General features: G+C 54.4%; 96 protein-coding genes (1 of these 96 running past the window's edge). 31 read left to right on the forward strand and 65 right to left on the reverse strand.

The window, feature by feature from the left end:
- Positions 1-344: ABC transporter ATP-binding protein (locus KK078_RS17190; protein ID WP_254091536.1), on the reverse strand; the 344-nt coding region annotated here is incomplete at its 3' end.
- 68 nt (positions 345-412) lie between these two features.
- On the opposite strand from KK078_RS17190, the gene sucC reads away from it, so the two are divergent.
- On the forward strand, positions 413-1,624 hold the full coding sequence (gene sucC / locus KK078_RS17195) for an ADP-forming succinate--CoA ligase subunit beta (protein ID WP_254091537.1): 1,212 nt from the start codon (positions 413-415) through the stop codon (positions 1,622-1,624).
- 71 nt (positions 1,625-1,695) lie between these two features.
- Positions 1,696-2,562, forward strand: coding sequence for a DUF6089 family protein (locus KK078_RS17200; protein ID WP_254091538.1), 867 nt, complete (start codon positions 1,696-1,698; stop codon positions 2,560-2,562).
- Between the two features lie 184 nt (positions 2,563-2,746).
- Here KK078_RS17200 and KK078_RS17205 read toward each other — a convergent pair whose 3' ends face one another.
- The 36 genes from KK078_RS17205 to KK078_RS17380 all read right to left on the reverse strand — a co-directional run bounded on the left by KK078_RS17205 (position 2,747) and on the right by KK078_RS17380 (position 44,740).
- On the reverse strand, positions 2,747-4,648 hold the full coding sequence (locus KK078_RS17205) for a polysaccharide biosynthesis protein (protein WP_254091539.1): 1,902 nt from the start codon (positions 4,646-4,648) through the stop codon (positions 2,747-2,749).
- 21 nt (positions 4,649-4,669) lie between these two features.
- Positions 4,670-4,855: a hypothetical protein gene (locus tag KK078_RS17210; protein WP_254091540.1), complete on the reverse strand. Its 186-nt coding sequence runs from the start codon at positions 4,853-4,855 to the stop codon at positions 4,670-4,672.
- A gap of 12 nt (positions 4,856-4,867) precedes the next feature.
- On the reverse strand, positions 4,868-8,977 hold the full coding sequence (locus tag KK078_RS17215) for a T9SS type A sorting domain-containing protein (RefSeq protein ID WP_254091541.1): 4,110 nt from the start codon (positions 8,975-8,977) through the stop codon (positions 4,868-4,870).
- 66 nt (positions 8,978-9,043) lie between these two features.
- On the reverse strand, positions 9,044-10,192 hold the full coding sequence (locus KK078_RS17220; protein ID WP_254091542.1) for a DegT/DnrJ/EryC1/StrS family aminotransferase: 1,149 nt from the start codon (positions 10,190-10,192) through the stop codon (positions 9,044-9,046).
- 105 nt (positions 10,193-10,297) lie between these two features.
- Positions 10,298-10,705 (reverse strand): exosortase F system-associated membrane protein, encoded by a 408-nt coding sequence (locus tag KK078_RS17225; RefSeq protein WP_254091543.1) that lies wholly within the window; start codon positions 10,703-10,705, stop codon positions 10,298-10,300.
- Complete coding sequence (xrtF, locus tag KK078_RS17230; RefSeq protein WP_254091544.1) at positions 10,698-11,237, reverse strand: exosortase family protein XrtF; 540 nt, start codon at positions 11,235-11,237, stop codon at positions 10,698-10,700. Before xrtF ends, KK078_RS17225 begins: the two co-directional genes overlap by 8 nt.
- Positions 11,234-11,869, reverse strand: a complete 636-nt coding sequence (locus KK078_RS17235) for an acetyltransferase (RefSeq protein WP_254091545.1) — start codon at positions 11,867-11,869, stop codon at positions 11,234-11,236. The genes xrtF and KK078_RS17235 overlap by 4 nt, the downstream gene beginning before the upstream one ends.
- Complete coding sequence (locus KK078_RS17240) at positions 11,866-12,477, reverse strand: acetyltransferase (protein WP_254091546.1); 612 nt, start codon at positions 12,475-12,477, stop codon at positions 11,866-11,868. The genes KK078_RS17235 and KK078_RS17240 overlap by 4 nt, the downstream gene beginning before the upstream one ends.
- Positions 12,470-13,075 (reverse strand): sugar transferase, encoded by a 606-nt coding sequence (locus KK078_RS17245; protein ID WP_254091547.1) that lies wholly within the window; start codon positions 13,073-13,075, stop codon positions 12,470-12,472. Before KK078_RS17245 ends, KK078_RS17240 begins: the two co-directional genes overlap by 8 nt.
- Positions 13,076-13,099: 24 nt before the next feature.
- A complete protein-coding gene (locus tag KK078_RS17250; protein WP_254091548.1) occupies positions 13,100-14,290 on the reverse strand; it encodes a glycosyltransferase family 4 protein in 1,191 nt (396 codons plus the stop codon).
- Positions 14,268-15,278 (reverse strand): polysaccharide deacetylase family protein, encoded by a 1,011-nt coding sequence (locus tag KK078_RS17255; protein ID WP_254091549.1) that lies wholly within the window; start codon positions 15,276-15,278, stop codon positions 14,268-14,270. The genes KK078_RS17250 and KK078_RS17255 overlap by 23 nt, the downstream gene beginning before the upstream one ends.
- Positions 15,275-16,093 carry a hypothetical protein gene (locus KK078_RS17260; protein WP_254091550.1) on the reverse strand — a complete coding sequence of 273 codons (819 nt, stop codon included), beginning with the start codon at positions 16,091-16,093 and terminating at the stop codon, positions 15,275-15,277. The genes KK078_RS17255 and KK078_RS17260 overlap by 4 nt, the downstream gene beginning before the upstream one ends.
- Before the next feature lie 401 nt (positions 16,094-16,494).
- Positions 16,495-17,484, reverse strand: coding sequence for a GNAT family N-acetyltransferase (locus tag KK078_RS17265; RefSeq protein ID WP_254091551.1), 990 nt, complete (start codon positions 17,482-17,484; stop codon positions 16,495-16,497).
- Positions 17,485-17,497: 13 nt separating this feature from the next.
- A complete protein-coding gene (locus KK078_RS17270) occupies positions 17,498-18,622 on the reverse strand; it encodes a glycosyltransferase (RefSeq protein WP_254091552.1) in 1,125 nt (374 codons plus the stop codon).
- A 4-nt stretch (positions 18,623-18,626) separates the two neighbouring features.
- A complete protein-coding gene (locus tag KK078_RS17275) occupies positions 18,627-19,733 on the reverse strand; it encodes a glycosyltransferase family 4 protein (RefSeq protein WP_254091553.1) in 1,107 nt (368 codons plus the stop codon).
- Positions 19,730-20,839 (reverse strand): glycosyltransferase family 4 protein, encoded by a 1,110-nt coding sequence (locus KK078_RS17280; RefSeq protein ID WP_254091554.1) that lies wholly within the window; start codon positions 20,837-20,839, stop codon positions 19,730-19,732. Before KK078_RS17280 ends, KK078_RS17275 begins: the two co-directional genes overlap by 4 nt.
- Positions 20,840-20,845: 6 nt before the next feature.
- Positions 20,846-21,577, reverse strand: a complete 732-nt coding sequence (locus KK078_RS17285; protein WP_254091555.1) for a glycosyltransferase family 29 protein — start codon at positions 21,575-21,577, stop codon at positions 20,846-20,848.
- A gap of 21 nt (positions 21,578-21,598) precedes the next feature.
- Positions 21,599-22,450 carry an SGNH/GDSL hydrolase family protein gene (locus KK078_RS17290; RefSeq protein ID WP_254091556.1) on the reverse strand — a complete coding sequence of 284 codons (852 nt, stop codon included), beginning with the start codon at positions 22,448-22,450 and terminating at the stop codon, positions 21,599-21,601.
- A 3-nt stretch (positions 22,451-22,453) separates the two neighbouring features.
- The gene (locus KK078_RS17295; protein ID WP_254091557.1) at positions 22,454-23,875 is read right to left on the reverse strand and encodes an MBOAT family O-acyltransferase; all 1,422 of its coding nucleotides are present in this window, start codon (positions 23,873-23,875) and stop codon (positions 22,454-22,456) included.
- Between the two features lie 15 nt (positions 23,876-23,890).
- Entirely contained in the window at positions 23,891-24,523 is a 633-nt protein-coding gene (locus KK078_RS17300; RefSeq protein WP_254091558.1) for an HAD family hydrolase, read from the reverse strand.
- Positions 24,501-25,199 (reverse strand): acylneuraminate cytidylyltransferase family protein, encoded by a 699-nt coding sequence (locus KK078_RS17305; protein ID WP_254091559.1) that lies wholly within the window; start codon positions 25,197-25,199, stop codon positions 24,501-24,503. Before KK078_RS17305 ends, KK078_RS17300 begins: the two co-directional genes overlap by 23 nt.
- A gap of 9 nt (positions 25,200-25,208) precedes the next feature.
- Positions 25,209-26,753, reverse strand: coding sequence for an aldolase catalytic domain-containing protein (locus tag KK078_RS17310; RefSeq protein WP_254091560.1), 1,545 nt, complete (start codon positions 26,751-26,753; stop codon positions 25,209-25,211).
- 7 nt (positions 26,754-26,760) lie between these two features.
- Entirely contained in the window at positions 26,761-27,834 is a 1,074-nt protein-coding gene (locus tag KK078_RS17315) for a glycosyltransferase (protein ID WP_254091561.1), read from the reverse strand.
- A 20-nt stretch (positions 27,835-27,854) separates the two neighbouring features.
- Entirely contained in the window at positions 27,855-29,324 is a 1,470-nt protein-coding gene (locus tag KK078_RS17320) for a capsular polysaccharide export protein, LipB/KpsS family (RefSeq protein WP_254091562.1), read from the reverse strand.
- 25 nt (positions 29,325-29,349) lie between these two features.
- A complete protein-coding gene (locus KK078_RS17325; RefSeq protein WP_254091563.1) occupies positions 29,350-30,294 on the reverse strand; it encodes a glycosyltransferase family 2 protein in 945 nt (314 codons plus the stop codon).
- A 14-nt stretch (positions 30,295-30,308) separates the two neighbouring features.
- Positions 30,309-31,691, reverse strand: coding sequence for a surface carbohydrate biosynthesis protein (locus tag KK078_RS17330; protein WP_254091564.1), 1,383 nt, complete (start codon positions 31,689-31,691; stop codon positions 30,309-30,311).
- A 15-nt stretch (positions 31,692-31,706) separates the two neighbouring features.
- On the reverse strand, positions 31,707-32,834 hold the full coding sequence (locus KK078_RS17335; RefSeq protein WP_254091565.1) for a polysaccharide pyruvyl transferase family protein: 1,128 nt from the start codon (positions 32,832-32,834) through the stop codon (positions 31,707-31,709).
- A complete protein-coding gene (locus tag KK078_RS17340; RefSeq protein WP_254091566.1) occupies positions 32,834-33,526 on the reverse strand; it encodes an acylneuraminate cytidylyltransferase family protein in 693 nt (230 codons plus the stop codon). The genes KK078_RS17335 and KK078_RS17340 overlap by 1 nt, the downstream gene beginning before the upstream one ends.
- 11 nt (positions 33,527-33,537) lie before the next feature.
- Complete coding sequence (gene neuC, locus KK078_RS17345; RefSeq protein WP_254091567.1) at positions 33,538-34,665, reverse strand: UDP-N-acetylglucosamine 2-epimerase; 1,128 nt, start codon at positions 34,663-34,665, stop codon at positions 33,538-33,540.
- A gap of 6 nt (positions 34,666-34,671) precedes the next feature.
- On the reverse strand, positions 34,672-35,712 hold the full coding sequence (neuB, locus tag KK078_RS17350; protein WP_254091568.1) for an N-acetylneuraminate synthase: 1,041 nt from the start codon (positions 35,710-35,712) through the stop codon (positions 34,672-34,674).
- A 26-nt stretch (positions 35,713-35,738) separates the two neighbouring features.
- Positions 35,739-37,538 carry an ABC transporter ATP-binding protein gene (locus tag KK078_RS17355; protein ID WP_254091569.1) on the reverse strand — a complete coding sequence of 600 codons (1,800 nt, stop codon included), beginning with the start codon at positions 37,536-37,538 and terminating at the stop codon, positions 35,739-35,741.
- A gap of 1 nt (position 37,539) precedes the next feature.
- Positions 37,540-38,628 carry a hypothetical protein gene (locus KK078_RS17360; RefSeq protein ID WP_254091570.1) on the reverse strand — a complete coding sequence of 363 codons (1,089 nt, stop codon included), beginning with the start codon at positions 38,626-38,628 and terminating at the stop codon, positions 37,540-37,542.
- Complete coding sequence (locus KK078_RS17365; RefSeq protein WP_254091571.1) at positions 38,628-40,049, reverse strand: MBOAT family O-acyltransferase; 1,422 nt, start codon at positions 40,047-40,049, stop codon at positions 38,628-38,630. Before KK078_RS17365 ends, KK078_RS17360 begins: the two co-directional genes overlap by 1 nt.
- 48 nt (positions 40,050-40,097) lie before the next feature.
- Entirely contained in the window at positions 40,098-42,527 is a 2,430-nt protein-coding gene (locus KK078_RS17370; RefSeq protein ID WP_254091572.1) for a polysaccharide biosynthesis tyrosine autokinase, read from the reverse strand.
- A gap of 3 nt (positions 42,528-42,530) precedes the next feature.
- Positions 42,531-43,337: a polysaccharide biosynthesis/export family protein gene (locus KK078_RS17375; RefSeq protein WP_254091573.1), complete on the reverse strand. Its 807-nt coding sequence runs from the start codon at positions 43,335-43,337 to the stop codon at positions 42,531-42,533.
- A 158-nt stretch (positions 43,338-43,495) separates the two neighbouring features.
- Positions 43,496-44,740 (reverse strand): ABC transporter permease, encoded by a 1,245-nt coding sequence (locus KK078_RS17380; RefSeq protein WP_254091574.1) that lies wholly within the window; start codon positions 44,738-44,740, stop codon positions 43,496-43,498.
- 169 nt (positions 44,741-44,909) lie between these two features.
- Between KK078_RS17380 and KK078_RS17385 the strand changes: the two genes are divergently transcribed.
- On the forward strand, positions 44,910-46,172 hold the full coding sequence (locus KK078_RS17385) for an asparagine synthetase B (RefSeq protein ID WP_254091575.1): 1,263 nt from the start codon (positions 44,910-44,912) through the stop codon (positions 46,170-46,172).
- On the opposite strand, the gene miaE is transcribed toward KK078_RS17385, so the two are convergent.
- The 3 genes from miaE to lpxK are packed head-to-tail and all read right to left on the reverse strand — an operon-like array spanning position 46,173 to position 49,811.
- Positions 46,173-46,775: a tRNA-(ms[2]io[6]A)-hydroxylase gene (gene miaE, locus KK078_RS17390; RefSeq protein ID WP_262898712.1), complete on the reverse strand. Its 603-nt coding sequence runs from the start codon at positions 46,773-46,775 to the stop codon at positions 46,173-46,175.
- Between the two features lie 47 nt (positions 46,776-46,822).
- Positions 46,823-48,781 (reverse strand): putative porin, encoded by a 1,959-nt coding sequence (locus KK078_RS17395; protein ID WP_254091576.1) that lies wholly within the window; start codon positions 48,779-48,781, stop codon positions 46,823-46,825.
- Entirely contained in the window at positions 48,771-49,811 is a 1,041-nt protein-coding gene (gene lpxK / locus KK078_RS17400; protein WP_254091577.1) for a tetraacyldisaccharide 4'-kinase, read from the reverse strand. The genes KK078_RS17395 and lpxK overlap by 11 nt, the downstream gene beginning before the upstream one ends.
- Before the next feature lie 26 nt (positions 49,812-49,837).
- Here lpxK and KK078_RS17405 point away from each other — a divergent pair, with 26 nt between their 5' ends.
- The 3 genes from KK078_RS17405 to KK078_RS17415 are packed head-to-tail and all read left to right on the forward strand — an operon-like array spanning position 49,838 to position 53,213.
- A complete protein-coding gene (locus KK078_RS17405; RefSeq protein WP_254091578.1) occupies positions 49,838-50,938 on the forward strand; it encodes a Nif3-like dinuclear metal center hexameric protein in 1,101 nt (366 codons plus the stop codon).
- Entirely contained in the window at positions 50,939-51,742 is an 804-nt protein-coding gene (locus KK078_RS17410) for a zinc ribbon domain-containing protein (protein WP_254091579.1), read from the forward strand. It abuts the gene before it with no gap.
- Positions 51,735-53,213, forward strand: a complete 1,479-nt coding sequence (locus KK078_RS17415) for a tetratricopeptide repeat protein (RefSeq protein WP_254091580.1) — start codon at positions 51,735-51,737, stop codon at positions 53,211-53,213. The genes KK078_RS17410 and KK078_RS17415 overlap by 8 nt, the downstream gene beginning before the upstream one ends.
- On the opposite strand, the gene KK078_RS17420 is transcribed toward KK078_RS17415, so the two are convergent.
- Positions 53,192-53,815 (reverse strand): histidine phosphatase family protein, encoded by a 624-nt coding sequence (locus KK078_RS17420; protein ID WP_254091581.1) that lies wholly within the window; start codon positions 53,813-53,815, stop codon positions 53,192-53,194. The two genes, KK078_RS17415 and KK078_RS17420, sit on opposite strands and share 22 nt — an antisense overlap.
- A gap of 115 nt (positions 53,816-53,930) precedes the next feature.
- Here KK078_RS17420 and KK078_RS17425 point away from each other — a divergent pair, with 115 nt between their 5' ends.
- The 3 genes from KK078_RS17425 (at position 53,931) to KK078_RS17435 (ending at position 58,629) form a co-directional block, all read left to right on the forward strand.
- Entirely contained in the window at positions 53,931-54,359 is a 429-nt protein-coding gene (locus tag KK078_RS17425) for a hotdog fold thioesterase (RefSeq protein ID WP_254091582.1), read from the forward strand.
- A gap of 22 nt (positions 54,360-54,381) precedes the next feature.
- A complete protein-coding gene (locus KK078_RS17430) occupies positions 54,382-55,596 on the forward strand; it encodes a chorismate-binding protein (protein ID WP_254091583.1) in 1,215 nt (404 codons plus the stop codon).
- Positions 55,597-55,746: 150 nt separating this feature from the next.
- Positions 55,747-58,629, forward strand: a complete 2,883-nt coding sequence (locus KK078_RS17435) for a CARDB domain-containing protein (protein ID WP_254091584.1) — start codon at positions 55,747-55,749, stop codon at positions 58,627-58,629.
- 1 nt (position 58,630) lies between these two features.
- Here the strand turns inward: KK078_RS17435 and KK078_RS17440 are convergent, their stop codons facing one another.
- Positions 58,631-61,282 carry a cation-translocating P-type ATPase gene (locus KK078_RS17440; RefSeq protein WP_254091585.1) on the reverse strand — a complete coding sequence of 884 codons (2,652 nt, stop codon included), beginning with the start codon at positions 61,280-61,282 and terminating at the stop codon, positions 58,631-58,633.
- A 113-nt stretch (positions 61,283-61,395) separates the two neighbouring features.
- Here KK078_RS17440 and menD point away from each other — a divergent pair, with 113 nt between their 5' ends.
- From menD to KK078_RS17495, 11 genes are all read left to right on the forward strand, one after another.
- Complete coding sequence (gene menD / locus KK078_RS17445) at positions 61,396-63,126, forward strand: 2-succinyl-5-enolpyruvyl-6-hydroxy-3-cyclohexene-1-carboxylic-acid synthase (protein WP_254091586.1); 1,731 nt, start codon at positions 61,396-61,398, stop codon at positions 63,124-63,126.
- Entirely contained in the window at positions 63,116-63,940 is an 825-nt protein-coding gene (gene menB, locus KK078_RS17450) for a 1,4-dihydroxy-2-naphthoyl-CoA synthase (protein ID WP_254091587.1), read from the forward strand. The genes menD and menB overlap by 11 nt, the downstream gene beginning before the upstream one ends.
- Positions 63,941-63,986: 46 nt before the next feature.
- Entirely contained in the window at positions 63,987-64,361 is a 375-nt protein-coding gene (locus tag KK078_RS17455) for a tellurite resistance TerB family protein (protein ID WP_254091588.1), read from the forward strand.
- Complete coding sequence (locus KK078_RS17460) at positions 64,309-65,463, forward strand: AMP-binding protein (RefSeq protein ID WP_254091589.1); 1,155 nt, start codon at positions 64,309-64,311, stop codon at positions 65,461-65,463. Before KK078_RS17455 ends, KK078_RS17460 begins: the two co-directional genes overlap by 53 nt.
- A gap of 252 nt (positions 65,464-65,715) precedes the next feature.
- On the forward strand, positions 65,716-66,102 hold the full coding sequence (locus KK078_RS17465) for a response regulator (RefSeq protein ID WP_254091590.1): 387 nt from the start codon (positions 65,716-65,718) through the stop codon (positions 66,100-66,102).
- Positions 66,103-66,108: 6 nt separating this feature from the next.
- Positions 66,109-67,215: a sugar transferase gene (locus tag KK078_RS17470; protein ID WP_254091591.1), complete on the forward strand. Its 1,107-nt coding sequence runs from the start codon at positions 66,109-66,111 to the stop codon at positions 67,213-67,215.
- A gap of 22 nt (positions 67,216-67,237) precedes the next feature.
- Positions 67,238-68,422, forward strand: a complete 1,185-nt coding sequence (locus KK078_RS17475; protein WP_254091592.1) for a glycosyltransferase — start codon at positions 67,238-67,240, stop codon at positions 68,420-68,422.
- A 4-nt stretch (positions 68,423-68,426) separates the two neighbouring features.
- Complete coding sequence (locus KK078_RS17480; protein WP_254091593.1) at positions 68,427-69,380, forward strand: glycosyltransferase family 2 protein; 954 nt, start codon at positions 68,427-68,429, stop codon at positions 69,378-69,380.
- 15 nt (positions 69,381-69,395) lie between these two features.
- Complete coding sequence (gene asnB, locus KK078_RS17485; RefSeq protein ID WP_254091594.1) at positions 69,396-71,288, forward strand: asparagine synthase (glutamine-hydrolyzing); 1,893 nt, start codon at positions 69,396-69,398, stop codon at positions 71,286-71,288.
- A gap of 39 nt (positions 71,289-71,327) precedes the next feature.
- Positions 71,328-72,326 carry an NAD-dependent epimerase/dehydratase family protein gene (locus KK078_RS17490; RefSeq protein ID WP_254091595.1) on the forward strand — a complete coding sequence of 333 codons (999 nt, stop codon included), beginning with the start codon at positions 71,328-71,330 and terminating at the stop codon, positions 72,324-72,326.
- A complete protein-coding gene (locus tag KK078_RS17495; protein ID WP_254091596.1) occupies positions 72,308-73,447 on the forward strand; it encodes a glycosyltransferase family 4 protein in 1,140 nt (379 codons plus the stop codon). The genes KK078_RS17490 and KK078_RS17495 overlap by 19 nt, the downstream gene beginning before the upstream one ends.
- Here KK078_RS17495 and KK078_RS17500 read toward each other — a convergent pair.
- Positions 73,444-74,559, reverse strand: coding sequence for a DUF5018 domain-containing protein (locus tag KK078_RS17500; RefSeq protein ID WP_254091597.1), 1,116 nt, complete (start codon positions 74,557-74,559; stop codon positions 73,444-73,446). The genes KK078_RS17495 and KK078_RS17500 overlap by 4 nt on opposite strands.
- A 206-nt stretch (positions 74,560-74,765) precedes the next feature.
- Here KK078_RS17500 and KK078_RS17505 point away from each other — a divergent pair, with 206 nt between their 5' ends.
- The 3 genes from KK078_RS17505 (at position 74,766) to KK078_RS17515 (ending at position 77,102) form a co-directional block, all read left to right on the forward strand.
- Positions 74,766-75,629: an NAD(P)-dependent oxidoreductase gene (locus KK078_RS17505; RefSeq protein ID WP_254091598.1), complete on the forward strand. Its 864-nt coding sequence runs from the start codon at positions 74,766-74,768 to the stop codon at positions 75,627-75,629.
- 208 nt (positions 75,630-75,837) lie between these two features.
- Positions 75,838-76,389, forward strand: coding sequence for an REP-associated tyrosine transposase (locus KK078_RS17510; protein WP_254091599.1), 552 nt, complete (start codon positions 75,838-75,840; stop codon positions 76,387-76,389).
- Between the two features lie 173 nt (positions 76,390-76,562).
- Positions 76,563-77,102: a hypothetical protein gene (locus tag KK078_RS17515; RefSeq protein WP_254091600.1), complete on the forward strand. Its 540-nt coding sequence runs from the start codon at positions 76,563-76,565 to the stop codon at positions 77,100-77,102.
- A gap of 1 nt (position 77,103) precedes the next feature.
- Here KK078_RS17515 and KK078_RS17520 read toward each other — a convergent pair whose 3' ends face one another.
- From KK078_RS17520 to galK, 6 genes are all read right to left on the reverse strand, one after another.
- Positions 77,104-78,081: a helix-turn-helix transcriptional regulator gene (locus tag KK078_RS17520; protein ID WP_254091601.1), complete on the reverse strand. Its 978-nt coding sequence runs from the start codon at positions 78,079-78,081 to the stop codon at positions 77,104-77,106.
- A gap of 125 nt (positions 78,082-78,206) precedes the next feature.
- Positions 78,207-79,919, reverse strand: a complete 1,713-nt coding sequence (locus tag KK078_RS17525; RefSeq protein ID WP_254091602.1) for a sodium/sugar symporter — start codon at positions 79,917-79,919, stop codon at positions 78,207-78,209.
- Positions 79,920-80,193: 274 nt separating this feature from the next.
- Positions 80,194-81,321: an aldose epimerase family protein gene (locus KK078_RS17530; protein ID WP_254091603.1), complete on the reverse strand. Its 1,128-nt coding sequence runs from the start codon at positions 81,319-81,321 to the stop codon at positions 80,194-80,196.
- 42 nt (positions 81,322-81,363) lie between these two features.
- Entirely contained in the window at positions 81,364-82,437 is a 1,074-nt protein-coding gene (locus KK078_RS17535; RefSeq protein ID WP_254091604.1) for a UDP-glucose--hexose-1-phosphate uridylyltransferase, read from the reverse strand.
- A gap of 6 nt (positions 82,438-82,443) precedes the next feature.
- Complete coding sequence (gene galE / locus KK078_RS17540) at positions 82,444-83,472, reverse strand: UDP-glucose 4-epimerase GalE (protein WP_254091605.1); 1,029 nt, start codon at positions 83,470-83,472, stop codon at positions 82,444-82,446.
- A gap of 30 nt (positions 83,473-83,502) precedes the next feature.
- A complete protein-coding gene (gene galK / locus KK078_RS17545; RefSeq protein WP_254091606.1) occupies positions 83,503-84,663 on the reverse strand; it encodes a galactokinase in 1,161 nt (386 codons plus the stop codon).
- Between the two features lie 264 nt (positions 84,664-84,927).
- On the opposite strand from galK, the gene KK078_RS17550 reads away from it, so the two are divergent.
- From KK078_RS17550 to KK078_RS17560, 3 genes are all read left to right on the forward strand, one after another.
- Positions 84,928-85,947, forward strand: a complete 1,020-nt coding sequence (locus tag KK078_RS17550) for a LacI family DNA-binding transcriptional regulator (RefSeq protein WP_254091607.1) — start codon at positions 84,928-84,930, stop codon at positions 85,945-85,947.
- Positions 85,948-86,025: 78 nt separating this feature from the next.
- Positions 86,026-86,805 (forward strand): HAD-IIA family hydrolase, encoded by a 780-nt coding sequence (locus KK078_RS17555; protein ID WP_254091608.1) that lies wholly within the window; start codon positions 86,026-86,028, stop codon positions 86,803-86,805.
- A gap of 358 nt (positions 86,806-87,163) precedes the next feature.
- A complete protein-coding gene (locus tag KK078_RS17560; protein ID WP_254091609.1) occupies positions 87,164-87,571 on the forward strand; it encodes a response regulator in 408 nt (135 codons plus the stop codon).
- Between the two features lie 45 nt (positions 87,572-87,616).
- Here the strand turns inward: KK078_RS17560 and KK078_RS17565 are convergent, their stop codons facing one another.
- From KK078_RS17565 to KK078_RS17590, 6 genes are all read right to left on the reverse strand, one after another.
- Positions 87,617-88,060 carry a DUF6691 family protein gene (locus KK078_RS17565; protein WP_254091610.1) on the reverse strand — a complete coding sequence of 148 codons (444 nt, stop codon included), beginning with the start codon at positions 88,058-88,060 and terminating at the stop codon, positions 87,617-87,619.
- Entirely contained in the window at positions 88,057-88,623 is a 567-nt protein-coding gene (locus KK078_RS17570; RefSeq protein ID WP_254091631.1) for a YeeE/YedE family protein, read from the reverse strand. The genes KK078_RS17565 and KK078_RS17570 overlap by 4 nt, the downstream gene beginning before the upstream one ends.
- A gap of 9 nt (positions 88,624-88,632) precedes the next feature.
- The gene (locus KK078_RS17575) at positions 88,633-90,045 is read right to left on the reverse strand and encodes an MBL fold metallo-hydrolase (protein WP_254091611.1); all 1,413 of its coding nucleotides are present in this window, start codon (positions 90,043-90,045) and stop codon (positions 88,633-88,635) included.
- A 153-nt stretch (positions 90,046-90,198) separates the two neighbouring features.
- A complete protein-coding gene (locus tag KK078_RS17580) occupies positions 90,199-91,479 on the reverse strand; it encodes a cytochrome c (protein ID WP_254091612.1) in 1,281 nt (426 codons plus the stop codon).
- A gap of 133 nt (positions 91,480-91,612) precedes the next feature.
- On the reverse strand, positions 91,613-93,295 hold the full coding sequence (locus tag KK078_RS17585) for a SusD/RagB family nutrient-binding outer membrane lipoprotein (RefSeq protein WP_254091613.1): 1,683 nt from the start codon (positions 93,293-93,295) through the stop codon (positions 91,613-91,615).
- A gap of 24 nt (positions 93,296-93,319) precedes the next feature.
- Complete coding sequence (locus KK078_RS17590; RefSeq protein ID WP_254091614.1) at positions 93,320-96,640, reverse strand: SusC/RagA family TonB-linked outer membrane protein; 3,321 nt, start codon at positions 96,638-96,640, stop codon at positions 93,320-93,322.
- Between the two features lie 278 nt (positions 96,641-96,918).
- Here KK078_RS17590 and KK078_RS17595 point away from each other — a divergent pair, with 278 nt between their 5' ends.
- From KK078_RS17595 to KK078_RS17605, 3 genes are all read left to right on the forward strand, one after another.
- Positions 96,919-97,980, forward strand: coding sequence for a substrate-binding domain-containing protein (locus KK078_RS17595; protein ID WP_254091615.1), 1,062 nt, complete (start codon positions 96,919-96,921; stop codon positions 97,978-97,980).
- Positions 97,981-98,126: 146 nt separating this feature from the next.
- Entirely contained in the window at positions 98,127-99,395 is a 1,269-nt protein-coding gene (locus KK078_RS17600; RefSeq protein WP_254091616.1) for an outer membrane beta-barrel protein, read from the forward strand.
- Between the two features lie 337 nt (positions 99,396-99,732).
- Positions 99,733-100,095: a DUF1987 domain-containing protein gene (locus tag KK078_RS17605; protein ID WP_254091617.1), complete on the forward strand. Its 363-nt coding sequence runs from the start codon at positions 99,733-99,735 to the stop codon at positions 100,093-100,095.
- A gap of 1,222 nt (positions 100,096-101,317) precedes the next feature.
- Here the strand turns inward: KK078_RS17605 and KK078_RS17610 are convergent.
- The 4 genes from KK078_RS17610 to KK078_RS17625 all read right to left on the reverse strand — a co-directional run bounded on the left by KK078_RS17610 (position 101,318) and on the right by KK078_RS17625 (position 103,616).
- Positions 101,318-101,968: a hypothetical protein gene (locus KK078_RS17610; protein WP_254091618.1), complete on the reverse strand. Its 651-nt coding sequence runs from the start codon at positions 101,966-101,968 to the stop codon at positions 101,318-101,320.
- A 32-nt stretch (positions 101,969-102,000) separates the two neighbouring features.
- Complete coding sequence (locus KK078_RS17615; RefSeq protein ID WP_254091619.1) at positions 102,001-102,585, reverse strand: PhnA domain-containing protein; 585 nt, start codon at positions 102,583-102,585, stop codon at positions 102,001-102,003.
- A gap of 73 nt (positions 102,586-102,658) precedes the next feature.
- The gene (locus tag KK078_RS17620) at positions 102,659-103,198 is read right to left on the reverse strand and encodes a hypothetical protein (RefSeq protein ID WP_254091620.1); all 540 of its coding nucleotides are present in this window, start codon (positions 103,196-103,198) and stop codon (positions 102,659-102,661) included.
- Positions 103,199-103,310: 112 nt separating this feature from the next.
- A complete protein-coding gene (locus KK078_RS17625; RefSeq protein ID WP_254091621.1) occupies positions 103,311-103,616 on the reverse strand; it encodes a hypothetical protein in 306 nt (101 codons plus the stop codon).
- A gap of 320 nt (positions 103,617-103,936) precedes the next feature.
- Here KK078_RS17625 and KK078_RS17630 point away from each other — a divergent pair, with 320 nt between their 5' ends.
- Positions 103,937-104,869: a hypothetical protein gene (locus KK078_RS17630; protein ID WP_254091622.1), complete on the forward strand. Its 933-nt coding sequence runs from the start codon at positions 103,937-103,939 to the stop codon at positions 104,867-104,869.
- Here KK078_RS17630 and KK078_RS17635 read toward each other — a convergent pair.
- The 6 genes from KK078_RS17635 to KK078_RS17660 form a co-directional block, all read right to left on the reverse strand.
- Positions 104,769-105,167 (reverse strand): DoxX family protein, encoded by a 399-nt coding sequence (locus KK078_RS17635; protein ID WP_254091623.1) that lies wholly within the window; start codon positions 105,165-105,167, stop codon positions 104,769-104,771. The genes KK078_RS17630 and KK078_RS17635 overlap by 101 nt on opposite strands.
- Before the next feature lie 250 nt (positions 105,168-105,417).
- The gene (locus KK078_RS17640; protein ID WP_254091624.1) at positions 105,418-106,551 is read right to left on the reverse strand and encodes an efflux RND transporter periplasmic adaptor subunit; all 1,134 of its coding nucleotides are present in this window, start codon (positions 106,549-106,551) and stop codon (positions 105,418-105,420) included.
- Entirely contained in the window at positions 106,548-109,760 is a 3,213-nt protein-coding gene (locus tag KK078_RS17645) for an efflux RND transporter permease subunit (RefSeq protein WP_254091625.1), read from the reverse strand. The genes KK078_RS17640 and KK078_RS17645 overlap by 4 nt, the downstream gene beginning before the upstream one ends.
- A 3-nt stretch (positions 109,761-109,763) precedes the next feature.
- Positions 109,764-111,170: a TolC family protein gene (locus tag KK078_RS17650; protein ID WP_254091626.1), complete on the reverse strand. Its 1,407-nt coding sequence runs from the start codon at positions 111,168-111,170 to the stop codon at positions 109,764-109,766.
- A 468-nt stretch (positions 111,171-111,638) separates the two neighbouring features.
- Entirely contained in the window at positions 111,639-112,457 is an 819-nt protein-coding gene (locus tag KK078_RS17655) for an aldo/keto reductase (RefSeq protein WP_317195943.1), read from the reverse strand.
- A gap of 233 nt (positions 112,458-112,690) precedes the next feature.
- The gene (locus tag KK078_RS17660) at positions 112,691-113,590 is read right to left on the reverse strand and encodes a helix-turn-helix domain-containing protein (RefSeq protein WP_254091627.1); all 900 of its coding nucleotides are present in this window, start codon (positions 113,588-113,590) and stop codon (positions 112,691-112,693) included.
- A gap of 155 nt (positions 113,591-113,745) precedes the next feature.
- Here KK078_RS17660 and KK078_RS17665 point away from each other — a divergent pair, with 155 nt between their 5' ends.
- Positions 113,746-115,343 carry the 5' portion of a cation:proton antiporter gene (locus KK078_RS17665; protein WP_254091628.1) on the forward strand. It continues 661 nt past the right edge of the window, so the window shows 1,598 of its 2,259 coding nt (coding positions 1-1,598); its start codon is at positions 113,746-113,748; its stop codon lies off the right edge, out of view.

The raw sequence follows: 115,343 nt of genomic DNA on the forward strand, positions 1-115,343 counted from the left end.
AGGACCGTCTGGTCGGCGGGGTTGCGGAGCAGGGCGGGGATGGACACGTTCTCCAGGGCTGAAAACTCGGGCAACAGGTTATGGAACTGAAACACAAAGCCGATCGACTTGTTGCGGAAGGCGGCCAGCGAGCGTGACGACATGGAAAAGATATTCTGGTCGTGGATCGTCAATTGCCCTTTGTCAGGTGTGTCGAGCGTGCCCAGGATGTGCAGCAGGGTACTTTTGCCGGCGCCGGAGGCCCCGACAATGGCCACCACCTCTCCGCGGCTAACCTCCAGATCGACACCTTTCAATACTTTTAACCGCCCATACGATTTTTCGAGTTGTGTGGCTCTCAGCATGTGTGATTTCCTCTGTTTCCTTGAAATAAAGCGGTAAATAAACTAGTTTCGCCCAAAACAAAAAATTCATGAACATACACGAGTACCAGGGCAAAGAGATTCTCAAGAAATATGGTGTAGCCGTTCAACGAGGCATTGTTGCCGACACGCCGGATGGTGCCACTCAAGCTGCCAAAGAGCTGCAGGCAGAAACGGGCACAAAATGGTTTGTGGTAAAGTCTCAGATCCATGCCGGCGGCCGGGGTAAAGGTACCGTGAAAGAGACTGGCTCGAGAGGCGTTGTACTGGCCAAAGGCCTGGGCGAAGTAGCCGATAAAGTAAAAGCCATTCTGGGCGGTACACTGGTGACGATCCAGACCGGTCCCGAAGGAAAGAAAGTAAACAAAGTGCTCATCGCCGAAGATGTATACTATCCCGGTGAGACCGAGCCGAAAGAATATTATATGAGCATCCTGCTCGACCGCTCGAAGGGATGTCCGGTGATCATGGCGTCCACCGAAGGTGGTATGAACATCGAAGAGGTGGCGGAGACCCATCCCGAAAAGATCATTAAGGAGTGGATCGATCCCCTGCTGGGCCTCCAGCCCTTCCAGGCACGGAAAGTAGCGTTCGCGCTCGGCTGGGAAGGCAATGCCTTCAAAGAGGGTGTAAAATTCATTCACGCACTTTACAATGCATACCTTGGCCTCGATGCTGCCATGTTCGAGATCAACCCGCTGCTGAGAACTTCCGACGGCAAGATCCTGGCGGTTGACGCCAAAGTAAACCTGGACGACAACGCCCTGTATCGCCACAAAGACCTGGCCGAGCTGCGCGACATCACCGAAGAAGATCCACTGGAAGTAGAAGCCGGCAAAGCTGGCCTCAACTATGTGAAGCTCGACGGCAACGTGGGCTGTATGGTAAACGGTGCCGGTCTGGCCATGGCCACGATGGACATCATCAAGCTGTCAGGCGGCGAGCCTGCAAACTTCCTCGACGTAGGGGGTGGAGCAAACGCTGAAACCGTAGAGGCTGGCTTCCGCATTATCCTGAAAGATCCGAACGTTAAAGCTATTCTGATCAATATCTTCGGCGGCATCGTACGTTGCGACCGCGTCGCAAACGGTGTGGTGGAAGCTTACAAAAAGATCGGCGATATCAAAGTACCGATCATCGTCCGTCTGCAGGGAACGAATGCGGAAGAAGGCGCGAAGATCATCGAACAGTCAGGATTAAAGGTATTTTCTGCGATTGTGCTCAAAGATGCCGCACAGCGCGTAAAAGAAGTTCTGGCCTAACCGATTAATTTACTCCGGCAAAAGTATTTGATATTTGTTTATATTGAAGAAAATTTGACTGGCCTCTGTTGATGAAAAGGTTTTTTACCATCTCGTTTATTGCAATCCTTCTGCCGGCTGTTGCAGAGGCTCAGAGTTTTTATGCCATCCGAAAGAACCGGAACCTGCTCGTTGGATTAGGTTCCGGTACTGCCAACTACTATGGCGAATTGGTGAACCCCGGTGAAATGGGCAAATTAAAACCAAACGTGGCCGTTAGTGGTGAATATTACCTGACGCCTCGCATCAGCACACGCGCCACCCTGACCTGGTTCCAAACGTCCGGGTCTGACGCCAAAGCCAATGACGACCGCCAGGAGCGTAACCTGTCATTCACGTCCAGCAACTTTGAGCTGTCGGCCGTGGGTATTATCAACCTGATGCCGATCGGCACCCGGTTCTACCAGCGCCCGAAGCTGAACCCCTACGGATTCATCGGTATCGGCTTGCTTTATTTTAATCCCAAGGCAGAATATCAGGGCAAGAAATATGCCCTGGCGCCACTGGAAACCGAAGGCTCCAGCTATAGCCGGCTGGCTCCGGTCATACCGATGGGCTTCGGCGTACGTGTGAAGCTGGACCCGTTCTTTAACCTCCTCGTGGAAGGCGGCTATCGTGTCACCTTCACCGACCACCTGGACGACATCAGCATCCGCCGTTATCCCGACCCCGCTACCCTGAAGAGCGACATTGCCCGCGCCCTCTCCGACCGCCGCGTCGAAATTGGCACGCAGCCCAGCCGCCCTACAGAAATCGGCGTTCGTGGTAATCCTGAAAAGAATGACAGCTATTTTATTGGCTCCATTACGCTGCAGTACTACTTGCCTCAGGAAGTGTTCAATGGCAGCAACCGCAAGCTTTATAACCGAAAACGGAAAGCTTATTATAAGCGTCGCTAAGAGCTTACGCTCTAAAGTATAGAAATGCATTTTTGACACCGGGTTTATCGCCCGGTGTTTTTGTTTGGCGGGAGTGGGCCGGTTTTATGTTGCGCCCTTTCAGGGCTTGAATGTCGTTTGTATTGGTTACCCAGGCCTTACAGCCTGGGCTGATGTGTTACGCCCTTTCAGGGCTGCTTCTGTCTTAGGACGTCACATCCAGGACCTGGAACCGGGAGTAGTTACTTTTATATTCTGGTACGATCTCCTTCATCAGCGTCACCATCTTGTGTTCATTCCGGTCGTGGATGAAGTCCTCGAGCAGGTCGAGGTTACGGCAGATCTCGTCATACTGATATTCCGATACCTTCGCCTTCATGATCTTCTCATGGTGCGTGGGGATGGTGTTCTCTTTGTCGTTCAGCAGCTCTTCGTAGAGCTTCTCGCCGTCGCGTAAGCCCGTAAAGACAATCTCGACATCTTTGTTGAGCTCTTTGCCGGACAGCATCACCATCTTTTTGGCCAGGTCGTAGATCTTCATGGGTTTGCCCATGTCGAAGATAAAGATCTCTCCCCCCTGCCCCATCACGCCTGCTTCGATCACCAGCTCGCAGGCTTCGGGGATGGTCATGAAATACCGTGTGATCTCGGGGTGCGTTACCGTGATCGGTCCTCCCTTCTGGAGCTGTTCTTTAAAGATCGGGATCACCGAACCATTCGAGCCGAGCACGTTGCCAAAGCGCGTGGTGACAAACGAGGTCTTGCTGCTTTTGCCCATCAGCTCCAGGTAGCGATCGAGTGACTGCACGTAGATCTCGGCAATACGTTTTGTACAGCCCATCACGTTGGTCGGGTTCACCGCCTTGTCGGTCGAGATCATTACAAATTTCTTCAGCTTGAACTCCACGGCCAGGTCGGCCAGCTGGCGGGTGCCAAAGATATTGACTGTCACGGCTTCTGACGGGTTGCTTTCCATCAGGGGCACGTGCTTGTAGGCTGCTGCGTGGAACAGGATCTGCGGGCGATACTCGCTAAAGATGCGGCGCATGCGCTCTTTGTTGCAAACATCGGCAACAAACACCACCAGGGATGTCTGCAGGTTTTTGCCGGACAGCTCGCGCTCGATCTCGTAGAGCGGCGACTCTGCCTGATCGATCAGGATCAGTTTCTGCGGCTTGAAGGTCAGCGCCTGCCGCGCCAGTTCCGAACCGATCGAACCCGCCGCACCGGTAATACAAATGACTTTGCCGGTCAGGTCGGCTTCGATGGCGCTGTTGTTTAACCGGATCACCTCACGGCCCAACAGGTCCTCGATGTTCACATCGCGGATCTCTTTTACATCGAAGTTGTTGCGGATCCACTTCTCGAATGACGTTACATAGCTCACCCGTAGCTGATGACTAAGTGCTTCGTCGACAATTTCATTCTTACGGTCGATCGACAACCGCTTGATGGCAATGATCAATTTTTTGGCCTTGAACTTCTTTGCCAGCTCGCCGAGCTTGTCGACACTGTAAATTTTGATGCCGTTAATGTCCTTGCCGTTCTTCTTCGGGTCGTCGTCGATAAAAGCAATGAGCTTATATTGCGAGGTCATGTCCGACTCGAGCGCCTGCTTGGTCAGAAAGCCGGCCACCCCGGCGCCAAATACGATGACAGGCACCTTCGATCGGTGACCGCCCTTGTAGAACGTAAACACGTTTTTCACCAGCAGCCGGTATTGGTACAGCAGCAGGGATGATATAAAAAACGATATAAAGACGACCGAAAAGGGAATAATGTTCCTGCCAACATTATAATGATAGAGCAGGTTGACCGCGACGATCAGAACCATGCTCAGAAGCTCGGTACGCACAATGCGCAGCCCGTCCTGGATGCCTGTATAACGGACAATGCCAGCGTAGCTCTTGGTGATAAACGTGGAGAACAGCGAAGCCAGCAAAAAAGCGACAACTCCCGGAAAAGGATTATATTCCAATACGATGTCCGTATTGAAATTGAACCGCAACAGAAAGGCTAGCGAGACCGAAAAAAAGATCAGAAACTGATCGATCAGGACAACGATATAGCGCGGTAAAACCGTAAGCCTGTTAATGATTCTAATCAAGAATTCTTGTTATTAAGGTGACTACTCTTTCCTGGACCGCTTTTTTAAAAGTTTATACCCGCCCAGTATTCCGCCCGACACCAGCAAATATTCAAGCCCGGTAATAGGAACTTTGTCCGGGTCTTCGCCAGGGTTTGTTGGCTGGCTGAGTACGGCGGGGCTAAAGCCAACGAGCACAAAAACTATTACTGAGAGGATCTTTTTCACAAAATTCATGAATTATTTTTTAATCAAGCGGTAACTCTTCCTACCTGTCATTTTATTCACCATCATTAAATACACGCCGCTGCGAAGGCTGCTGACATCGACCGTATACGTGCCAAGGCCCGGTGCGACCGGCAGCTCTGAGACTACCTGGCCCACGGCTGTCGTAATCTGAATGTTTTGTACATCCGCATCTACGACTTCCAATGTGAGCTGATCTCCCACCGGATTGGGGTAAGCCTTTACCAGTACGCCACCGTTTTCGTCGATTACCGATCCCGACAAAGTCTTTTCAACGGCAAACGAGGTGGTTAGCGCCAACGGCGAACAGCTACCCAATGCGCTAATCGTCAACTCATTTGTACCATCCTGCAGCGCGCCTGCCTGGACGTCGAAAGCAATTTCGTGGCCGTTGCCCTGTATGGGACCTGCAATAAGTGTACCCGCAGCATTAAACAGAGTATAGGATACATCGGCCGACGTACCGGTTACATTTACTGTGTAGGTCGTTGCCGCGTCGTCAATAATTGCCGGGGCCGTCACATCTATTCCGGCGAGGGCGTCGTCTATCACGGATATGCTAAAACGGTGCATGTCCCTGGATCCCTCCTTGCCATCGACGATGAATTGGTAGGCATTGCCTCGGAGCGCCGTCGTCTTTCCGAGATAGTGGTCGGTCAACAGAAACTGGTAACCGCTGATCACTTTGGTATTCAGGGTTATGGTGTAGCTGCCCTCGGCGACGTCCTTCATCTCCAGGGGGAACGAGTCGTTGCAGTGGAGACCGCTCACCGCATTGATCGCCATTGCGCGGTTACCGGGAGCCAGCGTGGAAAAGCTGAACGTCGGGTTATAAAGCTTAGGCGCATCGAGGCTGTCGAGACCGGGCAGTGCCTCTGCCACCAGCTTGACGTACGCGGCATCATACTGTGTCCCGTCCGACAAGGTCAGCGCGAATGAGGGGATTTCAACCGGCGGACGTTCGCGGAAAAATTCGGCTCCGGTTGTCACCTTTACCGCCTCTTGCAGACGCAGCACGGGATTAGCGCCAGTCGCTCGCACAAAAAAAGCCTGGCCCGGAGCAATCTGCCCATTGGCGATGTCATTGGTCACGCCGGGCTCGTAATAGCGCATCATACCCGTGGCGTTGTCGATGATCGAAATGACGATGGACATACGCGTACGTGTCCAGCCGCTGATATCCCAGTCGATTGTGGCGGGGTAAGGGTTGCCTACCAGGTTCCAGCCATTAGCATCGGCATTGGCGGTAGCGGTGTAGGTTACCGGAAAGGTAATGACGCCCTGATTGATTGGGCCGGTAACATCCACGATTGTGGGATTAGTGCACTCGCGTATGTATGCAGAATATCCGAGGCCCACCTGTATGGGGCTATTGGTCGTGTAAGTACCGGGGAGCGGATAACCCACGTACCCCGAGTTTACATCGCCCGTGGTGGCTTCATTGTAATAGAACAAGGATGTGGAACCTGTGCGGACCACTTCTCCGCAGATTGTCTGCTGAGGGCTGGGGTCCCTGAATCTGCCCGTGATGGGGAAATCGTCCTGCCACTGCGCGACCATGGCATTGCTCACCGGGCTGGAAAGATAGCGGTACATCCGTCCCTCCGGACTGATGTGACGCTCGACGGTCACATCGCCGGAAATTGTGTTGCCGTTCAGGAGCCGATAGATCGTGCCTTGTCCAGGGGCGCCGGCCGCGTCGGAGGTCGAACGCACTACCAAATGGCCATTGGAAGCCACGTTCTGGTTGATGGACGGGCTTACAAATTGCAGCAAGCCGACGAGGTTCAAGGTAGAAGTAAGCTGCACGCCGCCACCTGTTTTGGCAATGTTGATATTGCCGATTGGTACGCCACCTGCAGAGATCGTCTGCTCATCACCGCCACCCAGTATCACCGTGGTCGTGCCCTGCTCAAAGGTAGCGTCGGGCTGAAAAGTGACATTCCCGGTAAACGTTGTGTTGCGGGTGAACGTGAGAGTCTTACCCGCATTCAATTGGACATTGCTAAACGTAGGAAGGCTAGTACCCTCCACCGTGGTGATTCCGTCGAAGATCACCGTGCCTGTGCCTGGCACAAACTGACCGCCATTCAGCTGCCAGCTGGGGCCTCTCATGGTGATCGTAAACGCGCCGGGTTGCAGCGTGCCCCGTGTAACGGAGAACGTACCGTTGATGGTGACCGCCTTGTCCAGTTGAATAGTATTCTGGCTTTGCGCTGGTCTGATCGTCAAATCGCGCAAGGCGGTTTCGTCACCGGGAAGCTCAAGGCCGGTCTCGAACGGCACAAAAGGACCAGATGCGGGCGTCGATGTGTGATATTGTACATTGTACGCTCCGCTCACAGCCGGTGCTACACCGGCCAGCGTCGCCGTATTTTCGCGGACGATGGCTGCGTCGTCGCGCATGGTCAGACCCGATGTGTTTGTAAAGACGCCATTGGTCAGGTTGAATATCGAATCTACCTGGAGTGTGCTGTTTAATGTCACGCCGGCATCGGCCCCGGTACGGTCAAGGGTAAGGATACCCACTTGCGCAGCAGAAGGTGTGAATGGCAAAGTACCTGCCGAGCCACCTGTCGTACCGCCGATCGTCAGTCTTGACGCGGAAGTGCCCGCCAATCCGCCGTCCGTGCTGGCAACGGTACCATTCAGGGTCAGCAGGAAGTCGCTGATGTTCAGGCTTCCGCTGGTCAACGTGAGCGCTCCATTGATCGTAGTGTTTGACGCAAGTGTCACGCCATTTGAGTTGTCGATTACGGTTGTGACGTCACTGCTGGTGGGCTGCCCATTACCCATGTATTGCGGGCCTGCACCGCTATACACTATGCGAGAACCTGGCAGGTATATGCGGTACGCATTGTTGGTACGGATATTCCCGGCCGTGCTAACGTTCTGAACCGCTCCTTTCGGATCCAGAGAGCCGACGATAATCGTACCTGCCAGACGGAAGAGGCCCGGCGACGAACCGATCACGGGTGATGTGCCAACGTTCAGCACCGTGGTGGGGCTGATGTAATAGTTCATGTACCCCGTGATCGTACCGGTATTGGCAAACGTACGGAGACCGCTTCCCACGAACCGGAGATTCGCCTGCGTGGGATTGGAGCCTATCTCATCGATGCGGCCGCTGATCAGATTGAAATTTCCGGAGAAGTTCACTGTAGATACACCCGTCGTGCCAGCGTTGGCCAGGTGAAGAATGCCCTTGCTGGTCGCATTCATCGTGAAATCCCCGTGAACGTTCAGCGTGGTGTTTCCTGTATAAGTCAGATATGAACCAGCCGTATGGGCCGAGTTGAACGCAAAGTCGCCTTGCACCGTCACAATGGCTGCGTTGCCAGTCGTGGCAAGAATGAAGCGACCGACCAGCGCCGTAAAATTGCCCTGGATCGTGATGGCCTGGTTCTGGTTCGTACTCAGCTGAAGTACGCCTGTGCCGGTATGTTGCATGGTGAAATTACCGCGGATGGTCCGCAGGTTGTTGGCATAATTGACGGTGCTCCTGGAGTTGGAGCAGTTATAGGTAAAGTTACCCAGCGATTGATTCCAGCTGGCGTCTGCTGTTAGCGGCGTCGTACTGGTATAGCCCTGAACCATTACCGTCGAGGTGGCCGCCCAGGTCGCATACGGCAATGTACCGAAGGTGGTCGTATAGCCATGCCGGTACTCGGAGTCTGCCAGGAACGAAAAGCGCGTAGCATCGTCCTCGCTGTCGATCGTCGATAAGTTGTTTCGCTGGAAAACACCAGACACTTGCACTTGTGCGCCCGAACCGACGGTTAGGTCTGTACCGACGGTGCCATGGGCTAGTGTCAACTGACCGCCCGCCTCGATGACCAACGTACCACTGACAATCAGTTGATCAGCAGCAACGGTAACCCCGGTGGGAACCGTTACCGTGTGTCCTGCTTGCAGGGTAATCGTGCCAACAGCGTTGGTTGGAGTTGACGCCGGCAACCAGCTGGTGCCATTGTAGCGCTGCCAGGTCCCTGCATTATTCCAGTTTCCGGAACCTGTCGTGCGGTAGTCACCTGCCGACTGTCCCATGGCGGCTTGTTGAAGGATAATGATCAACAAACCTGTACATACAGGCCAAAGTCTCATACGTGTAATGTTTAAAGCCACTAATGCAAAATTATTTAAAATTCCTAATTGTACACTCATTCTGGATCAGCGGAGTGCAGGATTTGTAACCTGCAACCTCAGAATGGTTTCCACAATCTGCAAATATTGGTCCTTTGTGGTATTTGTTCCCGATGGGAGACAAAGTCCGGTGCGGAAAAGTTCTTCCGATACGCCAGCGCTGTACGAAGGAGCGTTCTTAAACACCGGCTGCAGGTGCATGGGCTTCCAAAGAGGCCTACTTTCGATATTTTTGGCTTCGAGGGCCAGGCGAATATCCTCCGTCGAAAACCCGGACCGCTGTTGGTCGACGAGGATGGTCGTCAGCCAGCGGTTGGAAAAATGACCATCCGGTTCTGGTAAAAATCCTATTCCGGGAATATTTTCCAGGGCCTCTCTGTACGTTTCGTAAATCTTTCGCTTTTGCTCAATACGCGTTTGCAGGATCTCCATTTGGCCGCGACCGATACCCGCGCAAACGTTGCTGAGACGGTAGTTGAAGCCAATATGACTGTGCTCATAATGCACGGCGGGATCACGGGCCTGGGTAGACAGGAATTTGGCATGCTGAATCCATGTGGCATTGCGGGCCACGAGCGCACCGCCACCAGAGGTTGTGATGATCTTATTACCGTTAAAGGAATATATACCCATATCGCCAAAAGTCCCCAGTTTCTTACCCCGGTATGTCGAGCCGAGGGCCTCGGCCGCATCTTCGATGACAGGTATCGCGTGCCGGTGGGCAATGTCCATGATGGTCTCAATCTGTGCAGGCATGCCGTACAGGTGGACGACGATGATGGCCCTGGGCTTGCGGCCGGTCTTCTTATGACGATCGACGATCGCCTCTTCCAGCAGGACCGGATCCATGTTCCAGGTCAGCCGTTCAGAGTCTACAAAAACCGGCACCGCGCCCTGGTACGCGATGGGATTACACGACCCGGAGAAGGTAAAGGACGAGCAAATCACTTCGTCTCCAGCCTTTACGCCCAAAATGATCAGCGCCAGATGAATAGCTGCCGTACCGGAGCTCAGAGCAGCACAGTAGGGAATATCATTATAGGTTGCCAGTGCTTCTTCGAAGGCTGCAATGTGCGGACCTACCGGCGAGATCCAATTGGTATCGAATGCTTCCTGTACATATCTGGCTTCTGCTCCGCCCATGTGTGGAGACGACAACCATATTTTTTCGCTCATTTTCGTTAGGTCAATAATAAAATCGGTTTCTGCGCCTTTTCAGGCTGCAGACCTGCAAATATAGGCGATTTAGAAACCAAACGTGGCTATACGGAGATAAAAGCATTACATTGATCGACTGCGCTGGTAATAAAAAGCGGGGATCAGCAACAAAAGCAAGGTAGGATTCAGAATGAGCCGGTGCAGGTAGGAAATCAACGGGCCATTGTAGGACGGGAAATACAGTTTCAGGATAAAATATGGCATTAAAAACAAAGCCGTGCCGACCAGCTGTGTCCAGAGCGCAAAGATTACGTACTTGCGTTCGTAAAATAATGCATACAACAGCCCGATTGCCAGCAGGTCATTTAACAGGAAGCGCACCGTTCTGTTGATCAGGAATTTATAGACGGGTGCTGTCACCAAGTGCAAGGAGCCTGCCAGGTCCAGGCGCTGAAACAAAAACACCAGCACCAGGCCGGTCGCGCAGACGCCACCTACTAACCATCGACGGGTCAGGTCCTGCTCAGGCATGGGCGGTCTGCCGGGTAAATTTCCGGATCCATATCAACCACAGCCCGAAGATCACCGCATACAGAAATGCGGTAAAGAGATACTTGTGTACAAAGTACATGGCGTCGGGCAGAAAGCGCGACACAACAAAAAGCAGGCTGATGCGCAACAGGTTCATCACGTGAACTACCACGATTCCTATGGGTATGAACCATAGCATCGGTTTACGCCAGGGGCCGAACGCCAGGATAAAGGCCAGGTACATCAACATCGCATTGACACCATTGCAGCCCTCGTATACCGCCAGGACCGATCGCTCTTCGAACACCAGATTGGTGACCGGCTGGCTACCATGATCTTTTGCCCTGACCGCCCAGACTGCCCGCAGCACGGCGGCGGTCTGCACGGTGACGGTGTGTGTGATAGGATCCGGCTTCGGATGATACGCGGTAATATAAAAGCCGTATAGCATGTTCGTCAGCACATACAAGCCGACAAAGCGCAGCAGAAAGAAGATGGTAGGACGGAATTCTGTAAACGAGAAGCTTTTCATCGCACCAGGGGTTTAGCAGGTACACCGGCCACTGTTATGCCGGCCGGCACATCGCGCACGACTACAGCGCCCATGCCCACGATACTGCCCGCCCCAACGACAACACCATTGCGCAGGTTGGCGCCGGAGCCGACAAAAGTCGATGCTTCGATCTTTACTCTTCCGGAGATATTCACCCCCGGCATGACAGAGGTATAATTGCCGAGCACGGCATCATGCCCGACCGTAACGTTCAGGTTCAGCAATACATGGTCGCCCAGGATGATGTGGGTAGTCAGGACGCAGCCAGCGGTAATGATACAGCCCGGTCCGCAATGAATCGCTGCCCGGTTCTGTAAAACAGCGGCCGGGTGAATGATGACCGGGAATCGCACGTGCGGATTGACAATACTCCGCACGAGCGTCGCCTTGTCGTGCGGATCGGCAATGCCGATCACGACATCGATCGGTTTCGGATAGGCATTCAGAAATTCCAACCCGCCTTGCACGGCCAGCCCCGGCATCACGACCTGCCCAGCAGGCACACCGTCGTCGACAAATCCTTGCGGCGACCACTCTGGCAACGCCAGCAGCAGCGACAAGACCTCGCGGCCCAGTCCACCTGCCCCGTATATTAGCAGTGGCCTTTTCATGATATATTGGTGTACTTGATGATGCGTGCGGGATTCCCAACAGCCACGGCATAGTCCGGTATATCGCGGGTTACGACAGCACCCGCGCCGACCGTCGCCCACGCGCCTACTTTCCGTCCGGGAATGACGACGGCGCCAGCACCGATAAAGGTTCCTTCGCCAACCGTCACCGTGCCACACAGGACGGTGCCCGGCGCAATGTGTACATAGTCGCTGATGATGCAGTCGTGGTCTACACGCACACCGGTATTCAGGATACAGTGATTCCCCATGTGGGCTTGCGCCTGAATGATGACGCCGTGCAGAATCATGTTACCGGTCCCCCACGATGATCGCGACGAAATGATCGCCGATGGGTGTACGGCGTTGGTATATTCATGCTGCGTGATCGAGACCACCCGTTTTCGCACGGCATTGTTACCGATGGCCACGATGGCCCTGGCCTCCGGCATGAACGCAGGGTCATATGCACCCCGTTGCGGCACACCCCACAGGTCTCCTGTATATTTTGGATCGAACAATGCCACGACCTGCAAACCCTGCGCCTGCAGACAATCCAGCACGACACGCGCATGCTCACCACCGCCCTGTATGATCACTTTATTCATCACCCATAAATTTTTCCATGGTAACCGACGTGTCACTGGTAATGCCATCGGCTTTTAACACCTTCATGATCGTCAAAAACAGGATTTTGATATCCAATGCCGCTGAGAGGTTATCGACATACCATACGTCGTAGGTGAATTTCTGTTTCCAGGATATGGCGTTACGGCCATTCACCTGTGCCCATCCGGTAATTCCGGGTCGCACGTCGTGACGACGCGCCTGCTCGGCGCTATAGCGCGGCAAGTATTCTACCAACAATGGCCGCGGTCCCACCAGCGACATATCACCCTTCACTACGTTGATGAGTTGCGGCAGCTCGTCGAGGGACGTTTTTCGTATAAACCGTCCGGCAGCTGTAAGCCGGTCGGAATCGGGCAACAATACGCCCTGCGCATCACGGGCGTCCGTCATTGTCTTAAACTTGATGACCGTAAAAATCTTACCATCCTTGCCGGGACGAGGCTGCAGAAACCAGATATGACCACGGTTTACAATTGCCAGGGCCAGCATGGCCCCCAGGATGAGCGGTGACGTCAGGAGCAGGGCCACAAACGCAACACAAAAATCAAACAAAGGCTTAAAGACAGATCGATACACGTAACACGAATTTACAAGGCGAAGTTAAGTGGACATGTCCAACCGCGGAACCTTTCGGTCGACAACCTGGCGATAATATTCCTCTCGCAACGATGTCCAGACATACTGTTGGTCGAAATTGGCCACCACATAACGCCGGGCGGCCGTCGAAAAGGCCTGCCGCCTGGGAGTATCCTGCAGCAGGGTGTTCATGGCCTCGTACAGGGCATCGGCATCTTTGGGTCTTACGATCAGCCCTGTTACGTCCTGTTGGATGATCTCGTTACAGCCATTGATATCCGAAACCACACACGGCACCTCCAGGCAACACGCCTGCATTACGACATTGGGAAATCCTTCACGGTAGCTTGGGAACACGAATATGTCGGACGCCATGATCCAGGGCCTTACATCCCGCTGAAATCCGGCCAGGATAACGCGTGGATCTTGCTGAAGAAAGGCATAATCGTCAGGAGGCAGCGGATCGAGATCCTGCTCAAACGCGCCGATCAGCAACAGGAACAGCTTTTGCGAAGACGCTTCCGACAAACGCCGGAAGGCTCGGATCAATTCTCCGATTCCTTTATCCTTTACGATACGCCCTACAAAGGAAAATACCACATCGCCTGGTTGAATTCCGTACCGAGCCCGGATGTCTGCGGCCTGGTGTTCCAACGCCGGCGTGCGTTTGAAGAAGGATGTATCGATACCATTCGTACTACCCCGGCCAATGATTGTGAGTTTCCGTGAAGGCACGTGCAGCGTTTGCTCGATAAATTTTTCCAGCCCTTTGGCGTTCGGATATACCCGATGCGCACATCGGTACGTGATCTTCTCCACAACCTCCAGGAGCCGGCGTTTTGCACCTCGTGTCTCCATCAGGGGCAACCCCGCCACGGTATGCATGCGCACGGGCACACGGCAAATCCAGGCAGCCAGCATCCCCAGCAAACCCGCCTTGGGAGTATGCGTGTGGACTATATGCGGACGCACCTGTCGCATGATCCGTATGATCTGCCAGAGGCAAAACAAATCCTGCAGCGGTGTGATCTTGCGTGTCATGGGTACTATATGATGCTGTGCACCCTCCTCTAAAACGTCCTGCGTCTCTTTGCCCGGGGCGCTCATCGTATGCACCACAAAACCCTGCGCCAGCATATACCGGAACTGTCCCCGTAGCAAAACATGTAATGAAATCGGAACGGTGGTGATCCTAAGCAGTCTGATCTTTTCCATGCATCTGGTAAATAAGGTCTGCCGTCTCCCCCATCGTCGCGCTGCTCATGTGGTACAGTTTACGGCAATAGTCGAAATGTTGCAGAATCTTCTCGAGGGCCTTCATGCTCTGCTCAGGGTAGTTGCCGAAGTTATGCGGATGCCACCAGAGGTGATAGACCTCGCTGTTGCGTGCTGCGCGCTCCATCTCGTGGCAAATGCGGCTGATCTTCATGTCATTGAGAAAATACTCCGCCGGATCGTACGGGCGCAACAGGCGACTGGCCGGCAAACAAAGTGGCAGGCCCGGCTGCACCGCGACGCTGGCCAGATCGTAGGTATTTTTTTTTCCAAGCGGTATATAGGCGTCTGCGCCGCGGTTGAGTCGTTTCCAGCGCGACTCGTTCTGGGTGCTGCGAATGTTCCAGAACCAGTCACGCGGGTTATCACGTACGGCTGTAAAGCCTTCTTCATAACACACCCGCAGGTAGTCTTCATTAAACTGGTTACGCGGAAACACGAGCGAGGTCAGGCGTGTGTTACACAGTGCCGCGGCACGTTGGGCTGCTTGCAGATCGGCACGGAACTGCCCGACGGTCTGCCCCGCTTCGTTGCAGTAATAATGCGAAAAGGTGTGAGATCCCAGCTCTTGGTGCGGAGTGCGCAGGATCTCTTTGACCAGCGACGCGGCAAAGTGAAACGGGTCGGTAGACTCGTCCTCGCCAATGCCCGATTGCCGGATGTAGTGATACGCCGACAACGTTGGCTGTTGATAGGCCGGCTTCGCGGCGGGGTACAGAAGTTCGGCATCCCGGCGGGAGGCCGGCATCAGCATTCCAACCGTTGCCCAGGTGACGTGCACCTCGTAGCGTTGAAACGCCCGCAGCATCGACGGAATCGTCTTGCGGGTATTCATAAAGTATTGACGATATTGCTGCAACGGCCATTTTTCAAAGCCGCCCCAGTGGAGTTCGAAATCCAGTGAAATTGTGAATAATCCGTTTTTCATGTAGAAGAGGGAACACTACCTTTTTTTAAGCGCTCGGCGCGCAACCGCTGCAACTGCTGCGCGCGCCATAGCTGTTGCCGCTGGGTATCCAGAAAGGCAAGTACAACAAACATCAACAATATCATGACCTGGCTTTTTTGCCGCATGGCCAGGCCCAGATTACCCGCAATCTGTGCCAGCGCTAGGGAGATTGTCATCAGGCTTAAGAAGGCCGACTTAACCAGAAAATTTCCCGTCAGCAAAAACCGTAATCCGCGCAGATTGCCGACCACTTTCCAGGACATGATTACATAAAAGACGTTTTCAAAAGAGACAATAAGCCCCAGCACGCCCGGTGCATCGACAAACAATGGCCGGTACATAAAGGTAAACAACTGCATCGGCAGACTATATTGAGTAATATCGACACCTGAAGCCGCCTTTGTCAGTTTGCTTGCACGGCCGCTCATGTCCAACCCTTGCGTCAGAAATTGCTCCTCGTCGATTCCTACCAGGCTCAGTACATCGCGGTAAATAAAGAAGAACGCCACAGCGGCGCCTAACAAAAAGGTCACCCGCACGGCCACACTTACGCCCCTGGAGGAAAAGATAAAACCCATGGCTGCCGATACCAGTATTACCAACATCACGTGCGGTCGCACATGATAGGTTATCACGGCACCGATGATCAGCGACACGTAGCGCCGTCGCACATCGCTGATTCCGAAGAAGACCATGCCGATGCCCATAAAGATGATAGAACCTTTTCCGAGGGACGACGACCAGAAGTGCAGGTTTGGAAGGAAAAACGTAAGGGTAAACAGATTATACCCCATGAAATAATGATTAAACCGAATGTTCTCCCGAAAAAAAAGGTAGAAGTATAAAAATCCGATATATCCGAATATTGAAAACAGCGCCATCGCTGCGTAAAAGGAGAAACCGAGATAGTGTATAAACGGATAAGCCACCCACTCGATAAACGTGGTACTCGTTCCGTAAAAATCCATCCAGGTATCACCACGAAAATGCGAGTTTACCTTTTCGTAGTATGCTTTCGAATCAGAGGGGTTATACGCGATATAGGCGAAATAGACGAGGGATAACAACACATGGTACCCGTACATTTTTTTTAGCAGCCCCGTATCCACGAAGGCATACCGCTTCTTCAACGCGCCAATCCATGCGAAGCAAACGCCGGCACCCAGTGCAAATATCAGAAGTCCTCCCAACATCGTTAAAACAGTTCAAGATCTCCTACCGACGGAGCCCATGCATGGAAGTGACGCAAGGGAGCCGTCCTGTCATCGCCCAGCTCGCGTACCACGACCATGGGGCCAATCTTCATTCCACGCCGCGCCCACAGTCCCCGTACCATATCCTGAGCGTGAACGCCTGAGATCGTTACATAATCGGCACGGTGCTGCGCTACTTTTTCAGCGATCACCCCACGCACCTGCTTCCTGTCCGCCCGATCGCTCAGAAATACGTCTGTGATCCGGAATTCATTCCCCGCCTTCGACGGCTTTATCCGGTAGAACACCAGTGCGTCCAGCACAATGCCCTGCCCCACACCGCACGCGAAGTAACGCGCTACCGGCACATCGCGGTATCTCCAGGCTAGCGAGCGCGTTGTGTGTGCCGTAATAATCTGCGCGGTATGGAGCCTGTCCTGCTGTTTCAGCAGCGACTCCAGTCCCGGATGCTCCAGGTATGTGGTGAGCGAGTCGTCATTCGCCGTGACAGGCGCCGCCTTCCGGAGGCGCAATGCATGGCCCGCCATCGAAACCGGGCGCACGGCATAGAGATCGATGGGCAACTTGCCCGCTTCGGTCCATCCCATTTTCAAATATCCCGGTTTACTGTTGTTATTGGGCGTGTTATAGACAAATTGATAACCCAGTTGCTGGCTTTGCTCGAGTGCTGCCCGGGTAAGCTTGCTGAAGATACCCCGTCGCTGGTATTGGGGATGTGTGGCCGTATCGACGGGGCGCACGGCATCCAGCAACCGACCATCGACTTTCCACTGCCAGCGCATAAAAGCGCGCAGTCCCACCAGCGTATCATCTTCCCAGCAGAGCATCACCAGGGAAGCACCAAAGGGATTATCGCGGTGCTTCCAACGCCAATATCCTTCTGATTTTGGCATGAGGCTTTCGCCCAGGCTCATCTTCGTTAACGCCACCATCGAGGGAATATCACCCTCTGTGGCCTCCCGGATCATCATAGTTTGCTATTCTTTATCGCTTCACAAATTCGTGATAAACACGCTCCAACCCAGCCACCATGGTTTCCAGGCTGAACGATTCTTCAATGCGTTTGCGCCCTTGTTCGGCCAGGCGTTTCCGCTGCTGTCCGTCCTTCAAAAGCGTCTGTGCAAAACTAACCAATTTCATAGGTTCGTCTACACCACAGAGCAGCCCGTCCTTCTCATGCCGGATCACTTCTTTGATCCCGCCGGCATCGGTGGATACAATGGCACATCCCGACGCCATGGCTTCCAGGAGTGCAATCGGCAAGCCTTCAAAAATTGAGCTCATCATGTACAGGTCGAACGCCGCCAGGTAAGGACGGACTTCTGTCTGTACCCCCACAAAGTGTGCATTCTTCTCAAGTCCCAGCTGCCGCCACTTTTCCTCCAGTTGCGGTCGCAGCGGCCCGTCGCCCACCAGTATAAAGTGCGCACGCGGCTCCTCTTTCAATACCCTGGCGGCTACCTCGAGCCACACATCCAGGCGCTTTTGAAACCGGAACACGGCAATTGTACCAATGACCGGTGCATCTGCCGGTATGCCAAACTGCGCACGCACTTCTGTACCACCCGCTGCATGGGGCGTAAAGCGTTCGGTATTGACGCCGTTTAAAATAGTTTCCAGCGGTGCCTTCAGGTTCGGCTTGTGCTTGCGAATCGATTCCTCTACATCCGCTGAAACGGCAATGACCCGTCCCAGCAGATTCATGGTGGCCAGGTTCATGACGCGTGTCGCCAAGTGGTATCGCTCCTGCTTGTTGTGCTCGGTGTACATGACGGGTATCCCAGTCATTTTACCGGCCAGCCGCGCCACGACACCCGCCCACGGAAGGTGTGCGTGTACCAATTCGATCTTATGCTGTCGGATGTAGCGGGCCAGTGCACGGGCCTTCAGCAAGAGCTGTATGTTGTTTTTAGCAGGCAGGCACGTTACCTTACCGCCGTTCTCTTCGATAGCGCCGACCATGGCCGTCTTCCAGGGAAGAAAGAAGATATAGTGAAAATCAAATGCCTCGCGGTCATGCAGGCGCAGCGTCTCCGGCAGGAGCATTTCGGCTCCTCCCCGGCCCAGCGATTTGATCACATGCAGAACCCGTATCTTTTCCTTTTTCATATGCTCAGGATATTCGTTGACATACGGCCGTATATACCTGGACGAACCGTTCGGCAATGTGTTCGTTCATGAAATCACGCGTTACCCGTTGGTACGCTTCCTCCCGGATGGCCGCGGTATGGCGCGCATCGCGCAGGGCCTGTTTTACTGCGGCAATAAAACCAGCTTCGTCGTTTTTCCCGATGAGCCAGCCGGTATGCCCCGTCTGAACAACCTCGCCGATTCCGCCGACATTATAGGCAATGACCGGTACACGGTTATAAAACGCTTCCAGGATCGTACCCGGCAGCCCCTCGATCAGACTGGGCATTACAAACGCGTCTGCATGCGCAAGAATGGCCGGTACATCACTTCTGTATCCAAGCAATAGTACATGTCCCGCCAGGTCCATCTGGCGGATGCATTCCTCCAACCTGGGCCTCAGCTTGCCGTCGCCGAGGACGACCACCCGCACGTTCTCTCCCTGCTTGCGTAACACCTGGGCAATGCGCAGTAAACCTTCGTGGTTTTTTTCCGGGACCAGGCTGGCAATGTTTACCAGCACGCGTGCCTCACCGTTGAATATGTGCATCAGATTCGCGGGCGGGGCCGACGGTATATCCACACGTTCAATACCGATGGGAATCATGGTCGTTTTCCGTTCCGGAATACCGTATAGCTTCATAAAATCCTGACGGCAGATTTCACTGACGGAAATAATGTGCGTCGCCCGGCGCGCCAGGAATCGGTTGAAAACAAGTTTGGGATAGCTATTGATAAAATCGCTCGCTTTGTTTGCATTGCGATAGACCAGTGGCGCCTTCCACCCCGTGAGCAGTTTGCTCAACACCGCAAACTTCAGCGTGTCCGAAGCATTTGCCTGGACCACGTCGGGCTTTACTTCCTTAATATAGGCCGCGAGCTTACGCCAGCCTGCGACGTCGACAAATCGTTTGGTCAGCGATCCGTTCAGGCAATATACCTCGCCTTCGAACGGCAGCGTCGCCGTGCCCGGCACGAGGCTTACCACAAAAACCGTGTGCCCTGCCCGCTGCAAATGGTTTCCCAGTTGACTGGCAAACATTTCGGCTCCGCGCAACTGCGCTTTCTGTATCAATAACAAAATCCTCATACGGCTTTCAGGATTTCCTCCGCGCGTTTATCCCAGGTGAAATGTTCTTCAAAATCGTGTAACGCCCGCGCGGCCAGCGTAGTGCGCAAGACGCTATTGCCGGCAAGTTCACCTACCGCGGTCACCCAGTCCTCCAAGACCTCCGGGGGGCACATGCGTGCGTTGACACCGTCCTGCAAAATTTCCCGAATGACGGGCAGGTCGGACGTAATAATCGGTTTCCCCGCCGACATATATTCGAATATCTTCAGGGGCGACATCCAAAGGGCCAGGTTGTTGGCGCCTTTCTTTCCGCTCACGATCACGGTACGGGTGTAGGGCGCGATTAATATATCAAATGATGCGATATACGCCGGCAGCTCCTGCTGGGACTTGAATCCATGAAAGATCACATTTGACGAACTCCTCGCTGAGAGCTGTTGGATCTGTGCCGTACTACCGCCCACCACGTGAAATTGCACTTCCGGGCAAGCCTTGGCCAGGGGCACGAGCGTCTCCATGCCCTTTCCGGGATACAGGCTTCCCACATAGCCGACCTTTACCGAACTACCGCTCAGCGCGGGTGTGGCCGCAGCAGGAAACGGATCTGCCCCATCATGGGCCACGACAATATCTTCTTCTTTATGACCAAACTCTTTTTTGTAATACTGCCGCAAGGCATCCGATATCACCACCAGCTTCTGCAACTTGGGGTGGAAGATGATATAGCGGAACATACGTTTTAATCGCCCACCCTTTCCCTCGAACGGTTCGTGGACTTCGAAGACCACCCGTTTGTTGTACAGCAGCAACAGGAACGCCGCCGTGATCGAACGGGTGTACAGCAAATCGGCTGACATTGTCATTCCTTTAAACGCCAGCGACAGGTTATAAAACATCCCTGAACCGCGAAACGCCTTGCGCGGATAGATCTTGATATCGAAATTATTCTCCACCGCGTAAAAGGCGTGTATGTCGCGCACGTCATGCCGGCAGGCCGTCGTGTTTTTCGCTAGCAGTGTAACCTGGTGCCCCTGGCGGGCAAAGGCCTGACACATCTTCATCACGTGTACGCTGTTAGGGCTAGACGACGGTATGGCGGAATCGGATATATAAATAATCTTCATAACGGCTTATTGGGTAGACATTATCGCGCGCAACTCGGCATCCATCCTCACATCTTTGCCGGCATGCCGCGCGAGGCGTTTCTTAAATTCCTCATACTCCTTGTCGGGGTTGTGCAACCCCACGCTTATCATAAAATCGCGTGCTTGTTGCGCCTGCTGCATGTCGTCGCGATAGCCGTCGCCATAAGCAGTCTTAAAGAACGTAAAGCCCGTGATGTACAATTCTGAAAAGTCCGACTCCAATAACGCGCACAGCGCCGAGTAACCGGTCGTGGGCCGGTATTGCCCCAGGGAACGGCCGATATCCTTGTAGAGCTTGCGCGACAGCACGTAGGTACGTTGTGGCATTAGGTATTTTTTATAGAAGTTAAAGCTGTTGCGCAGCCCCGTCCATTCATAACGCGGATTGATCACGGCCTGAATACCCTGGCGGCTGTACATATCAAAATCCAGCTTGCCTCCGCCGCTGTGCATGTTTTCCAGAAAACAATGAAAAAGCACATCGGTGCGTTCGCCGATGTCGGCTGCATGTTTGCCGGCATCTACCGTCAGCGCCGACTTGTTTACGCGCACCACGATGTCGAACCCGTCGATGTAGGCGCCGTTGCCAGTCTTAAAAGCCGAGCTGGCCGGTCCGACGATGGCGATGCGCTTTCCGCGAAATCGATCCTGGGGGAATACCTTGATATGGGTAATCGCCAGCATCAGGCCCCTGACCACATTCAGTAGTTTTTTCATGGCAATGGCTTTGCGTGCAGGTTAATATGGGTATTGTTTAGCAAAATGATCCAGAAAAACCGCCGACCCTTTTTTATTCAGATGGTCCTGGTCTACATACCACTGGGGGTTTGCCAACGGCGCTGTGAAGTCCTGCACGTGCAGGTTGTTTGCCGCCGCCAGCGAATCGATCACCTTTGTCAGGTATATGCTGGCCGGACGCAGCTGTATGAGCGAATCGTAGTACGGATGTACCGGGTACCGTACGGGAATGATCGTATATCCGTTGTTCCGCGCCAGATCGATCAGCTCCTGGTATTCGCGCAGCAATGTACGGCTCACGGCGGCGTCGGGGAACTGCGCTGCGGCACGCGAGCGGGCATGGGGTCGGGTAAATTTGTCGCGCTCGGGATCGTCCGCTTTCTTCCCGAACATCAGGAAGAAGCGTTTGGTGTCAAAGGCTGTATTCTGATCGAAGAACAACGGCAGCCAGTACACCAGGTGCTTGTTCAGGTACGGATTGTTAATGATGCGGTTGGCAGCATTGTTCTGCTTTGTTTCGCGGTATGCCGACAACAGGTGAGGCTCGAAAGGAAGGACCACGGCCTTTTCGCCCTTCCATTGATTTCGTGCCGCCGCGTACTCGAACTTCATCCGCATGTCGCTTACATTATCCGATCCGGTGGCAAAATTATATCGCTTGGGATCTGTATTGGCGGCCCATGACCGGTTGGAATGAGAGTCACCCAGGATCAGGAGCCGAAACTCTTCGGGACATTCCAGGTACTTTTCTTCATATGACCGTAAATTACCGCCGATCACAAAAATATATACCAGGTTGACCAGTAGCAGGATACCCAGGCAAAGCAAGAGGTGACGCAGAAATTTGTTCATGTCCTAAAACTGAAAATAAATGAATTCGATATTGTTTTCGCTGCCTTTACCAAAGAGTAGCAGCACGATCGTCATCACCAGCACATACGGTATGGCCGGAACGAGCGCATGTGGTTTCCGTTCGTCGTGCCGCGACAGCCAGTCGAGGACCAGTAACAGGGCAACCAGCAGCAATGAATCGGCATACTTCGGCATGGTCAGCAAATGGTGCCCAATGCCCTGTATATAGTGGAACGCATCGTGTACGGTATCGGCCCGGAAGAAGATCCAGCCTATTGTTACCAGCACGAAGGTGAGCAACATCTGGAATGTCTCGCGCACGGAAGGCAGCCAGCGGCTGGCAGCAACGATCTCGCCCGTGTGCTTGCGGTTGGTGTTGACCATAAACAAGGGCACGTACAACAACGCGTGGTAACCGCCCCAAAGGATATAGGTCCACTTGGCACCGTGCCAGAACCCGCTTAGCAAAAAGATTATAAAGATGTTGCGCAATGCCCGGCCCTTGCCTCCTGCCGAGCCGCCGAGCGGGATGTATACATAGTCACGGAACCACGACGATAGCGAGATGTGCCAACGGCGCCAGAACTCGGCAATATCCCGCGAGAAATACGGAAACTTAAAGTTTGTGAGCAATTCAAAGCCGAGCAGCTTGGCCGTGCCCAGGGCAATGTCGGTATAGCCGCTGAAGTCGCCATAGATCTGGAAGGCAAAAAACACGGCGCCCAGCACCAGCGTAGACCCCGACTCATCGGCGTAGCTGCTGAAGATGGAATTAACCACCACGGCCAAATTATCAGCGATCACCACCTTCTTAAAAAGGCCCCATACGATCAGGCGCAAGCCGTCCATGCCCTGCTCATAACGAAATACCCGGGGCTGTGCCACCTGCGGCAACAAGTGATTGGCCCGCTCGATCGGCCCCGCTACCAGTAACGGGAAAAAGCAAACAAAAACCGCATAGTCAATGAAATTCTTAATTGGCGTAACCTTGCCGTTGTAGATGTCCAGCACGTATGACATGCCGTGGAAGGTATAAAACGAGATGCCTACAGGCAACAGGATGTTGAGCACATAGGGATGCGTTTCCAGACCGAACCCTGCCATGAAATCCTGGAAGGCTTCCGCAAAAAAGTTATAGTATTTAAAAAAGGCCAGAATGCCCAGGTTGTTGACAATGCTCAGCCACAGGTAGATCTTCTTGCGCGCCTGCGTGGCCGATTGGTGAATGATCAGACCGAAGAAATAGTCGATCAGTGTAGACAGCATCAGCAAAAAGACAAATCGCCAATCCCACCAGCCGTAGAACAGATAGCTGGCCAGGAGAATGAGCACGTTTTGCGCACGCATGCTGCGGCCCACGACGAACCAATACAAAAAGAAGAAGATGACAAAGAAAAGCAGGAAGACGACAGAATTGAAAAGCATCAGCGCGGCGGTAGGTTAAGGGATGGTTGAAAATGACCGGATATAGTTATACCCGTTATGATCAAACTCAGCGTTGTTGTAACCGATAAAGTCAATACCATTGGCCGTGGCCGCCTGGTAGTCGTTGATCGAGTCGCCGATCAGCACGGTTCGTTTCGGATCATACCCGTTGGCGGCCAATACCTCTCTCACCAGTTGTGTCTTGGGGGTCGGCGACCCGTGGATCGAGACAAAGTACTGCGCGAGATCCAGGCTGAGGCAGATCATATTCAGCTCCACACCGTCAGATCCCGACACGATGTGCATCGGAACGTCGCGGTAGCGGCGGCGTACAAAATCCAGCGAGTCGTTGATCAGCAGTGTCTTGTTGATCAGCAGACGTTTCATGACCACCGAGAAGTCTGTCGCCATGCCTTGTACCTGTTCTTCTGTTACGGGTTCTTTTCGAATCTCCTCAAAGAAGTACCGGAACTTGACATATCGCGACAATCCGCCGTTGACGCGGTGGTATGCCATCAGTTCCGCTACTTGCTCCTGCGGGTAGGACGCCAGCACATGGCGGAAGCCTTCGTCGCGCACAGGCATAGAATCCATCAGCACGCCGTCGAAGTCCCACAGCAGGCAACTATAGTTTGATAAGTTTATCATAGATTGCTTCGGCTATCAGAAAATCGTCTTCCCAATCAATGTCAAAGGACTTGATCTTGTCCTGCTCGTACAGGAAGGGCCTTCCTCCGACCCGGTTACGGTCGTTGCGGTATGTCTCCCGCGACGCGATGAACATGGCGTGGTTCACTTCGTATAGCACAGGCAGGTCTTGCGTCCGGGGCCAGCGGTTTGCGCCGGCATCGTAATTGAAGACATTGGCCTGTGCGTCGAGTAGAAAGTTTTGCAGGGGCATGACGCTGATCAGCGAATCATAGCCCTGCCCGAGCTTGTCGAAATAGGCGCCGATGCCTTTGTCATACTCCGCGGCCGTCACAAAGGGCGTCGTGGTGTGCCCCCAGATAATATGCGATTCGGAAATGATCTCCGGCACGTAGGCGATCAGGTCGGTTAGTACCGTGGTGTCGAGACACAGATGATCGGGTCTGATAATAACCTGCACCTTTTCACCCGTGGGGTCTATCCGACGGGCCACGTCCATCGATTCTTCATCGTTTGTCGACAGCACGATGCGCTGCAGGGTCCTGCACTCCATTAGCTGCTGCAGCTTCACCGCCAGAATGCCTCCCTCCACACCCGCAAACGGGCGCGTATTTTTCGATTTGACGCGCTGGCTGCCTTTGCGCGTGGGCAGGAAAAAGCAAATATCTTTCTTCATCGGCAATGATTAAACTAAATAAGCGTACACCGAAACCACCGGCAGGTTGGCGTAGTTGGTTGGCGTCAGCGAACGCAGGGTACACTTGCCGTATGCCGTGAACGTGTTAAACAGAAACTCGTTTTCGTCCGAAAGCCCTTTCTCCAATTGCGTAATCGTTTTCTCCTGGTAGCCGTCGTAGCCTACAAGCAGCACTTCCTGAACGCCCAGGGCGAGCGCTGTTTGCAGTGCCAGCGCCGTATGCGAGTCGCGTAGCCTGTCGGTAAAATCCACACTGGCCAGTTCGAAGCTCTTTCCCTGAATAGCCTCCGGAATATAGGTCCCCATCTTTCGCGGGAATGGAGGCAGTACACACTGACCGTTGAAATGGCTCAACTCTCCCCGGAAAATACTTTCCAGGCGGTGGCCTTCGTTACCCACCAGGCAGAAGTATTGATCGGCCCGGATACTCTTGTAGCTGCCCGCATTTTTCGAGCTTGCATGGATCAGACAAATCTCGTCACTGTTCCGTTGCATGTACTCCATCACTGCTGCCTGGTGTTGGAGAGCATTCGGGCCGCCGCCAATGATGACGGCCTTGGCATAGCGCTTCACAGGCTGAAAAATCGGCAGCTTCTGGTTGTCTTCAATTTTCTCCTTTTGGTTGTGCAGGGCCCGGATGATGCTGTTGAATGAGTAGAAGCGCTTGGTCACCCATTCCATAACATCTTTCTGCGGCAACGAGTTAGCACCCGATACCATATAGGGCAAGTTCGTGCCCCAGCCATAGTGCTCTTGCAACTTCTCGAACGCATCAACCACATTGCTGAGCGCATTGAAGTCTACCTTCACGTCTGCACGGGAATTAAGCGCCGTAAGCAACAGCTCGGTCTTCAGGTTACCGGCACCGCGCCCCATCCCCGTCACTGTGGCATCGATCATCGCCGCTCCGTGCTCCACCGCCGTCAGTGAATTGATCAGCGCCAGCTCCAGGTTGTTGTGTCCGTGAAAACCGATTTTGCAGGCGGTGCGTTGCTTCACCAGGTCTATCGTCTCGACAACGTCTTTCGGGTACACACCACCGTATGAATCGACCATATAGAAATAGTCTGCCACGGCGTCTACATATTTCAGCTCGTCCAGGAAAGCGCTGTATTGCTTCCATTTGGACATATACATAACGTTGAAGCCTACTTCAAATCCCATTTTTTTAATGGCCTCGGCCAGCACCAATGCCCGCGACAACTGCTCGGGATCAAGTGCAATACGCACCATTGAGATTATTCCCACGCACGGCGTCAACAGCGCAGGCACATGCTCCGGTCGTACATCCTTTTCATTCAGGATCACCACCAGCTTCTTGTTCGAAAGGGTGTGCGCCTGCTCCAGCACATATTGCGGACAGTAAAAATATTCGCCCAGATATTCACGCATGGGGTTGCTGCGGTAACCGATCTCCAGGTAGTCTACCGGCAGATCATTAAAGGATTTGAAATACTTTTCTACAACTTCCTTGCTGAAATCCCATTCGGTATAATATCCGCCATCCCGGAGTGTGCAATCTAGTATCTTCATAATCTTCTTAATTTATTGCTAAAACTTCCATCCATTGACTCAGTATCAGATCCTGGTCAAACTTTGCGACCGAGCCCTTCGCTTGCCGCCGCAGTGTTTGATAGCGCGCTTCGTCGGTCACCAGCAGGTCGATGTGTTTCCTAAGCGCGGCAACGTCGCCCACAGGAAAAAGATACCCGTTCACGCCGTCCACAATAATTTCGCTCGGACCGGTCAGGCAGTCGGCGGCCAGTACCGGCACATCCAGGAACAAGGATTCCACCAGCACATTCGGAAATCCCTCTTTGCTGGAAGCCGAAAGCAAGGCCCGCGCATGACGCATGATCGGATACGGATCGGCGAGGAAGCCTTTAAAAATCACCTTATCCTGAATGCCCAGGTCTGCTGCGCGCTTGCGCAAACGAGCCTCGTCATAGCCCTCACCCAAAATCATCAGGTCATACGAGTCGCGCGCAACAGAACCGGCAAAAGCCTCGAAGATCACTTCGATACGCTTCTGCGGATGAAGCCTTCCCACGACAACAAAGTAAGGCCGTGGCGTCACGACCGGCGTATCCAGGGCGCTACTGGTAATGTCGGGAACCGGATTGTATAACAGGTGCAGCTTCGACTTTCGCATATAATACTTCCGCACATGACGCCGCAATTCCGACGATGGACAGATCACCTTGCGCACATTCGGTAAGTTAAACATTATCATGGACGTTATCCATTTCCGTTTTTTGAAGAAGAACGGATAGGCATCGTACCGGGTCATAACCCGCGGGTATAATGTGCTGGCCAGAAACTGGCCCCCCAGGCGGGTAAAAGATATCGCATACCGTGGCCGGATACGCCATACGGTTGCCGTCACCCGCCAGTAAATCATGAGCAGCTTTACCAGCTTGTTTTTATACTGTTCAATAGCAAGGTCGACGATCTGAACCCCCGTGTCGAGCGGATACTCTATCTTCTTCTCGAACAGGATCAGGTACACCGAATGTCCCCTGACGGAAAGCGACGAAGCCACCCGTGACAAGTTGCGCTCAGCCCCGCCTTTCTTCAGCGACCCTATCAAAAATACAAAGCGTTGTTTCTCCATAATCCTGATTCACCGGTTAATCAGAAGGTTCTGATCACCACCTTTTTCTTCGTAAGCCGGGTGTATACCTTGATGGCCCGGTTAATCAACTTTTGTTTCAGCGTAAATTTTTTCATGGGCTGCCCTTTGAAATAATTCTGGTTCAGCCCCTTTGAGAAGAAATAACGGGTCTTCGTGCCTCCGTTCAGATAATAATAACCAAACTTGACCGCGTTAGTCTTGTCCTTCGGCATGAGGTCGTCTGTTAGCAAAGCATCCACGCCGGAACGGTCTGCCGGCACATACGCTACATCGGCGTAGAAGTAACGGGCCTTGGCCAGCAGTACTACCGGCTTACCCCAGAAGCTTGCCTCTAGGCCCATTGACGTACCAAACGATATGACCTTCCAGGCTGTATCGAGCAACGCATAAGTATCCACGTCACTTTCAGGCGCGATGACATATATATTGGGATATTTCTGGTGCAGCGACCGGATCACCTCTACGTAGTGATAGGTGAGTCCCTTCAGGTTCGGATGCATGCGGATAATAAGATTGTATTCCGGAAAATTCTTTCCGTAAAAGTCCACCACGTACTGAGTACCATCCTCCTGCCCTTGGAAGAAGGGATTCTTGTACATGGGGCCTACCGCCGCAATTTCATCGTCCGAACTGTTATACAAGACGACATTCTTGCGCGAGAAATCGATACCCGCCGGCAGCCTGTTTTTCTCCTGTGCTACTACAAATGAGCGCGCAATGATCACTTCGCCCTTGCGCTTGCGCTCATAATAATTGGAGCCGATGCGCATCTTCTCTTCCTGTGGTACGGTCGGATCGCTCCAAGCCTCGTCGATGAGTGCCTGGCGCGCCTCAATGGTATGCGGCAACACATTGTGAAAACACTCGATGATCCCGCCTGGTCGCACCCGTTCGTACAGGTAACAGTCTACCGACAGCGCCTGGCAGGCACGCAATACCGAACGTGTGTAGTCAAGGCGCCCATTGAAGAATATAACCTTTTCGATCTGGTGTTCCTGCAGGAATCGCTTTACTCCAAGGTATACGAGCAAAGAATTGTAAGACACCCGCCGCAAGAAAGTGTCTTTATTTTCCCGCACCAGGTTCTTATCGCGCGTGCGTGTGATATATGGCGATATGGCGGCCTCGCCCACGTCAAATGTCTCGAAATAAAGATCGTGACGAATATCGGTAACGTTCCTGAAAAAGTCGTCTGCCGTCACGCGGTCTTCCGGTGTTATGAGCTGCGCCAGGCGCAGCACGTCATATTCGCCTTCCACCAGCTTCAATGTATTGACGATGTTTGCTTCGCAGTAATAGCAATTCGAAGACTCAGACGTTTTGTTGAACGCACAGATGTCGAACGTCTGGAAACAACTGAGAAAATAAAGCTTCTCGGCTCCGCCCGCATGAATTTCTTCTTGCAGTCGGTCAAGCATCACGGCGTTAAACAAAGAAGAAAGATATGGCGAAAATACAAGCGTTCTCATGCGGATCGATATTCACAATATAAGGTCATTTTTTTAAAGCATTTACGAAAAACCGCTGCGCGGCGCGCGGCGCCAGCGATAAGAGGAACATTCCCGCCACACTCATTCGCCACAGCGTGCGGTCATAGAATAACGCCCCGAAATGACGGGGAGAAAGGGCGTGCTGACGGCCCAGCGCACGCAGGCTCGGGAACATAAAAGAGTTGGAGTGACGCTTCAACGCACGCCGCATCACCTTGTCGTGCACGGTCGGCAGGAGTTGTTGAACTAATTGCCGCACGGGGTGGTTTGCCAAATAATGTTTGTTAGCGTTTATCACGCTGTCGACCACCCGATTGTCGTAACGCGCCCCCAGGTAGCAAACCCAGAAGCCGCGCTTACAGGTGTACATCAGACGCAACCAGGTTTCGCTGTCGCCACCACGTTTGAAACGCCCGGCGGGAAACCCACCCGATGACAACAACAGGTCTCGGCGTATCACGACGCTGGAAGTATGAATGGGTTTGTGCAGTAAAAAACGCTGCAGGTCAAATTCATGACTACCCGCGGCCTCGAAACGCCGGTAGTACATATGCGGGCGGCTTTTCTGCTCGTTGCCTACCAGGAAACCCGAACAAAACAAAGAAATATCTCTATGCGTCGCAATGGCATCGTGAACCTGCTGCAGAAACGCGGGCATCCACACATCATCGGCATCGAGAAACGCAATCCATTCAGCTTTCGCCTTTTCAACACCCAGGTTACGAGCAGCATACCCGCCTGGTCCGGGCGTATCGCGGTTGTATACTGTGATGCGCGGGTCGGCCAAGCTCGTTGCCACTTCTTCCGAACCGTCGGTCGACTTGTCTACAATCAGTACCAATTCGAACGAATGGAACGTCTGGGCCAGCACGGACGCTACCGTAGTACGCAGGTACGCAGCCTTGTTATAAACGGGTATGACGACTGAAAAAAAAGGTTGCTGGGCCATAGTTTAAGAACCGATTATTTACGACCGATGCGAATCAGGTATTTATTGTAAAATTGTACATCTATCTTTTTTTGCAAGACCTCCTCCAGCATAGCAATCTTATCCTGGATGTATACCTTGTCGAACCCCTGGAATTTCTGCTCTGCCAGGCGAAAACTCCCCTCCTTGCGGCCAAGCATCTTGTTATAGAACTTACTGCCCTGCAACTTGGCCTCACGCCGGAGAAATACCTTGCGGATGACATTGTTCCCCGGCACTGCAAAATCGTTCTTCGCAGCACGGCCGATACGTTCTTCAATAACCTCGGTCAGTTTGTCAAACGCGTCAGACCGGAAATTCTCCATCAAACGCTGAGCCTTCTCCGGAAGCACAAAGCCGGCAGAGTAGGCAGTCTTATCGCGGAAAGCTTCGTCGAGCAAGGTCGCTACCTCATCGATGGTCTGTGCCCGCCGTCCCATCTGGTTGGGCAGATAGTTGCTATTCGACTCAGCATAGATCGGCTTGTAATTGATTACCGGAATGCCCGACAGCTGCGCCTCGATGGCGGTTGTACATCCATCGTGCAAAATGGCCGATGAGCCGAGTATCCACGGGCCGACAGAGCCTTCGTACACGGTATGAATGTTGGGGACCCCCTTAAAAACCGTGTAATAGTAGCTATGATTTTCCACCGGATGCGGCCGGTAAACAAAATTAATGTGTGGGTAGCGAACCGCCAGATGATGGACCAGTTCGACCATCTTGGAAAGCTGGATGGCCGATCCCACGTAATAATCTATCTTTTGTAGACGTTTGACGGGATCGGATACAATGTAGTTCCCTTTGTCAGAAAAGAAATACGAAAGCCCGCCGCCATGATTGGCCCGACCGTAATTGCCGTTCACCAATACATAGTCGCCAAAGCGTTCTTTGATCTTGCGGACGTCCTCGTCGTAGAGGAATCTATATTTCTTGTAAAGCTCGAAACGCGGGTGCCCCGTGGTGATCACCGGTACTTTTTTGTTCTTGATACGCCCCCGGTCGTAGTCGGCCTGAAAATCTCCCCATACACATACCCGATCGTTTTCATCGAAAACGTCGATGTTATACTGTGACGACAACTTATCCTGCCAGTCTTTCTCGGTGCCGCTGAATACCGCGCCCTCTTCGTGCAGGTATACGATGTCGAAGCCTCTCTTCTTCAATCGGTAATACCCCTGATAAGAATCCACATCCGAGCGCTTGGCAAAAATATTCTTTCCTACATAGATACCGTTCTTGAAGTGCGGAATAAGGCGCTGCAGAAATTGGTACTGCCCGATAAAGATCGACCGGTCCTTTTCCGCCAGCTTGGCGGCCAGCGTGATGCGAAAATCAATTTCCCTGTTCAGGGTCTCTACCGGAAATAGCAAATTCATCGAAGAATGAAGTGGTTAAAATAATTGAGAGAATATCGATTGATAGAAGGCGCGTGTTTCTCGCTTCCTTTGTCCTAAAACATCATGCCCTGATGGCGCCGGTTCGTGCAATTTTCGCTGCACGGTCGTCACCAGGTCCTCTGCAAACGGTTGATCGACCCGCACCACCGCCTTGTAATACCCCAGGCTGTCATACATGTTTTGTACACGGTCCAATGCCGCCAGGCCTATGCTCTTCACGCCCAGTGCGATACTGCAAACATTGGCATGGAACCGCATGCCTGCCACCATCGCGCTGTTTTTATAGCCAGAGTAAATCTGGTTACACCCGAAGTCGCCCTGAGCAAAGGGCGCCACAGCCACCCGTGTTCGAATGTGAAAGTCATTTACATACTTCAGGATCGCATCGATAGCCTTGTAGTCACTGTAAATATGGGGGGCAAAGGCAATGTCAAGCTCGGTATCGGCAATAAGACGATTCACAGCAGTACCCATCTCGCGCACGTAGGCACCTTCGTCGATCTTGCCGAGATTTCGGTTTTCCATGTGCACCTGATCGGCAGTTGTGTTGATCAGGATATACGGTTTCTCGGATGCGCGGTAAAGACTGCCGTCGTTTTCGTAAAAGAAGCCGTGGTCTAATATTTCAGGGATGGCATCGTAATAGTGCGTGCCGATAAATTCCTTCAACGTATCTTTCGAACCATCATTACGGACGGCGACATAGGCGTTAGGCTTAGCCAGGAGCTGATCCAGGAAGCGTCTGAATTTGTCGATGTTTCCTTCGGGCACTACCTTATGCGGCATACAGCCTACGCTCGTGATAATGAGTGGCACCCGGATCAGATCGAGCACTTCCGGCGAAATGTTCAGCGTAGTGCCTGTTACACTATTCTCCACCCAGAAATCCAGAAAACCGCCGCCGCCTATAACAAACGCGTCGTAGGTGTTGACGTGGGCGGCAAAGTCCGCATCAAACCGGCACTTGTCGGGCAGCGAGTAGTTGTTGTAAAACCGGCGTATCTCGAGTCTGTCGATCTGCCAGGCAGCCCCTCCGAGAGAAGCCAGTATATTTCGGAATCCCAAGTGGCTGGCGTTGTCGCCAATATTGCCATAATGGGAGGCTAAATGAAGTATTTTCATCAGTACAAATTATTATCCGCCAGGAAGCGGGCATATAGCAAATCGGCCGGCTCGTCGATATCGATATCGTTGAAGCCGGTTAGTTCAAACCCGAGCACTTCGGGAGTCTTATACGAGCGTACCTCGCGGATATAGTCCACTGTCGATATATAAATGGCACCATTGTATTCGTAAGCAGGTTTGGCATCCTGCCGGCGATGGCTGTTGTCGCCGCTCACCACCGGCACCATCGTATTATCGTCGTTTTTATAAAACAACAACGTGGGACTTTTACGCGTTTTCGAAACCGACACCACCATGCGGGCCTGTTGCTCCAGCGTATACTCGATCATGCGGTCGATATGGGCCGCATGGCGAAAGGGCGACGTCGGTTGCAACAACACCAGGTAGTCATAATGTTCCTCGAGCTGATCCAGGGCGTGCATGATCACATCCATACTCGAACTACCGTCTTGCGCCAGCACGGCGGGCCGGACAAACGGCACATCGCAGCCGCGTTGACGCGCTATCGCCATGATGGCCTCGTCGTCACTCGATAAGATCAGCCGGTCAAGGTACCGGCTGCCAAGTCCCGCTTCAATGGTCCATGCCAGCAAGGGTTTTCCCCCAAGATCGGCAATGTTCTTTCCCGGTATTCCCTTCGATCCCCCGCGCGCGGTAATCAAGCCCAGAAATTTCTTCTCTCTATACACACTTGTTACGGTTATAGGTCGCGGAATTTCTTTTGCTTCGATGTCTGCCAGAAATCTTCTGACTCGATCACCTTCCGGAATTTTTCGGCGCTGTTACCATCACCATAGTGCCCACAGGGCGGGAACCGTTTCTTCTCGAACGCCCGGGCAATCGTATCCAGAATCGCGGCCTTGTCAAAGTCTACGTTAAAAATGGACTCGTATTGCAGACGATTGTTCTGCCGGGTGCCGATATTGACAGTAGGTACTCCGTAAACGGGCGCCTCATGAATACCGGCGCTCGAGTTGCCTATGATGAAGTCAGTATGTCGAAGCAACGTCAGGAAATATTCGAATCGCAGCGACGGAAAGATCTTGATGCGCGGCTGATTCTTGAGACGCTCATACGCACGAAAGATCTCGGCAGATCCCAGGTCGTTATTGGGATAGATCAGAATATAATTCTGCTCGCTCGCCAGCACAGCATCGGCAAAAATGGTGGCATTCTCGTACTGCTTGTCGATCTCTGTTGTGACCGGGTGTAACATCGCGATCGCATAACTGTCGAACGATATATCATACCGTTTTTTTGCTTCCGGCAACGATGGTAACGTGTCTGACAGCATGATATCGACGTCGGGCGAGCCGATGCGAAAGATACTCCCGCCGTTCTCCCCCAGCTGCTGCAGGCGTTTTTCGGCAACCGTGCTGGCCACGAAATGCATGTGCGAGAGCTTGGACGTGGCGTGGCGAAGCAGATCGTCAATCGTGCCCGAAACCTCTCCACCCTCGACGTGTGCTACCAGCGTATTGCGAAGGGCGCCGACAATGGCGCCCGCCAGAGCCTCTATGCGGTCGCCATGGATCACGATCAGGTCCATGTGATATTCGTGCAAAAACCGTGTAAGCCCCGTGATGGTGTTGGCCAGTACGATTTCCATCGACTCGCCTTCCATCTGGTTTACGTACATGAACAGGTTATCGAAACCGGCACGCTTGATCTCCATGATGGTATTGCCATATTTTGACAGCATATGCATGCCCGTTCCGAAGATCATATAATCGTAATCCGGGTGATCCTGCACGGCCTTGATCAACGGCTTGAGTTTCCCGAAGTCGGCACGCGTGCCGGTAATAAACAGGATTCTTTTTTTAATCATCACAATTTAATCCAGGTCACTCCACTTCAGGTGCACGTCGTTGGCGACGTCGTTCTTGACACGTTTCCCTATCAGGGACTCATAGTGCTCTGCCAGGATTTCACCCGTGCCCGGACGTTTCACCCAAATGTTTTCTTTCGTCAGAATGTCGCCCTTCTTGAGTTCGCTGATCGACACGACAGAAGCATAGGCAAAGTCAATCGTCGGCTGCTCTTCCTTCACGAAAGATTTTTCGCCGCCGCGCTCCTGCTTCAGGATCTTCGAACCCTCGATAAGCTCGGCCATAGCCTTCGGGTCCATCGAGCAAACAATGTCCGGGCCTGGACGGTCCATGCGGTCCGTGAAGTGACGCTCCAGAACGGACGCGCCGAGCGCCACGGCGCCGAGACATGCCAGGTTGTTTACCGTGTGGTCGGAAAGCCCTACCACCGCATCGGGAAACTCCTTCGCCAGCTGGTCCATCGCCCCCAGACGTACCAGGTGCGGCGGCGTAGGATAAATGTTCGTGCAATGCAATAACGCAAATGGCACCTTGTGTTTGCGGAAAATTGCAACGGCCTTGCGGATGCTGTCGATGCCGTTCATACCGGTGCTCAGGATGATAGGCTTTCCAAATTGTGCGATATGGTCCAGCAGCGGGTAGTTGTTGCACTCGCCCGAACCGATTTTATAGGCCGGCACGTCAAATTTCCGCAAGCGTTCGGCCGCCGCGCGCGAAAAAGGCGTGCTGATGAAGATCATTCCCTTTGACTGCACGTATTCCATTAGCTTGCGCTCGTCTTCTTCGTTCAGCGCGCAGCGTTTCATGATCTCGTAAATGGAGACGTCGGCGTTGCCCGGGATTACTTTCTTTGCGTCGGCCGACATTTCATCTTCAACGATGTGAGTCTGGTGTTTAATGATCTCGGCGCCCGCGCGATGGGCCGCATCGACCATTTCGAACGCGGTCTGCAGCGACCCTTCGTGATTGATACCTATTTCTGCAATAACCACAGGGTCATAATCATACCCGATTTTCCGGCCCCGGATTTCAAAGAAAGGATGCATATAGTTTGTTTATATATTTTGCGTAATTAAAATTCTTGTAATTCGACCATGCGCTTGAAGCGCGCCGACCGCTCGAGCATTTCCGAGAAGCTCCCCGAGGCTGCAACCTTACCTTTCTCCAACAGGTAGATCGCGTCGGCATTCTTGATCGTCGACAAGCGGTGCGCGATGATCACGATAGTATAACGACCGTGAAGCATTTCGATGTTGCCCTGGATAATCTTTTCGGTTTCCGAGTCCAGTGCAGAGGTCGCCTCGTCAAGAAGAAGCACCTCGGCCGCCTTATACAGTTCGCGTGCAATGGAAATGCGCTGTTTCTGTCCGCCGGATATCAGTATGCCGTTGTCGCCCAGGTTGGTCTTTTCCTTCTCTGGCAGGCTCGACAGAAATGTCGTCAGCGAAGCCAACTCGATAATCTGCCAGAAGCGCGAGAGATTGGCCTCCGTCGACTCAGCCCAGAAGGTGACGTTGTTGTAGATGTTATCATTAAAAATCACCGGCTCTTGCGAGATGTACCCGATCTTGCTGCGGAAGCTGTCCAGGTTGTACTGCTGCAACGACATGTCATCCAGCAGGATCTCTCCCTCGTCGGGTTTGATCAACCCGGCAATCATATTCGCCAGGGTAGTTTTGCCCGAACCGCTCTCGCCAACCAGCGCGATGGTATGGTTCTTCGGAATATGCAGATCGATATGTTGCAACACCGCATTGGCACCGTAGGAAAACGACACGTCGCGGATGGTAATGCCGCGCTGGATCGGCGGCGCAGCCACCGGCATCTGCACTTCCTGCATGCTTTCCATTTCTGTCAGCAGCGTCGCCACCGAATTCATCGAGCCGGTGTTCTGAATGAAATACTGCCAGTGATTCTGAATAACCATCAGGTAGGTGAGCGACCGGTAGAACAATAACAAGCTAAGCAAGATGGTGGACAGGTTTGCCCCCATCAGCTTCAGTTGAGCCTGAATGACAAGCACGACGATCACGATGATGATCGGTTCTTTGATACTGTTAGTGATTGAGCTATAAGTACCCGTCTTCCGCGATAGCAACTCTGACTCCCGAATCACTCCTTTGAGCTTCTGGGCGAATACAGCAAAGTAGTTCGTTGACTTCAGGTACTTGAAATTAAAAACCGCCTGCACCAGAAAGCTGTTGAAGCTGTTCCCTTTGCGCGATATTTCAAGAGAAATGCGCTTGGTCGAGTTGTAAATCTTGCGGTACAGGAAGTTCGACAGGCCGGCTCCAATAGCTACCAGGAACGCGAACTGGTAATTGGCCATGAAGGCCAGGAATACATACGTGCCCAGCATGACCACCGATTGGGCCGCATTGAAATAATTATTCATGCCCTGATACAGGCGTTGCACTTCGCTGGTAAGCGTATTGTGTACGCGACCGGCATCGAGGCTCAGAAAGCCCCGATAGCTGAGGTGCTGCAGATCGTCCACCAGACGATAACGAACCGTACGCATAAACGTATGCCGGATGTGCACCTGGTATTTCAGTTGTGCGAACTTGACCGCACCCTTGACTACAAATACGATCACCAGCACCGCCAGCACCGTGTCGACGGTAATGTCAAAGCCCAGACCCGTGATGGCATCGGTCAGGTAATGCAATCCCCCCATCGTCTCCTCCTGCGACGCGCTCACACGCTCACCGTCACCTACGGCTTGCAGCAGCGGCATGAACATCGCTAGTCCCATACCATCCAGGAAACTGATGAGAATACTTAGCACCAGGTTCAGGATCAACCTGTTACCCAATACGCTGTAGTAAAATGAAAAATACCCTAAGAAATTATTATTAAACTTAAGCTTCATGTCACTTCTTTCTTATCAATTCCACCGGGCTAGCGGGTGCATCCAGCAACCCAAACCGGCTTTTATCTACGTATTTCGCGAGTGTATGTTCGCCACGCCCGCACAATGTGCGTATCAGGCGCAGATAAGCCACCTCCGACCCATGAAAACCATCGACCGCCTCGTGATCCGTGGCGTCTAGTTCCTTGAGAGACGAAAAATTGTGTACCCGCAAACGATGGCGTTGCATGGCGGAATCCAACTTCAGTAAGTAATCATACTTGCCAGATGTCACCATCCGTTGGTATATCTGATCCGGATATGGTGGAAAAAACATCACCAACGCAATACCATTCTTCTCACAATACATTACAAATCTCTGCAATACATTGATCGCTTCCGGGTTCACCTGGTAACACCATTCAAATTTGTTAATTCCGCGTTTAATTCGTTTCTCAACATCGACAAACGAAACCGTATCGCCACGAAATACCTTTTCAACGGTCTTTCCATATCTATAACTTCCGTCATAACGAAACCCGTTGCCGTTCATGATGGCATTCAACCCTATATGCTCGGACGTATGCCACAATTTTGCAAGATCTATTTTACCGTCGTATAGATCAGTATAGACCTTTTTCAACGAGTTGGTGAAAAGCTGCGTCGCATGACGCGTGCGATTGTAACGACACGGATCACGCATATCGTCCCAATTGGCGTTGAAGAAGTTCTGGTCAAGCGATAACAAAATAAACGCCGGACGATAGTTGGCACGCTTGAATTCCTCACTCAGGCAGTTTAGGTCCCCGATATCGGCAATGACCCCTCCGCCGTTGAAAAATTTTACGTCTTGCTGAAAGAAAAAGTGTCGCACCTGCATGATGCGAGATGTACCGAGCGCCAACACCTCGGGCTTCCGGTACAAAATCTGTTGCAGTTTGTAATCGCGCGCCTGGTCACTGTACGCAAGGCCGAGAATTTCGCCAGAAGCTATGTTCCTTTCTGAAAAATCATCCAGTTCACCTGAAATTTCCAGTACGGCATACGGCACCAGCAAAAACAGCGCGATTGGCAGCGCATACAGCAACGTCTTGAAAATGAACGATTTCATTAAAATTGAAAATAGATAAACTCCTCACTACCAAAAGCCCCAAAGAAAATAATCAGCAGCACCAGGCTATAGTACAGTGCAAACCGCGTCACCGCGTTGGTTCGTTGCAGGAATTGGGGCAATCCGTTTCGGAAGAGCCATTCCAGCACCACGAAAATGCCCATTATACCAACCAACCGCATATCGAGCTTCGTTACATGCTGCCCCCAAAACGAGTGCGTGAAAATTCCCTGGATGTACCCTATGGCCTGCGTCATACTTTCCGATCGGAAGAATATCCAGGCAAAGCATGTCAGTGCAAACGTCGTCATTACCTGGAACAACTCACGCGGCGACGGCAGCAACCGTCCGGCGGCAATCGTATCGGTATTGCGGCGATTATTGCCCGTCAGTAACAAGGGCAGAAAATACAAGCCATTGAGCGCTCCCCACACAATAAATGTCCAGTTTGCCCCATGCCAGAAGCCGCTTATCAAAAATACGATCATCGTGTTCCTCACCGCTTTCATTCGACTAACCTTACTGCCGCCCAGCGGAATGTAAATGTAGTCGCGAAACCAGGTCGTAAGTGAAATGTGCCATCTACGCCAGAACTCGGCGATATCGCGGGCGAAGTAGGGAGTCCGGAAATTGACCAGCAATTCGATACCGAACAATTTGGCGGTGCCGATGGCGATATCCGAATACCCCGAAAAGTCACCGTAGATCTGGAACGCAAAAAAGACCGTTCCTATAATGAGTTCCGAGCCTGTGGCCACTTCATAGTGATTAAAGACCTGGTTGACCACCAGCGCACAGTTGTCGGCAATCACTACTTTCTTGAAAAGGCCCCACAGGATGAGGCGCAGGCCCTCTACCGATTGTGTATAATTAAATGACCGGTCGCGTGTGATCTGCGGCAGCAAGTGCGTTGCCCGCTCAATGGGCCCAGCCACGAGCAACGGAAAGAAGCTGACGAACAATGAATAGTCCACAAAACTTTTGATCGGCGTAGCCTGTCCACGATAAATATCGATGACGTACGACATGCCGTGAAAAGTATAGAAGGAGATGCCTACCGGCAACAAGACTTCCAATAGAACGGGGTTCATGTGGAGGCCAAAGGATTCGAGCAGAATGCGTGCAGAGTCGGAAAAGAAATTGAAGTATTTGAAGAAGAACAGAACGGCCAGGTTGTTAAAAATACTGAGCCACAAAAACAGTTTTTTACGGTTCTTCGAATTATAGATCCACAGCCCAAAACTATAGTCGATCAGCGTGGACAGCATCAGCAGGAACAGGAAACGCCAGTCCCACCAAGCGTAAAAAACATAACTGACAATCCAAAGCAAGTTATTCTGCAGCCGTCGCTCGCGTAATACCCAATATAGGGTGTACACCACCATTAGGAAGACCGCAAATTCAAGTGAGTTAAACAGCATATACTCTGTAATATGACACTAATCGGTTATGCAACGCGAAGATCATTGCTATTCGTGGTAATAGCCGTGATCTTTGCCCTTCGTCCTGCTGCGGTAGCCATAGCTCCCATACCCATACCCATAGCCATAGCCATACCCGTAGCCATAACCACCGCCGTAACCGTATCCGAGACCGCTTTTCCGCAGGTCATTAAAGAGCACACTGATATTCATCAGCTTCCCTGTCAGGTAAAACTCATTCAGTGCATACAAGGCCTGCATCGGTGTATAGTTCTGGCGTACAACAAACAGAGTATGGTCAGCATATTTGGACAATACAAAGGCGTCGGTCACATAGCTCAGCGGTGGCGTATCGACAATAATGAAGTCATATTCCTGGCGCAGCCTGCCGATCAGATCTTCCATCGACGCACGCAGCAGCAATTCGCTTGGGTTGGGGGGCATAGGTCCGCCCGCGATCAAGTAGAGATTATCGATGTTGCTCGCCTGAGTAATCTCTTCCAACGTGCTCATACCTGAAAGATATTGACTTAACCCCACGGCATTTAGCAGACCAAGCTCATCGAACAACTTCGGCTTACGCAAGTCAGCCCCTACCAACACCGTCCGCTTGCCTGCCAGAGCATACACCGAGGCGAGGTTAAGCGCCGTAAAAGACTTACCTTCCCCCGGAATGGAAGACGTTACCATAAATACCTGGCGCTCTTTGTTACCCGTAAAGTAATTGAGGTTCGATCGAAGCGCCCGAAAAGACTCGGCCATCGCCGAGCGTGGCTTATTGGCCACCACCAGGCGATCTTCCGCAGGATTATGCCCCACTCCACCGATGACCGGCACATCCGTCGCCCTTTCAATGTCCTCTTTGGACTGAATCCGGTTGTTGAGCAACTCCAGCAACACAAACACCAGGACGGGCAGCAACAACCCAGCAGCCAGGCCAAAGATATAATTCTGTGAGGGCTTAGGCGAGATCGCTCCACCGGCCATAGGGGGATTTACGACTACTATGTCAGACGTGGTCGAGGCCATAGACAAGCCCGCCTCCGTACGTTTCTGCAACAAGTACACGTAGAGGTTTTCCCGGAGAGAGTAATTACGCTGAATTTGCACCAGTTCACGCTCTGTACTGGGCAACTTAGCCAGCTGCTTTTCGACCAGCGCAATCTGATCATTGATAAACGCAATGTTTATTTGTTGTGTTTTTCGGCTGTTCTCAATTGTCTCCAGAATGCTCGATTTGATCTGGTCGATCTCACGTACGGTGCTCTGATATCCCGGTACGTCCTGGTACTTTACTGCACCTCTCTTTTCAGAGCCCTGCGACATATGCAGGCGTGTACGAGCCTCGATCAGACGTGTGACCAGGCCGGAGATGACCGGGTCGGTAATACCAACGCTAGTCGGGGTAAAAATGCCGTCAAACTGATCCGATTGCAAAAGACGCGTGATGTAATTATAGTAGTTGTCAATGAGACGATACTGGAATTTCTGATCTTCAAAACCCGTTAGCTTCTCATAGAGGCGGTTAGTCTCGTCCTGTAGCTCGGTAATGATATTGCGCCGCTTGAAACCCTCTACCTGATCTTCGAAATAGTCCAGCGAGTCGCCAATCACTAAAAGTTGATGATCCAGGAACTTGATGGCGCGCGACGCCATATTGTTTTTCTTCTCAATATCATAGTTTTGGTAACGCTCAATAAAGCGTGTGAGGAAGTCGATCTCCTTTCGCGGCACCGGGCCGTTTACCTCCAGGTCGACGACGGAGGCGCCCTGCATTGCCCAATTGATCTTTAAACGGGAAGAATACGATTTGGCCAATACTAGCGGATCATTAAATCGTATCACAAACGTCTGATTTCTGATCTCAGAGATGTCTCCTTTTTTGCGGACAAATAAGCGAAAGCCATTTACCTGCACACTGTCGTCGAAGGATAGCGGAGCGTGGCGCTGTCGGGCATCATCATTAGACATGATCGGCTCCAGACTGTAGGTATTGTCGCTCGTCACCTTAAAGTAGCATGACAGTCCGTTGGCACTTTTACCAGTGGGCAACACCCTCAGATCAACCGGGAAATTGTGGTTGTAATATTCCGTTGTTTTTATGTCGCCCTCCAGGTATAATGAAACATGGAAGCCCAGGCTTTCAACCACCTCCTGCAGCAGTGGATACGACTTCATGATATAGATCTCATTGTAAAAATTCCGGTAGGGTGTCAACAGCTCGTTATTGTATAGGAACTTAGCACCGGCATTCTCCTCGCTTTCGCGAATGATGATAGAAGCCTTCACGGGATAAATGCTGGTGCTATACCGGTTTACGAGATGCGCGATCGTCATCGCGATGGCCAGCGAAATGACAATGAGATACCAAAACCGCAGTGCCCGGTCGAGCACTCGCTTGAGATTTATCTGCACGCCGCCCTGGCTACGGCTTTTCTGTTCATCCGGAAATTCGGGTATTGATGTAGACGCGCTCAAAGTTTATCGGGACAAAGTTATGATAAACAGACCAAAGGATATGACTGTGGTAATGACGCCCAGATTGCCTACAAAATATTTTCGGAACGGACGCTGCTTCAGCGGTGGGACAATGATAACATCGTTTTGCTGAACGTAATAATAAGGAGACTCGACATATTCCTCTTTCAGAAGATCGACATAAAACACGTCGACCTCGCTCCCCTTCTGTCGTAACACTTTCACGTGGCTGCGGTCCGCGAGTTCCGACAAGCCACCGGCAAGACCGATCGCCTCCATCATCGTCAATCGGGTATTGCCCGAGACGACGGTATTCTCGGCATTCACCTCACCCAGAACCGTAAAACGGAAATTCATCATACGCACACGCGCCACGACGTCCGGCACATATTGGGCAATTACTTTTTCGATCGTATCCTTGGCTTCAAATAGTGTCAGGCCGGCTACCTTGATCTTTCCCATAACGGCATAGTCGATCTCGCCCTCGGTGTTTACGACAATACCGTTTAACGCGCCTCCTGACGCGCCGCCGCCACCTGAGCCGCCACTATTGCTGCGCGTCGAAAGCTTCTGCAAGAAGTCGGATTCATCGTCCTGCTTGCTCAGCGTCTCAAAGCTAATACTAAGAATATCAAGAGGTTGAATCCGGTATTCCCGAATGTTAAGCTGGTGGGAGCGTAAAACTGTGTCTTTAGGAATCTCTTTCCGCCGTTTCAGATCGTCCTTTTGAAGATAAACCAGCTTCTTGTTTGGAACACAGGCGCCAAAAGTCAACAGGAGCACGCCTAATAACAGCCATATTCGCATCATTTCGTCGAGATCGCTTTTTTAGAAGCGGTAAATATACGCGAAATGGACAGATTTCTTAGCTTTTGAGGTAAAGTGTGCATACCGTGGCGCTTGTTTTTGCAGGTGCGGGCGCATCGTCTCCATGCTAAAAAATCGCGCCAGGGAGCGCCGAATGGTCCTTATTCAAACCGCAGCGACTCGATGGGATCAAGCTTGGAGGCCTTCCGGGCGGGATAGTATCCCGAGCCGAGCCCCACCAGCACACACACCACAAACCCGACGAACACCCACAGCCAGGGGATAATGAACGCATCGTTGCCTAACAGCTTCGACGCCAGGTTTCCGAGAACGATCCCCAGGATCACGCCGGCTATACCGCCCAGCATACAGACCACGATGGCTTCGATCACGAACTGTTGTTTGATGCGCAACGGCGTCGCACCCAATGCTTTCCGCACACCGATCTCACGCGTGCGTTCGGTGACCGATACCAGCATGATGTTCATCAGGGCGATGGAAGCGCCCAACAGCGTGACGGCCCCTACAATGAAGCCGAATACCTGCGCGATCGCCGTCAGATCGCCGAGCTCGTCCAGCGCTTCACTGCGCTCCAGCTCAAAGGAGTTCTCCTCTCCTACCCGGTCGCCACGGATCTGGCGCATCATGCCCGTAGCCTCGCCCATGGCGTATTCCATCTGGCTTTTGTCACGCACGGCCACCGTCAGGTTGTAGTTCAGGACCCGGTCGCCGGCCAGTTGGTTTGCTTTGACAATGGAAATAAATACCATGTTATCGAAATTCGAAGACGGGTCACTAAAGCCACCTTTCTCCTTCAGCAAGCCGATCACACGAAACTGTGTGCCCTTGAACGTCACATACGTGCCCGTAACTTGTTCGCCCGTGCCGGCATCGTACAACGCTTTATAGATCTTATAGCCCAGAATGGCGACGGGCGCGCCGGTGCGAACTTCCAGGGATGAAAAAGCACGCCCCTGTTCAAATTCCAGGTTCTTGACCGCGTAATACTCGTCATTCGTGCCCATGACGGTAACGTTCGGGTTCGTCTTTTTTGACAAGCGCTTGACTTCGGCAATACGCGTCGCCCACGCCGACAGGCTGATCGCCGAGGACGACCGGAACTCATCCATGAATTTAAAGGCTTCCGTCATGCGGATCTCCGGGTATGCTTTTTCAGCCCGGCCGTCGCTGCTGCCACCGCGGTTTGTCTTCGAGGAAATATCGAACGTATTGGCGCCGAGCGACGACAGGCTCTGCATAATGGAATGCTCGATGCCATCGACGGCGGTCAGTACCCCCACCAGGGCGGTGATGCCGAGCATCACGATCATCGCCGTGATCGTGGAGCGCAAAAGGTTCGCCCGTACCGACCGTAATCCTTCCCGTATATTTTCGATGAGATTCATGCCTGTTTCAACGTTTGCTGGTATTGATATGTTGACGCCGGGGCCAAAATGTTACACCCTTCCGCCACAAAATTCATCCGCTCACCCGGCCCGGCATCAAAATGCCACCAAAGGTAGCACGAAAGTCTCTCGGTATTGGTAACTTTAGATCATGATAATGGCTTCGTGTATGAAGAAATGTGCGACCCTGCTGGCCCTCATCGTGCTGACCATCACCGTGGCAGCGGCGAACTCGATCTTTATTCCCATGGATGGGAAACAGGCTAATCACCTGAAGGCTTATGGCATTGCCTATTGGATCCTGAAAAGCGAACGCGAAGTGGACTGGCTGTTGAACTACCGCGGCGGAAGCTTTATGTGCCAGTATCATCCGGCCATCCAGAACGAGCTGGTCGTACGGGGCGTCTCCTACGAGATCATTTCCGATGCGCAAGCCAACCAGCTCATTACCGAGATTGCCAGTCCCGCACTCAACTACGACATCATGAAGCTCGAAAAATACCCGCGTATCGCGGTGTATTCGCCCAAGTCCAAGCAACCGTGGGACGATGCCGTCACCCTCGTGCTCACCTATGCCGAGATTCCCTACGATGTGATCTTCGACGACGAAGTCATGAACGGCGCACTGCCGAAATACGACTGGATCCACCTGCACCACGAAGACTTTACCGGTCAATACGGCAAGTTCTATGCGCAGTTCAACAACTACCCCTGGTATATCGAGCAGCAAAAGGAAGCCGAGGATCTCGCCCGCAAACACGGCTTTCACAAGGTATCGCAGCTCAAGCTCGCCGTGGTCAAGCGCATCAAAGAGTTTGTCACCGGCGGCGGTTTTTTGTTTGCCATGTGCTCGGCCACCGATACCTATGACATCGCGCTCTCGGCCGACGGCGTCGACATCTGCGAACGCATGTACGACGGCGACCCTGCCGACCCGCAGGCACAAAGCAAACTGAACTTTGAAAACACGCTGGCCTTTACCGATTTCAAGCTCGTGCGGGATCCCTATCAATACGAGTTCTCCGACATCGACAACCAGCCTGCCGAGCGCGGCCTCCGGCAGGACAACGACTACTTTGCATTATTTGAGTTCTCCGCCAAGTGGGACCCCATTCCCACCATGCTCACGCAGAACCATACCCAGGTGATCCAGGGCTTCTTCGGACAAACGACAGGCTTCAAGCGCGACCTGATCAAACCCGACGTTGTCGTGATGGCCGAAAACAAAGAGATCAAAGAAGCCAAGTACATCCACGGCGTATTGGGCAAAGGATTCTGGACGTTTTACGGAGGCCACGACCCCGAAGATTATCAGCACCAGGTCGGCGAAGAACCGACCGATCTGAACCAGCATCCCAATTCACCGGGCTACCGGCTGATCCTCAACAACATTCTCTTCCCGGCGGCAAAAAAGAAAAAGCAAAAGACGTGATCAATGCATGCGGTCGTCGCGAACTTCCATCTGCAGCATGATGGCCGCTTCTTCCTGTAGCAGCGCGCGCCAGCGTTCCATCACCTCTTCCTCGGGTATATATTCCTTGGCCAGCGCCAGGAAGTTCCGGTAGTGACCGGCCTCCGACACCATCAGCTCGTAATAGAATTCTGACAGCGCGGGATCCGATATATTCTTCCACAACAGTTTAAAGCGCTCACAGCTGCGGGCTTCGATCAAGGCATTCATCAACAGTTTTTCCAGCAGCTGTTGCTCGCGATTGCCGCCGCGGCGTAATACCTGGCTGAGCTTCTCTACATAGAGGTCCTTCCGCGGACGGTCGAGACCGTAACCTCGCTTCCGCAGCTCTTGCATAACCCGCTCGAAGTGGCTCCATTCTTCGGCTACCACCGGCGTGAGCACCTCCACCAGTTTATCCTTCTCGGGATAGGCAATGATCAACGAGATACACGACGACGCAGCCTTTTGTTCGCAGTAGGCGTGATCCACCAGAATGGCCCGGATGTTCATCTCCGCAATGTTCACCCAACGGGGATCCGTGGGTAGCTCGAGGCCCAGGGTAAACTTGTCTTTTGCTTCCAAGGGTACTAAAGTTGAATGACCGACAAGGTAAATGTTATACGTAAACGCTAATCGTAAAAGGACCAGTCAAAACCAAAATCGAGGATACTTCCCTGCCCGCGATAATAGGGTGTGGGCATATACCCCTGTTTGGTGATCGTCTGTATGAGGTTGTGATACTTCAGGAAGATCCGTCCCCGCTTGATGCGCGTGGCAAAGAAAACCTCCACCAGGGGAAACGAGGGTACTATGCCGCTGTTGTTATCACCTATCTTCAGCGAGTTCTGCACATAAAATTGTTGTGTCGCCACGTCATATCCCATCGCGCGGTAGGCCGAATGCCAGTGTACATTCACCCCCGCCTGCATGTCGAGGTTGCCGTTAAAGAATATGTTCTCATACGACAGCTCGCCGTTGACAAAGAGCTCCGGAACCTGTATCGCGCCGTAGTTGGCGTCCTCTGTATCATCTTTCAAAATACTGGTATAGATCGCGCGGCCACGCAGGTACACATGGCGCAGCATCGTAAGTTGCAATCGTACCTCCGGTGCCACCCAGGCTTGCCCTGTTGAGCTTTGGTACGGGGTCACAAGCTGCTCCACGGCCGTGGGGTCGGGCGTCTTTCGAAAATAGGCATAGTTGCCCAGCCGGGTAAAGGTCAGGCCCGGCGAGAATGAAAACACCCGGCTGTTGTAATGCACGAATCCCGAAAACTCCGTTACGTTCACATCCGAAAACGACCTGTTGCTCCACTCGTCGTGCGTGCCGCGGTAGCCCTGCAGAATATTGCTGGGCTCATATTGCATCTGTTTCACCGACGCCTCAAACCACCGGCTTTTGAGCTGGCCCTCGATGCGATAGTTACCCGTCTGCAATACCTCCACCCAGCCCGAAAGCTCGCCGATCGAGTCTAACCGCAGCGCCATACGCCCGCCCAGGTAGTGCTCCGCCCCCGACCGGTTATAGCTATTGTCGAAGTTGTACGTCTGGGAATAATCGCGGATCGCATAGTAGCCGTTGTAAAAAAGCTTTGCCAGGTTGCCCTTCAGACCCAGCTCATTTCGAACCGTCTTGAACTTCGAGCGGTCGTCTACCGTGTCGCTCTCACTTAGCTCGTAATCGTAGTACTGCCGTGTAAAAGAATCGGGCACATCCGAAAATACATTGCCCTGACGAAAGCGGTCAAAGACATGATAGACCTGCAGGGCCTTGCCGATCTCGTACTGATGGAACACGTGCAGATTGATCCGCACCTCGGTGCTGGCCGCGTTGGTCAGATAGGTCCGCACGTTGGTCTGGAAGTAGTCCCCATACTCGGTGTTGTCGGCATGTACAATACCGCCGTTTTCGTCCATCTGGTGGCGATTGCGTTGGAAGTTGGCAAAGAGCCGGTAGGTACTGTCCTTCGACTGATAGGCGGTATAAAGATCGTAATACACACCCCGCACCTGGCGGTCGCCCTTCCCCTGTCGCTGGATCTGCTTGTCGATGAACAGACCGCGATAGTCGAAGCCGATGTTCCAGCGTGGATTGATGTTACGGCTGTACGATGCCTTTGTCATCGACCGGCCGCCGCCGCCCAGCATTACCCACATATTCGAATAAGGCGACTTGGTGTCGAAATACCGCACTTTCTCCGTGTCCCAGATCAGATCGAATTGCGTAAAGCCCGAACTCACACCGATATTGGCGGGAGTCTGATAATAGATCGGGTGCATGGACGTGCCGATGTTGCCCAGATCCTGGTACAGGTTGTCGTTCCGCTGAAGATAGGTGTACCGATAAAATCCGCGGATCGCGGTGTCGATAAAATGATACGTCTGTTTGTTGAGGCGAACGTCCTCTTCATAGTAATAGCGGGAAGTCTTCGGCCCGTACACCTGCCGGGTGGTGTCGTCAATGATCCGCGAACCACGCCGCGGACGTTCCTCGTCTTGTCCGGACGCCGCCAGGGCCACGAAAAGAAAACCTAAAAAGAGTGTAAACCGCCAGAATTGCACGCGCAAAAATAGTTTTTTAGTGGTCACGAGCGACAACATTTTGAATCATCGCATCAAAATCCTCACCATTTTTGACAAACTCCACCTCGATCGGCAAAAAAAAGAACGGCAGGCCCGCCCGGGCACCCGCCAGTTGCTGGTCTACCAGCTTGACCATGTCCTTCTCGGTCGTCAGGATGCTGGCCTGCGGGTATTGTTGGGTAAGCTTGCGCAGGTTGTCCAGGTCGGCCGTAGTGTAGGCCTGGTGGTCGCCAAGCTCGAGGTGCGCCACGACGGTGTACGTCGAGGCCACGTATTTCCGGAGCGGCCCGGCCTGGGCAATGCCCGTCAGCAGGATCACCTCCACCGCCGGCGTCGGTTGCTGGTGCTCGCCAAAGGGTGTGGGGGCGCCGTAGCGCACCGTCGTAAAAAAAACAGGCTTTTCGGCATACCGGCGCACGCGTTTTTCAATCTCGATACACTCCTCTTCCTGGATCTCCGGCGGGCACTTGGTAATGACGATCACATCCGCCCGGGCCGCGCCACCACGCGACTCGCGCAGCCGGCCCGCGGGTAACAGCATGTCGGTGTAAAAGGGACGGTTGTAATCCGACAGCAAAATGGTGAACGCCGGTTTTACCCGTCGGTGCTGGTACGCATCGTCCAGCAGCACCACCGCGGTGTCTTCCCGCTCCTGCAGGATATTCGGAATGGCAAACGCGCGGTCTTCGCCTACCGCCACCGTCGCCAGTGTACCAAACTTGCGATAGAACTGCGCCGGCTCATCGCCCAGGGTGCGGGCCGTGTCGCCCGGGGCCGCCAGCCGAAACCCCTTGGTCTCCCGGCCATAACCGCGGCTGAGGGTAGCCACCCGGTGATCGGTCTGCAATAACCGGATGAGGTGCTCGATCATGGGCGTCTTGCCCGTACCGCCTACCGTCAGGTTGCCGACGGTGATCACCGGCACGTCAAAGGACGCCACCGGGCGCAGGCCCCGGTCGTACGCATAGTTCCGCAAGCCGGTAATGGCTCGGTATAAAAGGGCAAAGGGTAATAACAGGATGCGGAGCAGGATCATGCCTTTTTGTATATATTCGCAGGTATATGGCCGTAAAGATAAAAGATGTTACCAATTACCTTGAATCCATTGCACCGCGCCCCTACCAGGAGTCATACGACAACAGCGGCCTGTTGGTGGGCGATCCGCAAGCGGAGGTAACGGGCATCCTCATCACCCTCGACTGCACCGAGGCCGTGGTACACGAGGCCATTGAAAGCGGCTGCAACCTGGTGGTGGCGCATCATCCCATTGTTTTTAAAGGTCTGAAGAAATTTACCGGGGCCAACTACGTAGAACGCACCGTCATGCTGGCCATCCGCCACGACATTGCCCTGTACGCGATCCATACCAACCTCGACAACGTGCACACGGGGGTAAACCGCAAGATCGCCGGCAAGATCGGCCTGACCAATCTCCGCATCCTGGCCCCCCGCCCCGACACCCTGCAGAAGCTGGTGACGTTTATTCCCGAGGCCGACACCGAAAAGGTGCTGATCGCCCTGCACGAAGCCGGTGCCGGCCAGATCGGCGAGTATAAAAATTGCAGCTTCCGCGTAGCCGGTACCGGCACGTTCCAGCCCACCGAAGCCGCCACGCCGCACATAGGCCAGGCTGGCCGCCAGGAATATGTGCCCGAGACACGCGCCGAGGTGATCTTTCCGGCCCACCGGCGCGGCGACCTGCTGACAGCCCTGCGAAAATCACATCCGTACGAAGAAGTAGCCTACTACATTACGCCGTTGCTGAACGAAAACCAGGAGGTTGGCGCCGGCATGATCGGAGAACTTGCAACGCCTGTTGAACCATTGGTGTTTCTGCAGGGTTTAAAGAATAGCATGAACCTGAAAATGCTCCGGCATACGGCAATCCTCCCCAAAAACATTCAGAAAGTCGCTGTTTGCGGCGGGGCCGGCAGTTTTCTGCTGCCCGATGCCATCCGGGCCGGAGCCGACGTTCTGGTTACCGCAGACTTCAAATACCACGAATTTTTCGATGCCGACGGGCGGATCATTGTCGCCGACATCGGGCATTATGAAAGTGAAGTCTTCACGAAAGAACTCTTACAAGAGGTTTTAATGAAAAAATTTCATACTTTTGCGAACATTTTTTCAAAAACTGTCACGAATCCAATAAGCTACCTATAAATGGAAAATCAATCAGTCGCACAAAAGCTCGAAGCGCTTGTAAAACTCCAATCCATTGACAGTAAACTAGATGAACTTAAAAAGCTCCGCGGCGACCTGCCCGATGAAGTTCAGGACCTGGAGGACGAGATCGAGGGCTACAAAACCCGCCTGACCCGTTACGAAACCGAGCTGAAGGATATCGAAGAAGGCAACAAGAAGTACAAAGAAGGCATCAAAGAAGCCGAAAAGCTCATCAAGAAATACACCGAACAGCAGAAAAACGTTAGAAATAACCGCGAATTCGACGCCATCACCAAAGAAATCGAGCTTCAGGAGCTTGAGATTCAGATCTGCGAGAAAAAGATCAAGGAAGGAAAAGAGAACATCACCGACAAAAAGGACGAGGTAGAAAAGACCAACAGCCTGATCGCCGAACGTGGTGAGCACCTGGACAACAAGAAAAAAGAGCTGAACGACATCCTTGCCGAAAGCCAGGAAGAAGAGAAGCGCCTGCTGGCCGAACGTGAAAAGGCCTCTAAAAAGATTGAAGATAAGCTCCTGAAGTACTACGAACGTCTCCGCACCAGCCTGACCAACGGCCTGGCGGTGGTACGGGTCGTGCGTGGTGCGGCCGAAGGCTGTAACATCGTGATCCCGCCCCAGAAGATCGCCGAAATTCGTGAGAAGAAGAAAATTGTGATCGATGAGCACTCCGGTCGTATCTTAGCAGATGTCGACATGGACTCACTCGATGAAGGAGATAAACCTAAAAGCGCAAAAACACCGGTTGTGGTGCCTAACCGCAGAAAGAAAGTTGAATAACCCGGTTTACAAGATCCTTGGGAAGGCAGGCCTGCTGGCTTGCCTTTTTTTATTGCCCGCCGGGGTCGTTGCCCAGGACTTTACCCTGTCGGAACACGAACGCCGCGCCTATGCGCTCGCCCTCAACCTGCAGACTACCGAAGCCCACGCGCTGATCCCCAGCCCCAAGACGGTGTCAGAGCATTACGTCACCGCCCTGGCCGAGGCCCTGGAGCTGCTGGTGACCGAAGACCCTGAAAAGTACGCCGAGTACGAAAGCCGCTTTGAAAAACGTCTGGCCCGCAAGACCAAGACCTCGTCGGTAGACGAGCTGTTCCTGCAGGCTGAGATCGGGTTGCAATGGGCCTTTGTATACCTCAAGTTCGGCCACGAGTTTGACGGCGCCCTGAACCTGCGCCAGGCGTACCAGGCTACCCAGGAGATCAAAAAGCGCTATCCTAAATTTACCGCCATCCACAAAACCGAGGGACTGCTAGACGTCATCATCGGGTCGGTGCCCGAAAAGTATAATTGGGTGCTGGGCCTGCTCAACATGGAAGGCTCCGTCGGCAAAGGCATGGCCACGCTCGAATCGTTTCGCCACAGCAACCATGTGCTGGCTTTTGAAGCCGATGTGCTCTACGCGCTGACCCAGGGCTTTGTGCTGCAGCAGACCGGCCCCGCAATGCAGGAAGCGCGCGTCCTCCTCGAGAAGAATCCCGGCAACCGGCTGGTGCTTTTTCTCGGCGCCTCGCTCGCCCTGAAGAACGCGCAAAGCGAAGACGCACTGGCCATGCTTCTCAAGATCAACGAGCCCAAGCTCGGCGTGCCCCTGTCCTATGCAGAGTATTTAAAGGGCGAAGTATACCTGCAAAAGGCCGAATACCTCAATGCGGTCTCGTCCTACCGTTGGTTCATCAACAACTACAAGGGGCAGAACTACATCAAAGATGCCTGGTATAAGATCGGGTTATGCTACTGGCTGAACGGCAACACCAGCGACGCCCAGGCCACCTTCGCCCAGGCGCGCACGGCCGGTAAGGAAGTAGCCGAAGCCGACCGCTATGCCGCCCGCAGCCTGGCGGAAACCGAGCTGCCGCACGTCAAGCTCACGCGCGTACGGTATTTTACCGACGGCGGCTATTACACCCGCGCGCAGGAAGCGCTCGCCACCATCGCCACCGACGAGCTCGTTACCCAACGCGACCAGGTGGAGTACGCCTATCGCCAGGCCCGCATCACACACAAAACCAACAACCTGACGGCGGCCCGCGAATTCTATCAATACACCATCGACCTGGCCGGCGACGCGCCCTGGTACTTCGCCCCCAACGCCAGCTTACAGCTCGGCTACATCGAGTGGGCGGCGGGTGATCTGGAAAAGGCTAAAGAGTACTTTACACGCGCCCTGACCTACAAACGGCACGAGTATAAAAACAGCATCGATAGTAAGGCGAAGTCGGCGCTGGCTCAGCTCAATGCGCGCAGGTGATCGCGGTCGTTGTACCGGGCCACGGTAAACATCGACCCGGTGTGGTGCAACAGATACAAGCACAGGTTCTCGTGCTCGAACATATCCATGCTTTTCAGCGGATAGCGCAGTAAGTGGCACATCAAAATGCGGATAGCACGTCCGTGCATACAGATCAGGATCGTCTTCTCGTCGGTCTGGCGCATGATATGCTCCAGGGCGGGTGCCATGCGGGCCACCACGTCGTTGGGGCTTTCACCACCTTCGATCTTCAGGGACGTGTCGCCGAGCTGCCACTGCTTGAGCATATAGTGATAATACTCGTCCTCATCGGGCGTTACCTTTTGCCCCTCTTTATTGCCCCAGCTGATCTCGTTCAACCCCGGCAACGCCTCGTACGGAATACCCTTATCCAGGAACGGCTGCACCGACTGATGCGTGCGCCGCAAGCCCGACACATACACTTTGTCGAACGGTACATGCTGATACGCCCGGAAAAACGCCTGGGCCTGGGCCCGACCGCGGTCGTTCAGGTCCGTGTCTACGCCGCTGCCCTGTACGATGTTCTGCAGGTTGTAGTTGGTCTGCCCGTGGCGGATCAGGTAAATGGTCTTTGTACTCAACTTTTTGCGGGTTTTCGGCCGCAAGTATAGCAAAAAACAGAGTGAGTGTGAGAGCCCGCGCGAATAACCTTTTGTTTATTAACTTGGCCCGCGCAAATGCGTTTACAGACAGATTATGGGAATTTTCAGAAATGATATCACCGTCGAGTTCCTCAACAGATATGGCCCGAACACGATGGCGGAAGTACTCGGCATTCAATTTACGGCCGTAGGCGAAGATTACCTCGAAGCAACAATGCCGGTCGATAAACGAACCCATCAGCCCATGGGATTGTTACACGGGGGGGCTTCCGTGGCCCTGGCCGAGACCATGGGCAGCGTGGCCGCGATGAGCTGCATTGATATCAGCCGTCAGTACTGTGTCGGGCTCGACATCAACGCCAACCACATCCGCGGGGTACGCTCGGGATTCGTAAAGGGAGTAACCCGACCCTTACACATCGGGGGTAAAACCCATGTCTGGGAGATACGGATCACCAACGAAGCCGGCGACCTGGTGTGCATCAGCCGCATTACCATGGCCGTCCTGGACAAAAAAGATTAACTTAGCGCCTACGCACGACCGCATGAATACGATCTCTTCCGTCACTTCACACACCCCATCACGCACCGGAATTGAATATATCGCCTATCTTTTGCGGCATGCCATAGAAAATCAATACGCCGTGGCGGTATGGCGTCTCCCCAACGACTCCGTCTGTCACCTCATCCTGTCGCGCAAGCTGCAGCGGCTTTCGCCTGATGCTACCCTCGAAGAGCTGCCCACGGGCTTCCTGTTTGCGCCGTTCCAAAAGAGCCGCGACCGCATTTTCCTGCCAGCCGATTTTAAGTTCACGTTTGCCGGTGGCAACCTGCAGCCGGCCGCGACTCCGGCCGAAACCCAGTCGCACACGTGGCTGCAGGAACAGCTGAAACACACGCCCTATACACCGCACAGACCGGCCTGCTATACCGTACCGCCTACCGGCCAGGAAAACGAAACATCGTATGCCGAGCTCGTGCGTAAGGCTGTGGCGGAGATCGAGCGGGGCTCGTTCGAAAAGGTGGTGCCGTCGCGCCGTAAGATCGTCGACCTGCCCGAAAGCTTTGACGTGGTGCAGGCGTTCCATACGCTCAGCAACGCCTATCCCCATGCGCTGGTGTCGTTTGTCAGCACCCCCGAAACCGGCAGCTGGCTGGGGGCGACACCCGAAACGCTGGTACACGTGCACGACAGGACGCTGTTTAAAACGGTAGCCCTGGCGGGTACGCAGCGGTTTGTGCCCGGCACAGACCTCAAGACGGTGGCGTGGACGCAAAAGGAGATCGAAGAGCAGGCCCTCGTAGAGCGATACGTCATCAGCTGCTTTAAAAAGATCCGCGTGCGCGAATACGACGAGTACGGCCCCAAGACCGTGGTTGCCGGTAACCTGTTACACCTACGCTCCGACTTTACCGTCGACATGAAGGAGATCAACTTTCCGCAGCTCGGGTCGGTCATGCTGCAACTGCTGCACCCCACGTCCGCGGTCTGTGGCATGCCGCTGGAGCCGGCGTCGGCTTTTCTGCAGCGACATGAAGGCTATGACCGCGAGTTTTACGCAGGCTGTCTGGGCCCGGTGAACGTCGGCAACGACATACACATCTTCGTAAACCTGCGCTGCCTCAAGCTGCACGACGGCAAGGCTACCCTGTATGCCGGCGCGGGTGTTACCGTCGATTCAACCCCCGAGAACGAGCTGGCGGAGACTGAGATCAAATTCCAAACGCTGCGCAAACCGCTGTTTGACCAGCCGGTCTGAATGCCCCATAATAGCTTGATCATGAATATTTTGATCATGATCGATTAATCTACAACTCCAATTTCTTACATTGTAGGCTGTTTTCATACACCAAAGGCTGCCAAACGTGGTATTTGCCTATTTTTGATTTGGACCAACTGAAACATGCCTATGAAACGCTCCCTCTGCGTTATTTTTTTGCTGTTGCTACAGGTTTCCACCTACGCACAAGACCTCATCACCGAAGGCGTCACCGCGCCCACCACGGTCGACCGGTACCAGGTGTTCAACGTCTCGACTACCGTAAAAAACAACACCGCTACGCCCACCGGCGCGGCCACAGTGCTGCAGGTGAAATTGTCGTTTGACGCCGTGCTCAGCCCCGACGATCCTACCATCGGCACCAGCAACAGCATCTCCTCCATCGGCGCCAACGGTACACGGTCCGTAACCGTGAGCTGCTATACCGGCAGCGTTGCCGCCGGCAACTACTACCTCATCCTGCAGATCGATCCGAACAATACCATTACCGAAACCAACGAAACCAACAACGCGGCCGTCTTCAGCGGCTATACCGTAAACCAGCAAAATGTCGACTTCGTCATGACCAGTCTCGTGCCGGCCGCAACCACCGTGCCCGTCGCCGACCAGCTTTCGGTGGACTACGAGCTGCGCAACAACGGCACCACCGACCTGGGCCAATCGACCCGCACCAGCTTTTACCTGAGCACGGACAACACGCTCGACGCCGCCGACAGATTTCTGACAATGCATGAAATTCCCCTTGCGGGCCCGGATGTATTCAACAAAACGGTCGTCATCAATATCCCGGCCGTACCGCAGGGCAACTACTTTCTCATCGGCAAAGCCGACGATGACCACGGGGTGGGCAACATCGATGAGCTCGACGAAACCAACAACACAACTGCCGCCGCCATTGCCATCGCCGTCAGTGACATCGACCTGGACGTCACGCTCGGCGCGCAACCCGCCGCCACGCTCATCGACAACGGTGGCACGGCCGAGATCACCGTAGAATACGACCTGGGCAACCTGGGCTCGACCGGCGCCGGCGGCTACGACGTGCATGTCTATATTTCCACCGACCAGACACTGGACGCATCCGACTATGATCTGACCGCCGATGTAAAGCCTTATCAAATAACGCCGGCCTACATCGCTTCCATGACCATCCTCTCCGCGCAGGTCAAACAATTTGTGCCGAACATCAACACCCTGGTCGGCACCCATTATGTGATCTGGAAGATCAATGCCACAAACGCCATCCCGGAAACAGACTATACCAACAATACCCTGGTCAGTACCAATACCATTACGGTAACTCCCGTACAGCCCGCTTTCCAGATCAACAGCATTACCTTCACCTCGGCGCCGTACGACAATACAGACGTGACATTCGACTTCTCGGTGGACATTACCAATACCGGCCCGATCAATTCGTTTACGCAATCCTTTGAGATCCAGATCCGCGATGTGGACGACAACGTCGTTTACACCGCCGCACGTCCGAACGAATCGTTCCTCTTTGCCATGACGGGCGACGACGTCACAAAAAATTGGAGTATCACCTTACCTGCGGCCCTGGCCGCGGGCGACTACACCCTGGTTGTACAATGCGATCCGGACGAGAGCTGTTATAGCACCAATACCCAAACGGCCGCGCTGGAGATCTCGCCGGCGCCCTATATCATCAGTGGCACGATCACCGGCAGCGACGGCACGAACATCACGAATGGCACCCTATACCTGTACCGCAAAGCCATGGACGGCACGATAACCCGCGAGCAAACGGTCTCCACGAGCAGCAACGCCTTTAGCCTGACCGTAACCGATACCGATCCGCGCGCGCTCTATTTCTTCCCCAACGCCGGCACTTTCGGAGCCTTTGCGCCTACCCTTTCGGGAAATTATACCTATCTGCATGACGAGGCGTTCTTCACACCCGTCGCCAATACCGTCGTCAACCTGACACCCCCCCGCAAGACGGCTCCGCCCGCCGGCAGCCGGTATATTTCCGGTACGGTGACACTTCCGGGTGGCAACGCCGTCCCGAACACGCCCCTGTTGCTGTACGACGGCGCCACGCTCGTAGAGATCTTGTATAGCGATGCCGGCGGCAACTATAGTTTTACGAACCTGGCCGCCAAAGCATACAGCCTGGTACCCGCGGTGGCACTGACCCACGACATCGTCGACCAGGCCTATCCGGTAGATGTGAGCACCATGCATGCCGAAGCGAACATCGTGATCGAAACCGACAACATCGAAGTCACCATCAGCTTCCTAAAAGTGGCGCAGACCATTACTTTCCCTGCGCTCAGCGACAAGGTTTATACCGATGCACCGTTCGATCCGCAAGCAACGGCCAGCTCGGGGCTGACGGTGACCTACGAAAGCGCCGACACCGATATTGCCGAAGTTATCGGCAACCAGATCGTCATCCGCGGCGTCGGTACTACGACCATCACTGCGCACCAGGAAGGCGACGCGGCCTACGAGCCGGCGACGCCCGTAAGCCAATCGCTGACGGTGAACAAAGCCCCTCAAACGATTACGTTTGAAGACCTGGCTCCCAGGCGGCCGGATGATGCCGACTTTACACTAACCGCTACGGCAAGCTCGTCATTACCGGTAACGTACACGTCCTCTAACGCAACGGTGGCCGTCGTCACCGGCAACGTGGTCAGCCTGCGCGGCGAAGGCGAGACCGACATCACCGCGCATCAGGCGGGCGACGTACACTTCCTGGCTGCCACCGCTGTCACGCGCACCCTGCGCGTCAGCGTCGTGACCGGCATCGACAACAACCCGCTGGCCGGCGTGCGCATCTACCCCAACCCCACCGCCGGACTGCTGACAGTAGACAGTGCCGTACCCGTACGGCAAGTAACGGTCACCGACCTCACCGGCCGGCCACAGACCATCGGCATAGCCGATGCAGTCCTCGATCTCCGTCACCTCCCCACCGGCGTCTACCTCCTCACCCTGCAAGACAAAAACCACACAAAGATCATAAAGGTCATTAAGAAGTAAATCACTCAACAACTTTCAACAGCCGCTTCAGCACCTGCACGATCACAACCGGCATAATACTGGCCACCGCCACAACCACCAGCCCTTGCGGGTGTATCGACACCAGCGCCAACACCGAGCGCAGCGGCGGCACCAGGTAGGTCACCACCGTGACCGCCACGCAGAATGCCAGCGCATACCATACATACCGGTTGCGCGTCACCGGGTTCTGAAAGAACGACACCTCGCGGGTGGGCATATTGAACACATTCCACAGCTGCGCCAGGATCAGGGTATAAAACGTGATATTGTTGACCACGCCCTCTTCGTGTCCCATGTAGAACACAGCATACAGCTCCGCGCCGATCACGCCTGCCGTCAGGCTTAACGCATAGGTGACAACCGACACCCAGTTGGACTTCGACACCAGCGGGTCGGACGACTTGCGCGGCCGCCGTTTCATAACCCCCTCTTCCCCTTCGCTCATACCGATGGCCAGCGCCGGAAAAACATCCGTGATCATATTGAGGAAAAGGATCTGCAAGGGCTGTAACGGCAACGGCAGGTTGGCAAAAGACGCCGTCGCCACGATCATGATCTCGCTCATGTTACACGACAAGAGATAGATGATGAACGTACGGATGTTTTCAAAGATCACCCGGCCATACTGTACGGCCGTGACGATCGACGGAAAGGCATCGTCGCGCAGGATCAGGTCGGCCGCTTCCTTTGCTGCTTCCGTGCCGCGTATCCCCATCGCAATGCCGATATCGGCCTTCTTCAACGCGGGAGCGTCGTTCACACCGTCGCCGGTCATGCCGACCACGACCTGGCGATCCTGGTATAACGATACCAGCCGCAGCTTTTGCGCAGGGTCTACACGCGAGAAGACCACTGCGTCTACGATCTTCTGCTGCAGGTCCGCGGACAGGTCGCCCTCCGGTATATCTTTTCCCTCTACCGTCACCACGTTGTCACCCTCCGCCAGGCCCACCTGCCGGGCAATGGCGTTGGCCGTACCCGGGTGGTCGCCCGTTACCATCGCCACCTTGATGCCCGCGGTATGACACGCTGCCAGCGCATCTTTTACGTCCGCGCGCGGCGGATCGATAAAGCCCGCCAGACCGAGAAACACCAGCCCCTCGGGCACCTCGTCATCGGCGGGTACCCGGTCCGTGCGGCGGTATGCAAACCCCAGCATACGCAACCCTTGCCCGGCCAGGTCGTCGGCTTTCTTTTTCCATCCCTCCTTGTCGTTCAATCGGGCCTCGTTCCCCTGTCGTAATTCAGCCTCGCATTTTTCCAGCACCGCTTCCGGCGCACCCTTCACATACGTATAATGTTCGTTATCGAATGTATGCGTAGACGCCATCATTTTGATATCGGCATCAAAGGGCAGCTCTGCCACACGCGGTTGCTCCCCGCGCAGCTTGTCCACATTCTCGCCAAGCTCCGTGGCCATGCGCAGCAACGCGACCTCCACGGGGTCGCCTACGGCCTTCTCGTCGTTCCCTTCCGCCGGCAGCGCGCTGTTGTTGCACAGCACGGCCGCATACAGGAACAGCTTATATGCAGGATCATCTTTCAGACCGTCACGGTTCTGCTGCTCTCCCTTTACCGTCTCGGTACGATCGCCCAGCGCCACCACCTGCACATGCATCTCGTTCTCCGTCAATGTGCCGGTCTTATCGGTCAGGATCACTTCTGTTTCTCCCAGGGTCTGGACGGCCTCGAGCGTCTTCACGACCACCTGCTTCTCCGCCAGCCGCAGCATGCCACGGGCCAGCGCCATGGTCGAAATGACCGGTAGCCCCTCCGGGATCGACGCGATGGCCAGCGCAATGGCGGTCTCGATCATCACCAGCCAGTCCTCGCCGCGCAGCACGCCGGCGCCAAAGATCAGTACCGACAGGATGAGCGTAAGCCAGATAAGCCGCTGGCTGAGCGACCGCAGCTTTTTATTCAGCGGCGTGGCCTCCTTGTCGGCCTCTTCGGTCATCCGGGCGATCTTACCGAGCTCGGTAGCATCGCCGGTGGCCACCACTACGGCCTTGCCGTTGCCGCGCCCCACGACGGTGCCTTTGAAGATCGAGTTCAGGCGGTCCGCCGTGCGCGTGTCGGCACCCAGCGGCTCCGTATTTTTTTCGACGTCCACCGACTCGCCCGTGAGCGCGGCCTCCTTCACGGCCAGGCTGTTTTCAGCAATGATGCGCGCGTCGGCCGTCACGACGTCGCCGGCCTCGACAAAGAGAATGTCGCCCGGCACCAGCTCGGAGGAATCGATCTCGATCTTCCTTCCCTGACGCTGCACCTGGGCCTTCGTACGCGCCATGCTGCTGAGCTTTTCCATGGATCGCACCGCCTGGCGTTCCATAAAAAATCCGATCAGCGTATTGATCACCACCACGATCATGACGGCAATGCCCTCCAGCAGGTGGCTGAACGCAAAGGCTATCGCGGCGGCAGCGATCAGGATCCACACGATGGGGTTGGCAAACTGGCTGATCAGCATGCTCCAGATGCTCGTCTTTTTTTTCTCTTCCAGGGTGTTTTTGCCGTACTGCTCCAGCCGGCGACGGACTTCGTCGGTCGAAAGTCCTTGTGACGCATCGCTCTTCAGGGCCTGGAGCACCTCCTCGGCAGATCGTGCAAAATACTCGCGCTGTAATTCCATAACCCACACAAGTTATAAATAACCAGGCCACTACTGTCCGTAAATTACGCCGGCGTTCTGCCAGGCATTTGAAAATTCCCCTCCCCCTCCCCATATTCGCACACGAATTACGCATGACCCGCTTCCAACCGATCTACGACATTGCCGAGCTGTGCGCACGCAAAGGGGTCACCCAGGCTGTGCTCTGCCCAGGCTCCCGTTGCGCCCCCCTCACCCTGGCCTTTGCCCGCCATCCCGGTATCGCCACCCGCACCTTTGGCGACGAACGCAGCGCGGGCTTTGTCGCCCTGGGCATCGCCCAACAGAAAAAGGCCCCCGCGATCCTTGTTTGTACTTCAGGATCAGCGGCTTATAACTTTTCCCCGGCTGTGGCCGAAGCCTGGTTCAGCGAAACTCCCTTAGTGATCTTCACCGCCGACCGACCAGCCGAATGGATCGGGCAGCAAGACGGCCAGACCATCTACCAGCCGGGTATCTTCGGCCGCCACGTCAAGCAATCGTTCCAGCTCCCGGCCGATTACAGCCACCCCGACAGCGTCTGGGCCATCAACCGCATTGTAAACGAGGCCATCAACCTCTCCTTCCAGGAGCCCAAGGGGCCTGTGCACATCAATGCGCCCTTCCGCGAGCCGCTGTATCCCGCCGCCGGCGAAATCATCGGGTTCAGCCCCGAGGTACGCGTCATGGACGAATTCTCCTCCACGTTCGCGCTCACCGAAGAGCAGAAGAAAGCGATCGCAGGCGAGTGGAAGCAATATCATAACATCCTCATCGTCGCCGGCCAGCAAGAGCACGACCGCCTGTTGACCGACACCCTGCGGAATTTCTTCCTGCAGCACAACGTGCCCATCGTGGGCGACATCACCTCCAACCTGCACGGGCTGGAAAAGCTGGTGCGGCACGCCGATACCTTTCTGGGTCATGCCACCGAAGATGTACGAAAGACGCTGCAGCCCGACCTGCTCATCACCCTGGGTAAGTCGGTATTGTCCAAACAGCTGAAGCTATACCTGCGCAAGCACGCCCCCAAGGCACACTGGCACCTGCAGCCGTCGGGCACGGCCGCCGATTCCTTCCAGAGCATCACGCGGGTATTTAACACCAACCCTGTCGACTTCTTTTTATACCTCAGCGCCCTGCCGCAAGGCGAAACCTTCGAGACACAGAAACAAAACAACTATAACAAGTTTTGGGAAGTAGAAGAGCGTCGCGCCCTGCGCACGCTGGAAGACTTCTTTCCGCAGCCCGAGTTTGGCGAGCTGGAGCTGGTGCGCGAAGTATTGCAAACCTTGCCCGAGGGCAGCAACCTGCACCTGGCCAATAGCATGAGCGTGCGGTATGCCAACTTCATCGGCCTGACGGCAAAACAAAAAGGCATTCAGGTATATGCCAACCGCGGCACGAGCGGCATCGATGGTTGCACCAGCACCGCCGTGGGCCACGCGCTTTCCATCGACCGGCCCAACGTGCTGATCACAGGCGACATGGCGTTCTTCTACGACCGCAATGCATTCTGGCATAATTACCCGCTGCCCAACCTGCGCGTGGTCCTGCTCAACAACCACGGCGGTGTGATCTTCAAAATGATCGACGGCCCCGGCGACCTGCCCGAAACCGCCGAGTACTTTGTCACCCGGCAGAAGCTCAATGCCCGCAAGCTGTGCGAAGAGTATGGCATCAGCTACCTCGCCCTCGACAGCAAACGCAAGCTGCGCAACCTGCTGAAAGACTTCCTGGAGTTCGACGGGCAAACCAAGATCCTGGAACTGGAAACCGACACCTCGGTCAATAAGAATCTATACGAACATCTGAAACATCAACTAAAAAAGAGCTATGAGCTTTAAATACGACTGGAAGCCCGTCAAGGAATATAAGGATATTCTCTTCCACAAGTTCGAAGGCATTGCCCGCATCAGCATCAACCGCCCGCAGGTACACAACGCCTTCACCCCCCTTACCGTACAGGAAATGATCGACGCCATGCACATCTGCCGCGAAGACGCCGACGTGCGCGTGGTCGTCCTGACCGGCGAAGGCGGCAAGGCCTTCTGCAGCGGGGGAGATCAAAGCGTGCGCGGCCATGGCGGCTATGTAGGCCCCGACGCAACGCCCCGGCTAAACGTGCTCGACCTGCAAAAGATGATCCGCTCCATTCCTAAGCCGGTCATCGCGGCCGTTGCCGGGTGGGCCATCGGGGGCGGCCACGTACTGCACGTGGTGTGCGACCTGACCATCGCCGCCGAAAACGCGCGGTTCGGTCAGACCGGCCCCAAGGTCGGAAGCTTTGATGGTGGCTTTGGCGCCTCCTACCTGGCGCGTATCGTCGGCCAGAAAAAAGCCCGCGAGATCTGGTACCTCTGCGACCAGTACGATGCCCAGGAAGCCCTCGACATGGGCCTGGTCAACAAGGTCGTGCCGCTCGAAATGCTCGAAGAGACCTACGTGGCCTGGGCCCGCAAGGTCATCGCCAAGAGCCCTCTGGCCATCCGCATGCTTAAAAGCTCGTTCAATGCCGAGCTCGACGGTCAGGCCGGCATCCAGGAGCTCGCCGGAAACGCCACGTTGCTGTATTACCTCAGCGAAGAGGCCAAAGAAGGCAAGAATGCGTTCCTCGAAAAACGTGATCCGGACTGGTCAAAGTACCCGCAATTCCCTTGACAGTGTTGGGTAAGTTGTTCATCTTTAAGGGTGAACAACTTATCCCATGAAACTCGAGAAGCTTGAGATCTTGCGTAGCATTGCCGAGATGGCCTACGTCATCGCCAAAGCCGACAAAGGTCTGAGCTCGGAAGAGCGCAGAGCTTTTCACAAGATCATCCAGGACGAGCTGGAATACGATTCATGGGCCGCGCAAAGCCGGTTCGAATTATTGGACGAAGTCCTACAGCCCACGGCCGAGAAAGCCTACAACGAAGCCATCCACGACTTCCGCAAATACAAAGACCATCCCCTCTCGCAAGAGCTGAAGGAAAAGGCTATCCGCGTCATGACCCGGGTGGCCGAAGCGTGCAGTGGCGTACATGAAAATGAGCTCCAGATCATCGAACGATTCAAAAAAGATATCCACTACGAAGGCTGACGAATACCCCTATCCCTCCCTGTGGCTAAATGGCCGCGACGTACCGGTCGCCGCCGTGCGCACAGGCGACCCCGCATCCCTGGCGACCACACCGTTTGAAGAAAGTACGCTGGACTTTGTCCGCGCCTGGCTGAACGGCGAGACGACATTTACACTCCACACCAGCGGATCCACCGGCACGCCCAAACCGATGACCGTATCCCGGCAGCAAATGCTCACCAGCGCCGCCATGACTGCCGCCGCGCTGGGCCTGACAGCCGGCTACACCGCGCTCGTCTGTCTCGACACCCGCTACATCGCCGGCAAAATGATGCTGGTGCGATGCCTCACCACCGGCATGCATATCGTCGCGGTGACACCGTCCTCCAATCCGCTGGCCGCCGTGCCCGACACGATCTCCGTGGACTTTACGGCCCTGGTGCCCTACCAGGTATATGCCCTGCTCGAGTCGCCGGAGAAAGCACGGCTTGGCGCCATTCGCCATACGTTGATCGGCGGCGCCGCCCTTGATCCGCGCGTGCTCCCTACGTTGGCAACACTCCCCGGCCGGTTCTACGCCACCTATGGCATGACCGAAACCATCTCGCACATCGCACTTCAATACCTCAATGGCCCCGCGGCCGCGCCGATATTCCGGGCCTTGCCGGGCGTTACCCTGACCACCGACGATCGCGGCTGCCTGGTCATCCATGCGCCCCACGTGCCGCAACCCGTTGTCACCAATGACCTGGTGGACATGACAGCTCCCGGCTCCTTCCAGTGGCTCGGCCGTTGGGACAACGTCATCAACAGTGGCGGCGTGAAAATTATACCTGAGAAGGTCGAAGAAGCCATCGGCGCAGTACTGAATGGGTTGAACCTTACACGTTCATTTATAGTCTGCGGATTGCCAGACCCCAACTTGGGGCACAAGCTTACACTTATTGTCGATGGCATAGAATTTACACCTCAGCAGTGGAACGTTATCCAGGCAAAACTTCGTCAATCGCTGCCGGCGTACGAAGTGCCTAAAGACCACCTCTCCGTTCCAGCCTTCCGGTATACCGATACCGGTAAGATACACAGACAAAAAACGATTGAAATTGTTACAAAACCTTACTAAAGGTTACATACATCCAATCTGCTGTATGTAGGGTAGCATTTTTGAAAAAACCGCGTTTTTCCCCTTTGTGCATCTAAAAAGCGGGCTTCGCGTTTAAACTTTTAAATAATTTTAAAATGAAAGGTTACATCCGTGTCATTTTTTTTATTTAGCTTTGGTTTGTCTATTTAGTAAGTTGGCTTTAAAGATCCCTTCTTTAATCTACTCCCGATCTTTAAAGCAGCATCTTAAGGTATTTAAACATGTAATACCATGAAGAAGGTATTGGTTATTGAGGACGACGTTCCTCTATGCTGGCTTTTAGAGAGGATACTGAAAAACAATTATGAGGTCGTTATTATGAACGACGGTATGGAGGCCTGGTCTTGGCTCACCGACGGACATATTCCCGATCTCATCATCTCCGATCTCAAAATGCCTTCTCTGGATGGCTTGGAGCTGTTGGAAAATCTGAGTACTAGCGGGTTGTTTAAAAACATTCCTGTTATCATCCTCTCCGGATACGAAGATGTCAACAAGCGCAAGCAATGCCTGGATCTGGGAGCATTCACGTATTTAGTGAAGCCCTTCGAGCCACAGTCCCTGGTGACTGAAGTGAAACGTGCGTTATCAGCAAGTAAGGAGAAACTGTTTTCGTAAAAAAGTATGGATGTAGCTTTACAACTCAACGTTCAGGAGCCCCTGAACCCTTCCGTGTCAACCACCATGAAAGTGCAGGCTTTCACCCGTCACATTTTGCGGGTCGGCTTTATCTCTGTCACGCCCGACTATGAGTATGGAAAAGACGAGATACTATTTACCAACACAACCGCCAAAGCCGTGCAACAACACCTGGCCTCCGGCGAAAAATTTGACGCCGTCTTCATCAGTCCCGACCAGGGCCAGCAAGACATTGCGCTGGTAAAAGAGTTCGCCAAGGAATACGCCCTGCCCGTCATCCTGTATTCGGCGAAGTTCGACGCCGACTGCAAAGAGATCGCCCTCAAGCGCGGCCTGGACGACTACTTTTACGGCAACATCACCGCGGCATCCCTCAAGCGTCTCGACTTCATCCACAAGCTCAAGACCTATAAAAATAAACGCGGCAACAAGCCCTACGCGGCACCGCAGGTCGCCGACGTGCCCAAGATCAAACTGTGGGCGCTGAAGCGCACGTTCGACATCGTGGTCTCGGGCGGCATGATCCTGGCATTGTTGCCGATCATGATCATCACCGCCATCCTGATCAAACTGGATTCGAAAGGCCCGATCTTCTATATCGCCAAGCGCGCCGGGTCAGGCTACAAGATCTTCGACTTCTATAAATTCAGATCGATGCGCACCGGCGCCGACGCCGAGCTGGCCAAGCTCACGCACATGAACCAGTATACCGAGAGCGCCGACAAAAGCGTATTCTTCAAGATCAAGAACGACCCGCGCGTAACACGCCTCGGCCAGTTCCTGCGCGACACCAGCCTGGACGAGCTGCCGCAGCTCTTCAACGTGCTCAAAGGCGATATGTCACTCGTGGGCAACCGTCCCCTGCCCTTGTACGAGGCCGAAAAACTGACCAAAGATCAGATCGCCTGGCGCTTCCTGGCACCCGCCGGCATCACCGGTCTCTGGCAGGTGACCAAACGTGGCAAAGACAACATGTCTGAAGAAGAGCGCATTCAGCTCGACATGGAGTACGCCATGAAGAACTCTTTCCTGTATGACTTAAAAATTCTTTTCAGCACCATCCCTGCCCTGCTCCAAAAAGTGCAGGCATAGCGATGCAGAATTTTGTACCTCGATGTTAGTACTGGAAATTATTCTCCTGGTTTACTTTGGCTTTGTCGTATTCCATAACTTTTTCTTCTCAGCCATTAGTTTTATATACCGTGAAGACGGCTTCTACAAGGGTCCGGTAAACAAACACAGCCGCATCGCTGTGTTGATACCTTCCTATAAAGAAGACGGCGTCATCATCAGCACCGCCGAGCTGGCGGTACGGCATAACTATCCGCCGGAGGCGTTCACGGTCTTCGTGATCGCCGACTCGCTGCAACCCGCTACCGTGCAGGCCCTGCGGCAAACCGGCGCCACCGTATTCGAAGTGTCGTTTGAAAAAAGTACGAAAGTACGTGCCCTTCAATATGCCCTGGCCAGAATGGAAGGCTATGACATCGCCGTCGTGCTCGATGCCGACAATGTCATGAAGGAAGGCTTCCTGGCCAAGGTCAACCATGCCTTCAACAACGGCTTCCGCAACCTGCAGGGCCGCCGCGTTGCCAAGAACAGCGACACCCCCATGGCCTACCTCGATTCCATCAGCGAGGCCATCAACAACCAGATCTTCCGCAAAGGCTATAACGCCGTCGGCCTGTCGTCATCGCTGATCGGGTCGGCCATGGCGTTTCCCTTCCAGCCCTTCCGCGACAACATCAACGCGATGGACTCCGTCGGTGGCTTTGACCGCGAGCTGCACCTCCGCCTGCTGGCACAAAAGCAACGCATCTATTACCTGGAAAGCGCCGAAGTATACGACGAAAAGACCCGTCAGGCGGAAGCCTTCTCCAACCAACGCCGCCGCTGGTTGTCCAGCCAGTTTGTATACCTGCAGCGTAACTTCGGGAAAGGCGTGCGCCAGCTGCTCAAAGGCGACTTCGTCTTCTTCGAAGCCTCGGTGCTGAGCAACCTGTTGTTGCCGCGCATCCTGACCCTGGGCTGTCTGCCCATCCTGGTCATACTTTTCACCCTGCTGCGCCACTACCTGGTGCTGGGCTATGCCTGGACCTGGGCCTACGCCATTCTCTATGTAGCAGCACTGGTCATTGCCGTGCCCGCGAAGTACTTCGACAGGAAGCTCTTTGCCGCCGTCGCCAGCCTGCCTAAAGCCTTTGCACTCATGTTCCTCAACCTGTTCCGGTTGAAGAATGCCAATAAGAAATTTATACACACACCGCATTCCACTACAACAGTAGAATCAAAAAAGTAAAGCGATGAAACAACAACCCCTTGTCTCGATCATTCTGATCAACTGGAACCAGCTGCCCGTTACGCTCGAATGTCTCGAGTCCCTGAAACGACTGACGTACACCAACTACGAGATCATTCTCGTAGACAACGCCTCGAAAGAAGATCCTTCCAAAATTGTAAAGGAAAAATTCCCGCATGTACGCATGATCAGGACCGACCAGAACCTCGGCTTCACCGGTGGCAACAACATCGGGTTGAAGATCGCCAAAGGCGATTACTTTTTCATCCTCAACAACGACACCGAAGTGGCCAGCACCAACCTGCTGGAAAAACTCATCGAGCCATTTGAGAAAGATCCTTCCATCGGCATGGTGAGCCCGAAGATCCGGTACTTCTCCCATCCCGACATCATTCAATACGCCGGCTATACCAAGATCAACCCTTTTACCGGTAAGAACCGCCAGGTAGGCGAAAAAGAAGAGGACAAAGGTCAGCACAACGTGTCCGGCTATACCGACTACGCCAACGGCGCAGCCATGCTCGTGAAGCGCGAAGTGGCCGACCGCGTCGGTGTATTTCCCGATCACTTCTTCATCTATTACGAAGAGCTCGACTGGTCGTCGCAGACCGTCAGGCACGGGTATAAGATCTATTATCAGTCGGAGGTCTATATCTTACACAAAGAGTCCATTACCATGGGCAAGGCCAGTGCGATCAAAACGTACTATAACAACAAGAACCGCATCCTGTTCATGCGCCGGAACTCCAACAGCTTCCAGCTGATGTGCTTCCTCGCATTCCTGGTTACGTTCACCATTCCGAAGAACACGCTGTCGTTCCTCTTCTCCGGGAAGTTCGAGCACCTGCGTTCGTTCTACCGCGGCGTGTTCTGGAACGTCAAGAACCTGAACCTGTACAAACACGAGCCCTTGAATAAATCACTGGCCACGGTAGAAGCTCCCAAACAAGTACTCTAAAACCTCTGCGGCAACATGTGTGGCATTAGTGGCTATATCGATTTTACAGGCAAGAGCGGCCGCGACGTACTCGTCGGCATGGTCGATTGTCTGACGCACCGCGGCCCCGACGACTCCGGGTACCACGTCGTGCAACACGACAACTATACGCTCGGCCTGGGGCAACGGCGCCTGTCCATCCTGGACCTCTCCCCACTGGGCCACCAGCCCATGTTCTTTGAAAATCTCGGCATCGTTTTCAACGGCGAGATCTATAATTTCCAGGAGATCCGCCAGGAGCTGATCGCTCAGGGGCACTCCTTCATCAGCGGTGGCGACACCGAAGTTATCCTCAAAGCCTTCAAGACCTGGGGCCCCGCCTGTGTGCAGCGCTTCATCGGTATGTTTGCGTTCGTCCTGCACGACACCGACACCAACAAAGTATATATCTACCGCGACCGCGCGGGCGTAAAGCCGCTGTTCTACTACTGGCACAACAACCTGCTGTTGTTCTCGTCCGAGCTCAAGAGCTTTCACCGCCACCCGGCGTTCGAAAAGAGCCTGGACTACAACCACCTGGCGCTGTACCTGCAATACAACTATGTGCCGGGGCCGTACTCCATTTTCAAAAATACCACCAAGCTCAGCCCGGGCCACTACCTGGAGGTCGACCTGCAAAAACGCACTGTCGTCACACACCAGTACTGGAACGTGCTCGACCACTACAACAAAGAGAAGCTGAAGATCAGCAAGCAGGAAGCCATTGAAGAAACCGAGCGTCTGCTCAAATCGGCCTTCGAATACCGCATGGTATCCGACGTACCCGTGGGGGTATTCCTGAGCGGCGGCTACGACAGCACCGCCATTGCCGCCTTGCTGCAGAAAGGACGCACGGAGAAGATCAAAACCTTCACCATCGGCTTTGATGTAGAAGGATTTGACGAAGCGCCGGAGGCCAAAAAGATCGCAAACTTTCTGGGCACCGATCATACCGAACACTACTGCACACCGCAGGAAGCGTTTGCCATCATCCCTACCCTGGCCGACATCTACGACGAGCCCTTTGCCGACAACTCCACCGTGCCGACGGTGCTGGTGTCCAAGCTCGCACGACAGTCCGTAAAAGTAGCGCTGTCCGGCGATGCCGGCGACGAGATCTTTGGCGGCTACTATAAATTCATCCAGTCCGTCGAGCTTACCTCGCAGTTTCCCAAGCCCCTGCAGCGCACGTTGGCCGGGGTGATGAGCATGGTAAACCCCGAGAAGCTGCCCTACTTCAAAGACCGGTATAACTTCTCGACACGCTACGAAAAAGTATCCGAGATCTGGCGTTCGGGCAATCCGTTGACGGCCCTCAAACAGATCAGCCATTATATCACCGGCAGCGAGTTGAAGCAATACCTCAAACACAGCTTCCTGTTGCCGCCGACAGACTTCGACCTCGAAAAGGATATGCTCGATAACAACGATGCCTTCAATAAAATGCTGGCCATCGATTACCGTACCTTCCTGGTCGACAACAACCTGGTAAAGGTAGACCGTGCCACCATGTCGGTAGGCCTGGAAGGCCGCGAGCCGTTCCTCGACCACCGCGTCATCGAGTTCGTGTCACGGCTCCCGTCGTCGTACAAGATCCACGGCAAAGAGAAGAAAGTGCTGCTGCGCGACATCGTACACCGGCATGTGGACAAGCCGCTGATGGACCGGCCCAAGAAGCCGTTCATCGCGCCACTCACGGTGTGGTTCCGCCAGGAGCTGAAAGATTACTTCCTGCATTACCTCAGCGAAGACAACTTAAAGAAGGGCGACTTCTTTAACCCGGCGCCGATCATCGCGTTACGCGACCGGTACCTGAGCGGCGCCCAGGTAAACCACCAGAAGCTCTGGAACATCCTGATCTTCCAGATGTGGAAAGAAAAATGGCTATAACTCAAAAATACTATACTATAACTCTTACATCTCCCTATTATGGCTAAATCACTCATCACCGGCGGAGCCGGCTTCATCGGTTCACACGTTGCCAAGCATTGCCTGGCTGCCGGTCACCAGGTCATCGTTCTCGACGACCTCAGCGGCGGTTTTGAAGACCATATTCCCGCCGGCGCCACGTTTATAAAAGGCTCCATTACCGACGAGCAACTCATCTCGAAGCTGTTCGCCGAGCACAAATTCGACTATGTATACCACCTGGCGGCGTACGCGGCCGAAGGCCTGTCGCACTTCATCCGCCGGTTCAACTATAACAACAACCTGATCGGTAGCATCAACCTGATCAACGAGTCGGTAAAGCATGAAGTGAAATGCTTTGTCTTCACCTCTTCTATCGCGGTATACGGTCCCGGCCAGGTGCCGATGACCGAAGACATGGTACCCACCCCGGAAGATCCGTACGGTGTATCCAAATACGCCGTAGAGCTTGACCTCAAGGCCGCGCACGAAATGTTCGGCCTCAACTACGTGGTATTCCGCCCGCACAACGTATACGGCGAGAACCAGAACATCGGCGACAAGTATCGCAACGTGATCGGTATCTTCATGAACCAGATCATGCAGAACCTGCCGATGACGATCTTCGGCGACGGTACCCAAACGCGTGCCTTCAGCTACATCGACGACGTCGCCATTCCGATCGCGAAATGCGTGGACATTAAAGAAGCCTACAACGAGGTATTCAACATCGGTGCCGACAAGCCCTATACCATCAACGAGCTGGTGACCGTGGTGAGCAAACACCTCAACGCGCAGCCGAACGTAAAACACCTGCAAGCGCGCAAGGAAGTGCTGCACGCATACTCCAGCCACGAGAAGAGCCACCGCGTGTTCAAGACCGGCGCCCCCGTCACGCTCGACGAAGGGATCGGCAAGATGGCGGCCTGGGCCAAGAAAGTAGGCAGCCGTGCCAGCCAGGAGTTTGGTAACATCGAGATCGCTAAAAATCTGCCCGAAGGATGGACCAAAAAGTCCTGAAGCGACCGCTGAAGGTAGTCCTTTCGATCCGGCAGGGTCAGGTTGGAGGCGGTGAATCACACGTACTGGAGCTGGTCAAAGGGTTTGACAAATCCCTCGTCGAACCCGTCGTGCTCAGCTTCACCGACGGCGAAATGATTGACCGCCTTCAGGCCATGAACACCCCCGTACAGGTTATCCCCACCACCACGCCGTTTGACGTGCGTGTGTGGGGTAAAGTAAAACGATTTTTGTCCAACACCGCGCCCGACATTGTCCACGCCCACGGCACCCGCGCGGCATCCAACCTGTTCTGGTCCACCCGAGCGCTCAAGCTCCCGTTGCTGTATACCGTACACGGCTGGTCGTTCCATAAGACACAGCCTAAAACAACGTACTATACCCGTTTATATACCGAGAAGTTTATCACCCGCCGGGCAGCCCTCAACATCTGCGTGTCGAACAGCAACGAAGAAGACGGCAAAAAGCTCTTCGGCCTGAAAAACTCGATGGTGATCCACAACGGCGTCGACCTCGGCAAGTTTGACCCTACCCGCACCTACCCCGACATCCGGCAGGAGTATGGCATCCGCTCCGACGAGATCCTGATCGGCTATATCTCGCGGGTAACCTATCAAAAGAATCCACTCAATTTTATTCGCGCCATCGCGCAGCTCAAGAAAGCCGTTCAGAATTTCAAAGTACTGATGGTAGGCGACGGCGACATGAAAGACGAAGCGCTGGCGCTGGCCGCCGAGCTCAACCTGCAGGATACGATCATCTTTATCAAGTTCCGCAGCGACGTGCCCGCCATCCTCCAGGCGTTGGACATCTTCTGCCTGCCCTCGTGGTGGGAAGGATTCTCCATCGGTTTGCTGGAAGCCATGGCGATGAACAAGTGTGTCGTTTGCAGCAGCGTGGACGGCAACAAAGAAATCGTATCCGACCGTTCTACCGGGTATTTTATGCAGCCCGAGGACCCGCAGCAAATGGCCGATACGCTGGCGTATCTCTGCCTCCATCCTGCTGCCCGTGCACAGGCAGCAGAGAAAGGGCAGCGTTTGGTCCGCGAGCAGTTCTCGGCCACTAAAATGATTCGCCGGGTAGAAAACCTTTACCGCGACACTGTGCTCTACGCTTAATCGCAGGGATATTCGTAGTCTTCCCAGGGCAGTTCCTCCCTGGAGCGCGAAAGCGGAATATCGTTTTCGTCATAGGTGTACTCAAAGATCTCCGTTCCGATCTGCGGGACGTCGATCAGCGTCACATTGTTCCGGCTCATGTTGTTTTCGGGCATGTAGTACTGCCAGTAAGATCCGGTCAACCCTGTCAGCCGATACACGTTCACCGCGGTATCATATTCATAGGATTGCGAAAAGACGGGAGATCCGCCCGGCAATTTGTATTCCTGGTGTGTGATGTTACCGACCGCGTTATAGTGATACAGCATGGTCAAAGTGACTTGATCGGATGCGTTGAGCTTTTCCATTTCGGTGATCTGGTCACCGGTCTTATAGTATCTGTTCCTGCCCACCAGGACTGCCGGCGGGTCGTCGCTCGACTGATAATTATATTGATATATCGACTCGACGATCACGTCGGCCGACGGGTAGGTAAACGTGGTGCGTTGGGTCTTGCGCTCAATACCATCCAGATACCTGTAATATTCAATCCAGTCTAACTGGCTGCCAGTATATCTATAAAAGGCGGTATAATTTTCGGCCGGATCGAATTCTGAGAAAAATTCCGCATAGTCCACGCTGACGGGGTCATCGCTATAATACACGTTCATCCTCCCCAGGAATGCCGGCAACTTTGACGGCAGACACTCCACCACCGATACGGGCGTGACCGTAACCACGTACTGTTGTGTACTCTCATCCTCAGCCGTGACGGTATACGTCACCGGGTTCGTAAAGTCCTGCACTACACCCGACGCCGGTGAAACGGTCGCCCCTTCCGACACCTCGATGGTCGGAGTCATTGCAGTAATGTTGGTAAGTTCTTGGGGCACGGTGACCGCGACGGTCTTCGCAGGTTCATTGATTGTGCCCGGTATCGGCGGGTCAAAATCGGCAAAAGTAAAGGTGACAATCGCCTTTGCGTCACTCTCGGGGTCTTCTGGGTCTGGATCCACAGGGCCCGGATCGGGATCAGGATCCGTCGGCTGCTCGTCATCGCTCGAACAATTTACCAGCAGGATCGAACACATCAGGATGATCAACAGATTAAATACCCATGTCTTGCGCATCATAAATTAAGTGTTAGGTAAAACGGCAGGTAGGCGTGAGGCTTTCTCACGTATGAATAATATACAAAAAAAAACGAATACTTCCAATCACGATCGCACCCTGCGTTTCCATGAGCAGCGAAACGCTCTCCTCCAAACGTTTTGCACGACCAAAATGATCCGTATCTTGGCGGGCGTACCGACGAATGGTACGTCGTATTCCGAATAATATGAACCCCAGCATAGCATTCATCGGGCTTGGCAACATGGGCTACCCCATCGCCAAAAACCTGATCGAGCAAGGCTTTACCGTAAGCCTCTACAACCGCACCCCCGAGAAGCTCCGCGACCTCCTCACCCTTGGCGGCCACGCTGCCGAAACACCCGCCGCAGCCGTTGCCTCCGCCGCCGTCGTCATGACCATGCTCAGCGACGATGCCGCGGTCACGACCATCGCCGATCAGGTATTATCCGCCCTGCAACCCGGCACGGTCTTCCTCTCTCTCAGCACCATCAAAGCCGAAACCGCCCAGGCCCTCGCCGACCAGTGCCGCACCCGTGGTGTGCACTATGTAGCCGCTCCCGTCATGGGCCGCCCCCCGGCCGCCGCCGCCCGTCAACTGTCGATCCTGTTATCCGGCGATGCCGGCGCCCAGGCGCGGGTCGCCCCCATCGTAGCGGCGATCGGCGCGCGCTGCTTCGACTTCGGTCCCGAACCCGGCACCGCCCATACCGTCAAGCTGATGCTGAACTTCATGATCTTTACCATCGTAGAGATGCTGAGCGAAGTCATGCTCATGGCCGAGAAGGCCGGCATCGACAAAGCAGCTCTGCTCGACACCATGCTCAACACCGTCTATGGCGCCCCCGTATTCAAAAACTACGGCACCCTGATCGTACAGGAAAGCGAAGTCCCCAACGGCTTCGCCACAGCCCTGGCCAACAAAGACCTGCGCCTGGCCCAGGAAACTGCCGCCGCCCTCGGCGCCAAGCTGCCGCTGGCCGAACTGGTAAGAGCCCACTTCGAAGAAATGATCGCCGCCGGCAAAGGCGACAAAGATGTGTCAGGGTTGATCACCCACTTGCGGAAGTAGACGTCGGGCGAAGCCCGAGGCCAAACACTGGCGCCGGTCTTTAGCCCCGCCTCGGGGCGGAGACCGGTGCCCCGTATGGTGGCGGTCTCCCGACCGCCTTACCGTAAACCAATTACCCCAAAAAACACAAAGCAAAAAACTCCCGTAAAGTGCCTCTCATACCAACTATTCACTAACTTCATCACCCAGTTCGTGTAACCCCGTTAGCATGAGTCGCAAATATAAATTCCGAGACCAGGAAGCAGTCTATTTTGTAACCTTTACCACGATCTATTGGCTCGATATCTTCATCCGCCAGGAATATAAAGATATATTCCTAAACAGCCTTCGTTATTGCCAGGAGAACAAAGGTCTGGAGCTCTACGCCTATTGCATCATGAGCAGCCACGTACACCTGATCATCGCCCGTCGAGGCAGACCAGAGCTTCAGGATATCGTACGGGATATAAAAAAATATACAGCAACGAGCATTATTCATGCAATCCAAAACAACCCGCAAGAGAGTCGTCGGGATTTGCTGATGTGGCTGTTTGAAAAAGAAGGAAAGTTCAATAATGATAATGAACGGTACCAGTTTTGGCAGCGGCACAGCCATCCAATCGAACTGAACACGGAAGAAAAGCTGTATCAACGAATGGAATACATCCATAATAATCCTGTTGGAGCAGGAATAGTCTCACAACCGGAATATTACCTGTACAGCAGCACTGCATCGTATGGTGGGTTATCGGGAGGGTTGATAGAAGTTATGTTGATTTAGCCGGCATTCTTAAGGCGGTCGGGAGACCGCCACCATACGCGGCACCGGTGCGCGCCTCCGCTAACGCTCGGCGCTAAACACCGGCGCCAGATTCAGGCCAAAGCCCAATCAAACTTTTTCCCACCACCCCACATCCTAAAACCAGTATCTTTACCCCATCAAACCGCACCCCCGTGAGACGATTCTACTGGCTATTCCTGATCTGTCTGCTCACCGGCGCCGCCGCACCGGCATGCCATGCCCAGAAACAATTGGTGCTGCTAAAAAATCAGAAAGTGAGACTTCGCCTCTACCCCGGCGACGAGATCGTATACCGCCTCAAAGGCAGCAAAACAGTTCATACCAGCTACATCAACAACCTGTTTGACACCGCGGTCATGATCCACCAGGAGATCGTGCCATTTCATAAGATCGACCGCATCTACTTCAAACAACGCAACCTGCTCAACCTGGCCGGCGGCTTCCTGGTAACGGGCGCGGTAGCTTATTTTCTGATCGATCAGGTGAACGAGACCCTGGTGCAGGGTAACGACGCTAACCTGGATAAAGGCGTGGCACGTACGTCGCTCATTATGACAGCCGTGGGCGTGCCGTTGTTACTGCTGCACCGTAACTCGCGCCGCATCGGCGGGCGCATTCATCTGCTCACGGTGGACAAAGGCTCGGCTTTCTACCATCCCGACATCCGCAACATCCAGTGGGTACCGAACTGAGCTAATCGGCCTCTACCCGGCGCTCGACACGGTAGTGCGCGTTCAGCTCTTCGAGCAGCTCTTGTACAATGATCCTGGCTTCCTCCGGCGATTCGATCTCGACGGCGTCGCCCATCATCAACACACCGCGGCAGAACTGGCGCATGTTGCTGGCGATGAATGTCATGCGCACGTGGGTGTCGAGGTCCTCCTCCGACACATAGCCATAATAATGCTTGGCGCTGACCAGATAGCCCGATAGTGGCTTGGTCATCAACAAGCGCACCTGCTGTACATCGTGGTTGGCTTCCGACAGGCTTTGTAGATATTCTTGCAGGCTTAACAGGTTTCGGCCGTCAAAGGCATCGTTGGTGACCGTCATATGTTTGATACGGTCTGTGCGGAAGTCGCGGTAGCCGTTGCGCAGGCGGCACCAGGCAATGAGGTGCCACGCCTGGCTGTAGTAAAACAGGCCGATAGGCTCTACGATGCGCTCTGTAATCTCGCCGTGCTGATTGCTGCAGTAGTTGATCTTCAAGGCGCGCTTCCCGACAATGGCGGCCTGGATGTCGGTCAGGTACGAGTCGGGAAACTCCGCCTCGCGCGTGGGCGGGTGGCGAAACACTTTGATATACGACTGGAGGCTCTCCAGGTGGTCCTTCTCGTTGTCGTGCAGCACAGACTTGATCTTCATCAGCGCCGACTCGAACGTGCGTTGCACCGACTTGTCCGTCATCTGCTCCACCAGCTTCGAAGCCATCAGCATGGCGCTGGCCTCCTCCTGGGTGAACATGACGGGCGGCAGGTGGAATCCGTCTACGATAAAGTACCCCTTGCCCGCTTCCGAGCCGATCGGCACACCGGCCTCCATCAGCGCCTTTACGTCGCGGTAGACCGTGCGCAGGCTGATCTCAAACCTGTCGGCAATCTCCTCGGCTTTCACCACGCGTTTGGATTGCAACTGGATCAGGATGGCGGTAAGGCGGTCGATGCGGTTCATAAGGTTGGGTATACCCCAAAGATACGACAGGAATGGGTCAAGGTTTCGGCTCGGCGGTAAAAAGCAAGGCCCTCTTTCGTCTTATGCGCACGAAAGAGGGCCTGCTTGCCGGCAGAAAGGTTCTTCTACCAGAACATCGTGTACAGGGCGACCAGGATGCCGCACACCAGCACCGCGCCTACGGTGAACGAAGTATTCGTCCGGAACATCGAGCTGTCCACTTCCAGGCCTTTCGGCTGAATGCCCTTGCTGTTCTCATACTTGGTGATGATGATCATACCCAGCACAGAGATCAGGAACACAAAACCCATCCGGTCCAGGAACGGTATTTCGTAGATGCCCTCGGCATTGGGAATGGCAAAGCCCATACCCGACAGGAAAGACAGGTCCATGAATTGCGGCAGGAACTTAAAGAACACCGACAGCGCAAAGCCGCCGATCGTAGCAAACAGCGCCGCGTTCGACGTCGTCTTTTTCCAGAAGAAGCCCAGCAGGAACATGGCAAAGATACCCGGCGATACAAAGCCCGTATATTCCTGGATGTACTGGAAGCCCTGCTTGCCCTCGCCCATCAGCTTCTCGCCGATCAGCAACGACAGCACTACCGCCAGGAACATGGAAATGATCACGGCCAGCTTACCGATGTTCACCAGCTTCTTCTCGCTGGCATTTTTATCAAACGCCTTGTTGTAAATATCCAGGGTAAAGATCGTACCGATACTGTTGGCCTTACCCGCCAGCGAAGCCACGATCGCCGCCGTCAACGCCGCGAACGCAACACCCTTCATACCGTCCGGCAGCAGGTTGAGCAGCGAGGGATATGCCTTGTTAACATCCAGGATGCCCTTCGAGTCGAGCATCTCCGTCTGGAACATACCCTTTTGGTGGAGCACATACGCCGCGATACCCGGCAGCACCACGATCACCGGCATCAGCAGCTTCAGGAAAGCAGCAAACAAGATCCCGCTGCGTGCCGTCTTCAGGTCCGCGCCCAGGGCGCGTTGCGTGATGTATTGGTTACAGCCCCAGTAATTCAGGTTGGTGATCCACATACCCCCGATCAGCACGGTCAAGCCCGGCAGGTCCATGTAGTTGGGGTTGTCACGTTTAAAGATCATGTGGAAGTGGTCGCCGGCCTGTGAGGTCAGCAGCGAGAAGCCGTTGAGGACCCCTGTCTGGCCGGACTTTTCCGCCACGAGGTTCAACGCGATATACGTCGCCATCAAACCACCCAGCACCAGGAAGAACACCTGGATCACGTCCGTAAAGCCGATCACCTTCATACCCCCCAGTGTAATGACGATCGAGAAGATCGCCAGCAGCAGGATACAGAAATAGATGTTAAGCCCGGAGATCCCGCTGATCGCGATCGCGCCCAGGTAGAGGATCGACATCAGGTTCACCACGATATAGAGCAACAGCCAGAACACCGCCATGATCATGGCCACCGTACTGTTATACCGCTCGTTGAGGAACTGCGGCATGGTATAGATCTTGTTTTTCAGGTATACCGGGATAAAGAACACCGCCACGATAATGAGCGTAGCGGCCGCCATCCACTCGTACGTGGCAATCGCCAATCCCATTTTAAAACCCGACCCCGACATGCCGATAAACTGCTCGGCCGAAATGTTGGAGGCGATAAGCGATGCACCGATCGCCCACCACGTCAGCGAGCCCTCCGCCAGGAAGAAATCCTTGGAGTCTGTCTGTTGACGCTTTTTACGGTGGTAGATCCAATAGCCATAGCCGGCCACAATGACGAAGTAGATGAGGAAAACTATATAGTCAATATTCTTAAGGCTTGCTACATAGTCAACGGGTTGCTGTTCTTCCATGATTAGGTTTAGGGTTATAGGCAAATGGGTGTTAGGGTCTTATCACCGAATACGTTCGTTCAATCGATAAACTAAAAATGAATTTCTTTTTCCAAAAAGACAAGCCATCGGTCAGAAAGCTTATGGTCATTTTGACAAAAAGTTGCCGTACGGACAGTAAAAGGCGGTCGGGAGACCGCCACCATACTCGGCACCGGTCTCCGTCCCGAGGCGGGGCTAAGACCGGCGCCAGATGCAGATGCTTTCGGGGCTCCGCCCCGTCCGCCTCTTTCAATTACTTAGTCGAAAACTTGTAAGTCGTCTGTGTCGAATAGGTCTCACCAGGGTTCAACACAACCGACGGAAACGAAGGCTGATTCGGAGAGTCCGGATAGTGCTCGGTCTCCAGGCACAAGCCAAAGCGCTTCGCATAAGCATTCCCTTGTTTACCCACGACTGTGCCATCCAGAAAATTACCACAGTAAAACTGGATCGCCGGCTCTGTAGTATATACTTCCAGGAAGCGGCCGCTGGTCGGCTCATATACCGACGCCACGGCCTTACCGCTATCGGCAGGCGACAATACCCACGCGTGGTCGTATCCACCGCCCACGATCAGCTGCTCGTCCTTCTCATTTACGCGCTGCCCTACCGCCGTGGCCGTGCGGAAGTCAAACGGCGTGCCGGCCACGTCCTTCAGCTTGCCGGTCGGGATCAGTACCTTGTCCACCGGCACGAACTTGTCGGCGTGCAGCATCACCTGGTGGTCCAGGATGTCGCGTTTGGCGTTGCCCGTCAGGTTGAAGTACGTGTGCTGGGTCAGGTTCACGACCGTCTTTTTATCGGTCGTAGCCGTATAGGCGATCTTAAATTCGTTGTTATCGGTCAGGGTATAGGTCACCTCGGCCTGCAGCGTGCCGGGATAACCTTCCTCCATGTCCTTGCTGGTATAGGTCAGCTTCAGCGACGGGCCCTCCGCAGCGGGTACCTCGGCAATGTGCCAGTAAACCTTGTCAAAGCCTTTGAGACCGCCGTGCAGGTGCTGGCCGTTGTTGTTTTGGGCCAGTGTATAGGTCTGACCGTCGAGGGTGAATTTGCCTTTGGCGATCCGGTTGCCATAGCGGCCCACGATGGCGCCGAAGTACGGCGAGCCACCCAGGTAGCCCTTCAGCGAGTCGAAGCCCAGCACCACGTCTTCCAGCACACCGTTCTTATCGGGCACCTTCAGCGAGGTAACGATACCGCCGTAGTTGATCACCTTCAGCTCCACACCGTTCTTGTTCTTGAGTGTATATTCCTCGACGGCCTGGCCGTCGGGAAGGGTACCGTATGCCACCTTGGCGACGGCGCTGGCAGCAACGGCCGTCGTATCGGCCGCCGCGGGGATCTTTTCGTCGTTCTTTTTACAGGCTTGTGACATCATAGTGCAGATCAAAAGAGTATAAACTGTTAGCGTACGCATAGATCAGGGGTTTGATGATTCGGATAGCAAAGTCTGCTTGTAATGGATCTCCGGCAGGTCGCGCAGACGGGCGGCACTGAACTCGGGGGTAATATCGCGTTGCGGGTTGGCCAGCATCTCGTAGCCTACCATAAACTTCTTCACTGTGGCCGACCGCAGCAGCGGTGGGTAGAACACCATGTGCCAGTGCCACGCCGCATGCGGCGCACCGTCGCTCGGCGCCTGGTGGATCCCGGCCGAATACGGAAACGACACCTCGAACAGGTTGTCATACCGCGTCGCCATCCGCCGGTACGCGTCGGCAAACGCCTGGCGCTCGGCTTCCGTCATATCGGTGATCCGGGCCATCGCCCGCTTGGGAATGATCATCGTCTCGAACGGCCACACCGCCCAGAAAGGCACCAGGGCCACAAAGTGCTCGTTCTCAAAAACGATCCGCTCCGCGCGCCGCACCTCCAGCGGCCAGTAGTCCGACAGTAACGTCACACCCTTGCGCTGGTAATAGGCTTCCTGGTGTTGTTGCTTTTTCGCCGGCTCGACGGGAATGGACTCCTGCGACCAGATCTGACCGTGCGGGTGCGGGTTGGAACAGCCCATCACCGTGCCCTTGTTTTCGAAGATCTGGATATAATTGATATTCGGCTGGCGGCTCAGCTGGGTATATTCGTCCACCCACAGGTCCACCACGCGGCGGATGCCGTCCGTATCCATCTCGGCGATCGTCAGGTCGTGCCGCGGCGAGAAACAGATCACGCGGCAGATGCCCGCTTCGCTCCGGGCCAGCAGCAGATCGCCATCCTGGAAATCGCCCGCCGGCACGTCGTTCACCAGCGCGGCAAAGTCGTTTGTAAAACTATAGGTCGACGGATAGGTTGGATTCACCTCGCCATTCGCACGCACGTTACCCGGGCAGAGATAACACGTCGGGTCGAATGCCGGGCGATTGTCCTCCCCCGTCTTCTCTACCTGTCCTTGCCACGGGCGCTTGGAACGGTGCGGCGATACCTGCACCCATTCTCCCGTAAGAGGGTTATACCGTCTGTGCGAATGTTCTGTTAGATCGAACCTGTTATCCATAGTTGATTATGCATTCTTCAAAATATGCTGTTGCCATTTCCAGGCAGACCGCATCATCTCTTCCACGCCCAGCTCCGTGCGCCAGTGCAGCTCCTGGTTAGCCAGCGCCGTGTCGGCATAGATCTTTTCAATGTCGCCCGGGCGGCGGTCGACGATCTTATAGTTCAGCTTGAGGTTGTTCACACGCTCAAAGACTTCGATGATCTCCAGTACCGTCAGCCCCTTGCCGGTGCCCAGGTTGAAGAACTCGTAATTGCTCTTCTGCTGGCCGCTCAGCAGCCGTTGTACGGCGATGACGTGCGCTTTCGCCAGGTCCACCACGTGGATATAATCGCGCATGGCCGAGCCGTCGGGCGTATCGTAGTCTTTGCCGAATACCAGCAGCTGCTCGCGAATGCCCGCGGCGGTCTGCGTAATGAACGGCACCAGGTTGCCCGGCACGCCCTGCGGCAGCTCGCCGATCAGGGCCGACGCGTGCGCACCCACCGGGTTGAAGTAGCGCAGGGAAATGGCCTGCGTGGCCGGCACAGCCCGGCAGTTGTCGCGCAGGATCTCTTCGCCGACCTGCTTGGTGTTGCCATACGGCGACTCCGCCGGTTTGAACGGCGTGGCCTCGGTCACCGGCAGCTGGTCCGGCTGCCCGTAGACAGTGCACGACGAGGAGAAAACAATGTTGGCAATGCCGAGGCGCTGCATCGCTTCCAGCAGCAGGATCAGCGACAGGATGTTGTTTTTGTAGTACAGCAGCGGTTTTTGAACCGACTCGCCCACGGCCTTGCTGGCCGCAAAGTGAATGATGGCCTTGATGTCGCCGTGCTGCGCAAAGAAGTCCGTCAGTGCCCGCTCGTCGCACAGGTCGAACTCGGCAAAGACCGGGCGTGTGCCCGTGATCTTTTCGATGCCGTCCAGCACCTCGTATTGTGAATTGGAAAGGTCGTCGACGATAACGACTTCATACCCTGAATTGATCAATTCGACCGCCGTATGCGAGCCGATATACCCGGTACCACCGGTCACTAGAATTTTCTCCTTCATGGCCCTAAAGTAAATTAAAATTCCGATTGGCTAGTGTGCCACACCGGTACCTTCTTTTACGTGGACGATGTAGGCCTCCATGTCGATGCCGAATGCCTGCCGGTAGGCCTCCCGGGTCGTGGCTACGAAGCTGTCCACGGCCTCGTTCCGGATCAGGTTGATCGTACAGCCCCCGAAACCGCCCCCCATCATGCGCGCACCCGCCACCACGTCGGTCGCCCGGGCCTGCTCCACCAGGAAATCCAGCTCCCGGCAGCTTACTTCGTACAGCTTCGACAAGCCGTCGTGGGTCTCGTACATCTTGCGGCCGAACGCCGACAGGTTGTGTTGTTTCAGATCCTGGCTGGCCTCCTGCACCCGGGCAATTTCCTGAACAACGTACAGGCAACGGTCAAACACCTTGCCCGCCAGCTCGGCCGCGTGCTGACGCACCATGGCTTCGCTCACATCGCGCAGGCTCTTCACCGCCGGGTAATGCTTTTGCAAGAGGGCCACACCCCGCTCGCATTCCGCGCGGCGGGTATTATATTCAGAGTCTACCAGCGAGTGCTTCACCTTCGTGTCGCACAGCACCAGCGTATAATCTTTCAGGGCCAGCGGCGAGTAATGATACTCCAGCGAGCGGCAATCCAGCACAATCACCTGGTCTTCGGCGCCCATCATGCTGGCAAACTGGTCCATGATACCGCACTTCACGCCCACAAAGTGGTGCTCGGACCACTGCGCCATCAGGATCAGATCGTTCTTGGGAATGTTATGGCCGTTCATACGGTCCAGGGCAAAGGCAAAACCGCATTCTACAGACGCAGACGACGACAAGCCCGCGCCCATGGGAATATTACCGCCGAACACACAGCGGAAAGGCTTCACCGCATAGCCCTTGTCCACGAACTGGCGCAGCACACCTAACAGGTAGTTCGCCCACTTGGGCGCCTTCACCGGCTGCGGGTCCTGCAGGTTGACGGTAAATGTTTCGTCGTATTTGAGGGAGTAGATCACCGACACCGCGTCGGGTGCGGGGCTGATGGCAAAGACCGTTTCCCGGTCAATCGCGGCCGGCATCACAAAGCCATCGTTGTAGTCAGTATGCTCGCCGATAAGATTGATACGGCCAGGAGAACGAACTACCAGCGGCTCGGTCTGGTAAAGCTCCTGGAATTTGCGTGTTACATCCTGTACACTGAAATCCACGGTCTATATAGGTTTAGGTAAATGCGCTAAAAAAAAGCTGCCGGAAACCAAACGTCCTTCGATTTCCGGCAACTGTTAACCAATCAATTAACCCAAATGTTAATGACATCACGAAGTAGCATATACGGAACCACATACCAAACACCGAAACACCACCGCAAACGAAATAACGGTGCCGGAAACGTTCTCGAACATCAAATTCCCCTCGTCGGCCGGCGTTGCGGTTTGTGCTGTACTTTCTGTACTTTCGTGCCCAGTATAGCCATGAAGAATACCCAGGCCACCATTCGCGACCTTGCCTTGAAGTTGAATATCTCGATATCGACCGTCTCGCGCGCGTTGCGGAATGCTCCTGACGTAAACCCCGAAACCAAGAAGGCCGTACTGGCCCTGGCCGAGCAGCTGCACTACGAGCCCAACCGCGTGGCCCAGAGCCTGCGTATCAAAAAGACCAAGACCATCGGCGTGGTCGTGCCGCAGATCGCCATGCACTTCTTCTCCTCGGTCATCAGCGGCATCCAGGAGTACGCCGCGCAGCACGGCTATAGTATCATGATCTGCCAGTCGCTCGAATCGCTCGATACCGAAAAGTCCAACATCCACATGCTGGTGTCCAACCGCGTAGACGGCCTGCTGATCTCGCTGTCGAGCGAGACCACCAACGTCGAGCACCTGGAGCACCTGCTGGCCAAGAAAATTCCCATCGTGCTCTTCGACCGCATTACCGACGCGCTGCCGGTATCCAAGGTCGTCGTAGACGATCACGACGGCGCCTTTACCGCCGTGGACTATCTCATCCGCACCGGCTGCCACCGCATTGCCTACATCGGGGGGCCTGAGGGCCTGTCCATCAGCAACCAGCGTCTGCAGGGTTACCGCGATGCGCTGCAAAAGCACGGCCTGCCGCTGCTGCCCGACTACATCGTACACTGCACCGACCTGCAGCACGGCGCCACCGACGCCACCCGGCGCCTGCTCGACCTGCCCGGGCGCCCCGACGCCATCTTCTGCATGAACGACCCCATGGCCATCCTCGCCATGCAGGTGCTGCGCGAGCGCGGCGTGCGGATTCCAGACGACATCTCGCTGGTAGGCTTTACCGACGAGCCCGTGTCGCGGTTCATCGAGCCGGCCCTCACCACCGTGGCCCAGCCCGCCTATACCATGGGCCAGGCCGCCGCGCGCCTGTTCATCGGCCAGGTAGAACAGCCCGATAACTTCACCCCGCGCCAGGAAGTATTGCCCACCGAACTGATCGTACGCGGCACCACCCGCCGGTTATAAACGTTTTTTACAGTCCTTCCTCCCCGTTTCCTTTTGTGGCTGCGAGAAAATGTCAATCTTTGACACTACTACTTATCCATGGCACAAGGCTTACTGATCGATATGGATGGCGTTGTCTACGGCGGCGACATCCTCATCCCCGGCGCAGACGCATTCATTGACCGCTTGCTGAAGAACGATATACCGTTCATGTTCATGACCAACAACAGCCAGCGCACGCGGCTCGACGTGGTCCGGAAGCTGAAGCGGCTCGGCATCGACGTGGAAGAAAAGCACGTCTATACCAGCGCCATGGCTACCGGCAAATTCGTCGCCGGTCAGATCCCGCAAGGCACCGCCTACGTGCTCGGCGAAGGCGGCCTGCTCACCAGCCTGCACGAGAACGGCATCACCCTGGTCGACACAGACCCCGACTTCGTCGTGCTCGGCGAAGGCCGCAACTTTACCCTGGAGAGGGTGCAGCGCGCCGTCGACATGATCCTGGCCGGCGCCAAATTCATCACCACCAACCGCGACCCCTCTCCGAAAAAGAAAGGCTGGGCCAACCTGGGCATCGCCGCCACCACCGCCATGATCGAAGAAGCTACCGGCGTAAACGCTTTCGTGGTCGGCAAGCCGGGCCCCGTCATGATGCGGTCGGCACGCAAGGCCCTGGGCCTGGAGACGGCCGACACCACCGTCATCGGCGACACGATGGATACCGATATACAAGGCGGCGTACAAATGGGCTATAAGACCATCCTCGTGCTGTCGGGCATCACCAAAGCGGAAGACTTCCGCAAGTATGCATTTAAGCCCGACCTGGTGGTGAACTCGGTGAACGACATCACCTTCCCCCTGGATTGGTGGAAAAAATAAGCGTTTAAACGATTGTTTCGCACCCCCGGAAAGCGAGCAACAAATTCCTTCTTCCTGTCAAAAACCGCGCGAAATGCAGGCTCACCGTGCATCTTAAACCGGATTTTTAGGGTTCGTGCCCGCGCCCAACCGACATTCATTACTCCCGTTAAGAATTTTGCTATCCCTCTGGCATGCAACGCACAGGGCTATGCTTCCTCTTTTTTCACCCGAACCACCCTAAACAGCGTTAGGCGGCAAAATCCTCGGTATTTGATCTTATTCTTACATATCTTATAAGGCGCCCTTTTCCGGTGAGTTAACATGCCTGCCGATAACCTACCTTTGAACCTTAGAAACAAAGCCGGATCGCTGCTGTATGACCACAAAACGAATACCCAACATCTGGATTATCGATGACGACCCCATGTCGTCGTTCATGTTAAAACGCCTGGCGGAACTGGGCGAGCTGGCCGATATTATTACCATCTTCAACCACGCCCGCGGCGCCCTCGACTACATCGAAGAACACAAGAAGGATTACAACCAATTGCCCGACGTGATCCTGCTGGATATATACATGCCCGTCGTAAACGGCTGGGATTTCCTGAACCGTTACCGCGAGCTGCGTCCCCTGCTGGAAAAAGACGTCCGCATTATCCTTGTCAGCTCGTCCGACCATCCGCGCGACCTCAACCAGGCCAAGACCTACGAAGAGGTAAAAGCGTATGTCACCAAACCCGTATCGCTGGAGCGTCTCAAAGAGCTGCTGCTCGTCAATGCGTGACTCACCGGGAGTGAATTCACCTATTTGCAACGTATACCTTGACCGTTAGTGCGGCAGCTTGTCGCGCACACGTCCATAGCACCAGGTACCCGCGATCGCGCTCAGCAACGTTACGATCACTACCGAAGCCCCGGTACCGATCTGGGCAAACAACGGCCCCGGGCAAGCGCCCGTCAACGCCCAGCCAAAGCCGAACAACAGCCCGCCGTACACATTGCCCCACGTAAACTTCTTGGCCGGCACAACAACCGGCTCACCGTCCAGCGTGCGGATCTTAAACTTGCGGATCAACCACAACGACACCATGCCTGTTGCCACCGCCGAGCCAATGACACCATACATGTGGAACGACTGCAGCCGGAACATCTCCTGAATCCGGAACCACGAGATCACCTCGGCCTTTACCAGCAGGATGCCGAAGAAGATTCCCGCCAGCAGGAATTTGATATTCGGCCCGAAGGCCACACGTGTAGTGCCCGGGTTGGTCATGGCAAGCGCAGGATATAAGGAAGCACCACGTTGGCCATCAAAAAGCCTCCTGCCATAAAGCAGCACGTTGCCACGACCGACGGCCATTGCAGCGACGAGATGCCCATGATGGCGTGCCCCGATGTACACCCGCCGGCATAGCGCGTGCCGAAGCCCACCAGAAAGCCGCCCACGATCATCAGGATGATGCCGCGCAGCGTCAGCAGCGCGTGAACGTTGAATAATTCCACCGGCACCAGGTGGCTGGCGTCGTGTACGCCGTAGGTAGCCAGTTCGGTCGACAATGCCGGGTTCATCTGTACCGGCGCCGGATTGCGCAGCAACGTGCCCGCGATCAACCCGCCGAGAAAGATGCCGCCGGCAAAGAACAAGTTCCAGGACTCCTTACGCCAGTCATATTGAAAAAAGGGAACCCGTGCCGGTATACACGCCGCGCACAGGTGACGAAGATTCGCCGAAATACCGAAGGGCTTGTTGCCCAGCCATAACAACAACGGTACCGTTAGACCGATCAACGGTCCTGCGACATACCAGGGCCACGGGCGCGACAGTATTTCCAGCAGCGCGTCCACTTAAGCCTTCTTACTGCTGCACGTAAAGTTCGTCCGGGGAATGGACGTCGCGGCAATGGCCTTGAAGCCACCGTCCACATCGATGATGTTATTCCAGCCGCGCGCCTTCAGAATAGACGCCGCCACCATCGAGCGGTATCCGCCCGCACAATGCAAATATATATCACCTTCTTTGGGAATGGACGCCAGGTGGTCGTTCAAAAAGTCCAGTGGTGTGTTTACCGCGCCTTCTATATGCTCGGCCTCGAACTCGCCGGGCTTGCGTACGTCGAAGATCTGCAACTCGCCTGCCTGAAAACGCTTTTCAAATTCCGCGGCGGGGATCGACTCGATCGTCTCTACATCTTTACCCGCTTCCGTCCACGCCGCAAAGCTGCCTTGCAGATAGCCGAGCGTATTATCATAGCCTACACGTGCCAACCGCATGACGATCTCTTCCTCGCGGCCGTTGTCGGCCACAATCAACAACGGTTGTGCTACGCCTGGTACCAACGCTCCCACCCACGGCGCAAAGCTGCCGTCGATGCCGATGTTGATGGCATTGGGAATATGCCCTTTGGCAAACGTCTGAGGACTGCGTGTATCGAGCACCAGTGCGCCGGTTTCATTGGCCGCCAGCTCAAATTCCTCGGCCGTCAGCGCCCGCGTGCCCTTTTGCATCACGGCGTCGATGCTTTCGTATCCTTCCTTATTCAGTTTTACGTTCTCGGGGAAATACGCCGGCGGCGGCAGCAGCCCGTCCGTTACCTCGCGGATAAACTCGTCGCGCGTCATGTCGGCACGCAACGCGTAGTTGATCTTTTTCTGGTTGCCCAGCGTATCCACCGTTTCCTTCATCATGTGCTTGCCACAGGCCGAGCCGGCGCCATGGGCAGGATAGACAATGACATCGTCCGCCAGCGGCATGATCTTCGTGCGCAGCGAGTCGAACAGCATGCCCGCCAGGTCCTCCTGCGACAGGTGCGCCGCTTTCTGGGCCAGGTCGGGGCGCCCCACGTCGCCAAGGAACAAGGTGTCGCCGCTAAAGATCGCGTGGTCCTTGCCTTGCTCATCGCGCAGCAGGTACGTGGTGGATTCCAGCGTGTGGCCCGGTGTATGCAATACTTTGATCGTCACCTCCCCCACCTTCAGCTCTTCACCGTCCTGGGCAATGTACGCGTCAAAGCTCGGCTTGGCCGTCGGGCCATAGACAATGCGGGCACCCGCCTTGGCCGCGAGGTCCAGGTGGCCCGAAACAAAATCAGCGTGAAAGTGCGTCTCTAGCACATACCGGATCGTCGCCTTGTTGCGGCGTGCCTTCTCCAGGTAAGGTCCCACCTCGCGCAGGGGGTCGATAATGACGGCCTCCCCGGCCGATTCGATGTAATATGCGCCCTGTGCCAGGCAACCGGTGTAAATCTGCTCTACCCGCATAAATGTGCTCGTTAGCGTTGTGTGTTTGGTCTCAGCCGCAAAGATAAGCGTTTGTTCCGTTCGCGCAGGACCATTTTACCGGTTTAAAACACCGCTTTAAGCGTCTTTGTTCCTCCGGGCACAACAGTAGTAAACCTATAATATCCACCAGCTTTATCTGGTTTCATACTGCAGCTCCTCATCACCCGGCTGATAGGTAACATATACCAACAGCAAGGTTAACATCTCCTGGTCGCTGCGCATATCGCCCATAGATTCCACGAACTTCGGCGGACTATTGGGGTTAAACGGATTGTTCTCCGTATTGTCAAACACACCGATCACGTTTACTATATCACCCTGCTTCAATATAGGAGGCTTGCGATATTTATAGATCTCCTGCCAGCGAAAGTCCCACGCCGGTATATGTACCAGCGGTATCGTATCGGCGTCACGCGTGGCAAAGGCCGTAAACTCCTTGCCCAGATAGTGCATGTGCGGCCAGGCGTATAACAAGGTAATATCTTCCCGCTGGTTGGCAATGCGCAGGCTATGCGTTTGCACCTGATTGGCAAACAATAACAACGGCGGACTGATATCTTCCTCGCCAATTCCGCCGGATCCCAGGCTTATCACCTTTACTTTCCGGCTGATCGGCGTCTTCTTAAAAAAGAAATTCACACCGTTTATACTCTCATCGTTTTTTCCAACCGGAGAAAAATGAACCGTCAATAATACGACACCACGCTTCGGCATCACCCAGCCCATATCCTGCGGATAAGACTCATACGACGTACCCGGTATCCAGCCGCCATAGTACGTCATCTCCTTCTTATAGGGCAGCCACTGGTCGTACGAATATGCCGATGTATTCATATCGACCGAGTCGACCGTCTTATACAGATCGATCGCGGGATCTTCCACCGGGTGTATCGCAAAGTTAGCGTGGTGGATCAGCTTCTTATTATTCGACGTAAACTCGATCGCCTCCACGTTGGCAGCCTCCGCGAGCTCGAAGGGTATCTTAAACACCACAAAACGCTCCTTACGATCGCCCTTCAGTTTGTAGGCATACTTCATCTTGAGCTGCAGGTCTGGCTTTCGTCCATACGAAGTACCCTCCTGCGACAATGCCAGCAGCCGGCGCTCGGCGGCCGCGTTAGTCTTGCCCGCCGGAGCACCCTGGTCTATCCAGGCGATGATCGCGGCCTTCTCGGCGTCCGTCAGCGACCGGTTATTGACAAAACTGGCATAGTGGTCGTCCGCCTTCCACGGCGGCATATAGTTGCTGGAGATCACTTTCTTGACGAACGCCGAGCGTTTGCTCACATCTTCGTATGTGATGAGGCTGAACGGTGCCGCTTCGCCGGGGCGATGGCAGGGCGTACACTTGCTATGGATAATGGGTTGAATGTCCTTGTAAAAAGAGAGCTTTTGCGCATAACTGAACTTCATGGTAATCCCTGCAACCAGGAATACGACAACAAATCGCGCGTACAAATTTTCCATCATTCCAAAGTTACGAACTTCATGAAACAAAAAAAGGTGGCCGTTGCCGACCACCCTCCTTCGTTTTTTTTATTACTGTTTAGAGAGCATCCCACCATACACGGCCGAACGCATCCATGGTGCTTTGACCAAAGTTAGGGTCGGCAGCCATCTCGTCGTATGCCTTCTTGATGTTGTCGTAATTCGGGGCGCTCTCCAGCGGGGGCGACAGCGGTGCCCGACGAGGAATGCGCAACGATACGTTGTTGGTCTTCATATCTGTCAGCGGCAACACCGTACTGGCCGCACTGGGATATCCCGTGCGCTTCCAAACGGCCCATCCTTCAGACGGTTGGCGGAAGCTGTTGAGATAAACTTGCGCAGCGATTTGCTCCAACGCCTTTGTTTCGTCAAAAGCGATCGCCGGTTGAGCCAGGTAATTCGTGATCTCCGTGCCGCCAAGCACTGTATAGTTCTGCAATTTAGCAGCAATGGCAGCTTCATTATACCATTCGATCGAAGCTACTACGCCTTTGTCATAGTATGTTTTCGCATCTTCAGTCGTTACGCCGAGTTCGGCAAGTTCTGCACGATTAAAGCAGAAGTCAGCATACGTCAGGACAGGTATGTAGTTCACACCGGTACCGTTGTTAAACGAAGGTTGGAACAATCGACGTTGGATCAGAGACAAAGTATCATAGTTGTAGGACGCATCGCCCACCGTGAATTGCACCGGTGTATAAAACTGATTATACAGGTCGTCATCGGCCACCTCGTCGGGGCTGGTAAAGCTACCCACATAACGATTCTGAGCAGTCGTTCCCGCGTTCAACTTGCCATTGGCAATCATGAAATCGATATTTGCCTGCGAGTAATCGTTGGGCTCCACAAACGCATCCAAACGCGGGTCGTCATTCGCCAACAGAAAGTCGACCAGTGGCTTCGAGGCCCGCAGACCATCCGGATTGTAGTTACCACCATCGGTAAACTTAGCGGCAGTCTTCAGCACCCAGCCATCGGCGTTGCCGATCATCAGGTTCGATGCATCCGCCAGTACTTCGTTGGCAATTTCAGTGGCCTTGTTTCGGTCGCGTTTCACCAGTCGGGTGGCAATTCGCAAACGCAGCGCATTGCCCGCTTTCATCCACGCATTAATGTCACCGTTATAGTACTGGTCAAAGCTTCCCAGCGGGATTTGCGGCAACTCCTGTGCCTCTTTCAAACCTGCAACCGCAGCTTCGATCTCGCTGTCGAGCAACGGCAACAGCGTCTGCTGATTGTCATATGCCGGCAGCAGGGTACCGCCATAGCGCGCCTGAAAGCCTTGCGAGTACACAATGCTTCCGAAAATATCGGTTACGTAGAACGCATAATACGCCTTCAGAATATGGCCGATGTGTTTCATCTGATTATACCGCGGTTGATCCTTCTCAGGAAGCTTGCCGACCAGCGAATCCATATCCGTCAATACATCGCCGACGCCGATATACAAACGGTCATACCGGTAGAAGTTACCGAAATTCGAGGTAAAATCCTCTCCGTTACCAAGGGTGGGCGTAACATATTGCATCCAGGGCATCATGCGCCGGTAGAAGTCGTAAAACGCTTCATAGTCCTGGCTATGAATGGAAACCGTGGCCTTCAGAAATTGGCTCTCCGGCGGAATCGCCGTAAGCCCGTCAGGGTCTTTATTTATATCAACGTAGTCCTGATCATCGCATGACACCAACAGGGCACACGACAACATCAAACCGGCAAATATTTTCTTATAATTCATCTTCATTGTTGTTCCATTAAAATTCATTACCTAGAAACCAGCCGTCAAAGAAACGCCCATGGTACGGGTGAACGGAAGCCCACCGTATTCTGAGAACTCACCTGCTTCGTTGCTCTTCAAGCTTTCAGGATTCAAGCCCAACGGAAGCGTACGGTACAGGTAGGCCAAGTTACGACCTGTCACGCTCAAACGCAGGTTCTGCAGCTTCGCTTTGCTGATCAGGCTCGCGGGGAAGTTGTAACCCACCGAAACCTCGCGCAGCGACACCCAGGTGTTTTCAAATGCCGAGTACTCGCGGATACCGGCGCCCCAGTTCGAAATGTTCCGGTAATAGCGACGCGCTTCGATCGGCAGTACGTCACCGGCCGCCACAGCGTCCTTAAACGAAACACCCCCCAGGTCATGCCCGTCTTTAATAGACTTGATACCTTGTGCCAATACGCCTTCAGGAATGATACCGTCGGTACGGGTGCTGCCATCAGCGGCGGTATATTGTACGCCACCGTGGTCAAGATCTCGTCCAAAAAGGCTGTTCTCCATTGCACCGAATGTTGTACCGTATTGATGCGTAGCCGATACCAGCGTACCGCCTACTTTCGCATCCACCTGTACGTTCAGGAAGAATCCTTTGTATGTCACCGTGTTTACCGTGCTCAACAGGAATTTCTCCATAGCAGACCCGATCTTTTGCTGGCCCTGGCCATAATTCACACTGCGCAGGTAGGTGAGCGCGTTTGCACCGTCGGCGTTGCCGATCACGTGCTGGCCGTTAGAGGGATGGTCGATCGGTTGACCGTTCTCATCACGTGCCTGGAAGGTGGCATACGCAAAGTTCGAAACGATCGTACCATACTCTTCACCGGGTTTAGCGATAGACGCTACGTCAACACCAAACGCGGTAGCCAGATCATATTGTGTAATACCGTCCGCCAAAGAAACAACGGTGTTTCTGTTACGGGAGAAGTTAAAGGTCGTATTCCAGGTCAGGTCGGGCGTCCGGACCGGCGTACCGCGCAGAATGATCTCGATACCCTTGTTCTGAATTTCGCCGCCGTTTACAAGTCTGCCGCTTACGCCCGACTCAATGGCCGATTTTACAGTAAAGATCTCGTTTTTAACAGTTTTGTGATAGTAAGCAACATCCAGGCCGATGCGATTATCCAGGAACTGCAGATCCGCGCCAATTTCCCACTCACGTCCTTCACGAGGTTTCAGTCCCTTGTTCGACAAATTGTTGTCGTAGAAGCTGTAGTAGTTCACAGTACCGTTCGGCGTCAGCAGCGGATCCATCGCCTTGTACGAGCCTGTTCTGTTCAGCGTCCACGCATCCGTATCACCGCCGGTCATACCGAAGTTACCGCGAAGCTTACCAAAGCTGATCCAGGTCGGGTGAGCCTTGAAGGTCTCGGTGAATGTCCACGCAAGACCGGCAGCCGGGTAGCTATAGCTCCAGTCACCGCTGCCATCGGCATACGCCAGCGTCGAAGAAAAGTCCGTACGGTGGCTGAGCGTCAACGTCAACTGATCACGCCACGTCAGGTCACCGTAGATATAGTACGCATTCTTCAGTTTAGATGGCGCATTGTAGCGCGTCGTGATCTTCTTGCCATTCATACCGTTCTCTACCGAGAAAACGTTCGGAATACGCAGACCACCGTCTGTTTCGATCTGGTAATAGCGACCACCGATGTTTTTGTTGGTTTCACCACCTATGGTAGCGCTTAAAAAGAAGTCGTCGTTCAGCTGTTTGTTGGCTGTCAAAAGCCCCTGAATACGATATTGGCGGTTGACTTCCTGGCTCTGGCTATAGAGGCCACCGAAGTTTTCTTCCTTCTCACCGGCACGTTTGTGCTCATCGCTATAGTTTTCGTCCTGCAGGTTGGCACGCAAAACCGCGTTCAACCACGGCGTAATGTGTGTGGTCAGGTCGAAATTAGCACGCAATATGTTTTCGGTGCGCTCGTAATTATCTTCAAACGTATTCCACATGAAGTCCGTAATGGTGTACGGATCGTCGTTACCTCTACGTTGACCGCCGATAACCGGCATTTTATAATTATTCATCCAATAGTCAATATCCAGGTGACGCGGCTGACCATAGATAAAGGCAAACACCGGGTTGTTGTTACCTCCCTGACGGATTGGGTTAGTCAGCCTGTTGTTGGTATAATCCACACCTAAACCGATATCAAACAACTTACCGACCTTATGCGTAGCATTCACGTTGAAGTTGTTACGACGCATCTTCGTGCCGTTCGGCATGATCGTCGAGTTGTCGAGATTCGAGAATGTACCGCGGATCGTCGAACGGTCGTTACCCGCTTCCAGCGAAATGCTATTGTTTATGTATTTTCCCGTCTCGAAGAACTTCATCGGATCGTTTGCCTGATACTTGATCATACGGCCGTCCACGTCACGAACCATTTGTCCGTTGAATTTGGGGCCGTAGCTATAATAATAAAAAGTAGGATCCAGCATGTCGATACCATCGCTCCCTTTAGCGAAGGTTGTGCCGTTACCCCCACCGAACTCGTTCTGCAGATCGATGAATTTGTACGCTTTTTCAAAAGAAGAAGTGTGGTTGAAGGTGACGCCGATGCCCTGACGCTCAGTGCCTTTTTTCGTGGTGATGATGATCACACCGTTCAATGCGTCCGAGCCGTACAACGCACTGGCTGCAGAACCTTTCAACACAGACATGGATTCGATATTGTCCGGGTTAATGTTCTTCATAATGTTACCGAAGTCCTGACCATCGCCCCACGGACCTGAACCTGTTGTGGTCGGGCGGATCAGCACGCCGTCCACCACGAAAAGCGGTTGCGTGTTTTTGCTCAGCGAAGAGTTACCGCGGATGCGAATACGCGACGATGACATCGGCCCACCGGTACCCTGGTCGATCATAACGCCGGCCACCTTACCCTGCAACGCGTTTACCACGTTACCGGTATTGGCACGAGTCAATTCACCACCTTTCACTTCCTGAACAGCATAGGCAACTTTGGCAGTTTCTTTCGTCTCACCAAAGCCAGTGATCACAACCTCGCCAAGTTGCGAGATATCTTCTTGCAGTAATACATCGATGGTAGTTTTGTTGTCGACAGCAATCTCCTGCGTTGCATAGCCAATAAACGAGATCACCAGAGTTCCGCCCTCACTCCCAACATTCAGCGAATACCGTCCGTCGGCATCCGTAGAGGTTCCTCGGGTAGTTCCTTTAAGTACGACAGACACCCCCGGCAGAGCGGAGTTGTCCGACGACGACGTCACACGGCCAGTCACGGTCTGAGCGAAAGCCGGCAATGCAGCCATCGTCAGCATGACTGACAGAAGTAGTAAATGTTTCCTCATTGATAATTGATTTAGGTTAAGAAATTCTGTTCGGAACGGTTTCCCGGCAAATTTCCGTTGGCCACCCCGAATTTTGACAAAAGGTAGAAAGGCTTTTGGTGATCTCCAAGAAAAAAGTAATTTCGTTTGCGCGCACGGTGCATCCGTGTACGCAAACGAGCCAAAACTAAGCGTGTGGGCGGAAACAGCCTCCAAACGTACGTGACCGGTAAGAAGCCGGGCGTAAAAAATGTATTTTTAGTCATTATAATTAGCCGTATTATTCGCCACCCAAAACCATGAGTAAAAAGATCAGAATTAAAGACATCGCCGAAATGGCACAGGTGTCCGTTGGTACAGTAGACCGCGTTATCCACAACCGGGGCGAGGTAGCCGAAGACTCTTATAAAAAGATCATGGCCATCCTGGAGAAGACCGGGTACAAGCCCAACCTCCTGGCACGTACCCTGGGATCCAACAAAACCTTCCGCATCGCCGCCCTCATGCCCAACCCGGCACAAGACGAATATTGGGAACAATCCGCCGAAGGCGTCAAACAAGCACAAGACGAGTGGACCCAGTATGGCATCGAGATCCACCCCTACCCCTTCGATCTCTATAATAAGGAATCCTTCGCATCACAGGCGCAGAACCTGCTGCAAACACCGCCGGACGCCGTCCTTACCGCACCGATCTTCCACCAGGAGGCCCTGAACTTCTTCCGCGCCTGCCAGGACCAGAACATACCCTTCGTCGTGGTGAACAACACCATCGAAGAAGGCGGCTCCCTTAGTTTCATCGGCCACGACCTGAACCAAAGCGGGCGCCTGGGCGCCGAGTTGCTCCACCTCAGCAACCCCCAGCCCGGCACATACGCCATCCTGCACGTATACGACGACGTACACAACTCGCTACACTTAAATGAAAAGGAGAAAGGCTTCAAAGAATATTTCGCCGAGCAAAACGGCGGCGGCTTCAAAGTCGTAAGCCGCGACCTCAACCACACGCACGAGCCCACACTCGAAAAAGACCTGAACGACCTCCTCAGCGACGCCTCCCTCCGGGGCATCCTGGTAACAACCTCCAAAGGCGCCTTCATCGTCTCCCGACTCATCGAAAAGAAAGGCAAGAACGGCGTGCGCTTCGTCGCCTACGACTTACTTAAAGAAAACCTGCATTATCTCCAGAACGGCATCATCGATTTCCTCATCAACCAGAACTCCAAACGCCAGGCCTTCATCGCCATCAGCCAACTGGCCAACCACCTGTTGTTCAAGAAAGACGCCCTCCCCACCTACCTTTTCCCCCTGGAGATCATCAGCCGCCAGAACCTAAAATCATACCTCAACCCAGGCCACTAAGCCTGTCCCATCATAAAACATTCAGCCGGGCCCTGCCCGGCTTTTTTGTTCATTCACCTTTCCTTGAAAAAGCGTTTATTTGCATCGTTTTTTTAATCTCCGTCTGCTAACACCTGTCTATCGTGAACCGCTTCTCATTAACCCTGATGCTACTGGCTCTCGGTAGCCTGACAAAAGTGTTTTCCCAGGCAGACTATCGCCCGGGCTACATTGTTTCATTACAAGGTGATACCCTTCGCGGATCGATCGACTACCGCAACTGGTTGCGCAACCCCAAGGCTATTTCCTTTCATCCGTCTGCCCAGGGTGAAGATCGAACGTATACACCGCTGGAAATACGCGCCTTCGGCGTGGCCGGCGACATCTACGAAAGCGCCATCGTGCAGGTGGACGTCAGCCCTACCGATGTGGGCGAGCTCTCGGAAAGCCCCGAGCCACAGCTCGTAGCCGATACCGCGTTCATCCGGGCCCTGATCACGGGCGAGAAGAGTTTATACCTCTATCATACGGCCGATCAACGGGGCAAAAACGAGCAGCTCTACATCCGCAAAGACGGACAGTGGGAGTTGTTGATCTACAAAAAATATATCCGCAAACAGACCACGACAGGCACGCAGGAGTTTGTGACCTCCAACAATCGCTATATCAAGCAACTGGCCTTTTATTTACAAGCGTGTCCCTCCATTCAAAAAAAGATGCGCGACATCCGCTACGGCAGCACCAGCCTCGAACGGCTCTTCCGCACCTATTACGAATGCACCACCACAACGCCGGCATACGAAAAGAAACCCGAAAAGCGCCCCGTGGAATTCGGTATCCTGGCCGGTGCCGCACAGACTTCCGTCGACATCCGGACAATCGATCGCCTCGCCGCGTCACCCCTGGCACAGGCATCATTCCCGAAAGGCTTTACCTTTACCGGCGGGCTTTTCCTGGATCTCGTACGCCTGCGCAACAACCGTAAATGGTCCCTGAACAGCGAGCTGGTCTACACATCCTTTACGTCCGAAGGAACGCATTACGAACAACGAAACGCCGACAGTTATACATACACCTATATCAACCTCGAGTATTCCTACCTGAAGCTCAACACGCTGGTGCGGTTTAAATACCCGGTTGGCAAACTGTACCTGTTTGCCAACGCCGGTATTTCCAGCGCCATTGTACTGCAAGGATCAGACCGCCAAACAGAAGTCCGGTACTTTCAAAATACGCCCACCGTGCATGAAAGCAAAGCGTTCGACAACGGCACGGAATCATACGACCTCGGCTTCCTCGGCGGCCTGGGTGTTCGCTACCAGCGCTACGCCTTCGAAACCCGCTTCGAAAGAACCCAGGGCATGATCAACTACACCGGCATGAGCGCACGCCTCACGAGAGTAGCCTTCCTCCTATCGTTCCGCCTCTCTAAATAAGGGGTAGAAAAAAGCCCACCATCAGCCATTTCTGGCGCCGGTGTTGCACTCAAGCGACAGCGCGGGGTGCGTCACCGGTGCCCGGTATGGGTCGGTCTCCAGACCGACTTTTACACAACGAAAGCTTGCTTTCCCACCACCCGTAACTCCGGTTAACAGAACAATTCCACCGATCGTCGGAACCCACCAACCATCAACCCACTAACAATCAACACATTAAAAACACACCCCCGCCAAACCGCGTTGCTTCCCCTCTTCTTTCCGTATTACTTTGCCAAAACCAACGCCCACAACAATGCCATCAACCAGCATTTCTTCACAGGCAAAAACAAGCCCCATGAAAATACTCTACCTGGAAGCCACGCAAGACACCCCGAAGGTCATGCTCAACAAAAAAGAAGGTGTGTTCGAAATTTCCGGCCGCTCCATCCTGGAAGACACAGAGTCGTTTTACAATCCTGTCATGGAATGGCTTGAGCAGTACAGGCAGGAGCCCAGCCCCACTACACTGTTTTCATTTAAGTTTAAGTATTTCAACTCGTCTACTTCAAAAATTATCTATAACATCTTTGATGTACTGAAAGATATCCCCGGTATACAAGTAGAATGGTGCTATCACAAAGACGACGATGACATTCTCGAAGCCGGACAGGAATTTGAAGAGGAACTAGAGATGAAGTTTTTATATAAGGAGATCTAATTATGATTATTTGATGGCTTTATCGAAAAACCATCGACATTACTTTTTGTAGAATGAGTATGTCCATCAAATTGATTAGTCCCAAAAACAGCCAATACAAAGACTTTAAAAGCCTCTCTCTTACTTCAATGGTATACCATTGAAGTAAGAGCCAATATGCATATCCGAAGAACGCAATGAAAGAATAGCCTATTAAGAGAAGTATAATCACGATAAGCAGCCAGCCCGGGATTAACCAATTGCTGTAATTCAGCATTACTACGAACAGTTCTGCCAAAAATAGAAACCATATATTTCTGGAACATTTCCCGGTCGTGTCACTTTTCAAAATTGAAAGGAGCTTCATCATTTGCTACTTTAATTGATGGGCAAAATCTTTGGAGGACCGTATGGTAATGCACCGTGTACCAACATCTTAGGTGCTGAAACTAACCCTAATCCCGCTCTGCATCTGGCGCCGGTGTTCCACCGGTGCCCCGTATGGTGTCGGTCTCCCGACCGACTTTTACACAAATGAAAGCCCCCTCCCCATTCTAGTAACCCTCACTCAGAACCAAATATAACCAGCCATTATCATATACAAACCAAGCGAAAAACCCACAAATGAAAGAAACAGATATAAAGGTTTAACGCTTTTATGAATTATGATCTTCAATTTACTGCTATCTATTGGTTCCTGAAATATTCTTGACGTTAGCATCGACTCCTTTGCCTCTACAGCTCTCAAATTTGAAAAGGACAATCTACAATGACCTTGGCTTTCTACAGTAAAATACCAACATCCCGTCGTGATCTCTCCACCCCTTCGAAATCTGGGTGATATAATATAGCGATTGACCTTTAGCAAATCACTGTTATTAACCTCCACCCGAATATCCACCTGCTCAAGTTTACTTACAGACCTGGCATCCAACACAGCGATAGAATAAACTCCCGGCGATTCGACATCAAATTCACATACACCATCGGAGAAACTAAAAATGTAACTTGGCGTTATCGGATTCATCCTCACAAACACCGTAACAGACCATACAACCAGAATAAGGCCCAATACCTGAATTATTACCATCCCCATGTAATTTAAGCGTTATGATTCTACCATTCAGGAACTACCCATGCCTGATAGCTGATTCCGATAACAAAACCTCGAACGACAGCCATCCATTCCTGGAACATCTCTTGGTGAATGGCATAGCAGGGCAATAAAAAGCTCCGCCATACGCTACTTAAGACCGTTCAACATCCTCCGGAGTTCCTGTCGCGTCAGCCGATACTGATCTTCTACATAATCATAGTAATTACGACGCACGACATATTCTGTCAGTGCACGATAGGTATCTATATCCCCCAGAGAACCAGACCTGAATAACGCGGGAAAGAGAAAATAAACGACGACATTCGGAATAAACAACAGGACCACTATCACCCCCGACTTAACAAGACCGAAAAGAACGATCAATATTTCGGGCCGCATGACCACGGCAACGATCGCCAGCACGCACGAGCCTAAAAATACACCCAGCGATATGAAGAGACTAAGTTTGCCCGATACCGGTTCGGGCAGAACCAGCCCTGTTTGTTTTGCAAGCTCTTTCAGGTCGCCTCGCAAATACCGCGGTGGAAAGATTTCTTTTATGGGGGTCTGGCCGTCGAACGTGTTTAGAGAAGTTATGGTGCTCAACGCTCCACGTATCCTTTGATCAAAAATGGGATACAAGAACTTCCGCAGTAGATCCCGTCGCTCGTCGAACACCTCTACAAACCTTCCAACGACCGCATCTTCCGAAATCATGGCATGTCCCACGAACAAGTTTTCGTCGGCGCCTATTTGAGAAACAATGGCCAATGTTTTAGCGCGAAGATCTGTATTCATTGGATAGTAACACCGTAAAATTCGACGCCGTATTACGCCGACTTCTTCACATACTGCGTCAATATAACGATCTGCTGACCATTGATGCGCCCTTCAATCTGCCCCGCATTACCTTCCACCAACACAATACCCTTCACCGCCGTGCCACGCTTCGCCGTAAACCCAGCCCCTTTCACATCCAGATCCTTGATCAGCACAACGGTATCGCCCGCCGCCAATATTGTACCGTTGCTGTCTTTATGGATCACTTGCTCTTCTGCCGCGGATTCGTCATCAGCTATGCCACTTTTCGCCCACGCAAGCATTTCATCATCGAGGTATAGCGTATCCAGCAGATCTTGCGGCCAGCCGTGGTCAGACAGGCGGGTAAGCAAACGCCAGGCCGTTACCTGCACCGCCGGTACCGTGCTCCACATGCTTGTGTTGAGGCATCGCCAGTGATTGGCGTCCAGCGGTTGGGCGCCTTGCAGCTGCCCGAAGCAGGTCTTGCAGACCAGTATGCTTCGATCGGCGTCGTTCGTGCCGGGCGGCACGTCGTATATCGTTAACGTTTCAGTATTTTCACAAAGCTCGCACACCTGGCCGCTTCGTTGACGGAGTATTTCTTCCTGGGTCATCGCACCTTTAAATCAGGTCGCAATGATACGCTTTTGCCGATCTTGTTCCTATGACAAATGTTAGCGTGGCCCGCTATCGCCCGACTTCGATGCTGCCCTGCTCGCCTATCAACCGCAGGTACTTTGGCGACCGCATCATCAGCATCAACGACTTCAGGTAATCGTTGCCAAACCCCACCGAGCGGATCACGTCATACGAAAGACTGCGCGTACCCAGGATATTGCCACGGCGGTCTACCAGGCGCAGCCGGAAAGAGCGCTCGTAAACCTCCTCCACCCAGCCCACTAAAATGCTGTGCTCTACGTGGCGTCCGACCGAGACCAGCCCGCCGGTTTTCTGAAAATAGGTGAATAGCTCGCGATCGGCGTCGAGGTTCAGGTCGAGGTAGTTGTCCATGAACTCGCCCTTGAGATCAAAGATCTCACGTTTAAACGCGACAGCTTCGGATTCAACCTCGCGCAGCAGGAATTTTTTTCGCACAAACACAAAGCCATCCAGCAAATAATCATAGGGATTGTCCCGAAACAACACCCACGTTCTCCCCGTCGATACCAGCAAGCCATCCAATAACCCCTTGTATCCCTTGATTTTAATCCTCCTGAACCGCCTCATGTCTTCTCTTAATCCGTTTTCCCTCCCATCAGTAACAGCAAAACGGCCGCGCAAGTAACAGCAACGTAAGAAAAAAGGCATTATTCCACCCAAATAAATTTATGGCAGAAGATCAGGCCCCCAGCTTCCACACGATCATAATTCCGGTAACGAAAAAAAAGACCGTCGCAAACCGTACCAGGGTCGTAAACTGCGCAAACCCCGCGTCGGCATACAGCGCCGCATATTGCCGGTGATCCGGCAGCTTTACATAAAATCTTGACTGGGCAGTCCACTTGCCGTGCAGCACCTTATAATCGGCCGCCGACAACAAGCCTTTTTCATGAAAATGTTTAAGATACCGCAACATCCCCGCCACCTTGTACTGGCAGAAAAATATGAACAACAAAAACCATCCGGCAATCAACCATCCTATCATACGAATACCTCCACGCCGCAACAATACAACCCTGTAACGTGCTGACATACGCCAAATATCCTCAAAAACCTGCTAACACGAAAGTCATGATCGTCGCTTCGACCGATCATACCCGTATCAAAACCCTATCATACCCGTATCAAACCCAGGGTAAAGCCGTACTTGAGCCGTACGAAAGCCACGGTTGACCTATCCCTGACCTATACTATAAACTTTTCCACAATCTTCACACAACCTTGTATAAACAAGATAAGCGGTATACATTCATGGGTTACCACACGCAACACACAGTATAAAGCGAAAATACGACGCGCGAAGACATGGGCAAACAAAAAGGCATCATCATACTCGAAGGCAAATGCGGCGATAAAGTATACTACTGGCATCCGAAATATGGCTGGCTGGTACGCAACGTTACATCCGTAGATGCCGACCGGATCCTCACCGATCCGGCGTTTGCCGTTGTGCGCGAGCACAACGCCCAGTTCGCGCAAAGCGCGATGTTTGTCAAGGCCCTGCGCGCGGCATACTACCCGTTATTTCAACCGTTGGCCGACACACGCATGACGAGTCGCATCACCAGCGCGGTCGTAAAAGCGATCCAGGCCGATCCCGCCCTGTCGCCCAACGAACGCCGCCTCGCCAACGGCGACCTCCGCCAGCTGATAGACCTGAACTTTAACAAGGAAACACCCTTACAAAAGATCCTCACCGCCCGGTATAGCACAACGGACGCCGCCGGCGTCCGTACAACGACCTTTACACCGCAAGGCGCGCGGTTCGTAAAAACCCGCGCCGGCGCCACGCATTTCCGCCTCGTGAGCAGCATCGCCACGATCGCGTACGACGCCACCGCCATGGCCGTACACACAGCCTATAGCGACTATATCCCGACAAAACCGGGCGGCGCGACAGCGATCACACTGATCAACGCAGGCACACCGCTCCCCGATTCATTCCTGACGCACGTGGTCGGCGTCGAGTATTTCCAGGAGACAAACGGTGTGTATTATCCCCTGCACGCCAAAACCGGTAATGCGCTGGCCATTATCGCGGCGCAAAAAGTGATTTCCCCACAACGGAAGGCGCTATACAAGCGAGGTGCAATCCGTGTCGGGCGACATCGTCTTGCACCTCGTATACAGGCATCTGTTATGATCTCACAGGAAAGATCGCCCGCAGGCGTGCGTCGCGCAGCCAGAGGCCACCCCAGCCCAGGATCGCCAGGTATACCGGGAACAGCAAGTGGCTGAACAACGGTGCATCTAAGCGAAAGTGCGTATTGATCGCGCCTCCCCAGAAACCCGTCAAAAATACGATGCCCAGGATAGCGGTTTGAGGTATTGCATACAGGATCGTACCGAGCAACGCCAACGCGCCCATCCATACAATGTGATGATCCTGGTAGCCCAGCTCGGCAGCCGATTGGATCACCGGCTCGGGCTTGACAAACTTCATCACGCCGTCCATCAGCATAAACAGGATAACGATGGCGCTCATGATACGGCCCGTCCACAGGCGCGGTTTGGAGATGGTGTTGTTAGTTTCCATAGTATTTTGGTTGGTTTATGATGCAAATATATAGCGCAACCTCCCAAGTACGGCGGTGCCCTTACGACAAGAATAAGGGCAAAAAGTGACAAACCCCGTACGTCTGTACTTCACGCCTTTACACGCGCCGTGTTTAGCGGTGTCCTTACGACAGGCATAGGGGTAAAAAGTGACAACCGGTATAAAACAAAAATGCCGCCCGTCCACCCGAAGGCAAACGAACGGCATGGCTATCAAACCCCTCTCTCTTCTACTGCACAGCCTTTGTCTGCGGAACGTCCGAGCCGTCGCGCACTTCTTCGCTCGCCGCCAGCACGATCTCATCCCCCACGCGCAGGTCACCATATACCTCCGTCTTGCCATCGATCGTACGGCCTGTACGCACCGGCGTCCATTGCGCCTTGCCGCCCACGACCTTGATGATAAAGACCTTCTCCGGCGCGTTGACCACCGCGCGCTTCGGTACAATGAACGTGCTGTCCTTCGCCGGCAGCGGCACGACTACATCGGCGATCATCCCCGGCAGCAGGCGTTTGTTATCATTCGTCACATCCATCTCGATGCGCTCCGCCCGCAGGCGTGTGTCCAACGCCCCGGCCAGACGCGCCACGCGCGCCTGGAACGCCTTGTCGGGTTGTGACTTCACGTAAAAGTCGACCGTGTCGTGCAACGACAGGTATGCCGTATACGCTTCCGGCACCGACACCACCAGGCGCAGGTGCTTTTGCTCCTGCAGCGTGAACATCGGCTTCTCCGACCCGCGACCCGACGGCCCCACATAGGCGCCCGGGTTTACGTTGCGCGCGGTGATCACCCCGGCGAACGGCGCGCGGATCGTCAGGTAGTCGCGCGTGTTGCCCACCTCGCGCTGCGTGGCGCGGGCCGCTTCCAGCTGGACCAGGGCGGAGTTCATACGCGCCCGGGCCTGGTCCAGGTCGTGGGGCGAGATCGTGCCCGGCGTTTTGCTGGTCTCCAGCAGGCGCTCGTAGTGGGCCTTGCTGGCCAGGTATACCGCCTCCTGCGACTTGCCGCGCGACTCGGCACCGGCCAGCCGCGATGAGATCTCCGGCGCCTCCAGCGAGGCCAGCACCTGCCCCTCCTTTACTTCCGAGCCGACATCCACTACGATCGTTTTTACAAAGCTCGTCTCGCGCGCATACAGGTCCACCTGCTGGTACGAGATCAGCTCACCCGGCACACTCAGCGTCGACGACAACAGCCCCTTCTTCAGGGACACCGTCTCCACCGCCGGGGCGGCCTGCGGAGCTTTATTCCCGCCGGCTCCCCCCGCAGACGTGCTGCAACGCACCAGCGAGGCCGCCAGCACCAGGGCACCGGTAATTTTCAACGTATTCAAATAAGCATTCATAGGTAGAGCGATCATAACGAAGTCGAAGTATTCGGTATATAAAATTTACTGTCTTTATCCTCCGGGTCGAGCGACACCGAGTCGGTGGTGGTTTTTCCCTGCATCCACGCAAAGGCCATCGGCAATACGATCAGCGCGGCAAAGGTCGAGGCAAACAATCCGCCGATCACCGCCCGCGCCAGCGGCGCCACCTGGTCTCCCCCTTCGCCATGGCCGATCGCCATCGGGATCATCCCCGCGATCATCGCGATCGACGTCATCAGGATCGGCCGCACACGCAGCGCCACCGCTTCCTTGGCCGCCTCCTGCGCATCCCCTGTCTGCAACCGCAGCTGCTCGGCATTCGTCACCAGCAGCACCGCGTTGGCGATCGAAACCCCCACCGACATGATAATACCCATGTACGACTGCAGGTTCAGCGTCGAGCCCGTGACCAGCAGCAGCAACAGCGCCCCCAGGATCACCGCCGGCACCGTCACCAACACCACCGCCGATACTTTAAACGACTGGAAGTTCGCCGCCAGCATCAGGAAGATCACCACGATGGCCACCAACAGTCCCGACTGCAGGCTGTCCAGTGTTTCTGTCAACACTTTACTCATGCCGATCGTTTCCACCGTCAACCCACGGGGCAGCTCGCCCAGCGAGGCCAGCGCTTTGTTGACATCCGCCGTAGCGGCCCCCAGATCCTTGTCGCTCAGGTTGGCCGTAACCGACAACACCGGCATCGCCCCCAGGTTATCCACCTCGCCATAGACTGTATCCGGCTCGATCGTCGCCACATCGCTCAGGATCGGACGCGTGGTGTTGCGCAGCAGCGGGATCTGACCGATGTCCGACACCCGCGTCATCTTGTTCTCCGGCACCTGGATCTGCACACTATAGCTCAGACCGGCCTTCTCGTCCAGCCACACGTTCTTTTCGGTATACCGCGACGACGATGTCGACGCGATCAGCGACCGCGACACATCGCTCATATCCACCCCCAGCTGCGCCGCGCGCACACGGTCGACCGTAATGTTCAACGCCGGGTAGCGTACCGACTGCCCCAGCTGCACGTCGCGCAGGTAGGGTATTTCTTTTAACTTGCCGATCACCTTGCGCGCATACGCTTCGTTCTGCTTTTTATTCCGGCTGGCAATGCGCACCTCGATCGGTGTGGGCGAGCCCTGGCTCAGGATCTTATCCGTCAGCTCGATCGGCTCGAACGACACCGCCAGCTCCGGCAGGTGCTCGTGGAGCTGCTTCCGGAGCTGCTCCTTCAGCTCGTCCATGTCGACGTGATGCTCCGGGTTCAGGCTCACCTGCAGCACCGCCTCGTGCGGCCCACCCGTAAACAGGTAGATGGGGCTGATCGAAAACAAAGCAGGGTGTTGTCCTATATACGCAGAGCTGACGCTCACGTTCTCTTTTCCAACGATGCCTTCCAGTAAATGGATCGACTCGCGCAGCTTCGCTTCCGTACGCTCGATCCGCGTACCGTCGGGCGCGCGCAGCCGCAGCTGGAACTGACCGGAGTTTGTCTTCGGCAACACGTCGCGGCCGATGCTGTTCAGCAACCACGCCGCCAGGCCGATCACCACCACCAGATAGCCCAGCACCACCACGCGGCGCCGCGGGAACAGCCGTTCGATAAACGCCACAAACCCTACGCGGAAGCGCTCGAAGCGGCTTCGCTTGCCATTGCCGGCCTGGGCGGCCAGCGCCGCCGCCTGGTGATGATCGATGGGATGTGTATGTTTCGACGCATGATCCTTCATGATCCAGTTGGCCAGCACCGGCACAAAGGTCTGCGACAGCAGGTACGACGTGATCATCGAGAAGCCGATCGCCAGCGACAGCGGCAGGAACAACGATCCCGGTATCCCCTGCATCGACAAGGCCGGAGCAAACACCGCCAGGATACAGAACAGGATCAACAGCTTCGGAAACGCGATCTCCTTACACGCATCCCAGATCGCCAGCGCCTTGGATTTCCCCATATCCATGTGCTGGTGTATATTCTCGATCGTCACCGTCGACTCGTCCACCAGGATCCCGATCGCCAGCGACAGCCCGCTCAGCGTCATGATATTGATCGTCTGCCCGAACAATTGTAAAAACAAGACACCGGAGATAATGGATGTCGGGATCGTCAGGATCACGATCAATGCCCCGCGGAGATCCCCCAGGAACAACACCACCATCAGCCCCGTCAGCACCGCGCCGATCACGCCTTCGCTGATCAGGCTCTTTACGGCGTTGATCACATACGTGGACTGGTCGAACTCATACGACAGCGTCACGTCTTCCGGCAACTGCGCCTGGAACTTCGGAATAGCCGCCTTCAGGTTCTTTACCACCTCCCAGGTAGACGCATCGGCCGACTTGGCGATACTGATATATACCGAACGTTTCCCGTTCACCGCCGCATACCCCACCGTAATATCCGCGCCGTCTTCTACCGTCGCCACGTCGCCGAGGTAAACGTTCTGCACATCGCCTTTGAAGAGCGGGATCTTTTCAAAGTCCTTGATATTCCTGATCGTCGTGTTTGTCGGCGTGATATAGTTATAGTCGCCGATCCGCACGTTGCCCGACGGCGCCGTTTGGTTGTTGACCCGCAGCGCCTCCACCAGCTGGTCGGGCGTGAGGTTATGGGCGCGCATGCGCTCGGGGTCCGCCTTGATCACGATCGTCCGCACGTTGCCGCCAAACGGCGGCGCCGCCACCAGGCCGGGGATGGTCGTAAAGGCCGAGCGCACATAGACGTTGGCCAGGTCGGCCAGCTCGTTGTTCGAGCGCACCGGACTGCTCACCACCAGCTGCCCCACCGGCAACGTCGAAGCATCAAAACGTATAATGAACGGTGGGTTCGACCCCGGTGGAAAGATGGCCTGCGCCCGGTTGGCAAACGCGCTCAGCTCGGCCGCCGCCTGCGCCATGTTCGTGCCCGGGTAGAACGTGATCTTCATCAGGGTCAGCCCCTGGATGTTTTTGGTCTCGATGGATTTGATCCCGTTCACGAACAGCATGATGTTGATATACTGTTTGGCAAAGAACGCCTCCATCTGTGACGGCGTATAGCCGCCGAAGGGGTGCGAGAGGTAGATCACCGGCAGGTTCATCGCCGGGAAGATGTCGATCTTGATGGTACGTGCCGCGTTCACGCCAAAGAACAGCATGCCGGCAACAAGCACCAGGATCGAAATAGGCTTGCGAAGAGCAGATCGTATTAAATTCATAAACTAGTGAGCCTGTTGGATAAATAAAGTAAAGTCGCCCGACGCGGCAGCTTTCAGCAGCAGCGCCTGCCATACGTTGACATACGCCACGCTGCGGTCGATCTCGGCGCGGTTCAGCGCATACATCGCTTGCTGCAGGTCGACGATCGTCGTCAGGCCGTTCTTATAGAGCACGTTCTTCTGCGTATAGGCATCCGAAGCGGCATTGTATTGCTGCGGCACCTCCTGTAAGCTTTGCAGGCTGTTGGCCAGCCGCTGGTCCGCCAGGATGAGCTGGTCCTCCAGCTGCACGCGCACCTGGTCGTACTCATGCCGGTACCCTTCGGCCACGAACTGCTGGGCCCGCGCCTGCTGCCGCACTTTCAGCGGGCTGACCAGATTCCAGGAGAAGCTCACGCCGGCTACATAGTTATACCGCGCGGGGTCGATCCCGTCGCTGTACTTCGACGAATAGCGCCCCGGAAACTCCGGCGTATAGTTATAGTCGAACCCCGAACCACGGGCCTGGTACACGCCGAACAGCGAGATGCCCGGCCTGACGCTGCGTTGCGCCACACGCGCCGCCTGCGTGGCCTGCTCGATCCGGGCCTGGTAAAATTTCACCTGCGGGTTATCGGCCACCGTCACACCTGCATTCAATTCCTGCGGCGCCTTCCCTAATAACGTGCTATCCAGCACAAACACCGCCGGCGGTACATTCAGGAGCTGCGCTAGCTGGTTGCGCACCTGCTGCTCGTTGGTGCGCAGCTCGATCAGCGACAGCCGCGCCCGCGACACCTCGGCATTCGCCAGCGACGAATCGACACCGGGGTTCAGCCCCGTTCGGGTACGGGCCCGCACCGTGCGCTGCACCGCTTCGGCCCGTTCGAGATTAGACCGGCCGTTGCGTAAAAATTGCTGCGCCACCAACAGGTTGAGGTACGCACCGGAGATCCGCACGCGCTGCACAAACTCTTCCTGCTCCAGGTCCGCCGAGTCGCGGTGCACCTGTGCCTTTGCCAGGTCGATGCGCGACCTTACGCGTCCGAACGTAAACACCTCCCAGTTTGCACTGACGATATAGAGCGCACCAAAGGCCGCATTCCAGCTTTGGTCGCTATAGCTCGGCCCCGCCGACGCCACCCCCAGCACACCCACCGCCCCGAGCGGCCCGAACTGACCGTTCACCGTGCCGTACGCCTGCTGTACCGCCGCGATCACATTGGGCAAATATTCATTGCGCGCATTACGCGTAAGCGCCTCCGAGGCGTGCAGGTAGCTCCGCTTCGCCCGGATGCTCTGATATTGCTGCACGCCCGTCTCGACGGCTTCCGGCAAGGTGAGGTAACGCTCCGGTTGTTCTTCGGCCACCGTTGTCTGTGGCTGCGCGTAAGCACCCAGCACACCGGCCAACATCAATACGGCCGGCATAATATGTATTCGAAAAAAAAGATGAACGGCAACCCTGCCGTCCGGGATCAATCGCTGCATGAGCTGCATAAGAAATATATAGCGTGTATTGCGTTTATAGAAATCACCACGTGGGGGGAACGTCGTGATTCGAAGTATATTCGTTCAATCGTTTTCTAAATAGGTAGGTCTGGGAAGTGTGTGAAGTTTTTATAAATTAAGTATACATTCATTCCTGCTACGTTGTATCTGTTATTACAAAGGCGGTTGAGTGAGTGTGAGGGGTGCGTGTGAGGGGTGAGTGTGGCCAGTTACAAACTGGCCACCGTGTAGGCACAAGTCACCGCCCCGAGACGGGGCTCAGACTTGCGCCAGATGCACGTATAGGGGCTGCGTCCCTGGCGCAAGTTTGAGCGAAGCGGTAACTTGTGCCTATACGGCCGGCGGTTTGCAACTGCCGTCGCCCCAAACCCGCCACAAGCAACAATGTCAATGATTCACCAACTTCTGCATCCCTTCATTATACCGCTGCCCCACATCCGGATACTGTTTTAATATACCGTCGATCGTCGCCAGGTCGTGCGTCGTCAGGATCACATCCGTCGCCGCCGCATTCTCCTCCAGGTACTTCCGCTTCTTCGTCCCCGGGATCGGGATCACATCCTCTCCTTGCGCCAGCACCCACGCCAGCGCCAGCTGCGCCGGCGTAATGCCCTTCCCGGCGGCAACCGCCGCCAACGCCTCCGTCAACCGTAAGTTGTTACCGATGTGCGCATCCTGGAACCGCGGCAACGTCCGCCGGAAATCGTCCGGTGCCAGCTCCTCCGGGTCCAACGCCGCCGTCACCAACCCGCGGGCTAGTGGACTGAACGGTATCAAGGTGATGCCCAGCGCGCGGCACAGCGGCAGGATCTCCGCCTCCACATCGCGCGTCAATAGCGAATACTCGTTCTGCAACGCCGTGATGGGATGCACTGCATGCGCCTTGCGGATCGACGCCGCCGAAGCTTCCGACAAGCCGAGATAGCGCACCTTGCCTTCCTTCACCAATTCCGCCATCGCCCCGACCATCTCCTCCACCGGCACCGCAGGGTCTACACGGTGCGCGTAATACAAGTCGATGGTGTCGATGCGCAGGCGCCGCAGGCTGGCCTCGACCGCCGTCTTCATATAGGCCGGCGAGCCGTCAAAGTACGTGGTACCGTCGGCACGGTAGCGGAAGCCGAACTTGGTCGCCAGGAAGATCTTGTCGCGGTTGGTCGCCAGCACTTCCGACACGAGCGCTTCGTTGCGGCCCTGGCCGTACATGTCGGCCGTATCCCAGAAGTTGATGCCCAGGTCCAGGGCCGGTGTAACGTCGCGATCGACTCGGTGTTGTCCAGCGGGCCGTAGGCATGGCTCATACCCATACAGCCCAGGCCGATGGCAGAGAGTCTTTCAGAAGTGTTGCGTAGGGTTCTGTAGATCATGTCGCAAAGCTATCGGGTCAAGCTTCGCAACGGATTATGGATTTCAAACCAAAAATTATAAAATTCGAATAATTATTTTCGAAGCGAACGAGGGGTCGCTTGGGTTTGCTTCTTAAAAAAGTTGTTGAAGTACGCCGGGTATTCAAACCCAAGCGAGTAGCCGATCTGCGACACGCTCCAGTCGGTATGCATCAGCAGCGCGCGGGCCTCACGAACGATCCGTTCGGCGATGTGATCGGTCGTGGTCTTGCCTGTCACCTCTTTTACGGCACGGTTCAGATGGTTGGGATGTATAGACAACCGCTCGGCGTAATCGTTTGCCGTCCGCAGCTTCAGCGAATGCTCCACCGAGTCCACCGGGAACTGCCGCTCGAGCAGCTCTATAAAAAGAGACGCAATGCGCGCCGACGCGCTCGTGGGATGATGCGACTCCGCCGGGTGCATCTTCAGCGCCTCGTGAATGACCAGGTTGACATAGTTGCGCAACAGCTCGAATTTATGCGCATACTCCGAATCCCGCTCGGAAACCATCCTCTCGAAGAACCGGCCGATGTGCTCATCCTGCTCGGGCGACAAGAAAAATACCGGGCTGCAGCCAACCTGGAACAACGGCGACTCCAGGATGCTCTCGTTCCCCTTGGTATTGATAAAACCGTCGGTGAACAAACAAAAATAGCCCGCCTGCACCTCCGACACCGCCTCCCACGCATACGGCACCTTCGGGTTGAAGAACACCAGCGCGGGCTGGTTGATCTCGATCGTTTTGTCGGCAAAGTATAGATTACCCTGGCCGCGGATCAGCGAGATCTTATAATAGTCGCGGCGGTTATAGGGCGCGTAGCGGTTGCAGCTGTCGCGGCGGTATACATTAAAATGCCCCGTCTCCGAAGGCAGGGCCGGATCGTAGGCCGCCGGCCGTTTGGCCGGATAGCGGTTGTAAAAATCTTCGAGCGTCTCGCTTTTTGGCTGCATCCCCAAAATTATAAAATTCAAATAACAAACGGAAGTTTGCGGAGCCGGGTTACACGAACCTGCCCATCGGTGGTATAAAAGTGACGAGCGGCGGCCTTTTGGTGACGGAAGTCATTTCGCATTGGCCAAACAATAAAAAAACGATATTTTGCCGCATGACGCACCTCCCGCAACTCATCACCGACCTCGGACTCATCCTGGCTGTAGCAGGTATCACCACCCTGCTCTTCAAGAAGATCCGCCAGCCGACGGTCCTGGGTTACATCCTGGCCGGCCTGCTGGTGGGTCCCTACGTGTCCCTCCTGCCCACCGTGGCCGACGCCGAAGGCATCCAGGTGTGGTCGGAGATCGGCGTCATCTTCCTCCTCTTCAGCCTCGGCCTCGAGTTCAGCTTCAAGAAGCTCGTCGCCGTGGGCGGCTCCGCCTCCATCACCGCCATCACCGAGATCGTCATCATGATCTTCGTCGGCTTCGTCACAGGCCAACTCCTGGGCTGGACCACCATGGACAGCATTTTCCTCGGCGCGCTGTTATCCATGTCGTCTACAACCATCATCCTGCGCGCATTCGACGAGCTCGGCGTCAAATCCAAAAAGTACGCCACCCTCGTCTTTGGAATCCTCATCGTCGAAGACCTCGTCGCCATACTCTTGTTAGTGTTGCTGTCCACCATTGCCGTCAGCCAGCAGTTCGCCGGCGCCGAGCTGGGCATGCAGCTGCTCAAGCTGATCTTCTTCCTCATCCTCTGGTTCCTGGCAGGCATCTTCTTTATTCCCACCTTCCTCAAACGCACGCGCAAGCTGATGAGCGACGAGAACATGCTGATCGTCTCCATCGGCCTGTGCCTGCTCATGGTCATCCTGGCCGTTACCGTCGGCTTCTCCGCGGCCCTGGGCGCCTTCATCATGGGCTCGATCCTGGCCGAGACTACCCAGGCCGAACGCATCGAGCACCTGATCAAACCCGTAAAAGATCTTTTCGCCGCCGTATTCTTCGTCTCGGTCGGCATGATGATCAACCCGCAGGTCCTGGTGGACTATGCCGTGCCCGTGCTGGTCGTTACGCTCATCACGATCGTCGGAAAGATGATCAGTACCACCATTGGTGCGATCGTCTCCGGTCAACCGCTGAAACACTCCGTACAGGCCGGCATGAGCCTGGCCCAGATCGGTGAATTCTCCTTCATTATAGCATCGCTCGGCATCAGCCTGAAAGTCACCAGCAACTTCCTCTACCCCATCGCCGTCGCCGCCTCCGCCGTAACAACGTTCACCACGCCGTACTTCATCCAAAAATCCGAAAGCCTGTACAGACTCCTGGAGCGTACGCTGCCCACGCGCTGGGTGAACGGCCTGTCGCGGTATAGCTCCGGCACACAACAACTGTCCGCCAGCAGTGACTGGAAGCTCCTGTTGCGCGCCTATGCGTTGAACATCGTCATCCACACCGTCCTGGCCATCGGCATCATCGTCCTCTCCCAGCGATACCTCTATCCCTTCGTCACCACGCGTATCGCCGACAGCCCGCTGGACAAGATCATCACCGTGGCCCTGACGCTCATCGCCATGGTCCCCCCGATCTGGACCATCGCGGTCCGTCGCATCGAACGCGAGGCCTATGCGCATCTATGGCTCAACCGCAAGCTGAACCGCGGCCCGCTGATCATGCTGGAGCTCGTGCGCATCGCCGTGGCCGTCGTGCTGGTAGGCTTCCTGCTGGACCGTTATTTCTCCACGCCCGTCGTGATCATCGT

The sequence above is a fragment of the Dawidia soli genome (genome assembly GCF_018598185.1).
Lineage (GTDB): Bacteria > Bacteroidota > Bacteroidia > Cytophagales > Cyclobacteriaceae > Ohtaekwangia > Ohtaekwangia soli.

Excerpts from the sequence above, each read along its gene's own strand:
- sucC (WP_254091537.1), top strand. The coding sequence starts at position 413 with ATGAACATACACGAGTACCAGGGCAAAGAGATTCTCAAGAAATATGGT.
- KK078_RS17200 (WP_254091538.1), top strand. The coding sequence starts at position 1,696 with ATGAAAAGGTTTTTTACCATCTCGTTTATTGCAATCCTTCTGCCGGCT.
- KK078_RS17215 (WP_254091541.1), bottom strand. The coding sequence starts at position 8,977 with ATGAGACTTTGGCCTGTATGTACAGGTTTGTTGATCATTATCCTTCAA.
- KK078_RS17220 (WP_254091542.1), bottom strand. The coding sequence starts at position 10,192 with ATGAGCGAAAAAATATGGTTGTCGTCTCCACACATGGGCGGAGCAGAA.
- KK078_RS17225 (WP_254091543.1), bottom strand. The coding sequence starts at position 10,705 with ATGCCTGAGCAGGACCTGACCCGTCGATGGTTAGTAGGTGGCGTCTGC.
- xrtF (WP_254091544.1), bottom strand. The coding sequence starts at position 11,237 with ATGAAAAGCTTCTCGTTTACAGAATTCCGTCCTACCATCTTCTTTCTG.
- KK078_RS17235 (WP_254091545.1), bottom strand. The coding sequence starts at position 11,869 with ATGAAAAGGCCACTGCTAATATACGGGGCAGGTGGACTGGGCCGCGAG.
- KK078_RS17240 (WP_254091546.1), bottom strand. The coding sequence starts at position 12,477 with ATGAATAAAGTGATCATACAGGGCGGTGGTGAGCATGCGCGTGTCGTG.
- KK078_RS17250 (WP_254091548.1), bottom strand. The coding sequence starts at position 14,290 with ATGGAAAAGATCAGACTGCTTAGGATCACCACCGTTCCGATTTCATTA.
- KK078_RS17255 (WP_254091549.1), bottom strand. The coding sequence starts at position 15,278 with ATGAAAAACGGATTATTCACAATTTCACTGGATTTCGAACTCCACTGG.
- KK078_RS17260 (WP_254091550.1), bottom strand. The coding sequence starts at position 16,093 with ATGGGGTATAATCTGTTTACCCTTACGTTTTTCCTTCCAAACCTGCAC.
- KK078_RS17265 (WP_254091551.1), bottom strand. The coding sequence starts at position 17,484 with ATGATGATCCGGGAGGCCACAGAGGGTGATATTCCCTCGATGGTGGCG.
- KK078_RS17270 (WP_254091552.1), bottom strand. The coding sequence starts at position 18,622 with ATGAAAAAGGAAAAGATACGGGTTCTGCATGTGATCAAATCGCTGGGC.
- KK078_RS17275 (WP_254091553.1), bottom strand. The coding sequence starts at position 19,733 with ATGAGGATTTTGTTATTGATACAGAAAGCGCAGTTGCGCGGAGCCGAA.
- KK078_RS17280 (WP_254091554.1), bottom strand. The coding sequence starts at position 20,839 with ATGAAGATTATTTATATATCCGATTCCGCCATACCGTCGTCTAGCCCT.
- KK078_RS17285 (WP_254091555.1), bottom strand. The coding sequence starts at position 21,577 with ATGAAAAAACTACTGAATGTGGTCAGGGGCCTGATGCTGGCGATTACC.
- KK078_RS17290 (WP_254091556.1), bottom strand. The coding sequence starts at position 22,450 with ATGAACAAATTTCTGCGTCACCTCTTGCTTTGCCTGGGTATCCTGCTA.
- KK078_RS17295 (WP_254091557.1), bottom strand. The coding sequence starts at position 23,875 with ATGCTTTTCAATTCTGTCGTCTTCCTGCTTTTCTTTGTCATCTTCTTC.
- KK078_RS17300 (WP_254091558.1), bottom strand. The coding sequence starts at position 24,523 with ATGATAAACTTATCAAACTATAGTTGCCTGCTGTGGGACTTCGACGGC.
- KK078_RS17305 (WP_254091559.1), bottom strand. The coding sequence starts at position 25,199 with ATGAAGAAAGATATTTGCTTTTTCCTGCCCACGCGCAAAGGCAGCCAG.
- KK078_RS17310 (WP_254091560.1), bottom strand. The coding sequence starts at position 26,753 with ATGAAGATACTAGATTGCACACTCCGGGATGGCGGATATTATACCGAA.
- KK078_RS17315 (WP_254091561.1), bottom strand. The coding sequence starts at position 27,834 with ATGGAGAAACAACGCTTTGTATTTTTGATAGGGTCGCTGAAGAAAGGC.
- KK078_RS17320 (WP_254091562.1), bottom strand. The coding sequence starts at position 29,324 with ATGAGAACGCTTGTATTTTCGCCATATCTTTCTTCTTTGTTTAACGCC.
- KK078_RS17325 (WP_254091563.1), bottom strand. The coding sequence starts at position 30,294 with ATGGCCCAGCAACCTTTTTTTTCAGTCGTCATACCCGTTTATAACAAG.
- KK078_RS17330 (WP_254091564.1), bottom strand. The coding sequence starts at position 31,691 with ATGAATTTGCTATTTCCGGTAGAGACCCTGAACAGGGAAATTGATTTT.
- KK078_RS17335 (WP_254091565.1), bottom strand. The coding sequence starts at position 32,834 with ATGAAAATACTTCATTTAGCCTCCCATTATGGCAATATTGGCGACAAC.
- neuC (WP_254091567.1), bottom strand. The coding sequence starts at position 34,665 with ATGATTAAAAAAAGAATCCTGTTTATTACCGGCACGCGTGCCGACTTC.
- neuB (WP_254091568.1), bottom strand. The coding sequence starts at position 35,712 with ATGCATCCTTTCTTTGAAATCCGGGGCCGGAAAATCGGGTATGATTAT.
- KK078_RS17355 (WP_254091569.1), bottom strand. The coding sequence starts at position 37,538 with ATGAAGCTTAAGTTTAATAATAATTTCTTAGGGTATTTTTCATTTTAC.
- KK078_RS17360 (WP_254091570.1), bottom strand. The coding sequence starts at position 38,628 with ATGAAATCGTTCATTTTCAAGACGTTGCTGTATGCGCTGCCAATCGCG.
- KK078_RS17365 (WP_254091571.1), bottom strand. The coding sequence starts at position 40,049 with ATGCTGTTTAACTCACTTGAATTTGCGGTCTTCCTAATGGTGGTGTAC.
- KK078_RS17375 (WP_254091573.1), bottom strand. The coding sequence starts at position 43,337 with ATGATGCGAATATGGCTGTTATTAGGCGTGCTCCTGTTGACTTTTGGC.
- KK078_RS17380 (WP_254091574.1), bottom strand. The coding sequence starts at position 44,740 with ATGAATCTCATCGAAAATATACGGGAAGGATTACGGTCGGTACGGGCG.
- KK078_RS17385 (WP_254091575.1), top strand. The coding sequence starts at position 44,910 with ATGAAGAAATGTGCGACCCTGCTGGCCCTCATCGTGCTGACCATCACC.
- lpxK (WP_254091577.1), bottom strand. The coding sequence starts at position 49,811 with ATGATCCTGCTCCGCATCCTGTTATTACCCTTTGCCCTTTTATACCGA.
- KK078_RS17405 (WP_254091578.1), top strand. The coding sequence starts at position 49,838 with ATGGCCGTAAAGATAAAAGATGTTACCAATTACCTTGAATCCATTGCA.
- KK078_RS17410 (WP_254091579.1), top strand. The coding sequence starts at position 50,939 with ATGGAAAATCAATCAGTCGCACAAAAGCTCGAAGCGCTTGTAAAACTC.
- KK078_RS17425 (WP_254091582.1), top strand. The coding sequence starts at position 53,931 with ATGGGAATTTTCAGAAATGATATCACCGTCGAGTTCCTCAACAGATAT.
- KK078_RS17430 (WP_254091583.1), top strand. The coding sequence starts at position 54,382 with ATGAATACGATCTCTTCCGTCACTTCACACACCCCATCACGCACCGGA.
- KK078_RS17435 (WP_254091584.1), top strand. The coding sequence starts at position 55,747 with ATGAAACGCTCCCTCTGCGTTATTTTTTTGCTGTTGCTACAGGTTTCC.
- KK078_RS17440 (WP_254091585.1), bottom strand. The coding sequence starts at position 61,282 with ATGGAATTACAGCGCGAGTATTTTGCACGATCTGCCGAGGAGGTGCTC.
- menD (WP_254091586.1), top strand. The coding sequence starts at position 61,396 with ATGACCCGCTTCCAACCGATCTACGACATTGCCGAGCTGTGCGCACGC.
- menB (WP_254091587.1), top strand. The coding sequence starts at position 63,116 with ATGAGCTTTAAATACGACTGGAAGCCCGTCAAGGAATATAAGGATATT.
- KK078_RS17455 (WP_254091588.1), top strand. The coding sequence starts at position 63,987 with ATGAAACTCGAGAAGCTTGAGATCTTGCGTAGCATTGCCGAGATGGCC.
- KK078_RS17460 (WP_254091589.1), top strand. The coding sequence starts at position 64,309 with ATGAGCTCCAGATCATCGAACGATTCAAAAAAGATATCCACTACGAAG.
- KK078_RS17465 (WP_254091590.1), top strand. The coding sequence starts at position 65,716 with ATGAAGAAGGTATTGGTTATTGAGGACGACGTTCCTCTATGCTGGCTT.
- KK078_RS17470 (WP_254091591.1), top strand. The coding sequence starts at position 66,109 with ATGGATGTAGCTTTACAACTCAACGTTCAGGAGCCCCTGAACCCTTCC.
- KK078_RS17475 (WP_254091592.1), top strand. The coding sequence starts at position 67,238 with ATGTTAGTACTGGAAATTATTCTCCTGGTTTACTTTGGCTTTGTCGTA.
- KK078_RS17480 (WP_254091593.1), top strand. The coding sequence starts at position 68,427 with ATGAAACAACAACCCCTTGTCTCGATCATTCTGATCAACTGGAACCAG.
- asnB (WP_254091594.1), top strand. The coding sequence starts at position 69,396 with ATGTGTGGCATTAGTGGCTATATCGATTTTACAGGCAAGAGCGGCCGC.
- KK078_RS17490 (WP_254091595.1), top strand. The coding sequence starts at position 71,328 with ATGGCTAAATCACTCATCACCGGCGGAGCCGGCTTCATCGGTTCACAC.
- KK078_RS17495 (WP_254091596.1), top strand. The coding sequence starts at position 72,308 with ATGGACCAAAAAGTCCTGAAGCGACCGCTGAAGGTAGTCCTTTCGATC.
- KK078_RS17500 (WP_254091597.1), bottom strand. The coding sequence starts at position 74,559 with ATGATGCGCAAGACATGGGTATTTAATCTGTTGATCATCCTGATGTGT.
- KK078_RS17505 (WP_254091598.1), top strand. The coding sequence starts at position 74,766 with ATGAACCCCAGCATAGCATTCATCGGGCTTGGCAACATGGGCTACCCC.
- KK078_RS17510 (WP_254091599.1), top strand. The coding sequence starts at position 75,838 with ATGAGTCGCAAATATAAATTCCGAGACCAGGAAGCAGTCTATTTTGTA.
- KK078_RS17520 (WP_254091601.1), bottom strand. The coding sequence starts at position 78,081 with ATGAACCGCATCGACCGCCTTACCGCCATCCTGATCCAGTTGCAATCC.
- KK078_RS17525 (WP_254091602.1), bottom strand. The coding sequence starts at position 79,919 with ATGGAAGAACAGCAACCCGTTGACTATGTAGCAAGCCTTAAGAATATT.
- KK078_RS17530 (WP_254091603.1), bottom strand. The coding sequence starts at position 81,321 with ATGATGTCACAAGCCTGTAAAAAGAACGACGAAAAGATCCCCGCGGCG.
- KK078_RS17535 (WP_254091604.1), bottom strand. The coding sequence starts at position 82,437 with ATGGATAACAGGTTCGATCTAACAGAACATTCGCACAGACGGTATAAC.
- galE (WP_254091605.1), bottom strand. The coding sequence starts at position 83,472 with ATGAAGGAGAAAATTCTAGTGACCGGTGGTACCGGGTATATCGGCTCG.
- KK078_RS17550 (WP_254091607.1), top strand. The coding sequence starts at position 84,928 with ATGAAGAATACCCAGGCCACCATTCGCGACCTTGCCTTGAAGTTGAAT.
- KK078_RS17555 (WP_254091608.1), top strand. The coding sequence starts at position 86,026 with ATGGCACAAGGCTTACTGATCGATATGGATGGCGTTGTCTACGGCGGC.
- KK078_RS17560 (WP_254091609.1), top strand. The coding sequence starts at position 87,164 with ATGACCACAAAACGAATACCCAACATCTGGATTATCGATGACGACCCC.
- KK078_RS17565 (WP_254091610.1), bottom strand. The coding sequence starts at position 88,060 with ATGACCAACCCGGGCACTACACGTGTGGCCTTCGGGCCGAATATCAAA.
- KK078_RS17575 (WP_254091611.1), bottom strand. The coding sequence starts at position 90,045 with ATGCGGGTAGAGCAGATTTACACCGGTTGCCTGGCACAGGGCGCATAT.
- KK078_RS17580 (WP_254091612.1), bottom strand. The coding sequence starts at position 91,479 with ATGAAGTTCAGTTATGCGCAAAAGCTCTCTTTTTACAAGGACATTCAA.
- KK078_RS17585 (WP_254091613.1), bottom strand. The coding sequence starts at position 93,295 with ATGAAGATGAATTATAAGAAAATATTTGCCGGTTTGATGTTGTCGTGT.
- KK078_RS17590 (WP_254091614.1), bottom strand. The coding sequence starts at position 96,640 with ATGAGGAAACATTTACTACTTCTGTCAGTCATGCTGACGATGGCTGCA.
- KK078_RS17595 (WP_254091615.1), top strand. The coding sequence starts at position 96,919 with ATGAGTAAAAAGATCAGAATTAAAGACATCGCCGAAATGGCACAGGTG.
- KK078_RS17600 (WP_254091616.1), top strand. The coding sequence starts at position 98,127 with ATGCTACTGGCTCTCGGTAGCCTGACAAAAGTGTTTTCCCAGGCAGAC.
- KK078_RS17605 (WP_254091617.1), top strand. The coding sequence starts at position 99,733 with ATGAAAATACTCTACCTGGAAGCCACGCAAGACACCCCGAAGGTCATG.
- KK078_RS17610 (WP_254091618.1), bottom strand. The coding sequence starts at position 101,968 with ATGAATACAGATCTTCGCGCTAAAACATTGGCCATTGTTTCTCAAATA.
- KK078_RS17615 (WP_254091619.1), bottom strand. The coding sequence starts at position 102,585 with ATGACCCAGGAAGAAATACTCCGTCAACGAAGCGGCCAGGTGTGCGAG.
- KK078_RS17620 (WP_254091620.1), bottom strand. The coding sequence starts at position 103,198 with ATGAGGCGGTTCAGGAGGATTAAAATCAAGGGATACAAGGGGTTATTG.
- KK078_RS17625 (WP_254091621.1), bottom strand. The coding sequence starts at position 103,616 with ATGATAGGATGGTTGATTGCCGGATGGTTTTTGTTGTTCATATTTTTC.
- KK078_RS17630 (WP_254091622.1), top strand. The coding sequence starts at position 103,937 with ATGGGCAAACAAAAAGGCATCATCATACTCGAAGGCAAATGCGGCGAT.
- KK078_RS17635 (WP_254091623.1), bottom strand. The coding sequence starts at position 105,167 with ATGGAAACTAACAACACCATCTCCAAACCGCGCCTGTGGACGGGCCGT.
- KK078_RS17640 (WP_254091624.1), bottom strand. The coding sequence starts at position 106,551 with ATGATCGCTCTACCTATGAATGCTTATTTGAATACGTTGAAAATTACC.
- KK078_RS17645 (WP_254091625.1), bottom strand. The coding sequence starts at position 109,760 with ATGAATTTAATACGATCTGCTCTTCGCAAGCCTATTTCGATCCTGGTG.
- KK078_RS17650 (WP_254091626.1), bottom strand. The coding sequence starts at position 111,170 with ATGCCGGCCGTATTGATGTTGGCCGGTGTGCTGGGTGCTTACGCGCAG.
- KK078_RS17655 (WP_317195943.1), bottom strand. The coding sequence starts at position 112,457 with ATGTACGGCCAGGGCCGCAACGAAGCGCTCGTGTCGGAAGTGCTGGCG.
- KK078_RS17660 (WP_254091627.1), bottom strand. The coding sequence starts at position 113,590 with ATGCAGCCAAAAAGCGAGACGCTCGAAGATTTTTACAACCGCTATCCG.